This window comes from Streptomyces coffeae, assembly GCF_016741875.1.
In the GTDB taxonomy this organism is placed as follows: Bacteria; Actinomycetota; Actinomycetes; order Streptomycetales; family Streptomycetaceae; genus Streptomyces; species Streptomyces coffeae.
Window position 1 is genome coordinate 1 of sequence record NZ_JAERRF010000006.1, and the last position, 112713, is coordinate 112713.

General features: G+C 71.3%; 105 protein-coding genes and 5 pseudogenes (1 of these 110 only partly in view). 61 read left to right on the plus strand and 49 right to left on the minus strand.

Going from position 1 to position 112713, the window contains the following annotated elements; all coding sequences use genetic code 11:
- The 3 genes from JK363_RS11395 to JK363_RS11405 all read right to left on the minus strand — a co-directional run.
- Window positions 1–604 (minus strand): homocysteine S-methyltransferase family protein (locus tag JK363_RS11395; RefSeq protein ID WP_201874463.1); only part of this gene is annotated, 604 nt, incomplete at its 3' end.
- A gap of 169 nt (window positions 605–773) precedes the next feature.
- On the minus strand, window positions 774–1535 hold the full coding sequence (locus JK363_RS11400; protein ID WP_201874465.1) for a formylglycine-generating enzyme family protein: 762 nt from the start codon (window positions 1533–1535) through the stop codon (window positions 774–776).
- Entirely contained in the window at window positions 1532–2341 is an 810-nt protein-coding gene (locus JK363_RS11405; RefSeq protein WP_201874466.1) for a formylglycine-generating enzyme family protein, read from the minus strand. Before JK363_RS11405 ends, JK363_RS11400 begins: the two co-directional genes overlap by 4 nt.
- Before the next feature lie 179 nt (window positions 2342–2520).
- Here JK363_RS11405 and JK363_RS11410 point away from each other — a divergent pair, with 179 nt between their 5' ends.
- A complete protein-coding gene (locus JK363_RS11410; protein ID WP_201874467.1) occupies window positions 2521–4113 on the plus strand; it encodes an AMP-binding protein in 1593 nt (530 codons plus the stop codon).
- Here JK363_RS11410 and JK363_RS11415 read toward each other — a convergent pair.
- The 3 genes from JK363_RS11415 to JK363_RS43735 form a co-directional block, all read right to left on the minus strand.
- Window positions 4088–5182, minus strand: a complete 1095-nt coding sequence (locus tag JK363_RS11415) for a radical SAM protein (RefSeq protein ID WP_201874468.1) — start codon at window positions 5180–5182, stop codon at window positions 4088–4090. The two genes, JK363_RS11410 and JK363_RS11415, sit on opposite strands and share 26 nt — an antisense overlap.
- A gap of 216 nt (window positions 5183–5398) precedes the next feature.
- Window positions 5399–5548 carry a hypothetical protein gene (locus JK363_RS11420; protein WP_201874469.1) on the minus strand — a complete coding sequence of 50 codons (150 nt, stop codon included), beginning with the start codon at window positions 5546–5548 and terminating at the stop codon, window positions 5399–5401.
- A gap of 141 nt (window positions 5549–5689) precedes the next feature.
- On the minus strand, window positions 5690–8380 hold the full coding sequence (locus tag JK363_RS43735; protein ID WP_201875035.1) for a helix-turn-helix transcriptional regulator: 2691 nt from the start codon (window positions 8378–8380) through the stop codon (window positions 5690–5692).
- 111 nt (window positions 8381–8491) lie between these two features.
- Here JK363_RS43735 and JK363_RS11430 point away from each other — a divergent pair, with 111 nt between their 5' ends.
- From JK363_RS11430 to JK363_RS11440, 3 genes are all read left to right on the plus strand, one after another.
- On the plus strand, window positions 8492–9388 hold the full coding sequence (locus JK363_RS11430; RefSeq protein ID WP_201874470.1) for an MBL fold metallo-hydrolase: 897 nt from the start codon (window positions 8492–8494) through the stop codon (window positions 9386–9388).
- Window positions 9379–10506, plus strand: a complete 1128-nt coding sequence (locus tag JK363_RS11435; RefSeq protein WP_201874471.1) for a carboxylesterase/lipase family protein — start codon at window positions 9379–9381, stop codon at window positions 10504–10506. Before JK363_RS11430 ends, JK363_RS11435 begins: the two co-directional genes overlap by 10 nt.
- A gap of 104 nt (window positions 10507–10610) precedes the next feature.
- Window positions 10611–11252, plus strand: a complete 642-nt coding sequence (locus JK363_RS11440; protein WP_201874472.1) for a DUF2867 domain-containing protein — start codon at window positions 10611–10613, stop codon at window positions 11250–11252.
- On the opposite strand, the gene JK363_RS11445 is transcribed toward JK363_RS11440, so the two are convergent.
- Entirely contained in the window at window positions 11242–11790 is a 549-nt protein-coding gene (locus JK363_RS11445) for a TetR/AcrR family transcriptional regulator (RefSeq protein WP_201874474.1), read from the minus strand. The two genes, JK363_RS11440 and JK363_RS11445, sit on opposite strands and share 11 nt — an antisense overlap.
- Between JK363_RS11445 and JK363_RS44615 the strand changes: the two are divergent.
- Window positions 11789–12094 (plus strand): annotated as a pseudogene (locus JK363_RS44615) (antibiotic biosynthesis monooxygenase); the annotation flags it as partial. The gene JK363_RS11445 and the pseudogene JK363_RS44615 sit on opposite strands and share 2 nt — an antisense overlap.
- 82 nt (window positions 12095–12176) lie before the next feature.
- On the opposite strand, the gene JK363_RS11450 reads toward JK363_RS44615, so the two are convergent.
- Both JK363_RS11450 and JK363_RS43740 read right to left on the minus strand, forming a co-directional pair.
- Window positions 12177–13505: an MFS transporter gene (locus tag JK363_RS11450; protein WP_372444745.1), complete on the minus strand. Its 1329-nt coding sequence runs from the start codon at window positions 13503–13505 to the stop codon at window positions 12177–12179.
- Window positions 13506–13766: 261 nt separating this feature from the next.
- A complete protein-coding gene (locus JK363_RS43740; RefSeq protein ID WP_268981023.1) occupies window positions 13767–13889 on the minus strand; it encodes a hypothetical protein in 123 nt (40 codons plus the stop codon).
- Between the two features lie 137 nt (window positions 13890–14026).
- On the opposite strand from JK363_RS43740, the gene JK363_RS11455 reads away from it, so the two are divergent.
- Window positions 14027–14953, plus strand: a complete 927-nt coding sequence (locus JK363_RS11455; RefSeq protein WP_201874478.1) for an SDR family oxidoreductase — start codon at window positions 14027–14029, stop codon at window positions 14951–14953.
- Window positions 14954–14982: 29 nt separating this feature from the next.
- Here JK363_RS11455 and JK363_RS11460 read toward each other — a convergent pair whose 3' ends face one another.
- Together JK363_RS11460 and JK363_RS11465 are read right to left on the minus strand one after the other, a co-directional pair.
- Entirely contained in the window at window positions 14983–15864 is an 882-nt protein-coding gene (locus tag JK363_RS11460; protein WP_201874481.1) for a fructosamine kinase family protein, read from the minus strand.
- Window positions 15861–16325, minus strand: coding sequence for a low molecular weight protein-tyrosine-phosphatase (locus JK363_RS11465; RefSeq protein ID WP_307821686.1), 465 nt, complete (start codon window positions 16323–16325; stop codon window positions 15861–15863). The genes JK363_RS11460 and JK363_RS11465 overlap by 4 nt, the downstream gene beginning before the upstream one ends.
- Before the next feature lie 159 nt (window positions 16326–16484).
- Here JK363_RS11465 and JK363_RS11470 point away from each other — a divergent pair, with 159 nt between their 5' ends.
- Window positions 16485–17342, plus strand: coding sequence for a class I SAM-dependent methyltransferase (locus tag JK363_RS11470; RefSeq protein ID WP_201874485.1), 858 nt, complete (start codon window positions 16485–16487; stop codon window positions 17340–17342).
- A 201-nt stretch (window positions 17343–17543) separates the two neighbouring features.
- On the plus strand, window positions 17544–18914 hold the full coding sequence (locus JK363_RS44165; protein ID WP_307821687.1) for a phytase: 1371 nt from the start codon (window positions 17544–17546) through the stop codon (window positions 18912–18914).
- Window positions 18915–19014: 100 nt separating this feature from the next.
- Here the strand turns inward: JK363_RS44165 and JK363_RS11480 are convergent, their stop codons facing one another.
- Window positions 19015–19722 carry a GntR family transcriptional regulator gene (locus JK363_RS11480; RefSeq protein ID WP_201874487.1) on the minus strand — a complete coding sequence of 236 codons (708 nt, stop codon included), beginning with the start codon at window positions 19720–19722 and terminating at the stop codon, window positions 19015–19017.
- Window positions 19723–19969: 247 nt separating this feature from the next.
- Between JK363_RS11480 and JK363_RS11485 the strand changes: the two genes are divergently transcribed.
- The 4 genes from JK363_RS11485 (at window position 19970) to JK363_RS11500 (ending at window position 23258) form a co-directional block, all read left to right on the plus strand.
- The gene (locus JK363_RS11485; protein ID WP_236075693.1) at window positions 19970–20584 is read left to right on the plus strand and encodes an HAD family hydrolase; all 615 of its coding nucleotides are present in this window, start codon (window positions 19970–19972) and stop codon (window positions 20582–20584) included.
- Window positions 20585–20749: 165 nt separating this feature from the next.
- Entirely contained in the window at window positions 20750–21208 is a 459-nt protein-coding gene (locus tag JK363_RS11490) for a hypothetical protein (RefSeq protein ID WP_201874488.1), read from the plus strand.
- A 110-nt stretch (window positions 21209–21318) separates the two neighbouring features.
- Window positions 21319–22065 carry an alpha/beta hydrolase gene (locus JK363_RS11495; protein WP_201874490.1) on the plus strand — a complete coding sequence of 249 codons (747 nt, stop codon included), beginning with the start codon at window positions 21319–21321 and terminating at the stop codon, window positions 22063–22065.
- A 56-nt stretch (window positions 22066–22121) separates the two neighbouring features.
- Complete coding sequence (locus JK363_RS11500) at window positions 22122–23258, plus strand: hypothetical protein (protein ID WP_307821688.1); 1137 nt, start codon at window positions 22122–22124, stop codon at window positions 23256–23258.
- A 21-nt stretch (window positions 23259–23279) separates the two neighbouring features.
- Here JK363_RS11500 and JK363_RS11505 read toward each other — a convergent pair whose 3' ends face one another.
- From JK363_RS11505 to rpmG, 3 genes are read right to left on the minus strand one after another with little or no spacing between them, the layout of a single operon-like run.
- A complete protein-coding gene (locus JK363_RS11505) occupies window positions 23280–24434 on the minus strand; it encodes a GTP-binding protein (protein WP_201874492.1) in 1155 nt (384 codons plus the stop codon).
- Entirely contained in the window at window positions 24434–24688 is a 255-nt protein-coding gene (locus JK363_RS11510; RefSeq protein WP_201874494.1) for a type B 50S ribosomal protein L31, read from the minus strand. The genes JK363_RS11505 and JK363_RS11510 overlap by 1 nt, the downstream gene beginning before the upstream one ends.
- Before the next feature lie 31 nt (window positions 24689–24719).
- The gene (gene rpmG / locus JK363_RS11515) at window positions 24720–24884 is read right to left on the minus strand and encodes a 50S ribosomal protein L33 (protein ID WP_009192555.1); all 165 of its coding nucleotides are present in this window, start codon (window positions 24882–24884) and stop codon (window positions 24720–24722) included.
- A gap of 138 nt (window positions 24885–25022) precedes the next feature.
- On the opposite strand from rpmG, the gene JK363_RS11520 reads away from it, so the two are divergent.
- Both JK363_RS11520 and JK363_RS11525 read left to right on the plus strand, forming a co-directional pair.
- Window positions 25023–26090, plus strand: a complete 1068-nt coding sequence (locus JK363_RS11520; RefSeq protein WP_236075694.1) for a permease — start codon at window positions 25023–25025, stop codon at window positions 26088–26090.
- A complete protein-coding gene (locus tag JK363_RS11525; RefSeq protein ID WP_201874496.1) occupies window positions 26087–26857 on the plus strand; it encodes a TIGR03943 family putative permease subunit in 771 nt (256 codons plus the stop codon). Before JK363_RS11520 ends, JK363_RS11525 begins: the two co-directional genes overlap by 4 nt.
- Before the next feature lie 41 nt (window positions 26858–26898).
- Here the strand turns inward: JK363_RS11525 and rpsN are convergent, their stop codons facing one another.
- Window positions 26899–27204: a 30S ribosomal protein S14 gene (rpsN, locus tag JK363_RS11530; protein WP_201874498.1), complete on the minus strand. Its 306-nt coding sequence runs from the start codon at window positions 27202–27204 to the stop codon at window positions 26899–26901.
- Window positions 27204–27440, minus strand: a complete 237-nt coding sequence (gene rpmB, locus JK363_RS11535; RefSeq protein WP_201874500.1) for a 50S ribosomal protein L28 — start codon at window positions 27438–27440, stop codon at window positions 27204–27206. The genes rpsN and rpmB overlap by 1 nt, the downstream gene beginning before the upstream one ends.
- Window positions 27441–27574: 134 nt before the next feature.
- Here rpmB and rpsR point away from each other — a divergent pair, with 134 nt between their 5' ends.
- On the plus strand, window positions 27575–27820 hold the full coding sequence (rpsR, locus tag JK363_RS11540) for a 30S ribosomal protein S18 (RefSeq protein WP_201874502.1): 246 nt from the start codon (window positions 27575–27577) through the stop codon (window positions 27818–27820).
- Window positions 27821–28031: 211 nt separating this feature from the next.
- Here rpsR and JK363_RS11545 read toward each other — a convergent pair whose 3' ends face one another.
- Together JK363_RS11545 and JK363_RS11550 are read right to left on the minus strand one after the other, a co-directional pair.
- On the minus strand, window positions 28032–28646 hold the full coding sequence (locus tag JK363_RS11545; protein WP_201874503.1) for an MEDS domain-containing protein: 615 nt from the start codon (window positions 28644–28646) through the stop codon (window positions 28032–28034).
- Between the two features lie 13 nt (window positions 28647–28659).
- Window positions 28660–30366 (minus strand): PucR family transcriptional regulator, encoded by a 1707-nt coding sequence (locus tag JK363_RS11550; protein ID WP_201874504.1) that lies wholly within the window; start codon window positions 30364–30366, stop codon window positions 28660–28662.
- A gap of 588 nt (window positions 30367–30954) precedes the next feature.
- Between JK363_RS11550 and JK363_RS11555 the strand changes: the two genes are divergently transcribed.
- The 7 genes and pseudogenes from JK363_RS11555 (at window position 30955) to JK363_RS11585 (ending at window position 35426) form a co-directional block, all read left to right on the plus strand.
- Complete coding sequence (locus tag JK363_RS11555; protein WP_201874505.1) at window positions 30955–32532, plus strand: Hsp70 family protein; 1578 nt, start codon at window positions 30955–30957, stop codon at window positions 32530–32532.
- An 11-nt stretch (window positions 32533–32543) separates the two neighbouring features.
- Window positions 32544–33134 (plus strand): nucleotide exchange factor GrpE, encoded by a 591-nt coding sequence (locus tag JK363_RS11560; protein ID WP_201874506.1) that lies wholly within the window; start codon window positions 32544–32546, stop codon window positions 33132–33134.
- Window positions 33135–33191: 57 nt separating this feature from the next.
- Window positions 33192–33501 (plus strand): annotated as a pseudogene (locus JK363_RS11565) (AAA family ATPase); the annotation flags it as partial.
- Window positions 33502–33613: 112 nt separating this feature from the next.
- Complete coding sequence (locus JK363_RS11570) at window positions 33614–34063, plus strand: thioredoxin family protein (RefSeq protein ID WP_201875040.1); 450 nt, start codon at window positions 33614–33616, stop codon at window positions 34061–34063.
- 7 nt (window positions 34064–34070) lie between these two features.
- Window positions 34071–34334: a UBP-type zinc finger domain-containing protein gene (locus tag JK363_RS11575; protein ID WP_201874507.1), complete on the plus strand. Its 264-nt coding sequence runs from the start codon at window positions 34071–34073 to the stop codon at window positions 34332–34334.
- Window positions 34335–34424: 90 nt separating this feature from the next.
- The gene (locus tag JK363_RS11580) at window positions 34425–34922 is read left to right on the plus strand and encodes an Hsp20/alpha crystallin family protein (protein WP_201874508.1); all 498 of its coding nucleotides are present in this window, start codon (window positions 34425–34427) and stop codon (window positions 34920–34922) included.
- Between the two features lie 75 nt (window positions 34923–34997).
- The gene (locus JK363_RS11585) at window positions 34998–35426 is read left to right on the plus strand and encodes a DUF2267 domain-containing protein (protein WP_201874509.1); all 429 of its coding nucleotides are present in this window, start codon (window positions 34998–35000) and stop codon (window positions 35424–35426) included.
- Between the two features lie 57 nt (window positions 35427–35483).
- On the opposite strand, the gene JK363_RS11590 is transcribed toward JK363_RS11585, so the two are convergent.
- Entirely contained in the window at window positions 35484–36149 is a 666-nt protein-coding gene (locus JK363_RS11590) for a GntR family transcriptional regulator (protein ID WP_201874510.1), read from the minus strand.
- 102 nt (window positions 36150–36251) lie between these two features.
- On the opposite strand from JK363_RS11590, the gene glyA reads away from it, so the two are divergent.
- Genes glyA through purU form a run of 6 tightly spaced genes read left to right on the plus strand, consistent with a single transcriptional unit; the run spans window position 36252 to window position 43488 of the window.
- The gene (glyA, locus tag JK363_RS11595; RefSeq protein ID WP_201874511.1) at window positions 36252–37586 is read left to right on the plus strand and encodes a serine hydroxymethyltransferase; all 1335 of its coding nucleotides are present in this window, start codon (window positions 36252–36254) and stop codon (window positions 37584–37586) included.
- Entirely contained in the window at window positions 37586–38830 is a 1245-nt protein-coding gene (locus JK363_RS11600; protein ID WP_201874513.1) for a sarcosine oxidase subunit beta family protein, read from the plus strand. The genes glyA and JK363_RS11600 overlap by 1 nt, the downstream gene beginning before the upstream one ends.
- Before the next feature lie 24 nt (window positions 38831–38854).
- Window positions 38855–39199 (plus strand): sarcosine oxidase subunit delta, encoded by a 345-nt coding sequence (locus JK363_RS42250; RefSeq protein WP_236075695.1) that lies wholly within the window; start codon window positions 38855–38857, stop codon window positions 39197–39199.
- Entirely contained in the window at window positions 39196–42057 is a 2862-nt protein-coding gene (locus tag JK363_RS11605) for a 2Fe-2S iron-sulfur cluster-binding protein (RefSeq protein ID WP_236075696.1), read from the plus strand. Before JK363_RS42250 ends, JK363_RS11605 begins: the two co-directional genes overlap by 4 nt.
- Entirely contained in the window at window positions 42047–42637 is a 591-nt protein-coding gene (locus JK363_RS11610) for a sarcosine oxidase subunit gamma (protein WP_201874515.1), read from the plus strand. The genes JK363_RS11605 and JK363_RS11610 overlap by 11 nt, the downstream gene beginning before the upstream one ends.
- On the plus strand, window positions 42634–43488 hold the full coding sequence (gene purU, locus JK363_RS11615; protein ID WP_201874517.1) for a formyltetrahydrofolate deformylase: 855 nt from the start codon (window positions 42634–42636) through the stop codon (window positions 43486–43488). Before JK363_RS11610 ends, purU begins: the two co-directional genes overlap by 4 nt.
- Window positions 43489–43524: 36 nt before the next feature.
- Here purU and JK363_RS11620 read toward each other — a convergent pair whose 3' ends face one another.
- Complete coding sequence (locus JK363_RS11620; protein ID WP_201874519.1) at window positions 43525–44166, minus strand: hypothetical protein; 642 nt, start codon at window positions 44164–44166, stop codon at window positions 43525–43527.
- Window positions 44167–44264: 98 nt separating this feature from the next.
- On the opposite strand from JK363_RS11620, the gene JK363_RS11625 reads away from it, so the two are divergent.
- A complete protein-coding gene (locus tag JK363_RS11625) occupies window positions 44265–44708 on the plus strand; it encodes a contact-dependent growth inhibition system immunity protein (protein ID WP_201874521.1) in 444 nt (147 codons plus the stop codon).
- A 14-nt stretch (window positions 44709–44722) separates the two neighbouring features.
- Window positions 44723–45508, plus strand: coding sequence for an N-acetyltransferase (locus tag JK363_RS11630; protein WP_307821689.1), 786 nt, complete (start codon window positions 44723–44725; stop codon window positions 45506–45508).
- Window positions 45509–45554: 46 nt separating this feature from the next.
- On the opposite strand, the pseudogene JK363_RS11635 reads toward JK363_RS11630, so the two are convergent.
- Window positions 45555–46052: pseudogene (locus tag JK363_RS11635) on the minus strand (ADP-ribosylglycohydrolase family protein); the annotation flags it as partial.
- A gap of 51 nt (window positions 46053–46103) precedes the next feature.
- Here JK363_RS11635 and JK363_RS11640 point away from each other — a divergent pair.
- Together JK363_RS11640 and JK363_RS11645 are read left to right on the plus strand one after the other, a co-directional pair.
- Window positions 46104–46538 (plus strand): MarR family winged helix-turn-helix transcriptional regulator, encoded by a 435-nt coding sequence (locus JK363_RS11640; protein WP_201874523.1) that lies wholly within the window; start codon window positions 46104–46106, stop codon window positions 46536–46538.
- On the plus strand, window positions 46535–46972 hold the full coding sequence (locus JK363_RS11645) for a hypothetical protein (protein ID WP_201874525.1): 438 nt from the start codon (window positions 46535–46537) through the stop codon (window positions 46970–46972). Before JK363_RS11640 ends, JK363_RS11645 begins: the two co-directional genes overlap by 4 nt.
- A gap of 15 nt (window positions 46973–46987) precedes the next feature.
- Here JK363_RS11645 and JK363_RS11650 read toward each other — a convergent pair whose 3' ends face one another.
- Both JK363_RS11650 and JK363_RS11655 read right to left on the minus strand, forming a co-directional pair.
- On the minus strand, window positions 46988–47695 hold the full coding sequence (locus JK363_RS11650) for a B3/B4 domain-containing protein (protein ID WP_201874527.1): 708 nt from the start codon (window positions 47693–47695) through the stop codon (window positions 46988–46990).
- An 8-nt stretch (window positions 47696–47703) separates the two neighbouring features.
- On the minus strand, window positions 47704–48315 hold the full coding sequence (locus JK363_RS11655; protein WP_201874529.1) for a LysE family translocator: 612 nt from the start codon (window positions 48313–48315) through the stop codon (window positions 47704–47706).
- 29 nt (window positions 48316–48344) lie between these two features.
- Between JK363_RS11655 and pdxR the strand changes: the two genes are divergently transcribed.
- The 3 genes from pdxR (at window position 48345) to JK363_RS11670 (ending at window position 50986) form a co-directional block, all read left to right on the plus strand.
- Window positions 48345–49841: a MocR-like pyridoxine biosynthesis transcription factor PdxR gene (gene pdxR / locus JK363_RS11660; protein WP_201874531.1), complete on the plus strand. Its 1497-nt coding sequence runs from the start codon at window positions 48345–48347 to the stop codon at window positions 49839–49841.
- 64 nt (window positions 49842–49905) lie between these two features.
- Window positions 49906–50424, plus strand: a complete 519-nt coding sequence (locus JK363_RS11665; protein WP_236075697.1) for a protein-tyrosine phosphatase family protein — start codon at window positions 49906–49908, stop codon at window positions 50422–50424.
- A 34-nt stretch (window positions 50425–50458) separates the two neighbouring features.
- Window positions 50459–50986, plus strand: a complete 528-nt coding sequence (locus JK363_RS11670; RefSeq protein ID WP_201874532.1) for a tetratricopeptide repeat protein — start codon at window positions 50459–50461, stop codon at window positions 50984–50986.
- 154 nt (window positions 50987–51140) lie between these two features.
- On the opposite strand, the gene JK363_RS11675 is transcribed toward JK363_RS11670, so the two are convergent.
- Window positions 51141–52202: an enoyl-CoA hydratase/isomerase family protein gene (locus JK363_RS11675; protein ID WP_201874533.1), complete on the minus strand. Its 1062-nt coding sequence runs from the start codon at window positions 52200–52202 to the stop codon at window positions 51141–51143.
- A gap of 168 nt (window positions 52203–52370) precedes the next feature.
- On the opposite strand from JK363_RS11675, the gene JK363_RS11680 reads away from it, so the two are divergent.
- From JK363_RS11680 to JK363_RS11690, 3 genes are all read left to right on the plus strand, one after another.
- Entirely contained in the window at window positions 52371–52820 is a 450-nt protein-coding gene (locus JK363_RS11680; protein WP_201874534.1) for a 2-thiouracil desulfurase family protein, read from the plus strand.
- Window positions 52821–53240: 420 nt separating this feature from the next.
- Window positions 53241–54266 (plus strand): DUF4331 family protein, encoded by a 1026-nt coding sequence (locus tag JK363_RS11685; protein WP_201874535.1) that lies wholly within the window; start codon window positions 53241–53243, stop codon window positions 54264–54266.
- 163 nt (window positions 54267–54429) lie between these two features.
- Window positions 54430–55719, plus strand: a complete 1290-nt coding sequence (locus JK363_RS11690) for a YncE family protein (protein WP_201874536.1) — start codon at window positions 54430–54432, stop codon at window positions 55717–55719.
- Here the strand turns inward: JK363_RS11690 and yczE are convergent.
- A complete protein-coding gene (gene yczE, locus JK363_RS11695) occupies window positions 55631–56329 on the minus strand; it encodes a membrane protein YczE (protein ID WP_201874537.1) in 699 nt (232 codons plus the stop codon). The two genes, JK363_RS11690 and yczE, sit on opposite strands and share 89 nt — an antisense overlap.
- A 73-nt stretch (window positions 56330–56402) precedes the next feature.
- Here yczE and yczR point away from each other — a divergent pair, with 73 nt between their 5' ends.
- The 5 genes from yczR (at window position 56403) to JK363_RS11720 (ending at window position 64310) form a co-directional block, all read left to right on the plus strand.
- Window positions 56403–57890 carry a MocR-like transcription factor YczR gene (yczR, locus tag JK363_RS11700; protein ID WP_201874539.1) on the plus strand — a complete coding sequence of 496 codons (1488 nt, stop codon included), beginning with the start codon at window positions 56403–56405 and terminating at the stop codon, window positions 57888–57890.
- Window positions 57891–58359: 469 nt separating this feature from the next.
- Window positions 58360–60729 (plus strand): ATP-binding SpoIIE family protein phosphatase, encoded by a 2370-nt coding sequence (locus tag JK363_RS11705; protein WP_201874541.1) that lies wholly within the window; start codon window positions 58360–58362, stop codon window positions 60727–60729.
- A gap of 347 nt (window positions 60730–61076) precedes the next feature.
- Window positions 61077–61526 (plus strand): apotyrosinase chaperone MelC1, encoded by a 450-nt coding sequence (gene melC1 / locus JK363_RS11710; RefSeq protein WP_201874543.1) that lies wholly within the window; start codon window positions 61077–61079, stop codon window positions 61524–61526.
- 44 nt (window positions 61527–61570) lie between these two features.
- Window positions 61571–62389: a tyrosinase MelC2 gene (melC2, locus tag JK363_RS11715; protein ID WP_201874545.1), complete on the plus strand. Its 819-nt coding sequence runs from the start codon at window positions 61571–61573 to the stop codon at window positions 62387–62389.
- Between the two features lie 292 nt (window positions 62390–62681).
- Window positions 62682–64310 carry an APC family permease gene (locus tag JK363_RS11720; RefSeq protein WP_201874547.1) on the plus strand — a complete coding sequence of 543 codons (1629 nt, stop codon included), beginning with the start codon at window positions 62682–62684 and terminating at the stop codon, window positions 64308–64310.
- Window positions 64311–64498: 188 nt separating this feature from the next.
- Here JK363_RS11720 and JK363_RS11725 read toward each other — a convergent pair whose 3' ends face one another.
- Both JK363_RS11725 and JK363_RS11730 read right to left on the minus strand, forming a co-directional pair.
- A complete protein-coding gene (locus JK363_RS11725; RefSeq protein WP_201874549.1) occupies window positions 64499–65542 on the minus strand; it encodes a hypothetical protein in 1044 nt (347 codons plus the stop codon).
- 56 nt (window positions 65543–65598) lie between these two features.
- Window positions 65599–67956 carry a HelD family protein gene (locus tag JK363_RS11730; RefSeq protein ID WP_201874551.1) on the minus strand — a complete coding sequence of 786 codons (2358 nt, stop codon included), beginning with the start codon at window positions 67954–67956 and terminating at the stop codon, window positions 65599–65601.
- A gap of 277 nt (window positions 67957–68233) precedes the next feature.
- On the opposite strand from JK363_RS11730, the gene JK363_RS11735 reads away from it, so the two are divergent.
- Window positions 68234–69583 carry a diacylglycerol/lipid kinase family protein gene (locus JK363_RS11735; RefSeq protein ID WP_201874553.1) on the plus strand — a complete coding sequence of 450 codons (1350 nt, stop codon included), beginning with the start codon at window positions 68234–68236 and terminating at the stop codon, window positions 69581–69583.
- An 80-nt stretch (window positions 69584–69663) separates the two neighbouring features.
- On the opposite strand, the gene JK363_RS11740 is transcribed toward JK363_RS11735, so the two are convergent.
- Both JK363_RS11740 and JK363_RS42255 read right to left on the minus strand, forming a co-directional pair.
- A complete protein-coding gene (locus JK363_RS11740; RefSeq protein ID WP_201874555.1) occupies window positions 69664–70644 on the minus strand; it encodes an ADP-ribosylation family protein in 981 nt (326 codons plus the stop codon).
- Window positions 70645–70882: 238 nt separating this feature from the next.
- Window positions 70883–71119: an aldo/keto reductase gene (locus tag JK363_RS42255; RefSeq protein ID WP_307821710.1), complete on the minus strand. Its 237-nt coding sequence runs from the start codon at window positions 71117–71119 to the stop codon at window positions 70883–70885.
- A 7-nt stretch (window positions 71120–71126) separates the two neighbouring features.
- Here JK363_RS42255 and JK363_RS42260 point away from each other — a divergent pair.
- From JK363_RS42260 to JK363_RS11755, 3 genes and pseudogenes are all read left to right on the plus strand, one after another.
- Window positions 71127–71255 (plus strand): annotated as a pseudogene (locus JK363_RS42260) (LysR family transcriptional regulator); the annotation flags it as partial.
- A gap of 132 nt (window positions 71256–71387) precedes the next feature.
- Window positions 71388–71867: a hypothetical protein gene (locus JK363_RS11750; protein WP_201874557.1), complete on the plus strand. Its 480-nt coding sequence runs from the start codon at window positions 71388–71390 to the stop codon at window positions 71865–71867.
- A 112-nt stretch (window positions 71868–71979) separates the two neighbouring features.
- A complete protein-coding gene (locus JK363_RS11755; RefSeq protein WP_236075698.1) occupies window positions 71980–72597 on the plus strand; it encodes a CAP domain-containing protein in 618 nt (205 codons plus the stop codon).
- Between the two features lie 54 nt (window positions 72598–72651).
- Here JK363_RS11755 and JK363_RS11760 read toward each other — a convergent pair whose 3' ends face one another.
- The 6 genes from JK363_RS11760 to JK363_RS11785 all read right to left on the minus strand — a co-directional run bounded on the left by JK363_RS11760 (window position 72652) and on the right by JK363_RS11785 (window position 81170).
- A complete protein-coding gene (locus JK363_RS11760; RefSeq protein WP_201874561.1) occupies window positions 72652–74856 on the minus strand; it encodes an ATP-binding SpoIIE family protein phosphatase in 2205 nt (734 codons plus the stop codon).
- A 129-nt stretch (window positions 74857–74985) separates the two neighbouring features.
- A complete protein-coding gene (locus JK363_RS11765) occupies window positions 74986–75459 on the minus strand; it encodes a (2Fe-2S)-binding protein (protein ID WP_201874563.1) in 474 nt (157 codons plus the stop codon).
- On the minus strand, window positions 75456–76355 hold the full coding sequence (locus JK363_RS11770; RefSeq protein WP_201874565.1) for an FAD binding domain-containing protein: 900 nt from the start codon (window positions 76353–76355) through the stop codon (window positions 75456–75458). Before JK363_RS11770 ends, JK363_RS11765 begins: the two co-directional genes overlap by 4 nt.
- A complete protein-coding gene (locus JK363_RS11775) occupies window positions 76352–78769 on the minus strand; it encodes a xanthine dehydrogenase family protein molybdopterin-binding subunit (RefSeq protein ID WP_201874567.1) in 2418 nt (805 codons plus the stop codon). Before JK363_RS11775 ends, JK363_RS11770 begins: the two co-directional genes overlap by 4 nt.
- Before the next feature lie 333 nt (window positions 78770–79102).
- A complete protein-coding gene (locus JK363_RS11780) occupies window positions 79103–79330 on the minus strand; it encodes a DUF5133 domain-containing protein (protein ID WP_201875043.1) in 228 nt (75 codons plus the stop codon).
- Between the two features lie 277 nt (window positions 79331–79607).
- Complete coding sequence (locus JK363_RS11785; protein ID WP_307821690.1) at window positions 79608–81170, minus strand: FAD-binding oxidoreductase; 1563 nt, start codon at window positions 81168–81170, stop codon at window positions 79608–79610.
- A gap of 59 nt (window positions 81171–81229) precedes the next feature.
- Between JK363_RS11785 and JK363_RS11790 the strand changes: the two genes are divergently transcribed.
- The 3 genes from JK363_RS11790 (at window position 81230) to JK363_RS11800 (ending at window position 86224) form a co-directional block, all read left to right on the plus strand.
- The gene (locus JK363_RS11790; RefSeq protein ID WP_307821691.1) at window positions 81230–81922 is read left to right on the plus strand and encodes a TetR/AcrR family transcriptional regulator; all 693 of its coding nucleotides are present in this window, start codon (window positions 81230–81232) and stop codon (window positions 81920–81922) included.
- A 234-nt stretch (window positions 81923–82156) separates the two neighbouring features.
- Window positions 82157–84286, plus strand: coding sequence for a SpoIIE family protein phosphatase (locus tag JK363_RS11795; protein ID WP_201874570.1), 2130 nt, complete (start codon window positions 82157–82159; stop codon window positions 84284–84286).
- 276 nt (window positions 84287–84562) lie between these two features.
- On the plus strand, window positions 84563–86224 hold the full coding sequence (locus tag JK363_RS11800; protein ID WP_201874572.1) for an ABC-F family ATP-binding cassette domain-containing protein: 1662 nt from the start codon (window positions 84563–84565) through the stop codon (window positions 86222–86224).
- Window positions 86225–86457: 233 nt separating this feature from the next.
- On the opposite strand, the gene JK363_RS11805 is transcribed toward JK363_RS11800, so the two are convergent.
- Window positions 86458–87081: a GOLPH3/VPS74 family protein gene (locus JK363_RS11805; RefSeq protein ID WP_201874574.1), complete on the minus strand. Its 624-nt coding sequence runs from the start codon at window positions 87079–87081 to the stop codon at window positions 86458–86460.
- Between the two features lie 141 nt (window positions 87082–87222).
- The gene (locus JK363_RS11810; RefSeq protein ID WP_201874576.1) at window positions 87223–87699 is read right to left on the minus strand and encodes a hypothetical protein; all 477 of its coding nucleotides are present in this window, start codon (window positions 87697–87699) and stop codon (window positions 87223–87225) included.
- Window positions 87700–87863: 164 nt separating this feature from the next.
- On the opposite strand from JK363_RS11810, the gene JK363_RS11815 reads away from it, so the two are divergent.
- Entirely contained in the window at window positions 87864–88220 is a 357-nt protein-coding gene (locus JK363_RS11815) for a hypothetical protein (RefSeq protein WP_201874577.1), read from the plus strand.
- 15 nt (window positions 88221–88235) lie between these two features.
- Here the strand turns inward: JK363_RS11815 and JK363_RS11820 are convergent, their stop codons facing one another.
- Window positions 88236–89111, minus strand: coding sequence for a YwqG family protein (locus tag JK363_RS11820; protein ID WP_201874580.1), 876 nt, complete (start codon window positions 89109–89111; stop codon window positions 88236–88238).
- A gap of 246 nt (window positions 89112–89357) precedes the next feature.
- On the opposite strand from JK363_RS11820, the gene JK363_RS11825 reads away from it, so the two are divergent.
- The 5 genes from JK363_RS11825 to JK363_RS11845 all read left to right on the plus strand — a co-directional run bounded on the left by JK363_RS11825 (window position 89358) and on the right by JK363_RS11845 (window position 96670).
- Window positions 89358–89627, plus strand: coding sequence for a hypothetical protein (locus JK363_RS11825; RefSeq protein WP_201874582.1), 270 nt, complete (start codon window positions 89358–89360; stop codon window positions 89625–89627).
- Window positions 89628–90280: 653 nt separating this feature from the next.
- The gene (locus tag JK363_RS11830; protein ID WP_201874584.1) at window positions 90281–90496 is read left to right on the plus strand and encodes a type A2 lanthipeptide; all 216 of its coding nucleotides are present in this window, start codon (window positions 90281–90283) and stop codon (window positions 90494–90496) included.
- Between the two features lie 234 nt (window positions 90497–90730).
- On the plus strand, window positions 90731–91537 hold the full coding sequence (locus tag JK363_RS11835; protein ID WP_201874585.1) for an HlyD family efflux transporter periplasmic adaptor subunit: 807 nt from the start codon (window positions 90731–90733) through the stop codon (window positions 91535–91537).
- Window positions 91522–93816: an NHLP family bacteriocin export ABC transporter peptidase/permease/ATPase subunit gene (locus JK363_RS11840; protein WP_372444743.1), complete on the plus strand. Its 2295-nt coding sequence runs from the start codon at window positions 91522–91524 to the stop codon at window positions 93814–93816. The genes JK363_RS11835 and JK363_RS11840 overlap by 16 nt, the downstream gene beginning before the upstream one ends.
- A 1-nt stretch (window position 93817) precedes the next feature.
- Window positions 93818–96670, plus strand: a complete 2853-nt coding sequence (locus tag JK363_RS11845; protein ID WP_201874587.1) for an NHLP bacteriocin export ABC transporter permease/ATPase subunit — start codon at window positions 93818–93820, stop codon at window positions 96668–96670.
- 8 nt (window positions 96671–96678) lie between these two features.
- On the opposite strand, the gene JK363_RS11850 is transcribed toward JK363_RS11845, so the two are convergent.
- Window positions 96679–97242 carry an MmyB family transcriptional regulator gene (locus tag JK363_RS11850; protein ID WP_201874589.1) on the minus strand — a complete coding sequence of 188 codons (564 nt, stop codon included), beginning with the start codon at window positions 97240–97242 and terminating at the stop codon, window positions 96679–96681.
- A gap of 88 nt (window positions 97243–97330) precedes the next feature.
- On the minus strand, window positions 97331–98500 hold the full coding sequence (locus tag JK363_RS11855; protein ID WP_201874591.1) for an agmatine deiminase family protein: 1170 nt from the start codon (window positions 98498–98500) through the stop codon (window positions 97331–97333).
- 137 nt (window positions 98501–98637) lie between these two features.
- On the opposite strand from JK363_RS11855, the gene JK363_RS11860 reads away from it, so the two are divergent.
- Complete coding sequence (locus JK363_RS11860; protein WP_201875046.1) at window positions 98638–99210, plus strand: TetR/AcrR family transcriptional regulator; 573 nt, start codon at window positions 98638–98640, stop codon at window positions 99208–99210.
- Between the two features lie 71 nt (window positions 99211–99281).
- On the plus strand, window positions 99282–99755 hold the full coding sequence (locus JK363_RS11865) for a hypothetical protein (RefSeq protein WP_236075700.1): 474 nt from the start codon (window positions 99282–99284) through the stop codon (window positions 99753–99755).
- Between the two features lie 33 nt (window positions 99756–99788).
- On the opposite strand, the gene JK363_RS11870 is transcribed toward JK363_RS11865, so the two are convergent.
- The 5 genes and pseudogenes from JK363_RS11870 to JK363_RS11890 form a co-directional block, all read right to left on the minus strand.
- A complete protein-coding gene (locus tag JK363_RS11870; protein WP_201874593.1) occupies window positions 99789–100616 on the minus strand; it encodes an SAM-dependent methyltransferase in 828 nt (275 codons plus the stop codon).
- Between the two features lie 80 nt (window positions 100617–100696).
- Window positions 100697–101390, minus strand: a pseudogene (locus JK363_RS45010) (ATP-binding SpoIIE family protein phosphatase); the annotation flags it as partial.
- Entirely contained in the window at window positions 101378–101764 is a 387-nt protein-coding gene (locus JK363_RS11880) for a PAS domain-containing protein (RefSeq protein WP_201875048.1), read from the minus strand. The gene JK363_RS11880 and the pseudogene JK363_RS45010, both read right to left, overlap by 13 nt.
- 285 nt (window positions 101765–102049) lie before the next feature.
- On the minus strand, window positions 102050–102712 hold the full coding sequence (locus tag JK363_RS11885) for a response regulator transcription factor (RefSeq protein WP_201874595.1): 663 nt from the start codon (window positions 102710–102712) through the stop codon (window positions 102050–102052).
- 14 nt (window positions 102713–102726) lie between these two features.
- Window positions 102727–103941 carry a sensor histidine kinase gene (locus JK363_RS11890; protein ID WP_201874597.1) on the minus strand — a complete coding sequence of 405 codons (1215 nt, stop codon included), beginning with the start codon at window positions 103939–103941 and terminating at the stop codon, window positions 102727–102729.
- Window positions 103942–104048: 107 nt separating this feature from the next.
- On the opposite strand from JK363_RS11890, the gene JK363_RS11895 reads away from it, so the two are divergent.
- Window positions 104049–104990 carry an ATP-binding cassette domain-containing protein gene (locus JK363_RS11895; protein WP_201874599.1) on the plus strand — a complete coding sequence of 314 codons (942 nt, stop codon included), beginning with the start codon at window positions 104049–104051 and terminating at the stop codon, window positions 104988–104990.
- Window positions 104991–104992: 2 nt separating this feature from the next.
- The gene (locus JK363_RS11900; RefSeq protein WP_201874602.1) at window positions 104993–105727 is read left to right on the plus strand and encodes an ABC transporter permease; all 735 of its coding nucleotides are present in this window, start codon (window positions 104993–104995) and stop codon (window positions 105725–105727) included.
- A 3-nt stretch (window positions 105728–105730) separates the two neighbouring features.
- Here the strand turns inward: JK363_RS11900 and JK363_RS11905 are convergent, their stop codons facing one another.
- Window positions 105731–108304, minus strand: coding sequence for a polysaccharide lyase family 8 super-sandwich domain-containing protein (locus tag JK363_RS11905; protein WP_201874603.1), 2574 nt, complete (start codon window positions 108302–108304; stop codon window positions 105731–105733).
- Between the two features lie 201 nt (window positions 108305–108505).
- On the opposite strand from JK363_RS11905, the gene JK363_RS11910 reads away from it, so the two are divergent.
- Window positions 108506–110224, plus strand: coding sequence for a phospholipid carrier-dependent glycosyltransferase (locus JK363_RS11910; protein WP_201874605.1), 1719 nt, complete (start codon window positions 108506–108508; stop codon window positions 110222–110224).
- 40 nt (window positions 110225–110264) lie between these two features.
- On the opposite strand, the gene JK363_RS11915 is transcribed toward JK363_RS11910, so the two are convergent.
- A complete protein-coding gene (locus tag JK363_RS11915; protein WP_201874607.1) occupies window positions 110265–112295 on the minus strand; it encodes a glycoside hydrolase in 2031 nt (676 codons plus the stop codon).
- A gap of 86 nt (window positions 112296–112381) precedes the next feature.
- Window positions 112382–112713 carry the end of a HAMP domain-containing sensor histidine kinase gene (locus JK363_RS11920; RefSeq protein WP_236075701.1) on the minus strand. It continues 1102 nt past the right edge of the window, so only the last 332 of its 1434 coding nucleotides appear in the window; its start codon lies off the right edge, out of view; the stop codon is at window positions 112382–112384.

A 112713-nucleotide genomic window follows, 5' to 3' on the forward strand; every position in this document is an offset into this window, starting at 1 on the left:
CGTCGGCTCCGAGCTTGTCCATCGCCCGGCGGGCGCCGAGGACGGCGGACCGCGCCTGCAACAGGTCCTGGGAGGTCTCCACCAGCAGCGCGTCCGTGCCCCCGCCGATCAGCCCCTCGGCGCTCGCCTGATAGGCGTCACGCAGCGTGGTGTACGGCAGATGGCCCAGCGTCGGCAGCTTGGTGCCGGGGCCCATCGAGCCCAGCACCCAGCGCTGCTGCCCGCTCTCCTCGGAGGAGCGGTCGGCGGCGTCGCGGGCGATACGGGCGCTGGCCTCGGACAGCTCGAAGACACGGTCGGCGATGTCGTATTCGGCCAGCGCGGAGTAGTTGCCGCCGAAGGTGTTGGTCTTGATGCAGTCGACTCCCGCGTCCAGATAGGCGACGTGGACGGAGTCGACGAGGTCGGGACGGTTGACGCTGAGGACCTCGTTGCAGCCCTCCAGTCCGGTGAAATCCTCCATCGTCGGTTCCAGCGACTGGAGCATCGTGCCCGTGGCACCGTCGGCCACCACCACACGGCTCGCCAGCGCGTCGCGCAGGGCCTGCACTCGGGCGGAACGGGACGGACCGGAGACACCGGTGAGGACAGGGTTCGAGACCATGAGGCTCTCCTGCGGTTGCGACGGCTGTCGGCTTGGCTGCTGCCGGGAAGACCGGCAGACATGACACAACCGTACTCGTAGTCACCGTTCCGGGACTCCTGAACCGAGAATCCACCGGTGACACCGGACACGTTCGGGCGAGTGGAGTTGCGTGTCCCGGGATGGCCGGTTACGCGGACCGCCGGGCGCGGGCGGGGTGGGTGAGCAGCACCCGGAAGCCGATGTACGGCACGGTGGTCAGCTCATCGGCGGTGAAGACGGCCGCGTTCTCGAAGCTCTCCGGATTGCGCACCGTGTACGCCCCGCCCTTGATGACCCGCGAACCGAGGCCATCACCCGTTGGGGTGGTCAGCTCATCGTCGCACCATTCGAAAACATTTCCGGTCATGTCCCGCAGGCCGAAGGCGTTGGCCGGAGTGGCCCCGACCGGGCGGGGACCGCTCGCCTGCGGTGCGTAGGTCGCGCGGTCGAACTCGTCCCCGAGCGACCAGCGCAGACGCTCCGGCCCTGCCGCCGCGTAGCTCCACTCGGCGGCCGAGGGGAGGCGGCAGTGCGCTCCGGTCCGGACCGTGAGCCAGTCGCAGTACGCGACCGCGCCGCGCCAGGTCACCCCGGTCACCGGCAGCACGCTGAGCTCCTCGTCGAGAGCCACCGTGCCGGAGAGGGTGGCCCGCAGTCCGGTGCCGTGGTCCGCCGGGAAGGCGTGCAGTTCGGGCCGGGGCTTCTCAAGCAGGCCCTGGGCCACCAGATAGTGCCAGTACTGCCCGACGGTGGTCGGGAGGACGGCGAGGCGGAACCCGGGCGTTCGTGTCGGAGTCCTGGCGGAGGACGGCAGTTCGCCCGCCGGGACCTCGGCGAAGGACGGCATGGCATCCGGTGGCGCCGCGTCGATGGCCCCGGGTCGCGGAGGGAAGCGGTCGGACGTGGTCATCCGCGGCGCACCACCCGGAAGCCGTAGACCTCGCACCGGGTGTCCTCATGCGCGGCCATCCGGCTCGCGGGCCCGATGGTGTCCGCCGGATCGGCGAACGAACCGCCCCGCACCACCCGGAAGGCACCCCGGGACGCACCGGTGGGGTTGCGGAGGGGGCCGGATCCGGGCACATAACTGCCGAAGCGGTCGTGGCACCACTCGCGTACGTTGCCCAGCATCTGGTACAGCCCGGCCGCGTCGGGAGAGAGGCTCGCCACCGGCACGGGCGCGGGCGCGCCCGGCAGGAAGTTGCCCGCCAGCGTCTCGCCCGCCCGCAGCGCACGGCACATCGGCCCGGCGTTCTCCGCGTTGCACTCCTCGGGCCCCGGACGTGTGCCGTCCGGTCGGCCGTCCCGGCAGGCCGCTTCCCATTCGGCCTCGGTGGGCAGCCGGTAGCCGTCCCGGCCGAGGCCGGCGGTGCGTGCCCCGAGGTTGTACACCGGACGCAGTCCCTCCAGGCGTGAGAGCCAGTTGCAGTAGGCCGCCGCGCCCCAGTAGCTGATCTGAATCATGGGGAACTCGTCGCAGCCCGGGCGGAGTTCGAACCCGGCCGCCCTGCTGACGATGAACGCCGGATCGATGCAGTCGATCTGTGTGTGATCCAGGTCAAGGGGTGCGTCCCGCAGGAACGCGAGGAAATCCGCGGCGCTGACACACCGGTCGGCGAGCTGGAAGGAGTCGATCTCCACCTCGTGCAAAGGCTCCGCGTGATGGGCCGGGTGCGGCGATCCGACCGTGAACCGGCGGCCGGGAAACCCGATCATGGCAAAGGTTCGGTGTACCACGCCGTGCACTTCTGCACCCCCCAAATGCCTTGCAACAGTGGTCAGTTCACTGACTCAACCTGGTCAACATCGTGTCAGGGCGGGCAGGAGTGGAGCAAGCCCCGCAGAGCGGGTCAGGACCGTACCCGTGCGGACGGATGCTCATTATCATCGCCCCAATGAGGATCTCTTCCGTGTGCACGGTCGAAGCGCTCGTCAACTCCGCTGCGGGACAGTTCGGTTCACATCCCGCTGTGCAGGACGACCACCGGTCATGGAGCTTCCACGAGCTGCGTGACACCGCGGCCGCCACCGCCGCGGCGCTGCGGCGGGCCGGTGTGCGGCGGGGCGACCGGGTGGGCGTCTGTATGGCGAAGAGCGCGGAGCAGGCGGTGGCCGTCCTTGGTGTGCTGCTCGCCGACGCGACCCTGGTCCCCGTGCTGCCGAAGCTCAGGCGCGAGGGCGTGGCCCATATCGTCGGCGACTCCGGGATGCGTCTGATGATCACCGACGAGGCCCGTGCCCGGGAGGTCATCGATGCGGTGCCCGACCTTCCGCTGCTGTACGGCCAGGAGGCCGAGGTCGATCCGGAACTGATGCTGCCGCGGCTTCGCACACAGCGGTACAGCTCCACCGCGGGAGCGTCCATCGGATCCGATGTGGCGGCCATCATCTATTCGTCGGGGTCGACCGGACGCCCCAAGGGCATCATGATCACCCACCGCAACATCACCGACGGCGCCCGGATCACCGCCGACTACCTCGGCACCCGCGCCGACGACCGGATCGGAAGTCTGCTCTCCCTCAACTTCGACTATGGGCTCAACCAGTTGTGGCAGGCACTGCTCACCGGCGCCTGTCTGTGCCTGCATGAACTGGTCTTCCCCGCCGACGCCTTCCGCTTCCTGTCCGAACAGCGGATCACCGTGCTTCCCGTCATGCCCGTGATCATCACGCGGCTGTTCGATCCCCGGCTGCTGCGCCGGCGGCCCTCGTACGATCTGTCCTCGGTGCGCTATGTGTCGACGTCCGGGGGAGCGGTCTCCCAGCGGATGCTGGATGAACTGGCGGCAACCTTCCCGGCGGCGCGGGTTTTCCTCATGTACGGGCTGACCGAGGCGTTCCGCTCGACATATCTGGATCCGGATCAGCTCACCAAGCGGCCGCACTCCATCGGCAAGGCGATTCCCGATGTGGAGATCCTGGTGCTCGACGAGGAACTGCGCGAGGTCGGCCCCGGGGAGCCCGGAGAACTGGTGCACCGCGGCGGCTGTGTGAGCAAGGGGTACTGGAACGCGCCCGAGGCCACGGCCGCCAGGTTCCGCACCCTGCCGCAGTACCCGGGGGAGCGGGTGGTGTTCAGTGGTGACATCGTGACCAGGGACGACGAAGGCTACCTCTACTTCGGCGGACGCCGGGACGCCATGATCAAGACATCGGGTTTCCGGGTCAGCCCGACCGAGGTCGAGGACATCGCGGTCCGCTTCCCGGAGATCGGGGCCTGTGCCGCCGTCGGTGTGCCCCGTGTCGAGATCGGTGAGGACATCGCCCTGTTCTACTCGGCCACCGGGCCGGTGGCCGAGGCCGAGTACCGCCACTTCCTCACGGAGCGGCTGCCCTCGCACATGGTGCCCCGCCACCTCTGGCAGCGCGAGACACTGCCGTCGACCGGCAACGACGGCAAGATCGACCGCCAGGCGCTGGTGGCCGAAGCCGTCGGCCTCCTCCGGCAGGCGGGGACCGAGGTCAGCCGTCCTGCGGAGGACGGCTGATCAGCTGGGGCATGGGCAGCAGGGTGACCGACGGCTTGTCGGCCTTCTTGCCCTGCACATCGAGGTGGCGGAAACAGGAGAACGTCGCTTCCTCGTGCTTGCTCCGCACGAATTCCTGCAACTTCTCGCTTTCTTCGTAGATGCGCAGCAGAGGGGTGTCGAAGATGTTGCCGATCACCTCGGGCGCGCCCAGTTCGCAGATCAGCACATCGCCGTTGGAGTGCAGATGGAGCTGGGCCTTGCCCTCGATACAGCTGGCGTAGATGACCCCCGGATCGCGCAGCAGCGGCTGGAGGCGCTTCCAGGATTCGCTGTCCGGCCGGAAATAGGCGGACAGACAGCTGAAGAAGATCGTGGTCCGAGGGTCGCGCGCGGTCACCAGTCGGGTGATGGCATCACAGATGGCGCCGGAGGAGAGGGTGTTCTCATAGCCCTGATGAACGCCAGGGATCTCCATCTGGATTTCATGTTTGCGCACCCCGAGATCCGCGGCGAATCGATGCACATCGGTCATGCGGTCGCGGGTTTCATCAAACAAGATCGTCTCAACGACCGTGTCGATCGAGGACGAGGCCACCGAGCGGGCGATCGCCTTGACGATCTTCGGGAACATCTTCTCGGTGACCTTGTAGAACGCCGAATGGCTCTCCGCGTCGGTGTGGTTGAGGGAGAAGTGCAGCACACCCAGACCGGCCGCTTCCAGCCGGTCGAACTTCTCGTCCGTCAGCAGCGTGCCGTTGGAGTTGATCTGGGTGTGGATCCCCTTCTCGGAGCAGTAGGCGACGATGCTTTCGCAGAGGTCGAACTCAAGGAGCACCTCGCCACCGGAAAGTTTGACCCGCTCCAGGTCTGGGAGGGTTTCGACGGTCTGCTTCACCTCGTCCAGCGAGAGGATGCGGCGCTCCTGGAGATCGTAGGCGCCGCAGTAGGAACACCGGAAGTTGCACCGAGAGGTGACGCCAATCTCGATCGAGCGCAACGTGCCGAATCCGGCCTTGCTCTTCTCGATCGACTTGAATGACATGATTCCCCCCGCATGGTCGTCCGAAAGCCTGAACGCCTGGATCACGCACGGTCGCAGCATAGGTACGCCGCACATCCGTCGACAAGCCCCCTTACGGGCGACCCGCATCCGCTCAACTCCGCCTTTTCAAGGTCAGGTTGGGTGGTCGTTGACAGAATCACCGACGGGTCGGTGATCTGTGTTTCCACCGGGAACTGAAAGGAGTGACGCGCGGGATGTACAGGGGCTCATGGGCCCTTGTGTCGCCGGGGTCGCTCCGCGTCAGTCCTTGAGGAACAAGTGCAGCAGCGTGACTACGCCGACACCGACCAGGAGCGCGGTTCCGAACGAGGGGTGCTCGAAGGCGACGTACACGGTGACGCTGCCCACCAGCAGCAACAGCGCCATCCGCTGGTCCATGTGACCGTTCATGAGCCGAAGTCCTCCCGAGGCGTACGGCCCGCCCATGGTGTCGGCGGTGCCTGGTAGCAGGGGAGAGCCGGGCCCGGCGGGATCATTACGCGGGTTCGGCACCCGATGGTGTGTGATGCCCGTCACATGCGGCGTGGGTGTCTACACCCGGCAGTTCACGCGGGCGGACGATGCCTCGACCAGATCGCGGAGTTGGGAGCGGGCGGTCACACCCAGCTTGGGGAAGCTGCGGTAGAGGTGTGAGCCGACGGTGCGCGGCGAGAGAAAGAGCCGTTCGCCGATCTCACGGTTGCTCAGCCCCTGCGCGGCCAGCCGGATGATGTGCTGCTGCTGCGGGCTCAGAGAGGTCAGCGCGTCCGGGGCGGTGGGCGCGGAGTCGACCCCGGCGGCCCGGAGTTCGGCGTGGGCGCGGTCGATCCAGGGGCGGGCGCCGAGGCGGCGGAAGGTTTCCAGCGCGGTGTTCAGCGCGGTCCGGGCCTCGGTGATGCGATGGCGGCGGCGCAGCCATTCGGCGTGGTCCAGCAGGATCTGCGCGCGTTCGAAGGGCCATTGGCCGCCCGCGGGATCGGCGAGCGCCGCGTCGAAGTGCGGCTCGGCCAGCGACGGTTCGAGCAGCGCACGGGCACGGTGGAGGAGGATCTGCATCCGCGGCGACGCGTCGCCGGCGAGCCGTTCGGCGGTGCGTTCCACGATGGCGGTGGCTTCGGCGCCGTGGCCGGTACGTACGGCGGCGGCGGCGAGTTCGGCGAGCCCGGCGCGGGAGCACGCGTAGTGGACGGGGTCGCCGTCGGCCGTGAACAGCAGCCGGAACTGCTCGTACGCGCTCGCCTGGTCGCCGGAGGCGACCGCGGCCATGCCCAGCGCCCAGCGGGCGCGGACGGCGACCGCACGGCTGCGGTGCGGATCGACGAGCGTCAGCGCGCCCTCGGCGGCATCACGGGCCTCGGCGGGGTGTCCGGTGAGTGCCAGAGCGGCGGCGTCCAGCGACCGTACGGCGGCGTTGAGGTGCGGAAGTCCGACCCCGGCGGAGGCGGTGTTCGCGGCGGCGAGCCTGGCCTGCGCCCAGAGTCCGTGGTCCAGATACGCCCACCCCGCCGAACAGCCCAGCCCGGTGGGCAGGTCGCCGCGCAGCCGCCAGCGGTGCAGCGCGTCGTCGAAGATCTGTACCGCGAGCGCGGTCTCGTCGAGCAGCCAGGCCATGGCGCCGAGCGAGGTGAGCAGGGCGGGGTCGTCGCCCGCCCGCTCCACCAGCGCCGGGATTGCCGCCACCCGCTCCGATCTGCGCTCGGTGGGGTCGGTCACGGTGAGGGTCCACGGATCGTCCTGCGCCTGTGCCCGTACGGCGAGCCGGTGTTCCTCGTCGCCGGAGTAGAAACCGGCCACGGACGCCGTGGCGATCGCGATCCGGTGCAGACCCGGGGCTTCCGCCGCTCGCAGCAGCGAGGACAGCGCGGTGGTGTGCTCGGCGGTCAGCGTCAGCACCTGTCCGACCCGCAGTGACGCCTCCGCCGCAAGGGCCGGGTCGTCGGTCAGCGCCACGGCCCGCGCGGCGAGTTGACGCACCCAGCGGGGCTGCCCGGCGGTGGCCGCCGCACCGGCGGCGGCCACCAGGCGGCGGGCGCGGTCGTGCTCGTCGGGGCTCAGCTCCGCGGCGCGTTCCAGTGTGGTGGCGGCCGCGGTGTAGCCGCCGCGCTCCCGGGCCCTGACCGCGGACTCCTCCAGCGCGGCGGCGATCTCCTCGTCCGGCCCCTCCGCGGCGGCGGCCAGATGCCAGGCGCGGCGGTCGGGTTCGGCGGTGAGCGAGTCGGCGAGGAGGCGGTGTGCCTGCCGCCTGGCGGCCAGCGGTACGGAGTGGTAGACGGCGGACCTGATGAGCGGATGCCGGAAGCGGGCACGCCGGCCGGTGCCCCCGCCGGTGATCCTCAGCAGCCCGGCGGCCTCGGCCGGGGCCAGATCCTCGATCCGGCCCGCCACCGCCCGGTCGTCCGCCGCCACCAGGAGCAGCGCCTGCCGGGTGGCTTCGGGCAGGGCGTCGAGATCGCCGGCGAAAACCCGCATCAGCCGGTCGGTGGGCGGCAGCAGCTCCTCGTCGGCGGTGTCCGTGCCACAGGCGCCGTGAGCACGGGCCAGTTCGACCAGGGCCAGGGGATTTCCGGCGGCCTGGTCGAGGATGCGCAACCGGCGGCTGCCGGTGGGCGGATGCGGCTGCCGGTCCAGCAGGAGTCCCGCGGCGGTGGCGTCCAGCGGCCCCAGCGGAAGGGTGGGAAAGCCGGGGAGCGGTGCGGTGGTCCCGGCCCCGCCTGGTGTGCCGTCGCCCGTGAGATCCCTGGTCCCGGCGAGCACGGCGAGGGGTTCGTCGTGGATGCGGCGGGCGGCGAAGGCGAGCGTTTCCAGTGAGCCGCTGTCGATCCACTGCACATCGTCGACGACCACGAGGAGGGGTGCGCGGTGGGCGAGGTCGGAGAGCAGTGCGAGGAGCGCGACGCCGAGCAGCAGCCGGTCGGGTGGACGGGGCGTGGCCGGTTCGTCGGGGCCGGGGCTCATGTCCCCCGGACCTGCGTCCCCCAGGCCCACCGCACCCAGCAGCGCCGACCGCTGCCGCTCGGGCAGCCGGGCCGTTTCGCCGAGCACCGGCCGCAGCAGTTGGTGCAGGCCCGCGAACGGCAGATCCGCCTCGCTCTCGCTGCCCGTCATCCGCAGCACCTGGCCACCGTGCCGGTCTGCCGCCAGCCCGAGCAGCGTGCTCTTGCCCGCGCCCGGTTCTCCCGTCACGATGAGCACACCGCTGGTCAGCCCGAGCACGGCCGCGCTCTCGCTCTCCCGCCCGACCATGGTCACCGTCCGACTGTATCCCGCACCGCGACCCGCGAGGTCCGACTGCATGCGGCAGGTGCAGTCAGGTGACCGATACCGCCGCGGTCGAGCGCGCCGCATGCTGGGGACATGGACACCATCACCCTCGGAAATGCCGAGATCACCCGTGTGGTAGAGCTGCCCACGAAGGGCCTTGCGCGCGATTTTGTCTTCCCCGACGTCCCCATGGACCGCTGGTGCGAGAACGAGGACTGGCTGGTCCCCGAATTCCTCGACCCTGCCGCCGACGAGATCCGCACCATGATCCAGACCTGGCTGATCCGCACCGAGGGCCGGACCATCCTGATCGACACCGGTATCGGCAACGGCAGGGAGCGCCCGGCCATGCCGGTCTTCCACCACCTGAACACCGACTACCTCGGCAATCTGGCCGCGGCGGGGGTCCGCCCCGAGGACGTCGACACCGTGATCTGCACCCATGTGCACGGGGACCACGTCGGCTGGAACACCCACCAGGTGGACGGTGAGTGGCGGCCCACCTTCCCCAACGCCGCATATGTGATCTCGCGCGCCGACTTCGACTACTGGAACCCGGCGAACGGACACCGGACCCGCTCCGGCCCCCGGATGGCGAACGTCTTCGAGGACAGCGTCGCCCCCGTGCACCAGGCCGGCCAGACCGTGCTGTGGGAGGGCGACCACCACGACATCGGCGCCGAGTTGCGGATCGAGCCCGCCCCCGGTCACACCCCCGGCTCCTCCGTCGTATGGCTGCGGTCCGGTACGGACCGGGCGGTGTTCGCGGGCGATCTGCTGCACAGCCCCTTGCAGATCGTGGAGCCGGACTGCTCTCCCTGCTTCGACGAGGACGAGACGGGAGCACGGGCCACCCGGCGCCGGGTGCTGGGGGAGGCCGCGGACACGGGCGCCCTGCTGTTCCCCGCGCACTTCCCCGGCCCGAGCGCGGCCGAAGTGCGGCGTGACGGCTCGCGGTTCGCGGTGACGGAGTGGGCGGCATGGCGGTGACGGTGTTCCGCAACATTCCGTACGCGGCCGCCCCGACCGGCGCCGGCCGGTTCGCGGCCCCGATCCCCGTGGACGGCGTACCCGGCGCCGACGGTCCGGGGCCGACCGCCCCGGCCCCCGCGCGGCGGTTCGCACTCGATCTGAGCCCTGTCATAGGACCGGGCTGGGTGCGCGGTGAGAACTATCTGACCCTCAATGTCTGGACACCACGGACCGACGGCAGCGCACCGGTGATGGTGTTCGTGCACGGCGGCGGTTTTGTCTCCGGCACCGGTCAGGCACCGCTGTACGACGGGACGTCCTTCGCTCGCGACGGTGTGGTCCTGGTGACCCTCAACTACCGTCTCGGCGCGCCGGGTTGGCTCGATCTGCCGGATGCGCCGCGCAACCGGGGGCTGCTGGACGTGATCGCGGCGCTGCGCTGGGTGCGTGAGCAGATCGCGGAGTTCGGTGGGGATCCGGACCGTGTCACGGTGTTCGGGCAGTCGGCGGGCGCGATGCTCGTCAGCGCGCTGCTCGTGACACCGGAGGCCATCGGGCTGTTCCACCGTGCGATCAGCCAGAGTGGTGGTCTGCACACCCTGACCGGCGAGGAGGCGGCGGAGACCACCCGGGCCCTGGCCGACCGGCTGGGCGTTCCACCGACGGCCGAGTCGTTCGCGGCCGTCCCCGACGAGCGCCTGGTGTCCGCGCTCGCCGAGGTGCCGGGGCGGGGGACGCGGCTGTCCCCGCTGGGTGTGGTGCTGGACGACATCGGCCCGGCGCTTCCGGTGGATGTGCTGGTGGGCACCAACACCGAGGAGTCCCGGCTCTATCAGCGGCCGGACCACGCCGCGGCCATCGACGCGATGTTCCACGCCGCGCGGGAGCGGTTGGTGTCCCGGTACGGCGGGGCGTTCGGTTACGACTTCGACTGGCGCGGCGGCCCCCTCGGCGCCTGCCACTCCGCGGAACTCCCCTTCGTCTTCGACAACACGGCCCTCCCCGCCCTCCGCACCGCAACCGGCCTCCTCGGTCCGGATGTCCCGCCCACGCTCGCGGCGGAGATGCACAGCGCGTGGGTGCGGTTCGCGGCGACAGGGGATCCCGGCTGGTCGGGTACGCACACCTTCCGCTGACGCAGGCTCCCCGTCGACCCGCGTGCGGGGGAGGGTGGCGGGTGGGAGGAAGGGGCCGGTGCTACGCTCTTTCTATACGCCACCGTATAGATGGAGGTTCGCTCATGAGGCTCCCGAAATCCGCACACACCTCCCGCCCCTGGCGGATCCATGAGCTCGCCCCCGACTTCCGGGTCGAGGACGTGTGGGCCCTGCCCACGCCGGGCGGCCGGGACGACTTCCCGCGGCTGGTGGACGCGGCTCTTCCCGAGGGGGAGGTGGGCAGTTTCTCGCCGGTGGTCCGCATGCTGTTCTCGGCCCGGTGGAAGCTCGGGAAGCTGTTCGGCTGGGACAAGCGGGACGCCGGTATCGGCTCCCGGTTGTCGACGCTGCGCGACCGCCTGCCGCAGGACCTGCTCGACGCGCCCCCGCGCAGGGCGGCCCCCTCGGGGCCCTTCACCCCGCTGTACGAACTCGAGGACGAGTGGGCGGCCGAGCTCGGCAACCGGACCGTGCACGCCGTGATGCACATGAGCTGGGTTCCGGTCGAAGACAGTGGTGGTCACGGAGACGGTGAGTCTCGCGAAGGGGTCCGCTACCGCGGTCAGATGGCCGTGTTGGTGAAGCCGAACGGCGCGTTCGGTGCCGCCTACATGGCCGCGATCATGCCGTTCCGGTATCTGGTCGTGTACCCCGCCCTCATGCGGCGGTACGCGGAGCGGTGGCAGGCGTCGGCGGGTGGTGCCCCGGAGCGGGTCAGGACTTGATCAGCTTGGCCGCGAGTTCGTAGACCTCTTCGCGGGTGCGGCCGCGGTGGTCGGCGGCCAGGAAGTGGTTGCCGACCACGAGCGAGAAGGAGAGCATGCAGCGCGCCTCGATCTCGTCCTCGTCGCTGTAGCGCTCGCGGAACAGCGAGCGCAGATAGTCCATACGCCGGTTGTCCACGCGCCGCAGCCGGTCCGCGACGGCCCGGTCCCGCCGGGCCCAGTCGCGGACCGCGAGGTCGATCGCCAACAGCCGGTCGTCGGAGGCCAGCGAACCCGCCATCCGCATCCTGGCCTCGGTGTCGCCGCCCTCGTGCTCGACCCGTGCGAGCAGATCGTCGACGCTTTCGCGCTCCCAGGTGTCGAGCATTTCTTCCAGCAGGGCGTTCCGGTCGGCGAAGTACCCGTAGAAACCGCCCTTGGTGACGCCGAGGGATTTCGCCAGGGCCTCGATGCGGACGGCGTCCGGACCGCCGTCGGCGAGCGCCCGCAGTCCGGTCTCGATCCATTTCCCGCGAGGCGTTCGGATTTCGGCACCCATGGCTGTTCCTGCTCCTGTCCGTGGTGTGGCTCGAAGCGGGCGCCCCGCCGGGCGCCGCCGCGCGCTGTACGGTAGCGTATATATCGCATCAGCGGAGAGCGCGGAGGGTCGCCGATCTCTCGTGGCATTTCACTATCCGCAGGCTTCCCACCGGGAAGAGTTCATCGCGCGTGTCCATCGCGTCGCCGAGGTATTCCGGGCCGCACCGGGTTGTCTGTCGGTCGAATGCTGGATGAATGACGACGTGGTGGTGTCGACGGTGCGATGCGAATCCGCGGAAGCGCTGGAGTCGGCGCTTTCCGCCGTCGAGGCGCATGCGGGGGCCGACATCGATCACGATCCGGGCATCACCGGCCGGCTCCACGATGTACCGGACCCGTGTCCCCTCAGGCCGGCACCGAAACCCCCGCACGGCTTCCGGTGGTGTGCCGCGCGGGCGAGGCGATCCGGCCGCGCAGGGCCGCCACGGTCAGCAGGGCAAGTGCCGTACCGGCCAGCGGCACCGTGAAGGCGGCGCTCGCGCCGAAGCCGTCCGCCATCTGCCCGGCCACCGTCACCGCCGTGGCCTGCCCCAGCGCCACCGCACCGGTCAGCCAGGTGAACGCCTCCGTACGGGACATGGCCGGGACCAGCGACTCGACCAGGGTGTATCCGGTGATCAGCGCCGGTGCGATGCACAGGCCGACCAGCAGCCCGAGCCCTCCCAGCATCAGCGGTGCGTGCACCGCCCACAGGGCCGAGCAGGTCAGCGCCAGCGCGGCGTACGAGACCAGCAGCCGCCGCTGCGGTGAGGTGCGCCACGCGATGGCCCCGCAGGCCACGCCCGCGAGCATGTTGCCCGCGGCGAAGATCCCGTACAGCACACCGTTCAGACCCGGTTGACCGAGCTCCTGGGTGAAGGCCGTCAGGGCCACCTGCATACCGCCGAAGACCGAGCCGATGCCCAGGAACGCCACGGCCAGGACCCGTACCCCCGGCACCGAGAGGGCCGAGGCGCGCCGCTCGCGGGTGCCCGGCGCGGCCGGGTTCACCGGCGGTGCGGTATGGCGCTGGGCCGCGAAGAGCAGCCCGCCCGCCAGGGTCAGCCCGGCCTCCGCGATCAGCCCGGAGGACGGGTGCACCCCGGTGCTCAGCGCGGTCGCCAGCACAGGGCCGATGACAAACGTCAGCTCGTCCGTCACCGACTCGAACGCCGCGGCGGTGGCCAGCAGCGGACTGCGCCGTCCGCCCGGCCCGGAGCCGTCCCCGAGTGTGGCGGCCCAGCGGGCCCGCACCATGGGGCCGACCTGCGGAACGGAGGCGCCCGTCGGCACCGCGGCGGCGACCAGGGCCCACAGCGGGGCGTGCCCCAGCGCGAGCGCCGTCAGCAGCGTCGCCGACGCCGCGTGGATCAGCACCCCCGGCACCAGGACCGCGCTCTGTCCGTACCGGTCGGCCAGCTTGCCGCTCTGCGGGGCGAACAGCGCCATGGAGACCCCGGTGACCGCCGCCACCGCACCGGCCACACCGTACGAACCGGTGGTGTGGCGCAGCAGGAGCACGATGCTGATCGTGAGCATCGCGAACGGCTGCCGGGCCGCGAAGCCGGGCAGCAGGAACGTCCATGCGCCGGGTGTGCGCAGCAGCTGCCCGTAGCCCGGGCGCCTGACGGGGTCGGTGCGCTCGGCGGGCCCGGGGTCCCGGACAGGAGGGGTGGTGGAGACCGCGGTTGCCACGGCCATGCCCTTTCTGCCGCCTGGTAGCGCACCCGTGTGTCATCGCGGAGTGCGCCGAGAGCTGTCCTCTCGCGCAGGACCGGGGTAGATACCGGGTCCGCGCCGAAAGGGGGCAGAAGGACCGCGGCCGCCGAGCGGTCGCGCCAGCTCTGCGTCAGGCAGAGTGGTTCGTTGCTTGCCGGTTCATGGTACAGGGAATCCAGCGGCCGACCTGCGAGGTATCCGGCCAGGTGGTCAGCGGCAAGACACCTGTGACGGGCCTCACGACGTCCCGCCGGGGCCACCGATTCCGCATCGCCGGGACCAGCCGGTGTCGCACGGGTCGACCAGGCCGGTGGTGCCCCGGAGTTGTGGTGCGGCGGTGTCCTCGCCGGGAGCGGCCATCACGCCAACTCCCTTGTCGGGTCCGGGATTTCCCGTCATAGCCCATCATCCGCGGCCCGGGCGGCGGGACCGTTCGACGGTCCGAAGGCGTCTCGCACACCAAGCGCCGGATATGACCGCTGTGTCACACTCGTCGGGTGAGCCGATCACTCGATCATGACGCACTGCGCGGACGGGTCGCCGTTGTCGCGGGAGCCACCCGTGGCGCCGGGCGCGGTATCGCCGCCGCGCTGGGTGAGGCCGGGGCGACCGTCATCTGCACCGGACGCAGCAGCGTGACGGGCACGGGCGGATCGGACTACGACCGGCCCGAGACGATCGAGGAGACCGCCGAACTGGTCACCCGGCTCGGCGGCACCGGGATCGCCGCCCGGACCGACCATCTCGACTCCGACCAGGTCCGTCGGCTGGCCGAGCGCATCCGCCGTGACCACGGCGCCATCGATGTGCTGGTCAACAACATCTGGGGCGCCGAGCGGCTCAAAGGTGGGCCCGCCGACTGGAACACCCCGATCTGGGACCACAGTCTCGACGACGGTCTGCGCATTCTCCGGCTCGGCCTCGAAACACACCTGATCACCTCGCACCATCTGCTGCCACTGCTGATCGGGAAGCCGGGCGGGCTGCTGGTCGAGGTGACCGACGGCACCGCCGCGTACAACGCCGAGCGGTACCGCATCTCGGTCTTCTACGACCTGGTGAAGACCGCGGTGAACCGGCTGGCGTTCTCCCAGGGCCATGAGCTCGCGCCCTACGGGGCCACCGCGGTCGCCCTGACACCCGGCTGGCTGCGCTCGGAGATGATGCTCGACAACTACGGGGTGACGGAGGAGAACTGGCGCGACGCGCTCGCTCCCGACCGGGGCGAGGACCGGCCGACCGCCCCCGCGGGCTTCGCCTCCTCCGAGTCACCGCGCTATGTCGGCCGCGCCGTCGCCGCGCTGGCCGCGGATCCCGAACGGGCCAGGTGGAACCAGCGGTCGGTCAGCTCCGCCCAACTCGCCCGGGAATACGGGTTCACCGATGTCGACGGCGCCCAGCCCGATGTCTGGGGCGCGCACTGAACCGGATCCGGGGCATACCTCTGGACCCTTCAGGCCGCCAGGGCCGCCCGGGCCACCGCGAGCGTCTGCTCGGCGTAGCCACGGCCGAACAGCACCGTGTGCACCAGCAGTGGGAAGAGCTGGTGCAGCCCGACGCGGTCCCGCCAGCCGTCGGCGAGCGGCGCCACGTCCTGGTAGCTGTCCAGCACGTCGTCCAGGCGCGGGCAGCCGAAGAGTTGGAGCATCGCCAGATCGGTTTCCCGGTGTCCTCCGTGCGCGGCCGGGTCGATCAGCCAGACCTGCCCGTCGGCACCCCACAGCACATTGCCGTTCCACAGATCGCCGTGCAGCCGGGCGGGTGGCTCGGCCGGGCCCGCCAGTTCGGGCAGCCGCTCACAGACGCGTTCGACCACGCCTCCCTCGGCGGACCGCACCGTGCCGTCGTCGACCGCGCGGCGCAGATACGGCAACACCCGGTGCTCGGCGTACCAGCGTGGCCAGTCGGCCCCGGGCACGTTGCGCATCGGGGCGAGCCCGATGTACGCGTCCGTGGGGCCGCCGGGCGGCGGAGCGCCGAACGCGGGCGCGCCCGCGGTGTGCAGGGCGGCCAGATCGCGGCCGAACCGGGCTGCCGCCCGGGCGCCCGGTGCGCCGGTGGGGACCCGTTCGGTGACCAGCCAGCGCCGGTCGTGACCGTACACCGCCGGAACGCGGACCGTACCGGCGTCGGCCAGCCAGCGCAGCCCCGCCGCCTCGGCCCGCACCGCACCGGGGTCGTCACCGCGCTTGACCATCACCACCTGCCCGTCGCCGAGCCCGACTTCGGCGAGCGCACCCGACAGCGGACGCTCATCGGCCGCCTCGCGGCCGGTGAAACGGGCCGCCGCCGCACCCGGACCTTCGGCGTCCCCGGCCGCCGGACGGGCGGTCATACGGCCAGGCGCTCGCGCACCCAGGCGAGCAGGCCGGGCACCGAGGCTTCGATCATGGCCAGCACCTCGTCGAATCCCTCCGGGTCACCGTAGTACGGATCGGGTACGTCCAGGTCACCGTGTGCGTCCGGGTCGAAGGACCGCAGCAGCCGGACCGTGGACGGGTCGTCCACCAGCCGCCGCAGCGCCTTCTCATGACCGACGTCCATGGCCAGGAACAGATCGGCGTCTCCGTGCTCGGCTCCGACCTGGGCCGCGATGTGTTCGACGGGGTAGCCGCCCCGGGTGAGTACCGCACCGGCCCGCTCGTCGATGGGCTCACCGACGTGCCAGGGGCCGATACCGGCACTGCTGACCCGTACGGTGCCGTCGAGCCCCGCGCGGCGCAGATGCTCGGCGAAGACCAGCGCGGCGGACGGGGACCGGCAGATGTTCCCGGTGCAGACGAAGCAGAGGTGCACGGGCACCAGGGTACGGCCCCGCCCGGTGGCGGCGCCGGGCCCACACCGTCCGCCGACAGGAAGGGCCGGAGCACCCCGGCCATACTGGAGGGGGACCCGCCGCCCGGGGCGGCCGTCGGACGGCCACCATGGGCGACACACGGAGGCGGTGACCGGCCCATGTGCGCACATATCCGTCCCGGTGCACGGCAGCCGGGGCCCGCCGCGGCGGGCCACTACGGCGAGGATGTGTTCCGGCCCGAGCGGACCGGTGAGGACGAACGCATCGGCCTCGGCGCGCTCGCGTACGACACCATCACCATGGCCCGCCTGCGCGATCTGGGCGCCGGGCCGGGGTGGCGCTGTCTCGACGTGGGGGCCGGTACCGGTACCGTCGCGCGGCGGCTGCTGAGCGAGGCCGGTGTCGACTCCGTGCTCGCCGTCGACCGCGACATACGCTTCCTCGCCGCCCACCCCGTCCCCGGGCTCGAGGTCATGGAGGCGGACATCACCGCGCCGGAGTTCGACCCGGGCCGGTTCCATCTGGTCCACGCCCGGTTCGTCCTGATGCATCTGCGCTCGTGGCGGCGGCTGATCGACCGGTTCGCCGAACTGCTGCTCCCCGGAGGGGTGTTGGTGCTCAGCGATGCCATCGATCTGACCGCCGCGACCGCGCCCGTGACGCCGTACACCAAGGTCATGCAGGCCATGTGGCAGGGGCTGCGCGACACCATCGGCACCGACATCTCCTGGGTCCCGGACTACCCCCGACTGCTGCACACCGCCGGACTCACTTGGGTGGCCGCCGAGATCCAGGTGCCGCCCCTGCTCCCGTCCAGTCCCATCAGCCGCTTCTGGGCGGAGACCTGGAACCGGGCGAGGGAGACGATCGTGTCCACCGGACTTGTGGACGACACCGAGGTCGACGAGGCGATCCGGTATCTCGACTCGCCCGACTGCGCCGCGCTGTCAGCCGGAATGATCACAGCCTGGGGGCGGCGTCACCGGACCGAGGAGTCCACGCGCCACCCTCGGTGACGGGCCCCTCAACGGACTCATGTACCCCGACGGCCGGTGAATCACCGGCGGGGCCGCACCGCCGTGTCCTGGTTTTCGGCCGATGTACACCGTCACGGCGTCAACGGGGCGGTTGTTGCCTGTGGTTGCGGAGGTGTTCACCGAATCCCGCTACGCTCCGAGCGTTTTGTTCGTGATCCGGTGACCCCCCGAAGGAGAGCCGTGAGATCTGCCATCCGCAGAACCACTCACCGCACCGCGCCCCGTTCACGAAGGACCGCGGCATTTGCCGCCCTCCTGCTCCTCGCCTGCGCGTCGACCGCGGTGGCGGCCGGGGACCCCAGCCTGCCGAAGGTGACCGCCACCGTCGAGACCCCGGCCGTCCACGACGACGCCGCCGATGGCCATGCCAACGCCGATGATCCCGCCGTCTGGGTCAACCCCGACAAGCCCGGACAGAGCCTGGTCGTCGGCACTCTCAAACGGGGCGGGCTCGACGTCTACCGCCTCGACGGCACCCGGGTCCAGCACATCGCCGCGCCACCGGCGCCCGGTGACGACGCGGCTCCCGGCCGTTTCAACAACGTGGACATCGTGTACGGCTTCGAACTCGACGGCGAGAAGACCGATCTCGCGCTGGTCAGCGACCGCGGCCGGGACCGGATCCGTGCCTACGCCGTCGACGGCGCCGCCCTCGCCGGCGGAAAGCCACCGCTGCGCGATGTCACCTCCGACGACGTCGAGCCGGTCTTCGCCGCGGACGAGACGGAGGTGGACGCACAGCACACCGCCTACGGACTCGCCGCCTACAGCCACGACGGGGACGCCTACGCGGTGGTGTCGCGGCGCGCCGAGACCCGGATGGCGCTGCTGAAACTGAAGGACAACCACGGCACGGTCGGCTACGAGCGCGAGGACAGTGTCGACCTTCCGGGTACGTTCACCCTGCCGAACGGCAAGCAGTGGTCACCGTGTGCCGACCCCGGGGAACATGCCCAGGTGGAAGGCATGGCGGTCGACCAGCAGGAACACATCCTCTACGCGGCCCAGGAGGATGTCGGCCTGTGGCGGGTCGACCTGGACGACGAGGAGTTCGGGGACCCCGCGCTCATCGACAGGGTGCGGGAGTACGGGGTGCCGTGGACGTATGACGCCGAGGAGGAGGAGTGTGTGATCGACACCTCCGCCGACCCCGGTTACGGTGGCCGCCACCTCGCCGCCGACGCCGAGGGGATCACCGTCTACCACGCGAAGGACGGCAAGGGGTACGTCCTCGCGTCCAGCCAGGGTGACAGCACCTTCGCCGTCTACCGCCGCGGCGGGAACAACGCGTGGGTGGGCTCGTTCACCGTGACCGACAGCCAGGCCACCGATGGGGTGCAGCACTCGGACGGCTCCACCGTGGTGAACGTGCCGCTCGGCCATGGCTTCCCCAAGGGGCTCTGGGTGTCCCAGGACGGTGAGGCCACTCCGGCGGACGGGGACAGCGAGAGCACCGGATACACGTTCGTGCGATGGGACGCGGTGGCATCCGCCTTCCCCACGCCGCTGATCGTCGACACCACGTCGTTCGACCCCCGCGACACGGACTGACCAGCACCTGTTGATCCATCCCGGCCGAGGCGGGTACCCCGATACCGCTCTCGGCCGGGCAACGTCGGCCACCGACTCGCGTCGCTGGGCGGTTGGGGTGTCAGGCCCGCCCCATGTCGTAGTCCGGAGGGTTCTTCTCACTCCAGATGCCGCGCACATGGCTGATGTGACGGCGCATGAGGGCCTCCGCGCCGTCCGCGTCGCCCGCCTCGATCAGATCGAGCAACTCGGCGTGCTCGTGGGAGGAGTGGAACAGAGCGTCGCTGTCGGTGAGAGTTTTCAGTCCGTAGAGCCGGGAGCTGGTGCGCAGCGCCCGTACCGTCTCCAGCAGCCGGGCGTTTCCGGCCAGTTCCAGCAGGGTGAGATGGAACTCCATGTCGATGGTGACATGCGCGATGAAGTCCCGCTCCTCGGCGGCCTTTTCGATCCCGGCGGCCAAGGGGCGCAACTGCTCGATGACGGCGGCGGGAACGCCCCGTTCGGTGATCCGGCGGATGGTGGGCACCTCGATGAGCGCCCTGAGCTCATTGATCTCGTCGAGTTCGGCCGGGGAGAGGGCGGTGACCCGGAAGCCCTTGTTGCGGACGACCTCGACGAGCCCCTCCTTGGCGAGGTCGAGCAGGGCCTCGCGCACCGGGGTGGGGGAGACGCCGAACTGCTCGGCGAGGCTGGGGGCGGAGTAGACGACCCCGGGCTTCATCTCTCCCGCGATCACCGCTCCCCGTAGGGTCTCGGTGATCTCCTCACGGAGGTTGCGGCGGCTGCGGAACGAGGGCAGGCGGACGGTGGTGCCATCGTCCACGTTCATATGCGGTCTCCCTCACTGGCTCGCCCGCCCAAGCCTAACCCGCGGGGCGACGAGGAGTTGGGCCCACCCCGGCGCCCGACTCCTCGCCGATTTCACGCCACAGTGGGGACGACAGCAGCGCCAACTCGCGCTCTGGACCGGGTTTTCCGGCGATCACGGGGTATGACCCTATGACGTGTGCATGGCGCGACCTCCTGTCGTGCCCGCGCACGACCGGTAACCCCCCACAGAGAAAAGGGCATCTGCCATGACGAGGACACCCGCCCGGAGGATCGTGCTGCTGCTGCTGGCCCTCGGTGGTCTGACCGCGATGACCGTATCCGCCACCGCGGCGCAGGGCGCCGTACGGTTACCGGACAACAACGCGGCGAAGGGCCACCGTGGTGGTGTGGTCGTCTACTTCGACCTCGGAGAGACGCTGATCCACACGGCCGGCGACGGAAGCATCCGGTACATGCCCGGAGCGGCCGAGCACCTGCGGGCGCTACGAGCCCGGCACATCCCCGTCGGCCTGATCACGAATGTCCCCTCGTCCTGGGGGAACACCGACGCCGAACGGGCGGCGGAGCTGAAGAAGGTCATCGCCAAGGACTGGAAGGACTCACGTCCGTTCGCCTGGTCCGACTTCGGCGACCGGATCCTCACCCCGCGGACGGAAGCCGAGCGCAAGCCCGCTTCGGCCCTGTGGGAACGCGCCCGGGACGCCTCGGGTGACCGTGTACTCGTGTACCAGGCCGAGACCACCGATGAGATCGAGGCGAGCAGGTCCCTCGGCTATGTCTCCTACCTGGTGGGCCGCCCGCATTGGCCGGTCTTCATGCCCGTCCAGCTGATCGCGGCGCTGGGGCGGCTGCCCAACTGACCTCCGCGTCGGCATCGTTACGGGCTCCGGTGTGTTGCGTGACACACCGGAGAGGCATGACATCCCTAGAAGACAGCCAGGAGCGGAACTTCCAGGGACAGTTGAAGGTCTTGCCATGCGCACGGACGAAGCCATGGCCGAACGGCCTTCAGCGGAGGGAACGGAATGAGCAGCCGGAGCCCGGGGGCACACCACGGTGAGCGCCCGCAGCAGGTGGAGACCGCCTACGTTCTGTCCCTCGCGGCCATTGCGCTCCAAGGGGTCTCCTGGGCGCTGGACGCGTTCGTCATCGCTCCCACCGGGCTGGACGAGATGCGGCACCACATGGGTCAGCGTGAGGCCGTCCTCCAACTCATCCTGTCCGGAGGCGTCGTGTGTGTGATCGGTGCGCTCTGGCTGCTGCTCGCCGTCAAGATGCGCGCGGGGTACAACTGGGCGCGGATCGTGCTCGCCGCCGCCGGTGCGCTGAGCGCGCTGTTCGTGCTCAACAGTCTCAGTATGAGCGGCTACCCCTGGGAAGAGATGATCACGATCGGTCCGGACCTGCTCGGGCTCGGTGCGATCGCGCTGATCTTCCTGCCGCCGTCCAACGCGTACTTCTCGGGGCGGACGGTATCTCCGTAGCCACCCGGCTCCAGCCCCCCGGCTCCGCAGTCTCGAGGAGAGGGTGGGCGACCTGGGACAATAACCGGCATCGGCGGGGTGCCCCCACCCCCGCCACCAGGAGGTACGCGATGCGAGGACAATCACAGCGGCCGACGGACGACGGCGCACCACGTGCCACGGGAGTGCCGTCACCGGGCGGGTCCGCCCTGCGCATCGTCAGCGACCCCGCGGGCGCGGACGCCGCCGTGCTGATGCTGCACGGCGGCCGTGAGTACGGGCGGCAGCCCACCCGCCCCTGGCAGCCGGCGGCGGTCCGGATGCGCCCCTTCCCGCGGGCGGTGGACCGGGCCCTCCCGGACCGGCGGCTGTTCGTCGGCACCGTCCGCTACCGCTTCCAGGGCTGGAACGACACCCTCGCCGATCCCCTGCGGGACACCGAACGGGCGCTGGCCGAGCTGGCGCGGCGCGCCGGTGAGGTGCCGGTGGTGCTCATCGGACACTCCATGGGCGGGCGGGCCGCCCTGCGCGCCGCCGCAGACCCGCGGGTGCGGGGGGTCGTGGCGCTGGCTCCGTGGTGTCCGGACGGTGAGCCGGTGGCGCAGCTGCGCGGCAGCACCGTGGTGGTCCTGCACGGTGACCGGGACCGTACGACCGATCCGCAGGCTTCGGTCGATCTGGTCCGCCGCGCCCGCGAGGACGGCGCCCGCGCCGGAACCCTGTTCATCACGGGAGGCGGCCACGCCATGCTGTGGCGCGGTGCCGTCTGGCACCGTACGGCGGGCGCCGCGGTGGCCCAGATCCTGGCCCCGGACGGCGCCCCCGTCTCGGGCCCCATCGCGGACACCCTCGACTCGCCGACGCCGGGCCGGATCTAGGGTCCCTCTTTGCCGGGACGCCGTCGACGCGCTGATGTGCGCTGCGCGGTCGTGCCGTGCGTTCTGTGGGGCCCTACGCCCGTGCGGCGCTGTCGGTGCCGTATGGCATCGTCTGCTGCATCAGCACCACGCAGCACATCACAGCACGGAGCGGGGAGTTCGGAATGACGGGGTCGTTGGACGAGGCACGCCTGGTGGATCTGGCGCGGCGGCTCAAGGGGGCGGAGGCCGACGGCTGGAGCGGTTCGGCGCTCAGGGCGCTGGCCGAGGAAATCGGCCAGGGGCGGGAAGGTGCCGCCGAACCCCGGCTGCGCTCGGTCGGCCGCTTTGAGGAGGACTTCGTCCACGGCGGCCAGGAATACATCGGGCTGTATGTGCCCGTCGCGGTGCCGGAAGGCGGGGCGGCGGCGAAGGCGGCCGCCTTCCGCGAGGCGGCCGAGATCCTGACGAAGGAGTTCGGGCCCGCTCCCATCATGGGTGTCTACGGCGACCCCGGGCCCTTCTACGACTCCACCCCACTGTGGGGCAGTCCGTTCCTCCGCTGGCGCGGCCGCGAGGACACCGTGGAGCTGCACGCCGGTGAGCACGGCCCGGAGCTGCTGCTCCAGCCCACCGATCCGGTGGAGAACTGGTTCTGGCGGCAGGGCCACGGCGAGCACTACGCCATCGGCGGGTTCTTCGGCACCCGCCGCGACCCGGCCAACGCGGGCCTCGGTATCCCGGGCCGCTGGCGCACCGACGACTGGGACGTCTTCGCCAGTGCGCTGGGCGACTTCCTCACCACCCTCCCCGCCGAGACCACCGCCCTGGGCATCGAACTCGACCTGGGCATCCATGCGTTGGTGCCCGGCACCTACGGCCCGGTCCTGTTCCACCTCAGCTGCGCCGAGCGGCTGGAGATCGTCTACGATCCCGAGCCGCTCGACACCGATCCCACCGATCCGACCTCCTTCGGCTGGATCCCGGCCGCCACCCGCCCGGCGGCCCTGGACCACTGGCTCGACTGCCCGTACCACTCGGGGGACTTCGGCATCGGCGAGGTGGACGGCCGCGCACTGGCCCGAATGATCGTCGACACCCTGCGCGGCCTGGGCGTCGCCTCCCCGAAGGACCTGAGTCTGACGGACCATGCGCAGCGGGTCGGGGACTACCGCGTCGACTACTACGGGCTCACCCTCCAGGAGAACCCGTAGCCACGGCCACCGGACGAAACGTCAGACGACCGGATCGAGGAGTTCGTCGAACGCATGGGACAGGTGGCGCCACGCCTCCCGTCCCGCGGCGTACTCCTGCTCGGTGAGCAGACACGACTCGAGCAGCCGCAGCAGTCCGTCGCGGTCCAGGCCGGGTGAGACGAACACCAGATGCTGACAGCGGTCTCCGTGTTCGGCATGCCAGTCCAGCGCGGCGGCGGCCCGCCGCACCGGCGGCACCATCTCCCAGGCCGCGTCGGGGAGGGCCGCCAGCCACGGGCCCGCACCCTCCACACACAGGGCTCCGCCGGCCGCGTCCCAGGAGAGCAGGGTGTCCGGCCGATCGGCGAGGTAGAAGCGGCCCCGGCTGCGGGCGGCCGCGCACGTCAGATCCTCCAGTGCCTGGTGCAGACGGCCGGGGTGGAACGGGCGGCGGTGGCGCCACACCACCGTGCTGACCCCCGCCTCGTCGGCCTCCTGGGGCAGGAGGGCACACGCCGGATGCTGGGCCGCGGCGGCCGCCGCCACATCGAATCCCGCGAACGCGGTCCGCGCCAGCTCCGGGGAGGAGACGGGAAGTTGCCGGGCGGTGGGGTGCAACTGCCGGAGCAGGGCGCGGTCCTCGTCGTCCGCGTCCTCGCTGTCGATGAGGGCCAGGACGGCGGCGTACTCCAGCTGCCGGGCGAAGGTGTCACCGACGGTGCGCTGATCGGTGGCCGCCGCGGCGAGACCGGCCTCGGCCAGGTCGTCTCCGTTGGCCAGACAGGGCAGCACCAGCGCGGGATCGACGGCCGTCAGTACATTGCCGACGGCGAGCGACTCGCCGCCGTGCGCGGCGACCACCTCCGCCATGGCCCGGGGCTCGACCGAGTCCCACAACTCCACGACAGCGAGCCGGACCAGACCTCCGTCCGCCAGCCGCTCCAGCTCGGGGACGAGGTCTTCCCGCAGCGCACAGCAGGCGCAGTCGTTGACGAGCGGCGCCTCCCCGATGGACAGCTCGCCGGACACGTCACGGACACTGCGCCGCACCGTGCCGTCGGGGGCGGTGGCCAGGTCGTGGTGGAGCGCGACACTGCCGGGGACGGTGTGCAGCAGGCCGTCCACCACGGTCCGGCGGGCGTCGCGGTGCAGCCCCGCGACGATCACCACGGGCAGAGTGGCCTTCTCCGGCATCACTTCGCCCCGCGCAGGCCGTAGCGGCGCTCGAACCGCTCGACGCGTCCGGCGGTGTCCAACACCCGTGCCGTCCCGGTGTAGAAGGGGTGGCCGGCGGAGGAGATCTCGACGTCGACGACCGGGTAGGTGTTTCCGTCCTCCCATTCGACGGTCTGCTCGCTCGTCATGGTGGAGCGGGTGAGGAAGGCGTAGTCGGCGGCCCGGTCGCGGAAGACGACGGGACCGTAGGCGGGGTGGATGCCGGGTTTCATGGCGGATCCCTTCAGTGCGGCGGGGGAGTGGTCAGCGTTCTTCGCGGAAGTCGACGTGGCGGCCGACGACCGGGTCGTACTTGCGCAGCGTCAGGCGGTCGGGATCGTTCCTGCGGTTCTTGCGGGTGACGTAGGTGTAGCCGGTGCCCGCGGTGGAGCGCAGCTTGATCACCGGCCGGAGTTCATTGCGTGCCATGGCTCCACTATATGGCATTGGTTTTCATTATCGATAAGGGGGGCTATGGCGTGGTGGCAACGGACAGATGAAAATGACATCCATGCGCTAGGGTGAGCTCTCGACCACGGGGTGGTGCGGGGCCGGGGGAGGGGAGACATGACGGACGGCGATACCGGCACAGCGATCTCACCGCACGAGCGCGGCACTATTGCCGATGGCGCCGACGGTGCGACCGGGGCCGCCGCGGGCGCGGTCGCAGGTGTCACGTCACACGTCCTGATCGCGGGACTTCCGGTGGCGGTGCTGGGAGTTGTCGCGATCGTGCTGGGGCCGGAGATCTCCAGCGGACTGGACCATCGGGCGGTGGCGGCCTGGCGGACGGTGTTCACCGCGATCGTCGTCCAGGGGGTGCCGTTCCTTCTGCTGGGCACTCTGGTGTCGGCCGCGATCAGCGCGTTCGTCCCGGCGTGGGTTTTCACCCGGGTGCTGCCGCGCAACCCCGCACTGGCCGTGCCGGTGGCGGGTGCCGCCGGGGCGGTGCTGCCCGGGTGCGAATGTGCTTCGGTGCCGGTGGCGGGCAGTCTGATGCGACGGGGTGTCACCCCGGCCGCGGCGCTGGCCTTTCTGCTGTCCGCCCCGGCCATCAACCCCATCGTCCTGGTCGCCACCCATGTGGCCTTCCCCGGCAATCCCGGGATGGTCGCCGCACGCCTCATCGCCTCGCTGCTCACCTCCGTGGCCATGGGCTGGCTGTGGCTGAGGGCGGGCCGTGCCGAATGGCTCCGGCTGCCGAACGGGCCCGCCGGACACACGCCGGGCGCGAACCGCGCCGAGGAGTTCCGGGTCTCGCTCCAGCACGACTTCCTCCACGCGGGAGGCTTTCTGGTGCTCGGTGCGGCGGCCGCGGCCACGTTCAATGTGGCGGTGCCGCACTCCGTCCTGCGCCTGTTCTCCGACTCCCCGTGGCTGTCGGTGCTGTTGGCGGCGCTGCTCGCGGTGGTGCTCGCGGTGTGCTCCGAGGCCGACGCGTTTGTCGCCGCCTCGCTCACCGGCTTCTCGCCCACCGCCCGGCTCACCTTCATGGTGGTCGGGCCCATGGTGGACCTGAAACTCATCGCGCTCCAGTCGGGCACGTTCGGGCGGGCCTTCGCACTGCGCTTCTCGTCGGCCACCTGGGTCGTGGCGGTGCTGTGCAGCGCGTTGGTGGGGTGGTGGCTGCTGTGAAGCGCAACATCCAGGTGCTGCTGCTCCTGTTCCTCGGGGTCGGCCTGCTGCACATCGCCCTGCTGACCGATCTGTATCTGCGTTACGTCCGTCCCGGGTTGCGGCCCGCGCTCATCGCCTCCGGTGTGCTGCTGCTCGTGCTCGGCGCGGTCAGCGCCGCCCGTGACGGCTTTCCCTTCGACCGTGCGCGCACCGGACGCAACGACGGCCACTCCGGTCACGGCCACGGGCACGGCGGCGGGGGGCCGCGGATCGCATGGCTGCTGTACGTACCGGCGCTGACCCTTCTGTTCCTGGCGCCGCCCGCCCTCGGCTCGTACACCGCCTCCAGGGACAACACCGAGGCCCCGAAGGCTCCGAAGGCCGCCGCCGGCGACAGCCTCTTCCCGCCCCTGCCGGGCGGGGGTGTGGTACCGATGTCGCTGAACGACTTCAGCTCCCGCGCGGTCTGGGACACCGGCGGCACACTCAAGGGCCGCACCGTGCGGCTGACCGGTTTTGTGACGCCCGGACACCGGGGCGCCTGGTACGTCAGCCGCCTGGCCATCAGCTGCTGCGCGGCCGACGCGCAGGTGCGCAAGGTGCGGGTGCACGGGGCCACCGCCCCGCGCCCCGACACCTGGGTGACCGTGACCGGCACCTGGCATCCCAGCGGAAGGACCGGTACGGCCGGCGCGAGCCCGGCCCTGGACGCCACCGCCGTCAGGCGCGTTCCCGAGCCCAAGGACCCGTACAACGACGTGGTGGCCACGCGGACGGGGAGCTGACCCAGCGCCCCGCCCGGACGTCCCGTGGCGCCAGGAGCGGGCTACCAGCTGCTCTTGGTCACGCCGGGGAGTTCGCCCGCATGGGCCATCTCGCGCATCCGGATACGGGACAGGCCGAACGCGCGCAGATGGCCGCGGGGTCGCCCGTCCACGGAGTCACGGTTGCGTACGCGGGTGGCGCTGGCGTCGCGTGGCTGCCGGCGCAGCTCCCGCTGTGCGGAGGCGCGCTCCTCGTCGGAGGTGCGGGAGTCGGCGATGACCGCCTTCAGCTCCGCGCGGCGCTTGGCGTAGCGGGCGACGATCAGACGTCGCTGCTCATTCCTGGCGATCTTGCTCTTCTTGGCCATCAGACCTTCCCTCCCCGGGCGCGGATCCGGGTCACCGCGGCCTCGATGCCGATGGTGTCCACGGTCTTGATCCCCTTGGTGCTGAGGGTCAGCCGGATGTGGCGCCCCTCGCTCGGCAGCCAGTAGCGCTTGCGCTGGATGTTGGGGTCGAACCGGCGCGGGCTGCGGCGGTGCGAATGGGAGATGTGATGGCCGAAGCCGGGGCGGCGGCCGGTGAGTTGGCAGTGGGCGGACATGGCCCTCCCGTTCCTCGTGGGCGGTCGGTACGGCAGCACCGTAGCAGCTAAGTGAAAATGAAAACCAATGCTATGTATGCTGTGGCCACCACGGATTCCACAGGCTCCACAGCCCCTGCCGAAAGGACCCGCTCATGACCCGCCGCACCAGCACCGCCACCCGCCGTGGCGCCAAGCGCCCCCCCGTCAATCCGCTGGACGCCGCCGGTATCACCTACGTCGACTACAAGAGCACCGATCTGCTGCGGAAGTTCATCTCCGACCGCGGCAAGATCCGCAGCCGTCGGGTGACCCATGTGACACGTCAGCAGCAGCGGCAGATCGCCCGCGCCATCAAGAACGCCCGGGAAATAGCCCTGCTCCCGTATGGCTCGCGCTAGCGCGCCACGCGGGATGGCCGGGATCCGAAGAGTCATGAGTTCGGAACCCGTGGCCTCCCGTGCAACGGGCGGAACCGGCAGAACTGGCGCTGAGGGCAGGACGGGAGCCCTCAGCACCGCACACGATGCATGCCCGGCCGGGTGTTCACCGTGTGTCCCCGGGCCGGGCGGCGCGGCCACCCAGGTGTGGCACCCCTGTGTCGCAACGGGGTCAGCCGACGAGATGGTAGGGGTTCTCCACCAGCCTGCCACCGACCCAGATCTTCGCGTGGGCCTTGACCAGCGGGATGATCAGGTCGCCGCCGAACACGTCCAAGTCGTACATGCAGACGCCCACTTGGGGATACGACCTCAGCCACGGGGCCACCCGCATCTCGTACCGGATCAGTCCGCGGGTGAACGCGGGCCGGAGCAGCGGCCCGGCCCAGCTCATATCGGCGGCCAGACGGGCCACGGCGCCGTCGCATCCGCGGAACATCTCGGCGGACCAGTCGGCCATCTGACGCAGCATCCGATCGCCGTCGAAAGCCCCGTCCTCCAGATACCCGTCCTGCGGCACCTGGATCTGGAGGCGGCCGGAGGGGCCGTCACCGGAGGGCGCCTCGTCCCCGGCCAGTGTCTCGCGGAACGACGCGGCGTCGTCCGGCGCGGCCAGCAGCAGACAGATGTGCCCGGCACGCAGACCGTCGGAGAGGAACGGGCGGATCAGCTCGTCCCGTTCGGCCGGTCCCCGGTACAGCGCGCACAGATGGTCGCCCGGAGCGACAGGGGTCCCGTCCCAGGAGACCGCGGTCTCCGGGCCGGTTGCCGCCGTGTGCTGAGCCATCGATCCTCTCCGTTCAGGACGCTCCGTCCAGAACCTTCCACACCCGGGTGGCGACGTGCAGATTCAATCGGTTGTCGACGTTCGCGAGATCGCTGCCGCTGACATCACGGATCCGCCGGAGCCGGTAGCGCAGGGTGCTGCGGTGGATCCCCAGGGCGGCGGCCGTGGCGTCGTAGTTGCCACCGCACTCGAAGTACTGGGAGAGGGTCTGCGTCAGATCCGCGTGGTGCGCGGCGTCGTAGTCCAGCAGCGGGCCCAGCCACACCCGGACGAACCGCTGGATCTCCCGGTGGTCGCTGCCCGGTCCGAGCAGCCGGTACAGGCCCAGGTCGTCGAAGGTGGTGGCGCCGTGCGGAGTGCGGGACCGCCTGCGTACCTCCAGGGCGCGCAGAGCCTCCCGGTGCGCGCGCGGTATCCCGCCCGGGGTGTCACAGCGACCGCTGACGCCGATCGCGCCGTCGGGGGAACCCAGTTCACGGACAAGTGCCTGGTACAGCGCGTTCCCGCGCGGTGGCCCCTCGCACACCAGCACCGCCATGCCCGGCCGTCTGGCCACCAGTGACCGGGTCCGCAGCCCCGCGGCCGCCCGGCCGACCGCCTGCATGAACGTGTCGTCGGCCACTCGGTCCGACCACTGCGCCACGGCGAGATGGTGTGCGCCGTGCAGATCGTGGCCCACCGCGGCGGCCCGCGCGTAGGCGCTCTCGTCGTCGGTACCGGTGATCAGGTCGTCCACCAGCTCACGGCGCAGCCGCAGCTCGACCTCGGCGAGGCTGCGCACATGGGCCAGCTCCACGGCGAGTGTGGCGCAGGCGTGGTCGAGGACGAAGACCTCGTCGTCCCCGGCGCTTCCGTCCGGGTCGATCAGGGCCAGGGCGCCGAGCACCTCACCGCGGTGGGTGGCCGGGGCGATCAGCCGCTTGCCCACCCGCACCGGATGCGCCCGGCGGGCCGCTTCCTGGAGAAGCTCCTCGTGCCGGGTCGCGTCCGGTTTCGGATAGCGGGTGGGGCGCTCGGGTCCTGCCCAGGCCCGGAGGTTGCCGAAGCGGTCCTCGACGGCGACGGGGCGGCTGGTGAGACGGTGCACGGCCGTGGCGATGCCCGCCACGCCGCCACCGGCGGCCGCGGCCTGGGCGAGCACCTCATGGACACTGCGCTGATGCTCCAGTGTGGCGACGGAGGTGGCCAGCCGGGTGTTCACGGCCGCCCGGTCCTCGTTCAGCTGCCGCAGTTCACGGGCGCGATCGCGGTCCAGCCGCCGTGCCCCGGCGAGCGCCAGCGCCGCCGCCGTCTGCTGCGCCAGGACATGGATCAGGAAGACGTCGCCGTCGCCCGGGGGAGCGGTGGCGCTGACCACCAGATAGCCACCGGCGCCGCCTCGGGTGTGCTGGAGGGGGACCGCCCGGCCCCACTCCCGGCCCGGCACCCGGACCTGCCCTTCCCGGCCGCACAGGAGGCGCAGTTGATCGGCGAGTCCGTCCACGCCGTGGCCGTCGGGTGACGGATACACGGGAGCCTCACCGAGGACGGCGACACCCGCCTCGGCCCGGCAGGGGCCGAGTGCTCCCACGGAGGTCATCGCCAGCCGCAGGATCTCCTCCTCGTCCTCCCGGGCATTCATGATCATCGAGAGCACGGACAGGCTGTACAGATTGGCCACGTGCTCCCGGCCCCAGGTGTCCGGGCGGGACGGAGCGCTCCCGCCCGGCGTGGCGGTCATGGTCGGGGTCCCAGCGCGTTGAAGTGGAGAGACCGTCTCTCGATCCTTCATCCAGGCTACCGACCCGGCCGTGCTTCGGGCACTCGCCGGCCCCGTCGGCCGCCTTCGGCGCCTTCCCGGCCGGAGCCCAGGGGCTTGGACCACGCGCTGGAGCGGACCGCGGAGCCACCGCTCGGCCTGCCCGTGGGGCTGGCGGGGGAGACCCGGTATGTGTACGAGGCGTGCTGCGGCTGCTCATCCACGCCGTCCTGGACCACCAGCACGACGAACTCACCGACGACGCCACGATCTTGATGGTCGCATGGCATCGGCCCGGTTCCTGACGGGCGAGGCGTGTGCGGCTGCGCGGACAGCGCGTTCGCGTGTGCGCCGCCCCGGGGGTCTGCACCCCACAGGAGCGATCATGGTGCCACGTCCTGCCGTGTGTCCTCCCGGGAGGACACGGGCGCCGAGATTCGACCCCGCAGGCGCAGGCACACCGGGCCCGGGCCTTGCGACGGTGAAGGTGTAGGTCTTTCAGGCGAGTCCTGCCCGGATTCGTCGCCCACACCGGGCCGGGTGACCGCTGGCGCCTTGGAAGGAGTGGCCATGGCCAAGGCAGTGGGAATCGACCTGGGCACCACCAACTCGGTGATCGCTGTGTGGGAGGGCGGTGAAGCCTCGGCCGTCACCAACGCCGAAGGCAGTCGCACCACCCCCTCCGTCGTGGCGTTCACCGACAGCGGTGAGCGCCTGGTGGGCCGGCCGGCCCGGCGCCAGGCGATCCTCGATCCCAAGGGCACCCTCTCCTCGGCCAAGCGGTTCATCGGCCGGATGTACGACGAGATCCCCGACGAGGTCAGGGCGGTCGCCTACGACGTCGTCGAGGGCGAGGGCGGTGTCGCGCGCTCCACGGTGGGCGACACCGCCCTCGCGTACGGCATGGACAAGAAGGAACACGAGACCGTACTCGTCTTCGACCTCGGCGGTGGCACCTTCGACGTGTCCATCCTCGACGTCGGGGACGGAGTGGTGGAGGTGCGCTCCACCGCGGGCGACGGCCACCTGGGCGGCGATGATGTCGACCGGACCCAGGTCAACCTGCCGTTCATCACCGCCGACGCCTCCGGCCCGAAACATCTGACGCAGTCGGTGATGCGGTCCACCTTCGACCAGCTCACCGCCGATCTGGTGGAGCGCTGCCTCGGCCCGGTCGAGCAGGCCATGGCCGACGCCAAGGTGAGCGAGAACGACATCGACGAGGTGATCCTGGTCGGCGGCTCCACCCGGATCCCTGCCGTGCAGGCCCTGGTCCGTCGGCTGACCGGCGGCAAGGAGCCCCATACGAGCGTCAACCCCGACGAGGTGGTGGCGCTGGGCGCCGCGATCCAGGCCGGGGTGCTCAAGGGCGAGGTTAAAGACGTCCTGTTGCTGGATGTCACCCCGCTGTCGCTGGGTGTGGAGACCCGCCGCGGTGTGATGACGAAGATCATCGAGCGGAACACCACCATCCCGGTGCGCCGGACCGAGACCTTCTCCACCGCCGAGGATCATCAGCCCGCCGTCGACGTCGTGGTCCTTCAGGGCGAGCGTGAGCGGGCCGCCGACAACCGGGTGCTCGGCCGCTTCCAGCTGACCGACATCCGTCCGGCGCCGCGCGGCGAACCGCAGATCGAGGTCATCTTCGACATCGACGCCAACGGCATCCTCCATGTCACCGCACGGGACCGGGACACCGGCAAGGAGCAGTCCATCCAGATCACCGAGAGCTCCAACCTGGACCGCAGCGAGGTGGAGCGGATGGTCTCCGAGGCCGAGCGCAACCGCGGCGAGGACCAGGCGCTGCGCGAGGCCGTGGACGTCCGCAACGAGCTGGACGCCACCGCCTACCAGGTCGAGAAGCGGCTGACCGAGCTGGGCGCATCGGCGCCCTCCCACGAGAAGGCGCGCGCCGAGCTGCTGGTGTCCGAGGCCCGCCAGGCCGTCAAGGACGAGGCGGGGATCGACCGGACCAGGCCGCTGATCTCCGAGCTCCAGCAGATCCACGCCGGACTCGCCTCCCACGTCGCGGCGGCGGCCGGTGGTGCCGCGGGCGGCGCCGGTACCGCCGGAGCGCGGGACACCGGACCGGGCACGGCCGGTGCGGGCGACGACGACATCATCGACGCCGAGTTCGACAAGGGCTGAGGCGGTGCCCCATGTCCACCCGCCCACAGCGGCCGGATCCGGTGCCCGAGGGCGCCGTGCCGGACCCTGCGCAGGAGCTGCCGGCCCCCGAGGAGCGGGAGCGGGCGGAGCCGCCGCCGGAGCCCGGCCCGGACGCGGCCGCAGGTCCGGACGGAGGCGAGCAGGACGACACCGCACGGGCCCTGGCCGAGATGGCGGACCGCTGGCGGCGCGCCCTGGCCGACCTGGACAACCTCCGCAAGCGCCATGCCCGGGAGCTGGAACGGGAGCGGGCCGCGGAGCGCGCCCGTACGGCCGCGGCCCTGCTGCCCGTCATCGACAACCTCGAACTCGCCCTGGCCCATGCCGAGGCCGCCCCCGGGGCGATCGTGCAAGGCGTCAAGGCCGTGCGCGACCAGGCCGTGGACGCCTTCGCTCACCTCGGCTACGAACGCCACTCCGAGACCGGGGTGCCGTTCGACCCGACCCGGCACGAGGTGGTCAGCGTGGTGGAGGACCCCGACGCCGAACCGGGCACGGTGGTCGAGGTCCTCCGCCCCGGCTACGGGGACGCGGGCCACCAGCTCCGCCCGGTGGCCGTGGTCGTGGCCAGACGGGAGTGACCGGCCGTGGCACGGGACTTGTACGACGTCCTCGGTGTCTCGCGGGGCGCGAGCGCCGACGAGATCGAGAAGGCGCACACCGATGTGTTCAACACGCTCTTGCAGGTGCTCGACGACGGGCGGATCACCGACGCCCAGGGGCGTCTGGCCGACTTCCGCAACACCGTGATCATCATGACCTCCAACATCGGCTCCGAACACCTCCTGGACGGCGTCACCTCCCAGGGAGAGCTCAAACCGGACGCCCGCAGCCTGGTCATGAGCGAACTGCGCGCCCACTTCCGCCCCGAGTTCCTCAACCGGGTCGACGACATCGTGCTCTTCAAACCGCTCGGTGAACCCCAGATCGAACGCATCGTGGAGCTCCAGTCCGACGAGTTGCGCACCAGTTCGACGGTGATCCGGCGCTCGGCCAGTGAACTCGTGGTCACCTACGAGCAGCCCGAGACCGCGGGAGCGGGGAAGGCCGCGTGAGAGCCATGTCGTCCCGGACCGTGACCTGCGCCCACTGCGGACACGTCGACCAGGTGCCCGCCGTGGCCGAGGGGCGCCCGCGCTGCGGCCACTGCCAGGAGCCTCTGCCGTGGATCGCCGACGCGGGTGACAGCACCTTCGCCGATGTCGCCGAGCATGCCGCCCCACTGGTCGTGGTGGACTTCTGGGCCGCCTGGTGCGGACCCTGCCGGATATCCAGCCCCGCACTGGAACAAGTCGCCCGGGAACGCGCCGGAACCATCAAACTCGTCAGGGTCGACCTCGACCGCAACCCACGACTCGCCGAGCGGTTCGGCATCCAGGCCGTGCCGACCCAGCTGATCCTCGACCGGGGCGAGACGGTCGCCCGCCGCGCGGGCGCGGCCCCCGCGGCAACCCTGCGCGCCTGGGTCGACCTGGTGATGACCGGCCTGCTGGACTGCCAGAAGAGGTGAACGCACCATGGCCATCGAACCCGATCCACATCTGAGCATGGTGCGCGAGGTCACCCCGCGCACCCCCGAAGGATGCGAGGAATGCCTGCGCATGGGCTCCCCCTGGGTCCATCTGCGGCTCTGCCTCACCTGCGGACACGTCGGCTGCTGCGACTCCTCACCGCTGAAACACGCCCGCGCGCACGCCTACGCCGAACAGCACCCCATCGTGGAGCCCATGGAGCCGGGGGAGGAGTGGCGATGGTGCTACGCCCATGAGGCTCTGGCCTGATGACATCCAAGCTCCGCCCGGCCGGACCGCCGAGCCGGACGGCGATCGCACACATCCGCTCATGAGTGGCACAACCGGAGGTGATGGACGATGAGCATGCCGGTGAGACGACAGCGGGGCCAGGGAGCGATGGAACGCCCCCGGTGGACCCGGAATCCGCTGGCGGAATTCGACGATCTGCTCAGTCAGATGGGCGGGTTGCTCGAATCCACGGTCGGGAGCACAGCACCCGGCGCCGGACTGGTGGTATGGACGCCGTCCGCCGATGTGACCGAGGCCGACGACGCGTACCACATCGAGCTCGAACTCCCCGGTGTCAGCCGCAGGGACGTCGACATCGAGGTCAGCGGCCAGGAAGTGGCCGTCACCGGCGAGGTCGCGGAACGGGAGCGCAAGGGCGTGCTGCGCCGCAGTGGCCGCCGTACCGGTCGCTTCGAGTACCGGATGCTGCTCCCGGGCGAAGTGAACACCGAAGGCGTCAAAGCCACCATGTCCGAGGGGGTCCTGACGATCACCGTCCCCAAGGCGGAGACCGCCAAGCCCCGCCATATCGAGATCACCGAGAGAGCCGAGGGCGGTCGCGGCTGACCCCGCGGGCCCGGGCTCTCTCCCCGCGGTGGCCCGCCACGTCCGGGCCGCCGCGGGGCACGGAAGGACCCCACGATGGTTGCGACAGGCTTTGCCTCATTCGACACCACGGTCGACAAGTCCAATCGGCTCCTGCGGGAGATCGAGGACGCCTACGGCTGGCCCAAGGAGCGCCGGAAGCAGTCGTACGCCGCCCTCCGGTCCGTACTGCACCACCTGCGGGACCGGCTACCGGTGGACGAGGCCGTCCAGTTCGGCGCACAGCTCCCCACCCTGCTGCGGGGTGTCTACTACGACGGCTGGAAGCCGGCGGAGACCCCGGTGAAGATGAACGGCGAGGAATTCCTCAGCCGGGTCCGGGAGGACTTTCCGTACGCCATCCACGGTGACACCGAGCAATTGGTGCGCACCGTGCTCCAGGCGCTGCAACGACATGTCAGCGAGGGCGAATGGCAGGACCTCAAGGCGCGGCTGCCCGCCTCACTGGCGTCCCTCATCCCGTAACGGGCTTGTGCGCCGGCACTCACCGCCGTCTCCGCGACGATCTTTGCGGACGCGGTGTCAGATGATGCCGCGGATGGCCGCTTCGAAACCTTCCACATGGCCGGCGGCGAGGGCGGCGGCTTTCTGCGGGTCGCCGTCGATGACGGCCCGCAGCAGCGGTCCGTGCTCGCGCACATGCCCGGCCAGCCCTGGCAGCCGGTCGATGAACAGGCACCAGATGCGGGTGGCCAGGTTGTCGTAGCGGATCAGGGTGTCCTGGAGATACGGGTTGTAGGTGGTGGCGTACAGGGCTCGGTGCACGGCCATGTCCAGCCGGATCAGATCCGCGCCGCCCCCTGCGCCGGCCTGGCTCTCGCTGTCCAGCCGGGTCAGCAGTTCGCCGAGCCCGGCGCGGTCGCGCTCGGTGGCGCGCTCGGCCGCGAGGGAGGCGGCGAGCGGTTCGAGCTGCTGGCGGACCTCGGAGATATGGCCGAGATCGGCGATCTGGACCTCGGTGGCGAAGGTGCCGCGGCGGGGGTAGGCGACGATCAGCCGCTCGGTCTCCAGCCGCTTGAGCGCCTCGCGCACCGGAGTGCGGCCGAAGCCGAGCTCGGCGGCGATCCGCTCATCGTTGACGGGTTCGCCGGGGCGGATGCCCAAGGTCACCAGACGCTCCGAAATCGCCTGGTAGGCACGGTCGGCCAGGGTCTGGTCGCCCTGGCCCGCGACGGCTGAAGAAGTCACCCGGATCCCTCCCTTGACGCGCCCGGAAGCGCACTCCTACTGTACCTCAACAGCCAACTGATATATCAGTCGCGTTTCTCGTCGGTCCCCAAGGGAGTGCTTATGACTGCCGCCATCCCCGACCAGCGAGCGGCTCGCTCCGCAGTGCTCTCCGAGCAGCTCCACGCCGCCGACCCCGAGGTCTCCGCGGCGATCGGGGCGGAGCTGGCCCGTCAGCGCGGGACCCTGGAGATGATCGCCAGCGAGAACTTCGCCCCGCTCGCGGTCATGCAGGCGCAGGGCTCGGTGCTGACCAACAAGTACGCCGAGGGCTACCCCGGCCGCCGCTACTACGGCGGCTGTGAGCATGTGGACGTCATCGAGCGGCTCGCGATCGACCGGGTGAAGGGGCTGTTCGGCGCCGAGGCGGCCAATGTGCAGCCGCACTCCGGCGCCCAGGCCAACGCCGCCGCCATGGCGGCGCTGCTGGAGCCCGGCGACACCATCCTGGGACTCGACCTGGCGCACGGCGGCCATCTCACCCACGGGATGCGGATCAACTTCTCCGGGCGGCTGTACACGGTGGCCGCGTACCAGGTCCGTGAGGACGACCACCGCATCGACATGGAGCGGGTCCGCGATCTGGCCCGGGAACACCGGCCGAAGCTGATCGTGGCCGGATGGTCCGCGTATCCGCGCCAGCTGGACTTCGCCGCCTTCCGCGCCATCGCCGATGAGGTCGGCGCCTACCTGATGGTGGACATGGCCCACTTCGCGGGCCTGGTGGCGGCCGGGCTGCACCCCTCGCCGGTCCCGCATTCCCATGTGGTCACCACCACGACCCACAAGACCCTCGGCGGCCCCCGCGGCGGAGTGATCCTCTCCACGCAGGAGCTGGCGAAGAAGATCAACTCGGCGGTCTTCCCCGGTCAGCAGGGCGGCCCGCTGGAGCATGTCATCGCGGCCAAGGCGGTCGCGTTCGGCATGGCCGCCCGGCCCGAGTTCGCCGAACGCCAGCGGCGCACCCTCGAGGGCGCCTCGATCCTCGCCGCGCGACTGCTGGCCGAGGACAGCAGGGACGCCGGGGTGAGCGTGCTGACCGGCGGTACGGATGTGCATCTGGTCCTGGTGGACCTGCGCCACTCCGAGCTGGACGGGCAGCAGGCCGAGGACCGGCTGCACCAGGTGGGCATCACCGTCAACCGCAACGCCGTGCCCTTCGACCCCCGCCCTCCGATGGTCAGTTCGGGCGTCCGGATCGGTACCCCCGCGCTCGCCGCGCGCGGCTTCGGCGCGGAGGAGTTCCACGAGGTGGCGGACATCATCGCCACGGCCTTCCTGCCCGGCTTCGACGACCAGGTGTCCGCCGCGCTGCGCAAGCGGGTCCAGGTCCTCGCCGACCGCTTCCCCCTCTACCCCGCCCAGGAGCTCCAGCCCGCCCAGGAGGCCGACGCGTGATGCATGCCGCGAACACCCCGTCCACCCCCGGGGACGTCCTCCCCGACCACCCCGACTTCCTGTGGCGCAACCCCGACCCCAAGCCCTCCTACGACGTGGTGGTCGTCGGAGGCGGCGGACATGGTCTGGCCACCGCCTACTACCTGGCGAAGAACCACGGCATCACCAATATCGCCGTGCTGGAGAAGGGCTGGCTGGCCGGTGGCAACATGGCCCGCAACACCACCATCATCCGCTCCAACTACCTGTGGGACGAGAGCTCCGGCATCTACGAGCACTCCCTGAAGCTGTGGGAGACCCTGGAGGAGGACCTCGACTACCCCATCCTGTTCAGCCAGCGCGGGGTGCTCAACCTCGCGCACAGCCTCCAGGACGTCCGCGACAGCAAGCGCCGGGTGTATGCCAACCAGCTCAACGGTATCGACGCCGAGTGGCTGGAGCCCGGCGAGGTGGCCAAGGTCTGCCCCATCGTCAACGTCTCCTCCGACATCCGCTACCCGGTGCACGGCGCCACCTACCAGCCGCGCGCGGGCATCGCCAAACACGACTACGTGGCCTGGGGGTTCGCCCGCCGCGCCAATGACCTGGGCATCGATCTGATCCAGGACTGCGAGGTCACCGGCATCGACATCAGCGACGGCCGGGTGACGGGGGTGCGCACCACCCGCGGCCGGATCGCCGCCGGAAAGGTGGCGCTCGCCGCCGCCGGACACTCCTCCGTGCTGGCCGCGATGGCCGGGCTGCGGCTGCCGTTGCAGAGCCATCCGCTCCAAGCCCTGGTCTCCGAACTCCTGGAGCCGGTGCACCCCACGGTCGTGATGTCCAACGCGGTGCACGTCTACGTCTCCCAGGCGCACAAGGGCGAACTCGTCATGGGCGCGGGCATCGACGCCTACAACGGCTACGGACAGCGCGGCGCCTTCCACATCATCGAGCGTCAGATGGCTGCGGCCCTCGAGCTCTTCCCGGTGTTCGCCCGCGCCCACATGCTGCGCACCTGGGCCGGGATCGTCGATGTCACCCCGGACGCCTCACCCATCGTCGGACTGACCCCGGTCCGGGATCTCTATCTCAACTGCGGCTGGGGCACCGGCGGTTTCAAGGCCACTCCGGCGGTCGGCTGGTGCTTCGCCCACACCGTCGCCACTGGTGAACCCCACCCCTACAACGCGCCCTTCACCCTGTCCCGGTTCACCACCGGCGCACTGATCGACGAACACGGCGCCGCCGCCGTCGCCCACTGACGACCGCCGGAGCGAGGAGACCCCATGCAGCTCATCGAGTGCCCCTGGTGCGGCGCACGCGAGGAAGCCGAGTTCCACTACGGCGGACAGGCGCATATCGCCCACCCCGAGGACCCGCACGCCCTGGACGACGAGCAGTGGGCCCAGTACGTGTTCTTCCGCGACAACCCCAAGGGGCCCTTCGCGGAGCGGTGGACACACGCCGCCGGATGCCGCCGCTGGTTCAACGCCGTGCGCGACACGGTCACCCATGAGTTCCTCGCGGTCTACCGCGTCGGTGACCCGCTCCCGCCCGCCGTCCGCACCGTCCTCGCCACCCGCACCGTCCCCGGCGCACAACCGCGGCAGGGCCAGGAGGCCACCCCATGAGCAATCCGTTCCGCACCGAGGACCACGGCCACATCGACCGCGGCACCACCCTCTCCTTCGTCTTCGACGGTGTGACGTACACCGGGCACCCGGGGGACACTCTCGCCTCGGCCCTGCTGGCCAACGGGGTGCACACGGTGGCCACCGGTATCAAGTACGGCCGGCCGCGCGGCATCATGGCCGCCGGTGTCGAGGAGCCCAACGCGCTGGTGCAGATCGAGGCGCCGTTCCCCGAGCCCATGCTCACCGCCACCACCGTGGAGCTCTACGACGGGCTGGTCGCGCGGGGGCTGGGCGGCCAGGGCAGACTGAGCGACCAGCCGGACCCGGCCCGCTACGACACCATGCACGCCCCCTGCGACGTCCTGGTCGTGGGCGCCGGACCGGCCGGACTCTCGGCGGCGCTCACCGCCGCCCGCTCCGGTGCCCGGGTGGTCCTGGTGGATGAACTCCCCATGCCGGGCGGCTCGTTGCTCAGCGGTCGGCAGACACTCGACGGTGCGGCGGCGACCGCGTGGGCCACGGCCGTCACGGACGAGCTGGCCGCCTGCCCCGATGTGACGGTGCTCAGCCGCACCACCGCCTTCGGCCACTACGACGACGGTCTGGTGCTCGCCCTGGAGAAGCGCACCGACCACCTCGGCGCCGCCGCGCCCGCCCATGTCTCACGGCAGCGGATCTGGCGGATCCGGGCCCGGCAGGTCGTCTATGCCACCGGGGCGTACGAGCGGCCCGTGGCCTTCGACAACAACGACCGCCCCGGCATCATGCTCGCCGGTTCGGCCCGTACCTACCTGGGCCGCTTCGGAGTGGTGGCCGGGCGGCGGGCCGTGGTGTTCACCACCAACGACTCCGCCTACCACGCCGTCCTCGACCTGGCCGACGCCGGTGTACGCATCGCCGCGGTCGTCGACGCGCGCGAGAGCGTGCCCGCCCGTCTGCTGGCCGCCTGCGCCGAACGCGGTATCGAGGTGCGTACCGGACATGTGGTGACCGGCACCAGCGGCATCGAACGGATCTCCCGCGCCCATGTCGCCCGCTTCGGCCATGACGGGCTCGGCGAACGCCAGGGCGTCGACTGCGACCTGCTGCTGGTGTCCGGCGGCTGGAACCCGGCGGTTGCCCTGTTCAGCCAGGCCGGCGGCGCGTTGGCCTACGACCCGGAGGCAGGTGCGTTCGTCCCCGCGGGCGCGCTGCCGACCGTGCGTACGGCCGGAGCGGCCCGGGGCACCACCAGCCTCGCCGGATGTCTGGCCGACGGGGTGGACGCCGTCACCCAGGCGCTGTCGGCGCTGGATCGCTCCGTGACACCGGCCCCGTCTCCGGCGGCGGCCGCGGCACCGCCCGCCGCACCGGGCCGGGTGCTGTGGCGGGTGCCCAGTCCGCAGGACGGGCCCGACGGTTCCCACCAGTTCGTCGACCTCCAGCGCGACGCCCTGGTCACGGATGTGTTCCGGGCCACCGGCGCGGGGCTGCGGTCGGTGGAGCACGTCAAGCGCTACACCACCATCGGCACCGCCCATGACCAGGGCCGCACCTCGGGCGTGCTGACCTCCGGCATCGTCGCCGAGGCGCTGGGCGTGGACATCGCCGAACTGGGCACCACCCGCTTCCGGCCGCCCGCCGTGCCGGTGGCCTTCGCCGCCTTCGCCGGGCGCAACCGCGGCGAGCTGTTCGACCCCGTCCGCGTCACCGCGCTGCACCCCTGGCATGTCGAGCACGGCGCGCTGTTCGAGGACGTCGGACAGTGGAAGCGCCCCTGGTACTACCCCCGCGAGGGCGAGACCATGGACGAGGCCGTGCTGCGCGAATGCCGGGCGGCGCGCGAGGGCGTCGCCATGATGGACGGCTCGACCCTCGGCAAGATCAACGTGCAGGGCCCGGACGCCGGTGTGCTGCTGGACCGGCTCTACACCAACCTGATGAGCACCCTGAAGCCCGGCCGGATCCGCTACGGCGTGATGTGCGGGGTCGACGGCATGGCCATGGACGACGGCACCGTGATCCGGGTCGCGGAGGAGGAGTTCTTCCTGACCACCACCACCGGCAACGCCGCCAGGGTGCTGGAGTGGATGGAGGAGTGGCTCCAGACCGAGTGGCCGGAACTGCGGGTGCACCTCACCTCCGTCACCGAGCACTGGGTGACCATCCCCCTGGTGGGACCCCGCTCCCGGGAGGTACTGGCGCTGGTCGCCCCCGAACTCGACGTCAGCAACGACGCCTTCCCGTTCATGTCCTGGCGCGACACCACCGTGGCCGGTGCCGCGGCCCGGGTCTGCCGGATCAGCTTCTCCGGTGAACTCGCCTACGAGATCAACGTACCCGCGTGGGACGGCATCGCGGTGTGGCGGGCCCTGTACGCGGCGGGCGCCCCGTTCGGCCTCACCACCTACGGCACCGAGACCATGCACGTGCTGCGCGCCGAGAAGGCGTATCCCATCATCGGTCAGGACACCGACGGCACCGTCACCCCGCAGGACCTCGGTATGTCCTGGGTGGTGTCCAAGAAGAAGGCCGACTTCGTGGGCAAGCGCTCCTTCGCCCGGCCGGAGAACCAGCGCGCCGACCGCAAGGAGCTGGTGGCGCTACTGCCCGCCGACGAGCGCAGGCTGCTGCCGGAGGGCGCCCAGATCATCGCCACCAGCACCGTCCCCGCGCCACCGGTGCCCATGCTCGGACATGTCACCTCCAGCTACCGCAGCGACGCCCTGGGAGGCACGTTCGCGCTGGCGCTCGTGCGGTCGGGGACCCGGCGGATCGGCGAAACCCTCTATGTGGCGCTGGACGGCGAGACCGTCCCGGTGACCGTGTCCGAGCCCGTGCTCTACGACAAGGAGGGAGCTCGCCGTGACGGTTGAGACGCCCGTACGCTTCAGCCCGCTGGACGGATGGCAGAACACCTTCGAGCGGCTGCCCGAGGGGCTGGACATCAGGGAGATCCCCTTCCTGACACAGCTCTCCCTCCGGGTGGAGCCCGGCAGCCCGGCGGCCCGAGCCGTTGAGGACACCTTGGGAATCGCCCTCCCCGGCCCCTCCTGCGCGGATATGTCCGGGGAGGTGAAGGCCCTGTGGCTGGGGCCGGACGAATGGCTTCTGGTGGCGCCTCCGGACCGGAGCCAGGACCTGGCCGGGCGACTGCGCGCGGCGATCGGCGACGCGTTCGCCACCGTCACCGATGTCTCCGCCCAGCGCACCACCCTGTCCCTCACCGGACAGCTCACCCGTGAGGTGCTGGCCCGTGGCTGCGCCATCGACCTGGACCCGCGGGTGACCCCGGTCGGCTCCTGTGTGACCACCCTGCTGGCACAGGCCGGGGTGTCGCTCGTGGTCAGGGGAGTCGGGGCGTCCAGCGTCTGGCTGCTGGTCCGTTCGTCCTTCGCCTCCTACGTCGCCACCTGGCTCGTCGACGCCTGCACGGAATACCGGGGTGGCTCATGACCGGCCGGTATCTGCTCACCCTCACCTGCTCCGAACGCCCCGGCGTCGTCCATGCCGTGACCTCGTTCCTGGTGCGGTACGGCTGCGACATCACCGAGCACCAGCAGTACGACGACACCGAGCACGGGAGTGTCTTTCTGCGCACCGCGTTCACCGCGCACGACGCGGAGCTCACTCTCGACCGGCTGCACACGGCCTTCGCACCGGTGGCGGCGGCCTTCGGCATGGAATGGCAGCTGTGGGACGCCGGGGCCAGGCCCCGGGTGCTGGTGATGGTGTCCAAGTTCGACCACTGTCTGGCGGATCTGCTCTACCGCTGGCGCAGCGGCGCCCTGGACGCGGAGCTGGTGCTGGTGGTGTCCAACCACCCCGACCTCGCCGGTACGGTGGAGGCCGCCGGTGTGCCGTACGCACACGTACCGGTCACCCCCGACACCAAGCCACGGGCCGAGGCCCGGCTGTTGGAGCTGATCGAGGAACACCGCGTCGATCTGGTGGTCCTCGCCCGCTATATGCAGGTGCTCTCGGACGATCTGTGCAAGCGGCTGGAGGGCCGCGCCATCAACATCCACCACTCCTTCCTGCCGAGTTTCGCCGGGGCCAAGCCCTACCACCAGGCGTACCGGCGCGGGGTGAAGTTCGTGGGCGCGACGGCCCACTACGTCACGGCCGACCTCGACGAAGGGCCGATCATCGAGCAGGAGGTGATCCGGGTGGACCACCGCGCCACCCCGGAGGACCTGGTCACCGTCGGCCGCGACGCCGAACGGCTGGCGCTGGCCCGCGCGGTCAACTGGCACTGCCAGGGGCGGGTGCTGCTGCACGGCAAGCGCACGGTGATCTTCAACTGACCGTCGGCCACCGGACCGGAGGCGCGGTGGCCACCGTCAGTCCAGGGTCAGCGCCCACTGGGCGGTGTCCCGGAAGTCGTCGCCCGGCGGCTGGACCTCGACGGTGACCGGCGTCGCCTTGGCACGGGCACGCACCCGCACCGGTACCCGCACACTCTCGTCCTCACCCAGCGACGGCCGGAGTCTGCGATTGGCCTCGTCGTCGTTGAGCCACTCGACGTCGGTGCCGTCGTCGGGCCCGTCGTAGTCGTAGGGGACCCCGGCGCGAACGATCAGCGGAGTGTCGGAGCCGGCGATGTCGGACACATAGGCGTCCGATCCCGTGCCGATGGGGCGCAACGCCGAGTCCGTGCCGTTCTCGTAGGTGATGGTGAACGCGTAGACCCGACTGCCCGGCTCACGGACCGGTTCGCTGACGGTCACGCGCAGCCCGTCCTCGTACTCGGCCGTGGCACCGGGCCCCAGATCCTCCTGGCCGCCCTCCAACTGCCCGTATCCGTCCAGCCCCTTCTCCAGCTCGGAGAGGCCCACCATGCCCAGGAGTGCCAGACAGCCGAGCACGACCATCGCCACGGCGCACCCCGACGTCTTCTTAGAGGGGCCCTCGGCGTCCCTGCCACGGGCGGTGGCCGTGTCCTGGCCGGAGTCGGTGTGCTCAAGGGCGTCCTGGCTGCTCATGGGGGTCACGCTAGAAGCCCCGAGCCCTGCTGACCTGAGTGCGCGTACTCAGAACACCACTGGGTACTTCCCGTACTCCATGGCGCTACCCTTCCCGGATGAGCCGACTGCTCCACCGCGACCGCACCCTGGAAGAACTGGACGGCGTCCGCTGGCCGGACCCGCCCGACAACGCCACCGGACTGGTGCGGACCGTGCACGCCCTACGGCAGCGGAAACTCGGCGCGCTCACCGTCGAGGACCTGCGCACCCTGATCGCCCAGAACGTCGGTCTGCCCTTTCTGCTGCCGCTGGCGCTCGAGGTGCTGCGGGACGATCCGCTGGCCGAGGCCCGGTATTACGAGGGCGATCTGCTCTCCGTGGTGCTGCGGTGCGACCCCGCCGTCTGGGCCATGCTCCCCGACGTCGCCGACGCACTACTGGCCGTCGTGTCCGGACTGCCCGCGCTGGAAGACCATCTCACGGGCGACGCCGAGCACTTCCTCGCCTCCCGTGGCGTGGCCGGGACGGCAAACCAGGTGGCCGGACCACACCGTCTCTGACACTGTTCCTCCTTGTGACAGACACCGGCACCCACAGCCACACCGACATCGACACGGTCGAGATCAGCCCGCTCAGCGACCGGCCGTCGCTGATCCCCCGGGTCTATGAGATCGCCGAGACATGGCCCGCCTTCATCGCGCATGAACCGGCGGCGAATGCCCTGCTCGGCCGGGTGGTGGAGGACTTCCCGCAGTACTGCGTGGTGGCCACCGACGGCGACCGCGTGGTGGCCCGAGGGCTGAGCGTGCCGTTCAACGCCGAGCTCGACGGGCGTGAGGAGATGCCCGACCGGGGGTGGGACCAGGTGCTGGTGTGGGCGTTCCGTGACCGGCACCACGGGCACCCGGCCACCGTGGTCGGTGCGCTCGAGATCACCATCGACTCCGCGTACCTCGGCCGCGGTCTGTCCCACCGCATGCTGGGGGCGCTGCGGGACGCCGTCGCGCGGCAGGGCCACCACGCCCTGCTGGCACCGGTCCGCCCGAACGCCAAGCATCTGCGACCGCGGCTGCCCATGACCGAGTACATCGGCCACCTCCGCGACGACGGTCTGCCGAGCGACCCGTGGCTACGGGTGCACGTCAAGGCGGGCGGCACCATCGAGAAGGTCGCCCCGGCATCCATGACGGTCAGCGGATCCCTGACCCAGTGGCGCCAGTGGACCGGTCTGCCCTTCGACCGCGACGGCGACACCGAGGTGCCGGGCGCGCTGGTCCCGGTGCGGTGCGACACCGCGCATGGCTACGCCGTCTACGTGGAACCGAATGTGTGGGTGCGGCACGCGGTGCGCACCGACTGACCCGTTGTCCCGACAGGACGAGGGCACGATCACACGCGTGCCGGACGTCCAGGCCGTAGCGCGCGCCGGCGAGCCCACCGGTGACCGCCGCGACGGTGTCGGTGTCCCCGCCGAGGTCGATCGCGGCGCGCACCGCCTCCTCGTGGCCCCCGGTGGTACGCAGCGCCCAGACGGCCGAGCCGAGGCAGGGCCAGACCGCACCGTTGAACTCGGTGGCCTCGTCGGGGTGCCAGTCGGGGGCGAGCACGGTGGCGTAGCGCTCCCGGTGTTGGGGGTGCACCAGGTCCGGGATGTCGGGGAGCGCGGCCAGGGGATCGGTGCCATCGAGCGCCAGCCGTACGATTTCATGGAAGACGGCGGTGCCCTCCCCGGCGGCGCGGTCGCCATGGGTGAGGGCGGCGATGCGGCGCGCCGCGTCCATGGTGGCCCGCTGACCGTCGCGGGAGAAGCGGACCGCCGACGTGGCCGCCCGCATCAGCGCGCCGTTGCCCGCCGCCCGGGCGTTGACCCGGAAGTGCGCGGCGGCGTCCGTGTCCCACGGAATCCGCGGCAACGGGCTTGCGGCAGATAGAACGAAATCGTAATATCCGAAATCGTGAAGTCCGAATCCGTATCATTCGAACCCTCGGCGCTCCTCGCACTCCAGCGCGCCACCCACGCCACGCTCCAGGTGCTCGCCGCGGAGCTGGTCGACCTCGATCTGACGGCCTCGGAGATCAACGCCCTGGCCAATCTCGCCGATGGGCAGGGCCGCACGGTGTCCCAGCTGGGTGCCGCCGTGGGTACCCGGCCCACCACGCTGACCAGCGTGCTGGACCGGCTCGAGCGCCGCGGGCACATCACCCGGGGCACCCGCGCCGGGGACCGGCGGTCCGTGCTCATCGAGCTGACGGACTCCGGCCGGCCGGCGGCCGCCACGATCCGGCGGACCCTTGCCGAGCTGGAGGAGCGGGCGCTCGGTGAGCTGCCGCCCGAGGCGGTCACCGGTTTCTACGCCGTCCTTCAGGCGCTGACGAAGGAGTCGTCATGACCGCGGAGCAACCCGCGTCCGCCTTCGACGCGTTGATGAGCGAGGTGATGGCCGGTACCGAGCACTTCGGCCATCGCCAGCACATCCACCTCACCTGGCTCGCCGTCCGGCGGTTCGGCACCGGGGCGGCGGTGGGCCTGGTCAGCGACGGTATCCGGCACACCGCCCGCTATGCCGGTGCACCGCAGAAGTACCACGCAACCGTCAGCCGGGCCTGGGTCGAGCTGGTGGGACACCATACGGCCACCACCCGGACCGCCGACTTCGACACCTTCGCCGAGCGCAATCCGGCACTGCTCGACAAACGGCTGCTCACCCGGTTCTACCGGCCCGCCACACTGGCGGCCCCGAGCGCCCGGACCGGCTGGGTCGAACCCGATCTCACGCCGTTCCCCTGGCAGTCCGCGCGGCCCACGAGCGGTACCGACGGGTGAGGACCCGTACGCGGCTCACTCCGCCAGATCGACCGGACCATCGGTGGGTGTGAGTGTCACCGTCGTGGGCGTCACCTTCCAGATCTCCGTCAGCTCGGCGGCCACCGTGGCGATGAGCTTGCCGACGTCCGCGGGAGCGCTGTCATGCAGGCCCTCGGAGACGATCAGGGCCGAGGCCGTGGTGTCCCGGACGACGGAGTGGCCGCTCTGCCGGTGGGTCCAACGACGCGCATGCGCACGGCCGGAGGCGTCGGCGAAGATCACCTCGCCGGGTTCCGGATGCTCCGTGCCGCCGGAGAACGACACGAACATCTCGTCGCCCACGGCATGACGGACCTCCAACGGCCCCGTGATGCAGGCCGTATCGAACACCCCCACCGGGATGGCGTACGCGACCGAGATCGCATTGCACAGATCCACCAGCGGATGGACCGAAGGCAGCGACCGCTCCTTGCGGTAGCGCCGCAACAGCGCCTCGGCCGCGTTCCGGTACTGCGTGGGTTTCACTCCCATCCGGGTGAACGCCCGCCGCCACGCCTGGATTTCGGCGAACTCACCTTCGGCGCCGTCGGCGAGACGCTCTTCCGCGACGGCGGTGTGCCGGGCGACGGCCGAAGCGACCATAGCGACAGGGACATCGGTGGTGATCCCGGTGACAAGGACGGCTCCGGAGACCAGCTCCGGATATTCGGCCCCGATCGCGGGCGAGTACAGAAAGCGCATGAGTGTCCTCAAGGATTGACCAGGGCCAGCTTGACGCTCAGACCGACGAACGAACCGGCGAACAGCCGGCGGATCCAGGCCAGCACCTTCGGACGCGCGATCACCTGATCGCGGACCGCCGCGGCGAAGGCGCCGTACCCGGCGAAGACCACAAACGTGGCCAGCATGAAGACACCGCTGAGGACCACCATGTGGGGGAGCGCATGGGGGTCGCCGGCGGACACGAACTGGGGGAGGAAGGCGACGAAGAACATGGTCAGCTTGGGGTTGAGCAGATTGATCAGGACGGCGGAGGAAACCACCCGGCCGCTGGGCCGCGGGCCGGACCCGGTTGCCACGCCGACTATCTGACGGTCTCTCAGCGTGGTCCACGCCATATACAGCAGATAGGCCACCCCGAGGTACTTCAGCACCTGGAACGCGACCGCGTTCGTGTGCAGCGCGGCCGCCAGGCCCAGCAGGGTGGCCGCCGCGTGCGGAACGGTGCCGAGGGTGCAGCCGAACGCGGCCGCGACACTGGCGCGCCGCCCGTGCGACAGCCCCGCCGACACGGTGTAGATGACGCCGGTTCCCGGGGTGGCCACCACGATGAGCGTGGTGAGGAGGAAGGCGATGCTCATGCGGTCACCCTGCCTGAGAGAATGGTCCGGTGAGGAGAGCCAAAGAAGGGTCGGTCAGCAGGTCCAAAGAGCCCGGCACCGACTTTCTGCAACTCGACATCGGCGACGCGCCCGCGCGCGGCCGCGCACGGTGGCTGGCCGAACGGCTCCGCACCGCCATCGCGGACGGCCGTCTCCCGGTAGGCAGCACACTGCCCGCGAGCCGACGGCTGGCCGCGGACCTCGGTGTCTCCCGCGGGGTGGTCACCGACGCCTATCAGCGGCTGGCGGAGGCGGGCCATGTCAGCGGCCACGGCCGCGGCGGCACCACCGTGGTGTCCGCCCCGGCGCTGCCGCGTCCCGAGCGGCCCGCGACACATCCCCCGTCGTCGGCGCTGTTCGGCCAGGCCCCGCCCGGCATCGACATCTTCGACCTGCTGCGCACCACACCGGCGCGGATCGATCTCTCACCCGGTCTGCCCGATCTCGCCGCCTTTCCGCGCGCGGCATGGCTCCGCGCCGAACGCGCCGTGCTGAACACCCTGGAGCCGTCCGCGTTCGGCTACAGCGACCCGGGCGGAACACCGGCCGTACGACGGTCCATCGCCAGATGGCTGGCGCTCAACCGCGGTATCCGTGTCGACGCGGACGAGGTCATCATCGTGGCCGGGGTCTCCCAGGCCCTCTCCCTGATCGCCCATGTGCTGCGGCAGGACGGGATCACCGGTATCGCCGTCGAGGACCCGTGCTCACTCGGTATCCGGCAGCATCTGAACTACTGGGGCATGGACACACCCCCGGTCCGGGTCGACGCCGACGGTCTGTGTGTCGACGAGCTGAGCGCAAGCGGCGCGCAGGCGGTCGTGCTCACCCCCGCACACCAGTTTCCGACCGGGGTGGTGCTCCACGGCGAGCGGCGCCGTCGGCTGGCCCAGTGGGCCGAGGGCGGCGGACTGATCATCGAGGACGACTACGACGCCGAGCACCGCTATGACCGCCCTCCTGTCTCGGCGCTGCGCGCCGCGCTGCCGGAACACGTCTTCTACACCGGATCCATCTCCAAACTCCTCGCCCCCGCCATGCGGTTGGGGTGGCTGCTCGCGCCGACGCGCTACCGCGACGACCTCGTCCTGGCCAAACGCAACAGCGACCTCGGCAACGCGGTACTGCCGCAGCTGGTACTGGCCGAGCTGCTGGACTCCGGAGAGCTGGAGCGCCAGTTGCGTCTGCTGCGCCGACGCCATGTGCACCGCCGGGACGTCATGATCGGGGCCATCGCAGGTCAGCTGCCCGGCACGGTGGTCCACGGGGCGGCGGCCGGTCTGCACCTCACGATCACGCTCCAGCCCGGGGTGGACGACGTCGGCCTCGCCGCCGCGGCGTTCGCGAGGGGTGTCAAAGTGCATCCGCTGTCCTGGTACGGCCAGCGGCCACTGCGCCCCGGGGTGGTCCTCGGCTACGCGGCATCCCCGCCGGGCGACATCGCGGAGGGCATCGCGGCACTCGGCGCCGCACTGCGCCGCCAAAGGGGAGGAAAGCCGCGGTAACACCCGGAGCCCTCGGCTACGTTGGCATCGAAGGGTCCACACAGCAGCACACCAAGGGGGCACAATGCCGTCCAGCCAATCGGACAACGGGCACGAGGACACGGCCGTGACGGACAGCGGAACGGAGCCGGCGCACGGGCCGGACTCGCCCCTCTGGGACCCCGAGGCCCCCGGGATCCTCCGACTGCCCTCCGGCCGCCTGGTGCGCGGCCGGGGGCTGCGCAACCCCCTGCCCACCGGACCGTCGCCCGCCTATGCGGTGTATCTGCTCGGCAAGCGGCCACCGGAGGTGGCCTGGGATTCCGACTGGCTCCGCTGGCCGGACTTCCGTCTCCCCAGCGACCGGGACCGCGCCGCCACCCTGCTCGGGGAGGTGTGGCGCCGCGCGGCGCACGAGCGGGTCGAGGTCGCCTGCGGAGGCGGCCGTGGCCGTACGGGCACGGCCCTGGCCTGCATCGCCGTCCTCGACGGCGTCCCGCCCGCCGAGGCGGTGGCCTTCGTACGGCAGCACTACGACAAGCACGCCGTCGAAACACCGTGGCAGCGCCGCTATGTGCGCCGCTTCGACGCCTCCCCCCGGTGATCGCCCGGCTGGTCCGGCTGCGACGATGTCCGCCATGAGCGACGAGGACACAGACGAGGGCACACACGAGGGCACACGAGACGAACAGCTGGCCGAGGCCGTGCGGTTGCGTGCACAGGGAGACCGCGAGCGGGCGCGGCAGCGGCTGGTGGCACTGTCCGCCGCGTATCCCGAGGACACCGAGATCGCGTACCAGGCGGCCTGGGCCCACGATGTGCTGGGACTGGAGGCCGAGGCGGTCCCGTTCTACGAACGCAGCCTCAGCACACCGGGGTTGTCGGCCGAGGACCGCCGTGGTGCGCTCCTCGGGCTCGGCAGCACCTACCGCGTACTCGGGCAGTACACCAAGGCGGTCGACACCCTGCGCCGTGGCGCGGAGGAGTTTCCGGAGGACGGCGCGTTCCCGGCCTTCCTGGCCATGGCCCTGTACAACACCGGTGACCACCACGAGGCCATGCGGCTGCTGCTCACCCTGCTCGCCACCACCAGTGACGATCCGTCGGTCCGGAGCTACCGGCGGGCCGTCGAGACATACGCCCAGGACCTGGACGCGACGGTCTGAGGGGCGTCGGCCAGGCCGCGGGGGAGGGGACGAGGGGCTCGTACCGCACCCTGATCAGAGCGAGCGTGGCGCACCTACGCTGAATTCGCGGGGGAGAACCCGCGGGTGCGACGGCGCCCGCGGGTCCCCGACGCGTCCGAAACACCCCCTCCGGTCAAGGCGAGTCGGTGGCCGCGAGGCGCAACTCCCCCTCGCCCAGCGGGGCGAAGAACGCCGCCACGTCCTCGTCCGTCACCCCGGCGAGGGTGGCGGGCGACCACCGCGGGCGGCGGTCCTTGTCGACCACCTGCGCGCGGATCCCCTCCACCAGGTCCGGGCTGGACAGCGTGGCACACGAGACGCGGTACTCCTGCTCCAGCACTCGCTCCAGCGGACCGAGGGTCCGGGCCCGGCGCAGCGCCTCCAGGGTCACCTTCAGCGCGGTGGGGGACCGGGTGAGCAGGGTCTCGGCAGTCTCCTTCGCCGCGGTGACGGACAGGGCGTGCAGCCGGTCCACGATCTCCTCGACCGTCCCGCCCGCGTACGCCTCGTCGATCCAGCCGCGCCCGCCGTCCAGTTCACCGGGCGGCGGTCGGCGCGCATAGCGGGGCAGCACCTCGTCCACGGAGGAACGGGCGAGGTCCGCCAGCAGCCGGGGCACCAGCTCCGACGGTACGAAGTGGTCCGCGAGCCCGCACAGCAGGGCGTCTGCCGCGCCCACCGCCCGGCCCGTCAGGGCCAGATGGGTGCCGAGCTCACCGGGGGCGCGACTGAGCAGATAGGTGCCGCCGACATCGGGGACGAAGCCGATACCGGTCTCGGGCATGGCGACCCGGGAGCGCTCCGTCACGATCCGCACGCTCCCGTGCGCGGAGACCCCGACGCCGCCGCCCATCACGATGCCGTCCATGACCGCCACATAGGGCTTCGGGAAACGGGCGATCCGGGCGTTGAGCCGGTACTCGTCGGCCCAGAAGGCCGCGGACGCCGTCCCCCCGGCGCGGGCGTCCGCGTGGACGGCCACGATGTCACCACCCGCGCACAACCCGCGTTCGCCCGCACCCGTGATGACCACGGTCTTCACGGCCGGGTCACTCTCCCAGGCGGCGAGCGCCCGGTCGATACGGGTCACCATGGAGTGCGTCAGGGCGTTGAGGGACTTCGGCCGGTTGAGCATGAGATGGGCCGTGTGTCCTTCGATGTGCAAGCGCACCTGCTCGTCGTCGGCCGCCGTCATCGGGTCGCCCCCGTCGGGCCGGTCTGCGCACGGGGCGCGGTGAAACGCATGATCTCGTCGATTCCTTCCGGAGTCCGGTGCGGCCATGGATCGCGGACGACCTGTGCGACGCCACACGTCCGCGTCCATCCTGCCCATGCCCGCGGCGCCGCGGCTAGCCTTGGCGGAATGACAGCAATCTTGGTCAGCGCGTGTCTGCGCGGGGTGCCCTGCCGGTACGACGGGCGTCACAAGGCGGTGTCTGAGCTGGACGAGGCGGTGGCCGGGCGCGATGTGGTGTCCTTCTGCCCGGAGGTGGCGGGCGGGCTCATCACCCCGCGACGGCCCGCGGAGCTGGTGGGCGGTGATGGCCACGACGTCCTCGACGGTACGGCACGGGTGGTCGACGACAGCGGCCGTGATGTCACCGCCGCGTTCGTGGACGGCGCCCGGCGTGCCCTCGAGGCGGCCCGGCAGGGAGGCTGCACCGAAGCCCTGCTGATGCCGCGCAGCCCGTCGTGCGGCCGGGGCGCGGTGTACGACGGGTCGTTCTCCGGGGAGCTGACACCGGGCGACGGCGTGACGGCCGCGTTGTTCGCGCGCAACGGCATCACCGTGCGGCCCGCGCCGGGGGTGTGAGCCCCGGCCCCGGGGGGTGAGGCGCTGCCTGGCTTCTCCTCGGCCCACGCAGGTCAGCGCGGAGTTGTCAGCCCTGCCCCAGTCGGCGGCGGGGCGGGTGCCCGCCAGGAGGAAGCCGCGTCGTTCTCGGCCGTGGTGACCGTGTTCCGGTCCGGCCCGGCCCGGTCCTCATTCCTTACTGGCGCGTTCATCGTTCGAAGGTCAACCGCGGAGCGCCGTCACTGTGCACTTCTCTCCTCGCCGTCCGTGTCACCGGTGCCTAGTGTCCTGAGCGAACCACGGCGGCCGCACCCTGCCGTCCGGTCTCATTTCCCATGACGGACGCGGGCGTTGCCCCGCCTCGCACGGTGCGTCCCCCTCGTCGTACGGCACGGCGACGTCCGGCCGAGCGATCCCCGACCAGCAGAACAGGACCCCTTGATGAGTCATCACCACGACTCGCTGCTCGCCCGTCAGGACCCACGGCTCGACATCAGTGATGTGTATCTGTTCCGTGGTTCCTCCGGGACCGTCTTCGTCGTCAACGTCAATCCGCTCTCCGGGGAGGGTGGTTTCCACGACGACGAGAGCCTCTACGAGATCAAGGTGGACACCGACGGGGACGCCGTCGAGGACCTCACCTACCGCTTCACCTTCGGTACCCCGGACACCGATGGCACCCAGCGGTGGGAGCTGCGCCGCCTCACCGGCGCCGCCGCGCGCGATCGCTTCGCCGACGGCGAGGTGCTGATGTCGGGGCTCACCGGGGAGTCCGCCGGGACGGCCGAGGGGCTGCGGGTGTGGGCGGGCCGGGCCGGTGACCCCTTCTGGATCGAGGGCTCGGTGGTGACGGCGGTGAAGACCGGTATCGCCCAGGGCGCAGTGCCCGATCTGTCGGGCTTAGACCCGGCCGCTGCGGTGAACCTCTTCGCGGACACCCATGTCCACTCGATCGTTCTGGAGGTGCCCGACCACGCCCTCGGCGGCGCCGGAGCCGCCATCGGCTTCTGGGCGACCACCGTGCTCGCCACCGACGCGGGCGGCTGGCGGCAGATCAACCGCTGTGCCCATCCGCTGCTCAACACCCTCTTCGACCTCGAAGAGCCGGAGCGCCACATCGACTTCAACGCCACCGAGCCCGCCGAGGACCGCGACCGCTATGGGCCGGAGCTCCTCCGCGCCACCGAGCGGGCCGTCGCGGCCACCGGTGCCGCGCCCGACCCGGCCGCGTACGCCGCCCGGCTGCGGGATCTGCTGCTGCCGGACATCCTGCGCTACGAGGTGGGCAGCGAGGCCCGCTTCGGTGTTGAGGTACGCAACGGACGCGCCCTGACGGACTGTGTCCCCGAGGCGATGTTCCAGCTGGTGCTGGGCGTACCCGTCGGGATGGCGCTGGGCGCGAGCGCCGCCACGGGGACACCGCGTGACGTATTCCCCTATCTGTCCGCGCCGGTGCTCGAGCGCTGACCGCGCGGCCGGTCCACCCGCGCAGTACGGCGGTCAGGTTCCACCCGGGACGATCCGGCGAAGGTGAGTCCATGTCACTTTTTCTGTCCAGGCTCTTGTGGCAGCCGCCTTCGCTCATTACTTTCCGGTAGGCCCCGGTGTTGGCCCAACTGGAGGAGTGGTCATGTCTGTTCGCGCGGTCCGGCGCAGCCGTAGGTCTCTGCGCACGCTCGTCTCTCTCGCCGCCGTCACGGTGCTGGCGGTGACCGGATCCGCGACGGCCACGGTCACCGCCGCCGCGCAGCCCGCGTCGGCACCGGCCGGGCTGCGTGAGGTGATGTTCGTGGGCAACAACTGGGACGGCACCGCCGATGTCATCGCCTCCAAGGGCGACTTCGGCAGAATCGGCCGTGTCAATGTCATCCCGGACAAGGAAGAGCGACTCAGGGAGATTTATCTCAACCCCATCAAACTGGCGTTCTTCCTGGGCATCCGGCAGGGGCCGGGGGAGGGGCACGACCAGTTCGTCGACGACATGTACTCCACTCCGGACGGTTCCGCCATCGTCGTCTCCCGCCCCAGTTTCGCCGACGTGGTGTCCATCGACCTCAAGACCGGCGCCCTCAAGTGGCGCTTCCCGGTTTCGGGATTCCGCTCGGACCACATGGCGGTGTCGCCCGACGGCAAGCGTGTGGCGGTGTCGGCCTCGACGTCCAACACCGTGCATGTGCTCGACATCGAGACGGGCAAGCAGCTCGGATCGTTCGCCACGGGCGACAAGCCCCATGAGAACGTCTTCACGGACGGCGGAAAGTACGTGTGGAACATGTCCATCGGCGAGGTCAACACCGCGCTGGACGAACCCTGGCTGGACTGGACGAAGGGCGACCGGCGCATCACCGTGGTGGACGCGCACACCTTCAAGCAGGTCAAGGTCATCGACATGCGCGAACGGCTCGACGCTTTCGGCCGCAAGGACCTGTCCGACGCCGTCCGGCCGGTGGCCTTCACCCCCGATGGGTCCAAGCTCTACTTCCAGGTGTCCTTCTTCAACGGCTTCCTGGAGTACGACGTGGCCTCCGATCGCATCACCCGCTCCAAGACGCTCCCGAAGAACCCGGACACCAGCGAGGACCGCACCACCTGGGTCAATGACTCCCGCCACCACGGTCTGTCCATGAGCCCGGACGGCACCAAGCTGTGCGTCGCGGGGACGATGGACGACTACGCCACCGTCGTCGACCGCGCCACACTCCGCGAAGGCCCCCTGGTGACCGCGTCGAAGCCGTACTGGGCCACGGTGAGCGGCGACGGCCGGGCCTGTGTCATCTCCGAGAGCGGCGCCGACCGGGTCACCGCGATCGACTTCGCCACCGGGGAGAAGGTCACGTCCGTGCAGGTCGGGGACCATCCGCAGCGGGTGCGCATCGGCCATGTGGCGGCCGACTGGACGGGGCCGTCGAGCGGTAGGTGAACCGCGGCAGCAGCGCCTGGGTGACCGGGCCGACGGTGGCCGCGTAGAGCACCGTGCCCACGCCCACCGTCCCGCCGAGCAGCCAGCCGAGCGCGAGCACCGTGAGCTCCATCAGGGTGCGGACGAACCGCAGGGAACGCCCGGTGGCGGCGGACGCGCCCGTCATCAGCCCGTCGCGCGGCCCCGGCCCCAACCGGGCGCCGACGTACACCGCCACCGACAGCCCGTTGAGCAGCACTCCGCCGATGAGCAGCGGCACCCGGGCGGAGAGGCCGAGATCCGGCGGGATCAGCGCCAGGCCGAGATCCGACGTACCCGCCAGGACGGCGATGTTGGCCACCGTGCCGAAGCGCGGCCGCTGCTTCAGCGGGATCCAGAGCAGCAGCACCAGCACACCGAGTACGGCGTTGACCGCGCCGAAGCTCAGTCCGGTGTGCCCGGACACCCCCTCATAGAGCACGCTCCAGGGATTCACCCCCAGCGAGGAACGGACCATGAGCGACAGGCTGAAGCCGTACAGCGCCAGCCCGGTGAAGAGCTGGGGGAGGCGGCGCAGCGGACGCTCGCCGAGTGGCAGGTAGCCGAGCGGAGGCGGAGGTTTCAAGGCCATGGACAGTGAGTCTGTACAGTGATTGGCCTGCACAACATGGCCAATCTCGGGGGAGTGGCGGGAAGTGGCGGAAATGGACGCACTGCACCGGCGGCGGAGCGGAGACCAGGCCGGCCGGACCGGCGGAACACTGGGAAGCGGGCAACTGGCCGCGATGCTGCCCGACCTGGCGGGCGTGAGGCCCGCCTTCCGCCATCTGGCGCGGGAGATCAGCGCACTCATCCTCGACGGGCGGATCGCCCTGCACGTACGGCTCCCGGCCGAACGGGAACTGGCCGCCGTCCTGAACACCAGCCGGGCCACCGTCACCGCCGGGTACGACCTGCTGCGGACGAGCGGTTACGCCTACAGCCGCCAGGGCGCCGGTACCTGGACGGCGCTGCCGGAAGGCCGCACCCCGCACGGCGTGGCCCGGGTACTGGCACCTCCGGACATCGCCATCGACCTGGCCAGGGCCGCCCCCGTGCTGCCGGAGCGGACCCTGTCCGACGCGCTCGTCCACATCGCCCCGCAACTGGCCCACCACGCGGAGACCCCCGGCTACCACCCCTACGGCCTCCCCGAGCTCCGGGCCGCCGTCGCCGACCGGTTCACCCGCCGCGGCCTGGCCACCCGGCCCGAACAGATCCTGGTGACCTCCGGCGCCCAGCACGCCCTCACCCTGATCGTGGGACTGCTCTGCGGGTCCGGCGACCGCGTCATGGTGGAGAACCCGTCGTACCCCAACGCCCTGGAGGCCCTGCGCCGGGCCCGGCTGCGCACCGTGTCCGTACCGGTGGCCGACACCGGCTGGGACATCGGCATCATGGAATCGACCCTCCGTCAGGTCGTGCCCCAACTGGCCTATCTGATACCGGACTTCCACAACCCCACCGGCGCCCTGATGCCCGAGGAGGAACGCGCGCGGGTGCTGCGTGCTGTCGAACGCTCCGGCATCTGGCTGGTCGTCGACGAGACCCTGACCGACATCGCCCTCGATCTGCCCGTCCCGCCGCCCTTCGCCTCCCACGCCGGGCCCGGTGGCGGTGGCCAGGTCCTCACGATCGGCTCGATGAGCAAGACCCACTGGGGCGGTCTGCGCATCGGCTGGCTGCGCGCTCCCGCCCGGCTGGTGACCGAACTCGCCGGGCAGCGGGTGGCCAACGACATGGGTGGCTCGGTGGTGGATCAGCTGCTGGCCCTCCACCTTCTGGCCCGGGAGGACGAACTGCTGCCGCCCCGCCTCGAGCAACTGCGCACCCGGCGCGCCGCCCTGGGCGAAGCCCTCACCGCGCACCTTCCGGGCTGGAGCTGGCGGATGCCGCCCGGCGGGCTGTCCCTCTGGGTGGACCTCGGGGAGCCGCTCGCCTCACCGCTGGCGGAGCGGGCGGAGGAATGCGGGGTGCGGATCGAGGGCGGTGGCCGTTTCGCCACCCACCCCGGTGTCTTCGAGCAGCGGCTGCGCATCCCGTACACCCTCCCGCCCGACACCCTGCGGGAGGCTGTGCAGCGGATGGCCACCGCTCTTGCGGGCGGTCTGCCGCTGCCGTCCACCGCACGGCAGTCGCACTGGATCGCCTGACCGATGTCATCGCTGGTCAACGGCGTGGTCCAGCAGAATTCGAACGCAATTCGAACGCAGGATCGCAATGTCGACCGCACCTATGGAACGCTTCACAACTACGGCATAGTGGAACACGCATTCTGGTGAGGCCGACCGAGCAGACGGAGCTTCCCCAGAGGTCACCACGCCGCTTCCGCGACCGATGGCGCGGCCCGGTGGCACGCTCCGTCGCGGAGCATGCCCCACAGGACAGGGACGCGACGGCGAGCGGCGCGCCGGCAGTGCCCGCTCAAGCCTCTCCCGCGCGGCCACCGCGGATCAGCGCCCGCCCGCGGACGCACGCGCCACCGCGCCACCGCGCCACCGCACCAACCACGCCACCGTCGACGCCGGACGTGAGCCCCGAGCCACCCCGGCGGCGAGCGACCCGTGCCACCGGACCGCCGAGCCCCGCCCCGAGCCCCCGGAGCAGTGAGGACAGCCGCAGATGGACACCACCACCGACAGTGCGGGTGATCGTGGCTTCTGCCTCGATCGTGTGGTGTCCGTGGTCCTGGACGGCGCGGGTGCGGTCACGCACTGGTCCGCCGCCGCGACGGACCTCCTCGGGCTGTCCGCCGCCGATGCCGTGGGGCGACCGGTCACCGAACTGCTCCTGGAGTGCCCGGAGGAACGGGGTGTCCCGGAGCTTCCCGCGAGCGGCCGGACTCGGTTGCGGCACACCACGCGTGGACCGGTGGACATCGTCTTCCGTACCGCACCGCTGGACGGCGGCGGCTCCGTGCTGCTCGCCGCCCCCGCGGACACCGCGGCCGAGTGGGGGCAGGGTGTGGCGCTGCTGCGGGCGCTGTTCGCCCAGGACGGTGTCGGGGTGGCGGTCCACGACACGGATCTGAACGTCCTCAGCGTCCACGCCCCCTCCGGGCGGCTGCCGGGGGCGGACGCGGTCCGCGGGCGGCTGGCCGAGGTGGTGGAGGGGCCGGGTGTGCCGTCCTTCCGGGCCGTTCTGTGCGAGGTGTTGGACACCGGCCACGCGGTCATCGACCGTGAGCAGCCCCTGAGCACACCGGACGGGGAGCGCGAGGTGGCCCAGTGTGCGTTCCGCCTGGACGACGCGCGCGGTGTGCCGACCGGGGTGATGAGCCTCTTCCGGGACACCACCGAACAGAAGCGGGTGCGCGACCACCTCGAACTGCTCCGTGACTCCGCTTCCCGGATCAGCACCTCGCTCGATGTGGTCCGGGTCGCCGAGGCTCTGGTGGACGTACTCGTCCCGGGTCTGGGCGATCTCGCGACGGTGGACCTGCACGAGTCCGTGCTCGCCGGTGACGAACCGCCGAGGATGTTCGGCGGCGGAAAGCAGCGTCTGGTCCGGGTGGCGGGTGCCACCGCCGCCGGGATTTGGCCCGATGGACTGCTCACCACCGGAACCAGCTATCCGCCGCTGCCGGACAACGACGATCTGCGCACGGTCCAGGGTGGCGCCGCCATCATCACGGACCGCGCGGGTGCCATCCGGGCCGTCGGCCCGGAACAGGAGCGTCTGTTCATCCCGGACGGCGGCCATGCGCTGGCGGTCGCCCCGCTGCGGGCGCGCGGTCTGGTGCTGGGTCTGGTGGCCGTATGGCGCACCGACCACCCCGAGGCGTTCGCCGAGGACGAACGGGTGCTGCTCACGGAGATCTGCTCCCGGGCCGCGCTCGGCATCGACAACGCACGGCGTTTCACCCGGGAGCACCGGGCGGCGGTGGCCTTGCAGCAGCGGCTGCTGCCGCGGGCGGTGACCGACACCCTGGCGGCGGAGACGGCGGGAAGCTATCTGCCCGCCAGTGGCGGAGCGGGTATCAGCGGCGACTGGTTCGATGTCATCCCGCTGCCCTGTCTGCGGGTGGCGTTCGTCGTCGGGGACGTCATCGGCCACGGACTTCCGGCCACCGCGGCCATGGGCAGGCTGCGCACCGCCATCCAGACCCTCGCCGCCCTGGAGCTGGATCCGGACGACCTGCTGTCCCGGGTGGAGGACCTGGTCGAGCAACTCGCGGCCGAGGCCCCGCAGGAACAGCGGGACGCGGTCGGTGCCACGTGTCTGATCGGTGTCTACGACCCGGTGGACCGCCAGTGCACCCTGGCGAGTGCGGGACATCCGCCACCGGCGGTGGTGGCCCCCGACGGCACCACCCGCTTCGTCGACCTCTCGCCCGGCCCGCCGCTCGGTGTCGGCGGGATGCCGTTCGAACCCGTCACCATCGAGCTGCCGCCGGGCAGCGTCCTCGCGCTGTACACGGATGGGCTGGTCCGACGTGACCGGGTCGACCTGGAGACGGGGATGGAGCGGCTGCGGAGCGAACTGGCCGCGCAGTGCCGCCCGCACCGGCCCCTGGACGAGATCAGCGCCGCGCTGCTGGACGGTGCCGACGACGAGCGGCAGACCGACGACACCGCCCTGCTGCTCGCCCGCACCCGCACCTCCCCGCTGTGGACCGTCGCGAGCTGGGAGTACCCCGCGGACCCCGCCTCGGTGGCCCGGGCGAGAAGGGCGACCGCCGACCAGCTCGCCACCTGGGGGCTGCAGGAGCTGGCGTTCACCACGGAACTGATCGTCAGCGAGCTGGTCACCAATGCGGTCCGGTACGCGGGCGGGCCGATCGGGGTGCGGCTGATCCGGGAGAACCACCTCATCTGCGAGGTCACCGACCCCAGCAGCACCCAGCCCCGGCTGCGCAGGGCCGGGGACACCGACGAGGGCGGCCGTGGGCTGTTCCTGGTGGCTCAGATGTCCAGCCGGTGGGGCAGCCGCTACAGCCGTCGTGGCAAGACCATCTGGACCGAGCAGGCGGTACCGCCGGACCACGGCTGACCCTTGTGTGACCCCCTTGCCGGGGTGTGCGAAACCAAACCCCGGCGTGCCCGGAAGCCCCTGGAATCGCGCCGAGTTGTGACCGTGGGGTGATTCACGGTTACGGCGGAGCGAGAAGAAGATCAGCGGTCGGGAGCGATCCCAGGCGCGGAATATCCTGTTCCATAACGGCGGGTGACCAGGGTCGCTGTGATCATCCGCCGTTGAATTCTGCACCGTCCGACAGGTGTTGTCTCGTTCGTTGCTTCGTTCATCGCCTCGACTTGATGATCCGTTCGACCCTGCCAGCATGTGGCGGCGCGGGCCGGATCGCGGCCCGAACCCCCAGCGAACGAATGGAGTCGACCATGTCGTGTCCCACCCGGCGCCGGGTGCTGCACCGTGGTGTCGCGGGTCTGGCCGGAGCGGTGCTCGCCGGACCGGTTGCGGCGGCCACCACACCGGACGCCTTCGCCGCCCCCCGTTCCACCGGTGGCACGGAACACGCGAAGGCACACCGGCGTCCCGCGGACGACGAGATGCCGGAGCCCTTCGACGAGATGTACCAGGGCCGCCATATCGAGGGCTGGCCGGAGGAGGGAGACCACGGCGGTCACGGCGGCCACGGCGGTCCGCACGAGGGCATGGAGTTCGTCGTCCGGATCGACAACGACGATCTGCACGTCATGCGGAACGTGGACGGCACCTGGGTGAGTCTGGTGAACCACTACGAGACCTTCCCCGCGCCGCGCGGTGTGGCGCGGGCGGCCGTGCGTGAACTCAACGGTGCCGATCTGGTCCCCGTGGTGACCGGCTGAGGCCCACCGTCCGGCGTCCCCCACACCCGAGGAGTCCTCGACACATGGCAGTCCGGAAGAACCAGGCCAACCTCACCACCACCGAGAAGCGCAACTTCGTCGACGCGGTGCTCGAACTCAAGCGCACCGGCCGCTACGACGAGTTCATCAGCACCCACAACGCCTTCATCATCTCCGACACCGACAACGGGGAGCGGACCGGACACCGTTCGCCGTCCTTCCTGCCCTGGCACCGCAAGTTCCTGCTGGAGTTCGAGGCGGCCCTCCAGAGCATCACACCATCGGTCACCCTGCCCTACTGGGACTGGACCGTGGACCGCTCACCTCGCAGCTCCCTGTGGGCCGACGACTTCCTCGGCGGCGACGGGCGCAGCGGTGACGGCCGGGTGACCACCGGGGAGTTCGCCTTCGGCAGCGGCAAGTGGCCGATGAACATACGGGTGGACGGCCGCACCTTCCTGCGCCGTACGCTCGGCGCAGGGGTCCGCGATCTGCCCACCCGCGCCGAGGTGGACCGGGTGCTCGCCCTGACCACCTATGACGCCGCCCCGTGGAACAGTTCCTCGGACGGCTTCCGCAACTATGTGGAGGGCTGGCGCGGCCCCAATCTGCACAACCGGGTGCATGTGTGGGTCGGTGGCCAGATGGTCACCGGGGCCTCGCCCAACGATCCGGTGTTCTGGCTGCACCACTGTTTCATCGACAAGCTCTGGGTCGACTGGCAGCGGCTGCACCCGCGGTCGGGGTATCTGCCGACCGACGGCACCGAGGAGGTCGTCGGCCTGAACGACACCATGAAGCCGTGGAACGACGTCACCCCGGCCGATCTGCTGGACCACACCAGGTTCTACACCTACGAATGACAGGTGCATGATCGCCACTGCTGCGGCGCTTTCGCCCCTCGTGGTGGAGCTGATGTCCAAGGCGTTCGCCCAGCTGCCGGACAGTGGGTAGCGGTGACCGGAAACCTGCATCCGGTGGCCGGGCCGGCGCTGCCCGGCCACCGGATGTGCACCGCGTCCCGGGATCTCCGCGCCGGACCCGGACACGGCGGGACGTTTCCCTGGAATCCGCACGTCGGACGGGATCCCTTCGACGGGGTGCGTTGCTTCGCGTGGCACGCTGGTGCGCGCAAGTTCCGCACCACCCGAGGAGATGTGCCACGTGCCGCAGAATCAGCCGGCGGAGTCCTTCGCCGCCCCGGTGGCGCTCGCCGAGGAGCGCAGACTCCGGAAGGACCTCGGATTCTGGGGGCTGACCGCGATCGGCTTCTCCAACATCCTCGGCTCCGGCTGGCTGTTCGCGGCCATGTACGCCGCCCAGGCCGCCGGGCCCGCCGCCCTGCTGTCCTGGGTGGCGGCGGGTGTGCTGTGCGCCCTGATCGCGCTGGTCATGGTGGAGTTGGGAGCCACCCGCCCGGAGGGCGGCGGTACCGTGCGCTGGCCGCTGTACGCCAGTGGACGGCTGGTCGGCACGATGATCGGCTGGTCCGTGGTGCTCTCGGTGGGCGGTACGGCGGCCGAGATCAGCGCCATCATGCAGTACGCCGCCCACTATGTGCCGGGGCTCTACGACCACGGCAGGCTCACCGCCTCCGGCCTCGGCGTGGCCGTCGTGCTGAGTGTGGGGCTGACGGCGCTCAACTGGTTCACGGTGCGGATATTCGCCCGGATGAACAACCTGGTGTCGGTGTTCAAGGTGGTCGTCCCCGTCGTCACCGTCGTCGCGCTGTTCCTGTCCGGCACCCACGGCGGACGCCTCACCGATCACGGTGGCTTCGCGCCGTACGGCTATGCGGCGTGTCTGACCGCGCTCGCCGGCGGCGGCATCGTGTACTCCGTCAACGGCTTCCAGGCCCCGCTGGACTTCTCCGGAGAGGCCCGCAACCCGCGGCGTACCGTACCGGCCGCGGTGCTCACCGGGATCGGCCTCGCCGTAGTGGTGTATCTCGGGCTCCAGTTGGCGTTCCTCTTCACGGTGCCCGAATCCCTGCTGGACCACGGCTGGAAGGGTGTCAACTTCGAGTCGCCGTTCGGTCAGCTCGCCCTGGTGCTCAATCTGCACTGGCTGGCCACTCTGCTGTACGCGGACGCCGTTGTCTCACCGGGCGGTTCGGCCTATGTGGGAGTGGCCATCGACGCCCGGCACACCTACGCCCTGGCCAAGAACGGCCTGCTGCCCCGCTTCTTCATGCGCATCGACCCCCGGTCCGGCATGGCACACCGGGCCCTGGTGCTCAACCTTGTGGTCATCGTGGTGTTCATGCTGCCGTTCGGCGGCTGGCAGGACATCGTGAGTGTGATGGGAGATATGTATCTGCTCATCTACGCGGCCTCGGCGGTGGCCGTCGCCGCCTTCCGCGCGCATGACCGGGAGCGGGGTGTGTCACGCGCCGAGGGGCAGGTGCCCGGGGTGCGCTGGATCGCCCCCGTCGGCTTCATCGTGGCCAGCGAGTTCATCTACTGGTCGGGCTGGCACGATCTGCGGCTCGCGCTGCCGCTCGTCCTGGCCGGTGTGCCCCTGTTCCTGCTGCAACGGCGCACCGCGGACGCGGTCCCGGTCCGGGACGAACTGCGGTACGGCGCCTGGCTGGTGCTGCATCTGGCCGTACTGACCCTGCTGTCGTGGCTCGGCACCTTCGGCGGCTCCGGGCGGCTTCCGGCGCCGTACGACTCCCTGGCGGTGGCCGCCCTCGCGTTCGCCGTTTTCTTCTGGGCGGTGCGCTCGGGCGCCGAACACCTCAGGACGGCGGCGCCCGCGATGTCCTCGGGACCGGCGGTGTGACCGTACCGACCAGGCGGGCGAGACCACGTTCCCCGAGTTCGTCCGGGGGTGCCGGCAGGCCGGTGTGGTCTGGTACGACGTGGATCTGCCCGCACGGCGGTGTGTGTACGACGGCGCCGGGGGCGAGAGCTGCACCGAGGACTACCCGGCCGTCTCCCCTGACCGCCCGCCGCCACCGGCCATCACACCTACTGGAGGCTCCAGCGGTGCGGATGGCCGGGATCGGCGGGGCAGGCGAAGATGTTCAGCTGACCCCACCGGCTCACGGTCACCTCGGTGGGCGTGGGCGACCGCAGATTCCTGGGCAGATCGCGCTCCTCCACCGGGATCCAGCTCCCGCTGCCGCCGTCCCACTCCGAGCTGGCGACGGTCAGCAGCAGCTCCATCGGTGTCGCACACGACGCGCAGTCCATCCGCGCGGGGTCGGTCACATGCCACGACGCGAACCCTCCAGCCCGCCAGCCGGGCGGTATCGACAGGTCGTACTGGTAGGCGGGCTCATCGGCCGGCTCCTCGCCGGTCGCCTCGTACTCGGCCTCCGCCGCCTCCTCGAGGGCGTCCTCCGCGCCGTCGATCCGGGCGCACAGCTCCTCGGGCAGCGTCCCGGCGAACGGATAGGTGACCACCTGCTCCGGGTGCAGCACACAGGGCTCGGCCACATAGCCCTCGAAACCGACCACCTCCGGCTGGGGCGGTGTGTCGAGCACCTCGGTGACCTCCCACGACCGGCGCCACAGCAGCCGCACCGACATGCCGTATCCGGTACGGCCGTGGCGGTCGAAGGGACACCAGAACACCTGGAGCAGATCGCGGTCGTCCGGCCCCGGACGCAGATCGGGGATGTCCCGCCGGTACAGCTGTGCCACGCCGAGCATCGGCAGCGGGTCGGTGTCGGCGATCCCCGCGACGTGGTGTTCACGGCGCAGCTCCGTCAGCAACTCCCGCTCCTCGTCCGTGGGACCGGAGGAGGGGTCGCGCGCCCACGCGTCGTCGAGGATCCGCCGCGCGCGGCGGATGTCCGCCGGGCGCCTGCCACGTCCCCGGCCGTGCGGTTCGGTGCACATCGGCCAGGGCTCGTCCACCGGCCACAGCAGCGGCCCGGCCACGGAACTCTCCGACACCCGCGGCGTACCCGGCCGCGGATGCAGCCGGGTCGTCGTACCACGGTGGACGGCCAGTCCGGGGTACAGCTTCTCGACGTCGAGCGGGCGTGGCGGAGTGGTCCTCGTCATGGCCGAACTCTAGGCCGCGGCGCCGACGTGCGTGTCCGCGGCCCTCGGGCGCACGCTCAGGGGACATCGGCGTACCCCCGCTCCCGGGCCTCCTTCACACCCGCCAGCATCGCGGGCAGCTCGCGGCTGTGCACCATGCCCAGCCGCTGGGTGGCCCGGGTGAGCGCCACATACAGATCCCGGATGCCATTGGGCGACTCGTGCAGGATCTCCTCCGGCTCCACCACCAGGACCGTGTCGAACTCCAGCCCCTTGGCCTGCTCCACCGTCAGCACCACACCCGGCATGCCCAGCGCCTCCGGATCGTCGGCGAGCGCCACGTCCCGCAACGCGACCAGGGCGCCGCCCAGGTCGCCCATCCGGGACCGGGGCACGATGACGGCGAGCCGTCCGCCGCCGGTCCCGGCGATCTCCCGCCCGACCAGCCGCGGCAGTTCACCGGTGAGGGCGGTGGGTTCGATCCGAAGACTCCACGGCGGCACTCCCGTTCTGCGGACGGCCAGCGGCGGCTGGAGCCGGGTGTCGATACTGCGCAGCACATCCGTGGTGATGTCCATGATCTCCGCCGGAGTGCGGTAGTTGACGGTCAGTTCCTCCTTGCGCCACCGGTCCCCGGCGTGGGCGTTCAGCACCTCCTCCCAGGAGGTGAGCCCGACCTCCGCACCGGTCTGCGCGATATCGCCGACCACCGTCATCGAGCGGCTGGGACACCGGCGCATCAGCACCCGCCACGCCATCGGGGACAGCTCCTGCGCCTCGTCCACGATGATGTGGCCGAATGCCCAGGTGCGGTCCTTGCGCGCCCGGTCCGCCACCGGCCGGTGCGGCGAACCGCCGTGGTGCTGGTCGATCAGCGTCTCCGGATCGACCATGCCGATGCCCATCTCGGTGAGGACCCGCTTGGCGTACGCCAGTTCCTCGGCCCGCTCCTCGGACGCGGCCCGTGCGGCGAGCCGTTCGGCGGCGGTCTCCACCGGTCCCAGCAGCTCGGCGGCCTCGTCGAGCAGGGGTACGTCCCCGGGGGTCCAGTACGGCTCGGTGTGCGGGGGCGGACCCGGCGGCTCGCGCAGCAGTGCCGTACGCTCCGCCTCGTCCAGACCGGGCGCCACCGCCGCCAGCCGCTCGGGCGCGGCGAACAGGTCCACCAGCAGCTGATGTGGTGTCAGCAGCGGCCACAGCCGCCGCAGCGCGGCCCGCACCTGCGGTTCGGACCGCAACTCGCGGGCGATGTCCGCCACGTCCTCGTCCCGCAGCAGCCCCTGGCCCAGCCGGCCGGCCATCCGCCGGGTCAGTGCGCCGATGACCTGGTGGACGAACACCGACCGGGCCTGGTTGTGCGGTCGGCGCTGCTCCCGCGCGGCCTCCCTGGCCTTCTCGGCCAGGGCGGGGTCCAGGCGCAGCACCTCCTCGTGCACGGTGCCTTCCCTGATGGTCAGCTCCCAGGCGGTCTCCGGGAGCCGCTGCCGCTCCCGCACCGCCTCGGCCAGCACCTCCACCATCCGCAGATCACCCTTGACCACCGCTGTCTCCGGCCGCTCGTGGGCCACCGCGTCAACGCCGGGGAAGAGCCGACCGACACTGGAGAGCAGTACGTCGTTCTCACCGAGAGAGGGCAGCACCTCGTCGATGTACCGCAGGAACGTGGAGTTGGGCCCGACCACCAGCACACCGCGCTTGGCCAGCCGTTCGCGGTAGGTGTAGAGGAGATAGGCGGCCCGGTGCAGGGCCACCACGGTCTTGCCCGTACCCGGACCGCCCTGCACCACCATGACACCCGGCAGATCGGCCCGGATGATCCGGTCCTGCTCGCCCTGGATGGTGGCCACGATGTCGCCCATCCGCCCGGTGCGCGTGGCGTCGAGTGAAGCCAGCAGCGCCGCCTCGCCGTTGAGAGTGCCGCGCCGGGCGTCGCTGAGCGTCTCCCGGTCGAACACATCGTCGTCGAGGGCGACGACCCGCCGCCCCTTCGTCCTCAACTGCCGACGCCGCACCACACCCTGCGGACTGGCCGGTGTGGCGCGGTAGAAACCCTGTGCGGCGGGCGCGCGCCAGTCGAGCAGGATGGGCTCGTGCTCCTCGTCGGAGAGCCCGATCCGGCCGACGTAGAGGCGCTCGCCGTCCTCCGTGTCCAGCCGTCCGAAGCAGAGTCCGTGCTCGGCGGCGGACAACTGGGTCAGCCGGCGCGCATGGTGCGTTTCCATCGCGTCGCGCTCGGACCGTCCCTGGTGGGTGCCACTGGCGTCCTGCCGCTGGGTTTCCCTGAGTTGGGCGCCGACCCGGTCCCGCAGGCTGTCGAGCCTCCGGTACAGGGCGGAGACATGGGTGTTCTCCGCCGCAAGCTCCCGATGGCGGACGGTGTCCTCCGTCCCGGGCTCATCGGCGTCCCCTGGCTCCAACCGGAATCGATCCCCCATGCCTATCCTTTCGTCCAGTGTGCTCGTCTGAGCACCGTGATGCGCCCCGCAGGCAGCGGGACCCCGCTCACCGGATTCACCCCGCCGCGCCGCGCACGCCCGGATGCCGTCCCCCATCAGGATGCGCTCCGATGCCGGAAATGATGCGCGTCCCGGGTGCCGGGTGTGTGCTGGGACGGGCGGCACCTCGGCTTCCGCGCGTACGTCGCGCACGGCGTGTACCTTGCGTACGGCGCCGGACCGGATCGTGCCGGGGCGGGCCGCTGTGGGAGGTCCGATGGGCACGGCTCTGGGCGGGGGAGGCCCCGCGGCCCCGCGCTGGAGCGCACGGCTGGCGGTGGTGGCGGGCGCGGCGGCAGTGCTGATCCTCCTGCTGTTCGCCGGGCTCAGCAGTGTGCTCCTGGTGGCGGTGGGCGTGGCCGGGATGGTGCTCACTGCCGTGGGCGTGTGGTGGGCGCTGGTGCACCGGGCTCTGATCCGGGTGCTTGCCCTCGCCCTGGCCGTCGCGGCGCCCGTGGCGGTCATCGTGCTGTACGCGCTCGCCGGACTGCTGTGGGTGGTCCTTGTCTCGCTCGCCCTGTGGGCGCTGGCCGTGTCCACCGGCCGGGCCGCGCTGGCCGCGGACACCGGACCGGCCCGCACCGCGGAACGCCCGGCCACCCCACCGCGGCGGCCGTTCCTGATCATGAATCCGCGCTCGGGCGGCGGGAAGGTCGGGGCCTTCCACTTGGTGGAGAAGGCGAAGGCGCTCGGCGCGGACGTCGTGGTCCTGGACCCGGCCCAGCCGCGGGACGTGGCCGCACTGGCGCGGCAGGCCGCCGACGAGGGTGCCGATCTGCTCGGAGTGGCGGCCGGTGACGGAACACAGGCCCTGGTCGCGGGAGTGGCGGCCGAACGCGGACTCCCCTTCATGGTGATCTCCGCCGGAACTCGCAACCACTTCGCCATGGACCTCGGCCTGGACCGGGACGACCCCGCCACCTGTCTGGAGGCACCCACCGACGGGGTGGAACTCCGGGTCGACCTGGGCTACATCGGTGAGCGTCCGTTCGTGAACAACGCTTCCTTCGGCGCCTACGCCTCCGTCGTCCAGAGCCCCGCCTACCGCGACGACAAGCTCCGTACCACCCTCGATCTGCTGCCGGACTTTCTCACCCATCACACCGGACCACGGCTGACCGTCCGGGTCCGGGACCGTGTCGTCGACGGGCCGCAGGCCGTGCTGGTGAGCAACAACCCCTACCGGATGGGCGATCCGGCGGGCCTGGGGCGCCGGGAAGGACTGGACCGCGGTGTCCTGGGGGTGCTGGCCGTCACCGTTGACAACGCGGCGCAGGCGGCCGGAATGCTCCGTGGCCGCCAGGCCCCCGGGCTGACCTCGCTCACCGCCCACGACGTGGTCGTGGACGCCGACACCGCCGCCGTCCAGGTCGGGGTGGACGGTGAAGCACTGACCCTGCCCACACCCGTGCGGTGCCGGATCGCGCCACGTGCCCTGCGCCTGCGGCTGCCCCGCCACCGCCCCGGCACCCCGACCCGCAAACCCCCGATGGACTGGCGGCGGGTACGGCATCTGGCGCTGTCCATGGGGCGGACCGCGGCCGGGCACGGCCCTGCCCGACCCTGAGCCGGGTGGCCGAAGGAAAGCCGCCATGCACGGCGCGGCGAGCGACCGCCGCGCCCGGCGGAACATCTGACGCCGCGCCCTCACACCCCGCCGGTGTCCAGCACATCGACCCGGGGCAGATCCCGGTGCCGGTGGTGTGCCTCGGCGATCTCCACCAGTGAGGTGCGGCCCAGCGCCCGGTACGCCGCCACGAGGAGGGTGTTCGCCTGAGCCTCCCGGGTCTTGTCCCCGGCCGAAGCCCAGTGCAGATCACGTCCCAGCACCAGGGCCTCCGCCGGATCGCCGTCCGCACACCACCGCAGGGCGTCCGCCACACCGGCCTCCACGGCCGCGGCGTCCTCGAACAGCCCGTACATGTACTGCGCGAACCGGTACTCGTCGGCGCCCTGGTGCGGCGGCCGGTCCAGCGCCGTCCGGCCGGCCACCAGCGCGCCCCCGGCGTCCAGTGTGGTGATCCGGTCCGGGTCCTCCGGCGGGAGACCCGTGTCGTAGGTGTTGCTGTAGGCGAGGCCCACCTCCGTGCGGTCCCCGGTCTCGAGTGCGGTCAGCGCCTCGCGCATCCGCTCCAGCCCCGACATCCGTGCGGCCAGGTACGCCGCGTCCGCGTCATCGTCCGCGAGGTCCCGCCAGTGGCGCTCGAGCTTGGCGCGCAACGCCTCCAGAGGTGTCCGCCACCTCCGGTCGAGCCCACCGCCGTCATGGGTGTAGTAGGAGGCGACGCCGTCGCAGGTGCGGCCGTCGTCGAACCACAGCCCGTAGTGCAGGCCATCCGAGCCGCCGTGCAGGAAGGTGAGGAACTCCGGAGGGTCGCGGTAGTAGCGCCCATGCGCCCGCACATCGATGCCGTCGCGCGCCGGGAGCCCCGGATCGGCGCACAGGTCGGCCACTCCGGCCGCGGCCACGTCCATGTCCGCGAGCGCCTGCCGCTCAACGGGTCCGAGCCCCTCGAGGAATGTCCAGAACCGGAAGAACGACTCGGGCAGGGTGAGACCCCATTCCCGCAGCACCCGGTCCGCAACATCGACCCGTCGCCGCTCGTACGGCATCCGCTCCCCGGGCATCGCCCCTCCCTCGTATCGGCAACCGACGACAACGCCGGGCCGAGGCCAGGGCCCGTCGTCAAAGGGGCCGCCCTGCTCCCGACGCCTGGCACGGCGCCTCGCTGCGTTGTCGGAGTCGCCCGAGTACGCCCGGTACGAGGGCGATCCTCCGCCTTGCGATCTTCCCCCAGCTACCGCTGGGAGGTGCCCCCTGCCCCAGACGCCGCTCGCGGCCGGATGCCCCCTTTGACAACGGACCCTAGCGGACCGGTCCGTACGACCGGTCCGCCGGCCCCGGCCGAACGGTGCGTGCGCCCAGGATCACCGAGCTCACGCCGGGACGGGCCAGCACCCACGCCAGGGCCACCTGGGCCATGGAGACATCGCGCTCCCCGGCCACCGCCCGCACGGTGTCCACCACGTCCCAGGTGCGCTCGACACGGCCGCGCCGGTCGTACGCCTCGGACGCACAGGCCGGGGCGATCTCCCATTCGATCTCGCAGGTCTCCCAGTCGGGCCTGTCGGCCTCGGTGCGCGCGCTGGAGCGGGAGCTCGGCGCCCCGCTGTTCGTCCGCACCACCCGGAGTGTGGAGCTCCCCGGTGCCGGCCGCGCCCTGCTGGCGCGCTTCCGCGCCCAGCACACCCATGTGGAGGTCCGGCTGCGTTCGACCAGCGGCGGCGCTGGCCCCCGGACGCTGCCGGACTGATGGACAGTAAGGAGATCCGCTCGCACACTGTCCAGAACTCTCCTCCCAGGAGGCGTCGTGGCTGTGCGGATCTGTTCGCTGATCGTCGATGTGCCGCAGCTCGTCCCGGCCGACGGCACATATCACGTGGTGCGGTTCCCCTACGGCCGTGAAGAGTCCTACGACCCGGACAATATGCATCCGGCCCGCCAGCCGGACGGCCACATCGTCGGCAAGTGGCGCACCGACGACCGCTCGGGGCTCATCTGGCCGTCGGTGGACGGCTGGGGCGCGCTGACCGCGATGGTTCAGTGGGAGAAGGGCACCTATACCGAACTGCGGGACCGCTTTGTGCGCGATCCGCTGGGGCTCTCGACGGGCGCCGACGCGACGGCCACCGATCACCGGCCGCCGAGCCCCGGAATGCAGTGCTTCACCAAACACCACCAGATGTTCGTCCATCCCGACGTTCCGCTCGCACTGGTGGTCGCGCACAACGACCGCCGCGCGCGCAGGCTGGTGTTCGCCGAGTTCAAACTCGCCGTCCACGGCGCCTGACCGATCGCCACCGTCCGGGGAATCGCCCGAACGGGTCGCCCCCGTACCCTCGTTCGTGTGTCGCGGCCCGAGCCGCCGACGTCCCGTGAGCGTTCCCGCCACCATGAGCCCAATGAAGTGTTCAGCCACAGCACAGGTACAGGGGCACGGCCCGTCCGGATCGAACCGGGGGCCGGCTCCGGCCGGCCGTTCCGTTTTTGTCGCGGTCGCCGTGACCGGCGGCATCGTCATGGGCGCGCTGGGCGCCGGTACGGCGTCGGCCGCGCCCACGTCCGCGCCGGACTCCGCCCGGGCGGCGCCCGGGCGCGCGGCGCATACGGGATTCCCCACCGTCGGCGCCAGGCGGGCGCGGTATGTCCGCCACATCATCCGCACGGTCAACATCGCCCGTGTGCACCATGGATGCGCCCCGCTCCGGTTCAACAAGGCCCTCCAGAAGGCCGCTCAGCGGCATTCCGCCGATATGGAGCAGCGCGGGTTCTTCGACCACGTCAACCCCGACGGCGCCGAGCCGGAGGACCGGATCACCGCGGTCGGCTACGAGTGGACCGCCTCCGGGGAGAACATCGCCTCCGGCCAGGCCACACCCTCGGCCGTCATGCGCACGTGGATGAGCAGCCCCGGACACCGGGGCAACATCCTCGACTGCGATTTCCAAGAGCTCGGTGTGGGCGTCGAGTTCGGCGCCGGAGGACCGTGGTGGACCCAGAACTTCGGCAGCCGCGGCTGATTCCGGGAACACCTCACCGATGCCCGTTACCCGCCGGTCCGCGAGCGCGCCTCCTCAGGGGAGGGGCAGCTCGAACCACACCGACTTGCCGCGGCCGCTGGGGCTGTTGCCCCACGCGGCGGCCAGGGCCTCCACGATGACGAGGCCGCGTCCGTGCTCGGAGTTGTCCTGCACCGAGTCCGAGACGGTGATCGGCGCGGGCATCGGTGGGCGGGGGTCGGAGTCCAGGACCTCCACCCGCAGCCGGTCGGGGTACTCGCGCAGCCGTACGTCCACTTCGCTGTCCGCGTGCATCAGGGCATTGGTCACCACCTCGGTGGTGATCAGCTCGAGATCGTGGGAGATCGCGTCCCAGCCCCTGGTGCGGGTGTAGTGGCGCACGAACTCCCGGACGTCCTTGACGGAGCGGAGGTCGTGCCGCTGGACGAAGACCCGGCTGACGTGCTGGCGTGAACCGGGCAGCACTCCGGCGTAGCGGGCCAGCAGCAGCGCCGCGTCGTCGCCGCGGGCCCGCTGGGGCCCGGTGTTCTCGATGATGCGGGTGGCCAGGTCCTCGAGCCGTTCGTCCCGGGTGGCCGCCATGGCCTCGCCGAGCAGGTCGCCGGCGGTGCCGAGATCCACGGCCTGGGAGTGCACCAGGCCGTCGGTGTACAGCGCCAGCACCGTGCCGTCCGGCAGTGGTTGCTCCATGGACGGGTAGACGGTGTCGGGCGCGACGCCGAGCGGCAGTCCCACCGACATCTCGGGGACGACCACGTGGTGGTCCGGGTGGCACAGCAGCGGCGCCGGATGGCCCGCGCTGGAGATCTCGGCCGTACCGACGTCCAGGTCGAGCCAGACACAGCAACAGGTGGCGAACAGCTCGGTGTCCAGTTCGGCGAGGATCCGGTTGGTGCGCTCCAGCAGGGCCGCGGGGCGGTGTCCTTCCGCCGCGTACGCGCGCACCGCGCTGCGCAACTGGCCCATGCAGGCCGCCGCGTTGGGGTTGTGGCCCTCGACATCGCCCATGACCAGCCCCACGTTGCCGTCGGGGAGGGTCAATACGTCGTACCAGTCGCCGCCCACCGCCGTGCCCGCGGTGGCCGTGACGTACCGGGTGGCGATGTCCAGATCCTCGCGGTGCGGAAGCCGGGCGGGCAGCAGCCCCTGTTGCAGCTCGCGGGCGAGCCGGTGCTCGTTCTCGAAGTGGAGGGCACGCTCCACGGCCGGGGCCACCAGATCGGCCATGGTGACCAGCGTCGACCGCTCCTCGGCCGAGAAGTGGCGGGGGCCGTCGAAGCCCAGCGCCAGGGTGCCCGTTCGCAGACCACCGCTGATCAGGGGGAGCAGGGCACACGCCCGGATCTCCTGGGAGGCGCCGTCGAACCGGGCCTCGGCCAGCATCCGTTCGGACTCCAGGAACGTGGGGGCGTCCACGGACAGCGGTGGCATCCCGGGGGTGTGGTCGTCGGGAGAGGGCGGCGGAGCCCCCGCGAGGGCGTGGGCGACATCCCGCGGATAGCCGCTGTAGCCCAGCAGGGCGGCCTGGCCGTCCTGGTGGACGGAGACGGCCATGCCACGGGCGCCGAAGGGCCCCATGATCCGCGACGCCACCACATCCAGCACCTCCTGACTGCGCACCGCGCGGTTGAGCCAGGAGGCCAGCTTGTAGATCTGGTAGAGGAAGGTGATGTTGGCGGACTCCGGTGCCCACTCCTGGCCCACCCGGTCCGGTACGGCCTGGAGGAACTGCGGCATCGGCAGGGTGGTGCGTGGCGGGGAGGCGATCCCGGACTGCACCAGCTCCTGGGCCAGATCCTTGGCGATCTTCTCGCAGCGGTCCAGTTCATCGGGTTGCAGCGCCCGCGGCCCGAGCGGCGGAGCCCAGATGACGGTCAGCACCCCGTATCCGCGTCCCGAGCTCCGGATCGGGGTGGAGGCCACCGTGTACGGGAAGGGCATCGTGACGTCGAAGCGGGACGGCGCCGCATTGTCGAACTCGGTGAAGGTGGACACGTACTGGCGGCCGGTGCGGTGGGCGGTGGCGGATGCCAGGCGCGCCGTCACCGGCATGCGCTCGATGGTGGTGAAGATCGACAAGGGGCGGCCCACCACCACCGCCGAGGCCAGACTGCGCCCGTCATCGACGGGGACCACCACGATCGCCGCGGTGGCCCTCAGCTCACGGGCCGCCTGCTGGAGTGCCTGGGCGAACACCGATGTGACGCGACCGGTGTCGGAACCCGTCGCCTCTGGTCGGCTGTGGTTGCGCTCCTGCATCGTGGCACTCGACGTTTCCTAGCGGGTTTTCCTGCGAAAAATGCCCTCTCTACAGGTATACAGCGGGTCACGGGCCGTCGTGGGCGGGAGATGGGCCCTCTCGCCGCTCCTGGTGCGGCACCGGTCACCTCATGGGCCCCCGGTCTCCCCGGCGGCCGAGGCGACGGCGCGCACGATGGCCTGGTAGCCGGTGCAGCGGCACAGATTGCCGGAGAGCGCGGTGCGGATGTCCTCCGGCGAGCCCGCCGCGTGGCGGCGCACCAGGTCGTACGCGGTGATCAGCATGCCCGGTGTGCAGAAACCGCACTGGAGGGCTCCTTCGCGGGAGAACGCCGCGCGCAGGCGGTCGGCGTCGGCTCCGGCCAGGCCCTCGCCCGTGACCACCTCCGCACCGTCGCATGTCGCCGCCAGGGCCAGACAGCCCCGTAGGGGCAGCTCGTCGACCAGTACGGTGCACGCCCCGCACACCCCCTCCTCGCAGCCGAGGTGGGTGCCGGTCAGCCCGAGGCGGTCACGCAGCAGATCGGCGAGACTCGTCCGCGCGGGAACGGTCACGGTGTGCTCCGTACCGTTGACCCTCAGGCGCAGTGACACCTGGTTCATGGCGCCCTGCCCTCCTCCGTGCCCGCGGACCGGCCCACCCGCTCGGCGCGGTGCAGCGCCCGGCACACCGTGGCCGCGTGGATGCGCAGCGTGTGGCGCGCGGTGTGGTCCAACGCCCCGTCGACGGTGCCGAGATCCTGGGCGACACCGGGCAGCACCGCCGCCACGTCCAGCCCCGCCGCGGGCCGGCCGGTGAGCAGCAGCTCGGTGGCGGGCAGCCGTACCGGTGTCTCGCGTGCCGCGCCGAGCCACAGCGCCACCTCGCACAGTCCGCCCCGTGCGTCGGTGTCGAACAGGACCACCGCGAGCGACGCGGCGAAGGAACCTCCGGCACCGGCCGTCTTGTACAGGCCCCACCAGCGCCCCGGCATCAGTCCGTGCACCTCGACGGCGACGACGATCTCATCGGCCGCGAGAGCGCTGCGGAACGCGCCCCGCGGCAGCTCACGGGCGGGAAGCGAGCGGACACCGCGTGCCCCGCACACCTCCACGGTCGCGTCCAGGGCGGCGAACACCGTGGGCCACTCCGCCGCCGGATCCGCGTGGGCCAGGCTTCCGCCCAGCGTGCCGCGGGTACGGACGGCCCGGTGGCCGATACCCGCGGCGGCTCGTGTGAGCAGACCCCCTCCCGCGTCGGGGACCAGTCCGTCCTCGACCATCTGATGGGTGGTGGTTGCTCCGTAGCGAACGCCCCCGGCCACCCGCCGGGCGCCCCGCAGGGTGTTGATGCCGGTGATGTCCACCAGGTGCTCCGGTGTGATCCGGCGGGCGTTCAGGTCGGGCACCAGGCTCTGCCCGCCCCCCAGCACCCGGGCGCCGTCGCCCAGACCGGCCAGCAGCGCCACCGCCGCGGACACTCCGCCCGGCCGGTGATACGTGAGCTCCGCGGGCTTCACGGCGCCCCCGCCCGGCCACCGGCCCCGGTGTCCACGGGCGCGTGCGGGGGACCGGGCGCCGGCGCGCGGTCGAGCGCGGCCCACACCCGGGCGGCCGTCATGGGCGTCCGGTCGATCCACGCGCCGAACTCCCGCAGCGCGTCGGTGATCGCGTTGCCGATCGCGGCGGGGGGAGGGATGGCCCCGCTCTCTCCCACGCCCTTCATTCCGAGGACGGTGTGCGGCGACGGCGTGCGAAGGTGTCCGACCCTGATCTCTGGGACGTCGATCGCTCTGGGCAACGGATAGGCGCCGAGTGTGGTGACGGTCGGCCTGCCGCTGGTGTCATGGGGGATCTCCTCCATCAGCGCGGTGCCGATCCCCTGCACGGTGCCGCCGATGATCTGACCGTCGACGATCAGCGGATTGACCACCGTGCCACAGTCCTCGACGACCGCGTAGTCGAGCAGCTCCACCTCACCGGAGTCCAGGTCGACTTGGACGACGGCCGCGTGCGTACCGTAGGCGAACGCGCCGGTCTGCACCTCGGGACGGTAGTAGTAGGTGACGTCCAGGCCGCCTTCGACACCCGGGACATGGTCGGGTGTCAGACAGAACTCCCGGGCCACGTCCGGGAGGGTGCGCTCCCCGTGGTGCCCGACCACCGAGCCGTGCGCCAGCCGCAGCTGCCCGGGCGGCTCGTCGAGCAGCACCGCCGCGATGCTCCGGACCCGCTCCGCCAGCAGGTCGGCGGCCCCGTACGCGGCCCCGCCCGCCATCACCATCGTGCGCGAGGCGAAGGTGCCGTCCCCGCGCGGTGTATGCGCGGTGTCGCCGTGGCGCACCGCGACCCGGTCCGGGGCGATGTCGAACACCTCGGCCACCATCTGCGCGAGGGTGGTCTCATGCCCCTGACCCTGGCTCTGGACACCGACGCTCAGCGTCAGACTGCCCGTGGCGTCCATGACCAGCCGGGCGCCCTCGACACCGAAGGTGACCGCGAGACCGCGGGAAGCCCATTCGAGACAGCCGTGCGCCGTCTGCTCGGTGAACGAGCCGTACCCCACACCGATACGGGTGCGTGCGTGCGGATCGATGGCCCGCTGTCGTGCGCGCACCCCGCGGTGGCCGATGAGTTCGCTCACCCGCCGCACCGCCTCGGGGTAGTCGCCGCTGTCGTACACCTTGTGGGCGACGGAGGTGTACGGCATGGACTCCGGGCCGACCATCGCGCGCATCCGCATCGCGTACGGCTCGATCCCCAGTTCATGGGCCAGATCGTCGATCAGGCGCTCGATGCCGAAGCAGGCGGCCGGCCGGGCCACCCCGCGGCAGGGCCCCAGGGGTGTGGTGTTGCTGGCCACACTGCGCGCGGTGTAGCGGTAGTTCCGCACCCGGTAGGGCCCGGGAAGCATCGCCGAGGCCATCGAGGCGTCCATCGTGGCCGTCCAGGGGTGCACCGAGTACGCACCCGCGTCGACCACGATGTCGGCCTCGAGCGCGAGCAGTTCGCCGTCGGCCGCCGCGTGTCCGGTGAGCCGGTAGTGGTGGTCACGGCCCTGGGTGGTGGCCACCATCGCCTCCGCCCGGTCCTCGACCCAGCGCACCGGATGGTCCAGCCGGGTCGCGACGGCCGCGAGCGCGATCTCCTCGGGGTACACCGTGCACTTCGCCCCGAACCCGCCGCCGACGTCCGGCGCGATGACCCGCACCCGATTGCCCGGCATACCGAGCAGCTCGGCGATCGTGTCATGGATCAGGTGCGGGGTCTGGGTGGACGTCCACACCACCAACTGATCGTCCGTGCGGTCGTAGTGCGCGATCACCCCGCGGGTCTCCAGCGGCAGCGGCGACTGCCGGCCCACGGTGTACTCCCGGGTGACCGAGACCGCCGCCCGCCGCGCCGCGGCGTCCACGTCCCCGACGCTGCCGGAGGTGGTCGCGTAGATGTTGTCCGGCCACTCCCGGTGCACTCGTGGCGCACCGTCGGCCAGCGCGGCGCGGTGGCCGACGACCGCGGGCAACTCCTCGATGTCCACGGCGATCCGCCGGGCGAGATCCTCCGCCGTCGCCCGGCTGTCGCCGATGGCCAGCGCGATCGGCTCACCGACGTAGCGCACGGTGTCCACGGCGAGGTTCGGCAGCGCCGCGGCCCGGTATCCGGGCAGCTTGGAGGTGGCCACGAGCTGCCGCGCCAGTGGAGCCAGATCGGCGGCGGTCCACACCTCCGTGGCGGACACCCCGTCCGGGGCACGCACCGACCGCAGCCTGCCGTGCGGCACCGGGCTGCGCACCACCGCCACATCCCGTGTCCCGGGAAGCCGCACATCGGCGAGAAACCGCCCGTGACCAGCGAGATAGCGGGCGTCCTCGAGCCGCGGGCAACCGGCGCCCACGCCGTGCCCGGTGTTCCGCAAGGGAGGCTTCACATTCATCCCGTACCGCCTGCACCTCTGGAATCCCAGGCTATGACACTCCCGGTGCCGTGGCGGGTGCAGCGAAGAATAGTGTGCCAAGCGGTTCGCGGTGTCACGGCCCAGCGGCCCCGCGAACCGCGTCAGCCAGGATCGTCACTCGGCAGGGCGCCCCGTCTCAGTGTTCGGAGCACTGCATAGCGTGACGTCATGACCTTCGCCCTTGATCTGCCGGACAGACCCCTGGCCACCTCCGCGCTCGACCTCGTGCGCACCTCCGAGAGCGCTCCCGTGAAGGCGGCGCCGCTACGCTCGAGGCTCTCGATCCGAGCCCCGCGGATGCCCGCGGCCCGCTCAGGTGGCGACGGCGGAGTCGTCCTCCGCCCGGGCCCCGGGCAGTTGGTGGCGGGCCGCGATCAGTGCGGCGTCCACGTCCCGGGTGCCGGTGGAGACACACAGGGTGTACGCGAGGTCGTCCATCCGCTGACGCACGTCGGTGCCGCCGTGCTCGGCGTGCAGCACCCGGAGGGCTGTGTAACTCTCGATGAGCCGGTGAAGCACGACGGGGTGGGCCATCAGCACGGTGCGGTCCTTCCTGTCGACCATGTCGGGCAACGGTCCGCGTACCCCGGTGGGGAGTTGTCATGCGGAGCCGTTCGCCACCGCGTGGTGACCAACCCGCTTCCGGCCAGGCTGTCTCACCCTTGACTCAGGACCCAGCTCGAAGTGCGGCGTGGTATCTACCCGTTCGGCGGCGCCACCATTCGGCCATCAGGCCGCCGCCGAGCGGCTCACCGAGGATGTGGCCGCCCTGTTCCGCACCGCGGACGCCACCGAAGGGGGCGCCTCCCGCGAGGGATCAGCGCACCAGCACACCCGGGTTGAGCACACCGCCGGGGTCGAGGGCGCGCTTGGCCGCGTCGAGGGCGAGTGCGAACGGTCCGGGCCGCTGGCGGTCGTAGCCGGGGCGGTGGTCACGGCCGACGGCGTGGTGATGGGTGATGGTCGCGCCATGGGCGTCCAGCACCTCACACGCCACCTGTTTGATCTCGTCCCACATCGCCACTTCCGCACCGGGGCGCCCGGCCGCGATCACCGTGATGTACGGGGCGGGCCCGTCGGGGTAGACGTGGGTGAACCGGCAGGTGATCCTGGCGGGCGCCCCGGTGACCTTCGCCACCGCGGCGCCGACCTCCCCGTGGATCGCCTCGTACAGGTCCTGCGCCCTGTCCCAGGTGCAGGCGGTCTCGAAGGTCTCCGCGATCGCGCCCATCCGCGCCAGCCCGTCCCGGATGTAGGGCATCCGCAGAAATGCCGACCGCCACGCCGCCACCGAGTCGCCGGTGCCGCCCTCGCTCCGCCGGGCGGTGCCCCCGTGGGCGCGGGCCACCTCGAGGGCCTGGGTGAGCGGGCCGTCCACCGGGTGGTGTGCGGACTCGAAACCGAGGACGAGCACACTGCGCCCGTCCGGATCCGCTCCGGACAGCTCGGCCTCGCCCGGATCCAGCAGTCGGCAGTTGGCGGGGTGCAGCCCGGACTGCGCCAACTGCCGTACGCACTCCATGGCTTGGGTGAAGTCCTCGAACGTGACCGATGCGGACGCCTTGTGGCGCGGTGGGTCCTGGAGGCGCATCCATGCCTCGGTGATGACGCCGAGTGTGCCCTCCGAGCCGAGGAACAGCCCGTCGGGTGAAGGACCGGCACCCGACCCGGGAAGCCGCCGTGATGCGCTGATGCCGACCGGGGTCACGACTCTCAGCGATTCGGTGAAGTCGTCGATACGGGTGTGCAGGGTGGCGTAGTGGCCGCCCGCGCGGGTGGCCAGCCAGCCGCCGAGGGTGGAGAACTCGAAGCTCTGCGGATAGTGGCGCAGTGTCAAGCCGTATGCGCGCAGCTGCTCCTCGAGGACGGGGCCGAGCGCGCCCGCCTGGATACGAGCCGCGCGGCTCACCCGGTCGACCTCCAGGACGCGGTTCATCCGGGTCAGATCGACGGAGAGGACGGCCGGGTGGCTGTCGCCCCGGTACTCCACACCACCGACGACGGAGCTTCCTCCGCCGTAGGGGATGACCGCGATCTCCTCCCGGGAGGCCCAGTCGAGGAGGTCGACCACGTCCTGTTCGGACTCGGGGAAGGCCACCAGGTCGGGTATCCGGCCGAGTTTGCCGCGCAGCGCCCGTACGACATCGCGGTACGCCTTGCCCATGGTGTGCGCCACGCGGTCGGCGGGCTCGGCGGACACGACCGCGGCGAGCGAGGCAGGGGCGGTCAGCCGGGGTGCGGGCGGCGCCACGTCGGTGAGGGCCGGTACCGGGAGCGGAGCCGCCGAGGTGCCGGGCACCAGCGCGCCCAGGCCGACGCACTCGGCGTCGCTCAGTGCGTCCTGCTCCCAGCCCCAGCCCCACCACGATCTGGTCTTCATGGATGCGCCTCCCAGGAATTTACCCATCGGTATATTACCTCAAGGTAAGATCGAAGCTCATGGCGAGCACAAGAGGGCGATCGGCGCGGTCGGGTTCATCGGGGGCGGCGGCCGCGGCCGGCGCGGGCTCCGCGAAGGCGGGCTCGAAGGGCATGCCCCGGCGCCGCCGGGAGGAACAGATCCTCGCCGCCGCCGTCGAGGAGTTCGGCACCCGCGGCTATGCGCAGGTCTCCATGGCGGACCTCGCCGGTGCCATCGGAGTGACCAAACCGCTGCTCTACCAGTACTTCGGCTCCAAGGACGGGCTCTATCTGGCGGCCCTGCGCCATATCGGCGACCGGCTGACCGCGGCGATCGCCCAGGCGATGGACGGGACCACCACCCCCGACACCCCGGTGGCGGTGCTGCGTGCGATCTTCGAGGCCCTCGAGGGGCAGCGCCAGGGCTGGTTTCTGCTGTACGACCCCACGCTCCCGGACACCGGGGAACCGGCCGGGACCGCACACCGGTACCGCGGCGCGATCGACCGCATGGCGGCTCGTGGCACGGAGGATCTGCTGAACACACGGGGGTTCGACGACCCCCGGGACGCGGCCGCCCTCAAGCATGTGTGGACCGGCGTGGTCGGCTCCCTGGTGGTGTGGTGGGCCCGCCATCCCGGGGAGTCGGCACAGGACATGGCGGAGCGGTGCGAGCGCCTGTTTCTGGCGGCGCTAGGCGCGGGCCGCGCGGCGGAGGAGCGGCGGCCGTAGTCCGGATCGGTGCACCGGACGGGCCCGGCAGACGACGCCATCTCCTCGCACACGCCCTCGTGTCCGGCGTCTATCGGCCCAGCCGGAAGGTCACCGTCGACACCAGCGCGTAAGTTTCCGGGCACCTTCTGTGATCCCTTTCGGCACGGGGCCGAAAAGCGCAGACTGGATCAGGAGGACCCCTCTTCGAGGGCGACCAGGTCACTGCGTTTCGTGAGCGCGGAGGGATGACCGGTGCCAGCAGACCGGCGGAGCGACGAGGCGGGGCGAGGGCCGCTCTGGTCAGAGCCGGGGACGCTGCTGGAGCGCGTGGCGGTCGCCGTGTTCGCCGTCGACGAGACCGACCGGATCTGCTACTGGGGGCCCGGCGCGCAGGACCTCTTCGGCTACCGCGCCCGGGAGGCGCTGTCCCAGCCCGGCGAGATGCTCTTCGTCGGCCCGGACGACGGATCCGCGGGGCCGTGGTCCCGGCTGGTGGAGCGGGGCCGCACCGAGGGGTACTGGCGCGGCCGGGCGCGGGCCCGCCACCGGGACGGCAGCTCCCTCGACGCGGCGTTCCGGGTCTTCCCGGTGACCGGGGTCGGCGGCCGGGTGGTGGTGCTGGTCCTCGGCAGCCGGGGCGATGAACTGGACCGGGTGAAGACCAATCTGGCCTTTCTCGACGTGCTCTTCCAGAGCTGTCCGATCGGCTTGGTCATGTTCGACGAGGACCTGCGCTACGCCCATGTCAACCAGACCCTCGCCGACATGGATGGACTTTCTGTCGAAGCCCACCTCGGACGCCATGTCGACGAGGTCGTCATCGCCTCGGACAACGGTGAGTACGCGGCCATGCTGAGCGCCGTGGCCGAGGTGGGGCGGCCCATCGTGGGCACGCTGGTCGGAGTGCGTACCAAGGGGCACCCCGACACCGACCAGGTGTGGTCGGTGAGCCTGTTCCCCCTCTCGCGCCCCGGTGGCATCCGCTTCTTCGGCGTCGGCGGGGTGATGGTCGATGTGACGGACCGGGAGCAGGCCCTCGTCGAGGCGTCCGCCGCCCGTCAGCGGCTGGCCCTGCTCGACCGGGCGACCGCGCGGATCGGCACCACGCTGGACACCACGATCACCGCGCAGGAGGTGGTCGACGTCACCGTCCCGGACTTCTGCGACGGCGCCGTGGTGGAGGTGATGCGGTCTCCGGAGGAGGGGCTGACCTTCGACCCGGACCGGCCCCTGGTCACCCGCCGGATCGCCGCCGAGACCATCCTGCCGCCGCCCGCCACCGAGCTCGTCGGCGGGAAGGAGGTGGTGACGTATCCGCCCGGCTCGATCATCCACGAGGTGCTGCGGACCGGACGTGCCACGCTGGCCCGGGTGGACGAGGACTTTCTGACCCACACCGTACTCGTCGAGGAGCGCGCCCGGCTGCTGAGCGCCAGCGGCCTGACCAGTCTGCTCTTCGCGCCCCTCATCGCCCGCAAGACCGTCCAGGGCATCGCGGTGTTCGGGCGGTCCGCGGCCCGGCCGGTCTTCACCGAGCAGGACCGCGGTCTCGGCGGGGAACTGGCCTCCCGGGCCGCGCTGTGCCTGGACAACGCCCGGCTGTACAACCAGGAGCGGGACATCGCCCTCAGACTCCAGCGCGCGCTGCTGCCCAGCTCCCTGGCCGGCAGCCCGTATATGCAGCTCGCCCACCGCTATCTGCCCGGCGGGCGCATCACGGAGGTGGGCGGTGACTGGTACGACGTGATCGGTCTGCCCGCCCATCGCATCGCCCTCGTGGTGGGCGACGTCATGGGCCACGGCATCCCCGCCGCCACCGCCATGGGACGGCTGCGCATCACCGCCAGCGCGCTGGCCCGGCACGACCCGGAACCGGATGAACTCCTGGCCGAACTCGACCAGTTCGCCCGTGAGTCCGACATCGAACTGGCCACCTGCCTGTACGCGGTCTACGACCCCACCACCGGACACCTCCGCATCGCCAGCGCCGGACACCCCCCGCCGCTGGTGCTCTGCCCGGACGGCCGGGTCGAGCCGCTGGACGAGGTGCTGGGCGTACCGCTGGGCATCGGCGGCTGCCGCTTCCGTACGGCCGACACCGAGCTGCCCGAGGACTCCGTCCTCGTCCTGTACACCGACGGGCTGATCGAGGGCCGCACCCACGACGTCGAGAAGGGCCTCGACGCGCTCCGCTCCGAACTGCACCTGGCCCCCGAGGCGTTGGAAGCCGCCGCCGACCGCATACTGGACCACATGGTGCCCGGGGATCCGGCCGACGACACCGTCCTGGTCCTGGCCCGGCTGCACCGGACGCCCCGCCGCGCACGCCCCGCGGCGCGGCGCTGGCGGCGCTTCCGGACCGCACACCACACCTCACGTTGAGTCCGGCTGCGGTACAGTGACCGGGTCCTGTTGTCTCCGATAGAGGTGGACGTTGCGCATCTGAGGTCCGCGATCACCGCGCGGTACGGCATCGGCCGTACGCCCGTCACCCCGCGGCCGGTTCTTCCGGCCCCGTGACGTCCGCGTGGATCCGACCTCGATGCATGAGCCGTCCCCCGCCTTCCGCGGAGCAGCATCCTTCCCACGGCTCGGCAGCCGCGTGGTGCTCGCATACGAAGCCCCCATCCCCTGCGCTGAGACTTGTGAGACCCACTCATGGCCCATTCCACCGTGCCCGGCACCTCCGTGACCTGCTCCGGACTGAGCTTCCAATGGCCGGACGGCACACCCGTCTTCGACGGTCTCTCCCTCACCATCGGCCGAGGCCGCACCGGACTCGTCGGCCACAACGGCACCGGCAAGTCCACCCTGCTACGACTGCTCGCGGGGCGGCTGCGGCCCGCGCAGGGGTCGGTGACCGTCGGCGGCACCCTCGCCTACCTCCCGCAGAACCTCACCCTCGACACCGCACTCCGTGTCGACCAGGCCCTCGGCATCGACCGGCGGTGCGCCGCGCTGCGCGCCATCGAGGCCGGGGAGGTGGACGAGGAACACTTCGACACCGTCGGCGACGACTGGGACGTCGAGGAACGCGCCCTCGCGACACTGAGCTCCCTCGGGCTCGACGGCCTCGGACTCGACCGCGCCGTCGGCGAGATGTCCGGCGGGGAGACCGTACTGCTGCGCCTGGCCGCGCTGCTGCTGGAGCGCCCCGATGTGCTGCTGCTCGACGAACCGACCAACAACCTCGACGTGTTCGCGCGCCGCCGTCTCCACGAGGCCGTCGGCTCCTGGCGCACCGGTGTGCTGGTGGTGGTCAGCCACGACCGTGAACTGCTGGAGCGGGTGGACCGCGTCGCCGAACTGCGGTCCGGCGCGGTGAGCTGGTACGGCGGCGGCTGGTCCGCCTACCAGGAGGCCCTGGCCACCCAGCAGGAGGCGGCCGCCCGCACCCTGCGCGCCGCCGAGGCCGATGTACGGCGCCAGAAGCGCGAACTGGAGGAGACCCAGATCAAACTGGCCCGCCGTCAGCGCCACAGCAAGAAGATGGACGCCCAGCGCAGGGCCCCGAGGATCGTGGCCGGTGAACGCAAGCGGTCCGCGCAGGAGTCGGGCGCCAAACTCCGCGGACTCCACGAGGACCGGCTGGGCGAGGCGTACGAGCGCCGTGAGGAGGCCGCGGACGCGATCCGCGACGACGCCGAGATCCGGGTCTCCCTGCCGCACACCGCCGTACCCGCCGGACGCACTGTGCTGAGCCTGCGCGATATGCGTCCCCGCTTCGGCCGGCTGCGCGAGGCCACCCTCCAGGTGCACGGCCCCGAACGCATCGCCCTGGTCGGACGCAACGGAGCGGGCAAGACCACCCTGCTGCGCACCCTCACCGGGGAGCTCGCCCCGCTGTCCGGCGAGGCCAGGACATGGGTGCCGGTGCGTTTCCTGCCCCAGCGCCTCGATGTCCTGGACGAGGAGCTGAGCGTGGCGGCCAATGTGGCCGAGGCGGCGCCCGGGGTGACGGACCAGCACATCCGCGCCCAGCTGGCGCGGTTCCTGTTCAAAGGGGCGCGGGCCGAACAGCCCGCGGGCACCCTGTCCGGCGGGGAACGTTTCCGTGCCGCCCTCGCGGCCACCATGCTCGCCGCCCCGGCCCCGCAGCTGCTGATGCTGGACGAGCCCACCAACAATCTCGACATGGCCACCGTGCGTCGGCTGACCAGCGCACTCGACTCCTACCGGGGCGCCCTGCTCATCGCCTCCCACGACCTGCCCTTCCTGGAGTCGGTCGGCATCACCCGCTGGCTGCTCCTCGGGGAAGAGCTCCAGGACACCACCGCGGAGGAGGTGGGGGAACTGCTCGCGGCGCCGGACCGGGCATAGGGCCCGTCGTCAAAGGGGCCGCCCTGCTCCCGACGCCTGGCACGGCGCCCCCAGCTACCGCTGGGAGGTGCCCCCGGCCGCGTTGTCGGAGTCGCCCGAGCACGCCCCGTACGAGGGCGATCCTCCGCCTTGCGATCTTCCCCCAGCTACCGCTGGGAGGTGCCCCCTGCACCAGACGCCGCTCGCGGCCGGACGCCCCCTTTGACGACGGACCCTGGCCCTGTCCGACGGTGTCAGTAGCCGCGCCGCACGTTGTCGGCGGTGGCGTCGTCGCGTCGCTGCGCCCGGCGCTGCCGTTCGGCCGCCAGCTCGCCCAGCGCGTCGTCCACGGCGGTGAGCACGGTGGCCGTTGCCACGTCGTCCACCCGGGTCACGGTGGGCGACTCCGGTGCGCCCGGGGCGTTGATCCCGACCGCCGCGGCGAGCGTCGCGAGGACGGGCTCGTCCGAGCGCAGCCGGTACGTCGCGCGGCGGCGCGCGGAGGAGTCGACGAGCACCAGCTCACTGGTGTGGAACAGCAGCCATCGGCGGTGGCGTTCCCGGACGGCGTCCCCGTCCGCCTCCAGGGTGTCCAGATAGGCTCCGGGCAGCCCGCGGCCCCGGCGCCAGAGCCAGTCGCCGACCGGTTCGTACGGCGGCTCGCGGGTGAGGGAGGACGCGGCCTGGTTCAGCAACCGGTCGGCCAGGGGCAGTGGCGGTCCCGGCACGATGCGCTCGCCGTCCAGCTCGATGACCTCGGCGTCCAGGAGATCGATGGCCTCGGCGCCGGCCAGCGCGAGGGACAGATCGCCGCGGTCGACGGAGTGCGTGGCCGCCATGTCCATGGCGATGATCAGCAGGTCTCGAGGTGTGGTCATGGACGGCTCCCCAGCACCGGCTGCCCACCGTATGGGGAGGCCGGAAGGACGGCGAAGGATGGAGGCTCGGCCATGTGTCCAGCGTGCGACGGTGGCCGTGGCCATGCAAACCACGGGCCCGTGGCCCGGGGCCGGGGTGGGTCAGGGCAGGGCTTCGACCTCGAGGAACCGGCGGCCACGCGGCCCCCGGTACTCCAGGGCCTCCCAGCCCAGCCGCCCCAGGACCGCGGCGCACTCGCGCAGGGCCTCCTGGGCGGCGTACCCGGCCCCGCTCCCCGGTGGGCCCAGCCACTCGACCCGCACCACCCCGGACCGTTCGGCCGCGCTCACGCGATACCCGGTCGCGACGCGGTGTCCCTCCGTGTCCACCGCCGACGGCCGGACACCGGCGGCCTCGAGGGCGAGCGACACCGCGCGCACCGGCTGGTGTTCCTCCCAGGCGGCGGGCGCCGCTTCGGGGTCGGTGGATCCGGTGTTCATCAGCCGGCGGATCTGCAACAGCCCCTCGAACGCGACCCGGACCGCGGCTTCCCGGCCGTCGTCCGCCGGGATTCCTCCGTCGCCGGTGGCCGCCTCGAAACCGTCGGACGGACGGCCGGTGTTGTTCACGCCTGCCACTCCGCCATCCTCTCAGACCTGGGTGCGGCGCGGGGGAGTTCAGACGCCGACGTCGGCGACGGGGGACCGGATCCCCCGGGGCGCCATTGGCTGATTACCGGTGGAACAGACGGATGTGGCCGTTATGCCCTCGGCACCTCCCGAATGTCGCTACGGTGAGGCCCATGGATGCCGGGAACGAGCACCCCGACGACGAATGGCCGCTCCCTCCTTCCTGGATGTGGAGCTGCGGGGAGTGCATCGAGCTGTACAGGGCGATGAAGCCGGCTCCCGAGGTCGTGGAGGCGGCGCTGGAGGAATTCGGGCCGGGGGTGGACTGCGATCCCAGTGACAGTGTGGTGACGACGCAGATCCGGCTGGCCCGGCATATCGCCGTCGAGCACGAGGAGTTCCTTCCCGACGCCGACGAGGCGTGCGAGAAGTGCATGTCCGATGTGCGACAGCACCTTCCGGAGCTGCTGGTCCTCGAGCACCGGGCGCGCCATCTCTTCGCGCCACCACGCATCGTCGGCCTGCTCTGACCGTCCCTGGGAGGGTCAGCCGCACTGCCAGGTGAACATCGCCTTGTCGAAACGGCCCGCGGCCAGGTCCTCGGGGCGGATCAGCCAGTACAGGACACCCGCGTCGGCCCACATCATCCCAGTGTCCTCGTCGGAGTCGAACTGGGCCAGCAGCACCCACCGCGCCGCCTCCTCCTCGACGCGCGGATCCTCCCAGTCGACGTCGTCGCCCAGCACCGCCTTGGCGACCGTGATCTCCACGGCGTCCTGCACACACTGCGCGTGTCCGCCGATCTGGTGCGCGGCGCCCCGCTGGTGGTCCCACAGCGCCTCCATGAAGGTGTCGCACCGCACCGGATGGGCGTAGCGCTCCTTGACGGACAGCGCGCCGAGCCCGAACTCCGCGCTCAGCACGGTCGATTCGGCGTCCGGGGCACTCGGCGCCACCTGAGCGGTCAGCGGTACGGCCGGGTACGGGGTGAGCCCTTCGGGCGCGGGCCGCTCGGGCACGTCGGCGGACGCGGGCGGCAGATGCAGCAGCCGCGCACCGGCCCAGGTGTCCGGATCGCAGGTGTCCACCACCGCCTCGCACTCCTCGTCCTCGAGGTAGAAGAAGGCCAGCCGGCCCTGGGGGCGCAGCGGGATGTCCAACTCGTCGACGGGGAGCGCGGCACAGTCGACCACGGCCACGAACGACAGCGGGCCGTAGCCTTCCCGGACGGGCCACTCGATGTCCTCCGGCAGCCGGGGCAGACCGCCGAGCCGACCGACCACGGGATCGCCGGGAACGGCCGCCCGGAGGTGGGCGGCGGGGCGCAGCAGCCCCGTCCAGCGGTCGGCCATGTCGGGGGGCAGGTGGGTACGGGCCAATGTGTGCAGGGCGTCGGGAGCGGTGTTCTCACGGGTGTCCATACGCACCATGGTGACCACCGGCACCGACAGGCCCACTCCGGGTCCCCGTTCCCGGCCCCGACGTCCCGCGTGACGCCCGCCACCCCCACGGAACATGCTCTGCGAACTCGGCACGGCTCTTGGCACGTTCTGCGCAGCGGGCGGCTGCACTTCCGCCCGCTCCAAGGCTTCACACCGCGCCCGCCCGTACCGGCGGGCGCGGGCTGTTTCCGTCGGCGGTGGCCGTCGGACAAGGGGGATTCCAGCATGACCACCTACCGGCGTCGCGAGGGGAGGGACGCCATGGCCTTCGCGGGACGTATCGGCGCACCCGACCACGACCCCCCGGCCGATGGTGTCGATCGGGATCCCGCCCGGATCGGCGCGGCGTTCCTCGTCCGCGGGGATCTCCCGCTGCCCGACGGCTGCCCGGTGTACGCGCTCCACCCGGCGGGGCTGGACGCGGCGGCGGTGCGTCTGCTGACCGCGTCCGATGTGGTCAACTCCCTGGCGCACAACGCCTCGACGGCGAACTGACGCACCAGCGGGACCCGGGCGGGGCGTGCCTTCGCGCCCCGTCCGAAGTCATGACCTCTGTCGTACTCATGCGCTCCATGTCCATTCCGGGGGTATTCCCGGCCTTTCAGCGGACCAACTGCCTGATGGTGCAGTTGTGATAGCGCATACCGATCGGCTGGATGGACTGAATTCGGCAGCGTTATCGGCACCCCGTCGCACATGTCGCATTCCCGATGTGTGCGGGATGGGGAATGCGAGTATCGATCGTCCAGTCTTCAAGCGATCGGCACACCTATTCCACAGACGCCGTGTGTGGCGCCCGGACCGGGCGCCGGATCCGGCCCGCGCATGGGGGCTTCGCCCGTGATCGCGGGGTTGTCCGACGAGGTCAACGCGAGTGCGCAGAGCACAAGTGACGGACTTGTGAAGAAGAGCCGCCCATCGCGTGGCCGTATGTGTGTGCCCGGTGATCGGAAGGTGACGGAATGCGCCGTTCCGTGCGATGTCTGATTCGCAGCCCACCGAGTTGGCGTGATTACATCCTTTCCCACTGAGGCGTTCTCAGGATCCGGTCCCCCCGAATCCTGCGTTTGTTCCGCGGGTGCCGTCCATTCGGCAACCGTGGGCCGCTGAAGGCTCATTCGAGATATTTATCCAAGGGAGACGCAATAATGAACAACGCACCCAAGGTCGCGACCCAGGAGATCTCCGACGCTGAGCTGGACAACGTAGCCGGCGGGCTGGGTGCGACGGTCACCAACACCCTCGGCACCGTCGAGGCCGCCGCCGCCCCGGTCAACGGCGTCGTCGGCACCGCCACCGGCACCGTGGACGGCCTCTCCGGCCTGAACACCTCCGGTGTCGTCGGCACCGTCGGTGCCCTCTGAGGCGACCCTCACCCTGAGGCGATCTCACCTCTGAGGCGATCTCCCCTCGCCTCCCGGTGCCGCCGAGCGCGGCACCACCGGTCGGACGGCCCCGCCGTACGACCGGCCCCGTGCCCCGGGCCCGCCTGGTCCGGGGCATTCGGCGGTCCATGGGTGCCCGGCGCCCGGACCGCCGCGGCGCCACCATGCGAAGCCGCGCACTCCATCCGTTCCCGCGGTTGAGGAAAGACTCTCGTGCAGTTCCGCCAGCAAGCCCTTACCAAGGCGCAGTCGGCAGAGGACATCGATCTGCCGGTGCGCTACGCCCGCCCGCAGGGGTGGCTCGCCCTGGCGGTCACACTCGTCGTCATGGCCGCGGCCGCCGTCTGGTCAGTGACCGGCACCGTGTCCAGCACGCTGGCCGCCCCCGGCATCCTCACCCACGGACAGGGCAGTTACATCCTCCAGAGCCCCGTCGCCGGACAGGTCACCGCCGTACTCGCCAAGGAAGGCAGCACCCTGCGCGCGGGCGCCCCGCTGCTGAAGATCCGCACCCCGCGCGGCAGCAGCGTCGTCCGCACCCTCGCCGCGGGCCGGCTCACCACCCTGGTCGTCTCGATCGGCTCCGTCCTCACCACCGGCGCCGACGTGGCTTCCGTCGAACGCGTCCGCCACTCCGGCGACCCGCTGACCGCCACCCTCTACGTACCGGCCGGACGGGCCGCTTCGGTGCCGGTCGGCGCACCCGTCGACCTCGGTGTGCAGTCGGTGCCCAGCCAGACCTACGGAAGTCTGCGCGGCCATGTCCGGGCGGTCGGCCGCACCGCCCAGTCGCGCCAGCAGATCGGCTCCCACCTCGGCAGCGACCAACTCGGCGAGGAGTTCTCCCGGCACGGCCCGCCGGTCGCGGTGCTGGTCCGGCTGGACCGCTCCGCCACCACTCGCTCCGGCTACCGCTGGTCCTCCCCGAAGGGCCCGCCGTTCACCCCCGACTCCATGACCCTGGCCACCGGCACGGTCCATCTGGCCGACCGGCACCCGATCGAATGGCTGCTCCCGTGACCACCACCCACGACGGCGGACCGCCCCGCCCGGCACCCGCCGGAAGCAGCGGACGCCGCCGCCCCGAGCCCACCCGGGGACGGCGGCGGGCCCCGCGGCGCGCGGCCGGGCCCCAGCGGCCGCGGCGCCGCACCGTGCGCACCCCCACCGTGCTCCAGATGGAGGCGCTGGAATGCGGTGCCGCCTCCCTCGCGATGGTGCTCGGACACTACGGACGCCATGTGCCGCTGGAGGAGCTGCGGATCGCCTGCGGAGTCTCCCGGGACGGCTCCCGTGCCAGCAATCTGCTGCGGGCCGCGCGCAGTTACGGGCTGAGCGCCAAGGGCATGCAGATGGAGCCGGAGAGCCTGGCCGAGGTCCGGGCACCGGCCATCCTCTTCTGGGAGTTCAACCACTACGTCGTCTACGACGGCATGGGGCGCCGGTTCGGCAAGCGCGGGGTGTACATCAACGACCCCGACAAGGGGCGCCGGTTCGTTCCCACCGAGGAGTTCGACACCAGCTTCACCGGAGTGGTCCTGGTCTTCGAACCCGAGGTGTCCTTCCGCCGCGGCGGACGCCGTCCCGGGGTGCTGGGCGCCCTGCCCGCCCGGATGCGGGGGACCACCGGCACCCTGCTGGCCTCCCTGCTCGCCAGTCTGCTGCTGGTCGTGGTGGGCGCCGCCGTCCCCGCGCTCAGCCGCACCTTCATCGACACCTTCCTGATCGGCGGGGAAACCTCCACCCTCGGGCCGCTGTTCGCCTCGATGGCCGTGGCGGTGCTGCTGACCGCCGTGCTCACCGGAGTGCAGCAGGCCAATCTGCTGCGCGGGCGGATCATCTCCTCCACCCTCAGCAGCGCCCGTTTCCTGCGCCATCTGCTGCGGCTGCCCGTCACGTTCTTCGCCCAGCGCAGTCCCGCCGACCTCGTCCAGCGGCTGCGGTCCAACGACACCGTGGCGGAAACCCTCGCCCGCGACCTGGCCGCCGCCGCGGTCGACGGGGTCGTGGTGGTGCTCTACGCACTGCTGCTGTGGACCTACGACCCCCAGCTCACCCTGGTCGGCGTGGGACTGGCGCTGCTCAACGTGGTCGCCATGCGCATCGTGATCCGGCTGCGCGCCACCCGCACCCAGAAACTGCGGGCCGACACCGCACGGCTGACCACCACCTCGTACACCGGGCTCCAGCTCATCGAGACGATGAAGGCCACCGGCGGAGAGAACGGATACTTCCGCCGCTGGGCGGGCCAGCACGCCATCACCCTCGAGGAACAGCAGCGCCTTGGGGTGCCGAGCGCGGCCCTGGCCGTGGTGGCGCCCACCCTCGCCACCCTCAACAGCGCGCTCATCCTGTGGATCGGTGGACTGCGCGCCGTCGAGGGCCATGTGTCGGTCGGACTGCTGGTGGCCTTCCAGGCGCTGGTGGCCCGGTTCACCGCGCCCATCACCCGGCTCAACGGTGTGGCCGGGCGCATCCAGGACTTCTCCGCGGACGTGGCCCGGCTCAAGGACGTGGAGAACTTCCCGCTGGACACCCTCTACACCCGTGACCAGCCGGAGCCCGACACCCGCAGGCTCACCGGCCATGTGACGCTGGAGAACGTCACTTTCGGCTACAACCCGCTGGACGAACCCCTGCTGCGCGGCATCTCGCTCGCCGTCGGCCCCGGCCGCCAGGTGGCGCTGGTCGGTGGCTCCGGCAGCGGCAAGTCCACCGTGTCGCGGCTCGTCTCCGGCCTCTACAGCCCGTGGGAGGGGGCCATCCGTATCGACGGCCAGCGCCTGGAGGACATCCCCCGCGGCGCGCTCGCCGCCTCGGTGTCCTTCGTCGACCAGGACGTGTTCCTCTTCGAGGGAACGGTGCGGGACAACGTGGCGCTGTGGGACCCCTCGATCCCGGATGAGGCGGTGGTGGCCGCGCTGAAGGACGCCGCCCTCTACGACGACGTCATCGCCCGCCGCCCCGAAGGCATCCACGGCCGCGTGGAGCAGGACGGCCGCAACTTCTCCGGCGGCCAGCGGCAGCGGCTGGAGATCGCCCGCGCCCTGGTCCGCCGCCCCAGTGTGCTGGTGCTGGACGAGGTCACCAGCGCCCTGGACGCGCGGACCGAACGCACCGTCATGGACAACCTGCGCCGCCGCGGCTGTGCGTGCGTGGTGATCGCCCACCGGCTCAGCACCGTGCGGGACAGCGACGAGATCCTCGTCCTGAACCAGGGCACGGTCGTGGAACGCGGACGCCACGAGGACCTCGCCGCGGCCGGGGGACCGTACGCCCAGCTGATGAAGGAGCACTGAGATGGCCTCCGTTCACCCGGCCGCCGACGTGGCCGCGGACGGCGGCGACGCGGTGATCCAGGCGCTGGGCGCGCTCGGCACCCCCGTCGACCGCACCGGGCTGCGCAGCCTTCCGCTGGCGGGTCCACAGGTGCTCTGGCTCGTCACCGGCGGCGCCCTGGACCTCTTCGCGGTCGACGCCGCCGAGGAGGGACACTGGCACTTCCTCGGCCGGCTGGAGCCGGGCGCCGCGCTCCCCGGCCCCGTCGAGGGCCCGCGCCACACCCTGGTCGGCAGGCCCTCGCAGGACTGCGCGGTGCGCCGGATCCCGCTGCGTGAGCTGTACCGGCCCGAGCAGTTCGACACCTACGCCACCGGCTGGGACGGTGAACCGTACGGCGACATCCCGCCCACCCCGCTGGAACACGCGGTGGCGCTCGGGGTCAGCCGCAGCCTGGGCGTGCTGTTCCAGGCCCCACTGGACGGCGGCGGACCGGCGACCGAGGGCGAGGCGGCCGACGAGGACCTGCTCTGGCTCCCGGTGCCCCCCGGAAGTGTCCGCTACGGCGCCGAGTACAGCGCCCAGGCCGCCGGGGACCTGCTGATCGACGGTGCGCTGTGGCAGCGGATGGTCAATCAGCAGTACCGGCTGGGCACCGCCGTGGACCGCTGGATCGAGGCCCTGGAACGCACCCACGCCGATCGCACGGCGGCCGGGATCCGGGCCGGTGAGGCCGTCCGCTCCCGCGCCGACCAGGCGCTCATCGCCTCCATCGGCGGTCCGCGGCAGGCGTCGCGGGCGGCGGAGGACACCACCGACGACACCGTTCACGCGGTGTGCCGCACCGTGGCCGAGGCCGCCGGTATCACCCTGGCCGACCCGCCGCGGGGCGCCGCCGCGGACGACCGCATCAGCCCGGTGGAGCGGATCGCCGTCGCCTCCCGGATCCGCACCCGCGCCGTCCGGCTGGAGGGCGAGTGGTGGCGTGAGGACGCCGGACCGCTGGTGGGCTACCGCGCCCTGTCCGGCGCCCCGGTGGCGCTGCTGTGGCGGCGTGGCCGCTACGAGGCGGTCAATCCCGCCTCCGGGTTGCGGCTGCGGATCGGCGGGGGCAACGCCGATGAGTTCGAACCACGCGCCGTGATGTTCTACCGCCCGCTGCCCGACCGTCCGATGACGATGCGGCGGCTGCTGCGGTTCAGCGCCCGCGGGGTGGCGCCCGATCTGCGCAACCTCGTGGTCGGCGGGCTGGTGACGGTGGCGCTGGGCGCCCTGGTGCCGGTGGCGACCGGCCAGGTGCTCGGCGGTTTCGTCCCCCGGGCCGAGAAGAGCCCCATCGTCCAGATCTCCCTGGCCCTGATGGTGGCGAGCGTGGTCTCGGCGGCCTTCATGCTGCTCCAGAACCTGACCCTGCTGCGTCTTGAGGGGCGGCTGGAGAGCACGCTCCAGCCCGCGGTCTGGGACCGGTTGCTGCGGCTGCCGACCCGCTTCTTCGCCGAACGCTCCACCGGCGAACTGGCCAGTGCGGCGATGGGCATCAGCACCATGCGCCGGGTGCTGTCCGGTGTCGCACCGGTGGTCCTCCAGGCCGGTACCGTCGGCGCGATGAACTTCGCGCTGCTGCTGTACTTCAGCGCGAAGCTGGCGCTCGCCGTGATGGCCATGCTGCTGGTCATCTCCGGGGTGTTCCTCGGGATGGGACTGTGGCAGGTGCGCTGGCAGCGGCGGCTGGTGGAGAGCGAGAACAAGCTCAACAACCAGGCGTTCCAGACCCTGCGCGGACTGCCCAAACTACGTGTCGCCGCGGCCGAGAACTTCGCCTACGCGGCCTGGGCCCGTGGCTTCGCCCACTCCCGCGAACTCCATCAGCGCACCGGCCGGATCAAGAACCTCACGCAGGTGCTCGACGCGGTCTACCTCCCGCTGTGCTCGCTCATCGTGTTCATGCTGCTGGCCGGTCCGGCGCGGGGGAGCATGTCGGCGGGGGCGTTCCTGACGTTCAACACCTCCGTCACCATGCTGCTCACCTCGGTCACCCAGCTCACCAACGCCCTGGTCTCGGTGGTGGCGGTACTGCCGATGTTCGAGCAGGTCAAACCGATCCTGGACGAGCCGCCCGAGGTCCGTGGCGGCAGCGCCCAGCCCGGGGCGCTCACCGGCGATCTGCGCGCCCGCAACCTCACCTTCCGCTACGCCGACGACGCACCGCTGGTCCTCGACGATGTCTCGCTGGAGATCAGGCCGGGGGAGTTCGTGGCCGTCGTCGGGCCCAGTGGCTGCGGCAAGTCCACGCTGCTGCGGCTGCTCATCGGCTTCGAACGGCCGGTGTCCGGCAGTGTGCTCTACGACGGCCAGGACCTCGCCGCCCTCGACCAGACCGCCGTACGCCGCCAGTGCGGTGTGGTTCTCCAGAACGCCCAGCCCCTCAACGGCACCGTGCTCGACTGCATCCGCGGCGCCGAGCCGTACACCCCCGAGGAGGCCATGGCCGCCGCCGAACTGGCGGGTCTGGCCGAGGACATCCGCCGGATGCCCATGGGGCTGCACACGATGATCTCCGGCAGCGGTGCCATCTCCGGCGGTCAGCGGCAGCGGCTGATGATCGCCCAGGCCCTGATCCGCCGTCCGCGCATCCTCTTCTTCGACGAGGCCACCAGCGCCCTGGACAACGAGACCCAGCGGGTGGTCATCGACAGCACCCGCCGCCTCAACGCCAGCCGCCTGGTCATCGCACACCGGCTGTCGACGGTCATGGACGCCGACCGGGTGCTGGTGATGGAGGACGGGCGGATCGTCGAACAGGGCGCACCGGCCCAGCTGATGGCCAACCCGGGCGGAAAACTCTACGAGTTGGTGCGGCGGCAGATGCGCTGAGCGTGCCGTCAGCGGATGCTGCCGTGCATCGGAGGACACAGCTGCCGCAGTGCCTCCTGCGACACCCGGTCGTCCGGCACATGGGCCACGACCTGGTGGCCGGGCTCGCCGACCACGGCCAGGCTCACCGGCCGCAGCCGCAGCTCACCGGCGACCGGGTGGTGGAAGCGGCGCAGCGGGGGCGGCGGAGCGGCCGCCTCCGGCCGCCCGTACCACTGGGCCGCGTACGGGTCGGCCATCAACTCGCCCACCAGCGCGACGATCCGGGGGTCTCCCGGATGCTCCGCGGCCCGGTCGTGGAACTCGGCCAGCAGCGCGCGGGCCTCCCACTCCCAGTCGGCCATCAGAACGCGGGACGGAGGCCAGCGGAAGAGCAGCCAGAGCAGATTGCGCTGCTCGGGCAGAAGCCATGCGGGGTCGGTGAACAGCGCCGTGTAGGCGTCGTTCCACGCCAGCAGGTCCCAGCGCCGGTCCACCACGGCGGCCGGATGCGGTGCCATCGCCCTCACCAGGGTCAACAGTTCGCGCGACGCCCAGCCGGGCGCGGGGCCGGGCGTCACGCACTCGTCCACGTAACGACAGTACGAACGTGATCCACGAGCCGTTCAGCGTCGTCCGCGGGTTGTCCGGAGCGGTACGTGGCGGGGCGCGGATGTGCCGTCAGACGTCGGGCTGCTGCTGGGTGGCGCAGTGGATTCCGCCACCGCCCTCGGCCACCGCCGGGATCTCTACCTGCACCACCTTCCGCCCCGGATGGAGATCGCCGATGACGGCGGCGGCCTCGCGGTCGGCCCTGGGGTCGCCGAACCGGGGCACGATCACGCCGCCGTTGACGATGAAGTAATTGGCGTAAGCGCCGAGGAAGTCCGAGCCGCGGCGGCCGATGACGGCCGGATCCGGTTCGGGCAGGTCGACCACCTTCAGCGGACGGCCGAGCGCGTCGCTGGACTTCTCCAGCACACTCCGGGCCTGGGCGTACACCCGGCTCCACACGGTCGGGCCGCTGTCCGTACGGGGACGGCTGAGCAGTACCACTCCGTCCCCGGCGAACCGGGCCAGGGCGTCGACATGGCAGTCGGTGATGTCCTTCCCCTTCACCCCCTTGAACCAGATGACCTTGGTGACCCCCAGCAGCTCCTTGAGCCGGGCCTCGATCCGGTCCCTGCTCAGGCCCGGGTTGCGGTTGGCGTTGACCAGGGAGCTCTCGGTGGCCATCAGGGTGCCGTGGCCGTCCACCTCCAGTGCGCCGCCCTCCCCGGTCAGCCGGGCGTCGAGGCGGGTGCCCCCGGCGTGGGCCGTGACGGAGCGGGCGACCCGCGCGTCCCGAGGATGCCGCTGTTTGCCGCCCCAGCCGTTGAACCGCAGGTCGATTCCCGTCAGCCCGTCCCGTCCGATGACAAACGTGGGTCCGCTGTCCCGTATCCACAGGTCGTCGACGGGCACCGGGATCACCTCCACATCCGCCCCGCACGCCCGGCGGGCCGCTTTCACCTCCTCGGGCGCGGCGAGCAGCACCACGGACTCGAACCCGGCGATGACTTGGGCGATCCCGGCGATATCGCGCTGGACGTCCTCGGCCATGTCCTCCCAGACCGAGTCCAGCGACGGCCAGGCCATATAGGTGCGGCGGTGCCGCGCGGTCTCGGCCGGCATCCACCGTCCGGCCGGTGTCCGCGCGGCCTGCTGCGCGGCGTCGGGTGCGGACATGTCGTCACCTCCCCTGGTCGTGGTGGGCTTCCGCGGCCCGGGTGAGCAGGCGGCCGCCGCGGCGCCCGCCAGTGCCGCCGCGGCTCCGCTGCGCAGCACGGTCCGGCGCTTCGATCCCCTCATGGTGTGCCTCCGCGTTCCGGTCGATTTCCTGACTGAAATTTCAGTCAGGTTGTGACGGTAGCATGGGGCACGTCACCGTCCACCCGGGCGAGGACAACGGAGAATCCGGAAGAGAAGCCGAGAAGAAGGGACCGACCATGGCCGGCCGCCGTACCGCCATCCTGGAAGCCGCCGCCCGATCCATCGCCCAGCGCGGGATCCGGGGGCTGCGCGTCGAGGAACTGGCCGAGGAGGCCGGAGTGTCGACCTCGTTGATCTACTACCACTTCCGGGACCGGTCGGGGCTGCTGGCCAGCACCCTGGAGTTCATCAACACCCGGGCCGAGCGCTACACCGACCCCGCCGCCGACCCGGAGACCGACCCCCGCGGCCATCTCGAGCAGATGCTGCTGCTCGAGCTCCAGGACGAACCGGTGGTCATGGAGAACAGCACCGCCTGGGGCGAACTGCGCGCCACCGCCGTCTTCCAGCCCGAGCTGCGCCAGCAGTTGCGCACCACCACCGATCGCTGGACGGACTACGCGAGCGATCTCATCCACCGCGGCCAGCGGCAGGGCACGGTGCCGCCCGAGGTGTCCGCCGAGGACGCGGCCGACCGCCTCACCGCGCTGGTCGAGGGCCTCAGCAAACGGTGGCTCAGCGGTTCCCTCACCCTGGACCGCGCCCGTGATCTGCTGCGCGGTGCCATCACCGTGGAACTCGGCCCCTGAACGCCGCCGCGCGGCACCTGAGTGCCGGGCCCCGTCGAACCCGCCGGGATCTGCCGCTATGTTGGAGCGCCATGCAGCCACCGCAGCCCGATCCCGCCCCCGTTCCGACGACCGCGTCGATGCCGTCCACACCGTCCACACCGTCCGCGCCGCCGTCCCGCCGCCCCTTCGGCCCCCTGGCCGCCGCGCTCGTCGCCGGGCTGGTGCTCGGCGCCGGGGGAGTGGGCGCGGCCTGGGCACTCGCCGGCGATGACTCGGACACCTCCGGATCCGGCCCGGCGGGCGACGCACACGCCGCCTGCGCGGCATTCGACGGATTCGACGAGACGAAGTGGGGCGCCAAGGGCAAGGAAGGTGACATCGCCATCAACCGTTACTCCGCCGCGGGCACCCTCGCCAACGCGGCCGCCGCGGGCGACAAGCGCTACAAGCCGCTCGCCGAAGCCATCAGCCGCTCACAGAACCGCTACGCCCAGGAGCTGGAGTTCACCGCGAAGGTGAAGAAGGACCTGGACAAGGTGCGTGGCCTCTGCGAGGACCTGTAGTCCGCGGGGAGATCCGCGGCCGGGTCCGGGGCCTCATGGCTTCCGGCCGACCCCGCCGAACATCGCCACCTCGTCGGGCTCGTCGCCGGAGGTGTCCTCCAGCCGCCACCGCGAGCACGAGACCACGCCCGGCTCCAGCAGCTCCGTGCCGTCGAAGAACCGGGCGACCCGGTCCGGGGTGCGCTGGGTGAGCTTCGGGATGCCGTTCTCGTTCCAGAACGCGACGGCCTCGTCCACATCCGGCATCGACGGGCTGGAGATGGTGTGGGACAGCACGAGGTGGCTGCCGGAGGGCAGGGCGTCCACCAGCCGGCGGACGATGCCGTACGGGTCCTCGTCATCACCGATGAAGATCACCACACCGAGCAGCACCAGCGCGATGGGCCGGGTGAAGTCCAGGGTCTTCCGGGCGCGTTCGAGGATGGTGTCGACATCCCGCAGATCCGCGTCGAGATAGTCGGTGCCCCCCTCGGGAGCGCTGGTCAGCAGGGTGCGCGCATGGGCCAGCACCAGGGGGTCGTTGTCGACGTAGACCACCTGGGACTCGGGCGCGATGCGCTGCGCGACCTCATGGGTGTTGTCGGCGGTGGGTAACCCCGTCCCGATGTCCAGGAACTGACGGATCCCCTGCTCGGCGGTCAGATACCGCACCGCACGGCCCAGGAACGCCCGGTCGGCCTGGGCGTAGTCGCCGATTCCGGGGTGCAGTCGGCGGATCTGGTCGCCCGCCTGCTGGTCGACGACGTAATTGTCCTTACCACCGAGCCAGTAGTTCCAGATCCTGGCGGTATGCGGTTTTGTGGTGTCGATACGGTCGGCGATCTGTGCGGCGGAGTCGTAGGTTGCCTCGTAGTCGGTCACGCCCGCGCCTCCATCAAAAAGCGTCGCTGATACAGCCGTTGCGCCCCCGCACAGCGCCCAATCTAGACGACCCTCCGCGATCAGCGCACCGGGAGTGTCTGTTCGCACCAGATGACCTTGCCGGTCGCGGTGGGCCGGGTGCCCCAGCGCTGGGTGAGCTGCGCGACGAGCAGCAAGCCCCGGCCGCCCTCGTCGAGGACCTGGGCCCGTCAGCCAGCGCACCGCGTCCGCCCGTGCCTCGCCCACCGCGGCGGGGTCCGCGGGCACGTCCCAGACCCCGACCCGGTCCGCCTCCAGCCGCCGCAGCCGGGCCGGCAGCAGCGCCGCGTCGTCGCCGTGACGGCCGGGGAGCATCGTCCCGACGACCCGGTCGCACAGCGCCTCCAGACCCTGGGCGGGCAGCGTCAGAGCGTGGCGCAGGGTGTCCAGCCCGTCATCCATACCGCGACTGCGGGACTCCACCAGCCCGTTGGTGTAGAACGCGAGCAGACTACCCTCCGGCAACTCCACCTCCAGCGCCTCGAACGGCAGCCCGCCCAGCCCCAGCGGAGGCCCCGCCGGCAGGTCGAGAAAGGCCGTGGGGCCGTCCGGCGGGACGACCACCGCGGGGGCCGGATGTCCGGCGCGGGCGAGACTGCACCGGCCCGACACCGGGTCGTACACGGCGTACAGGCAGGTGGCGCCGAACTCACCCGGCGTGGCCTGGTCCGACTCCAGCTCCAGGGCGTCGTCCCGCCGCGCCACCAGGTCGTCCAGCTGGGTCAGCAACTCCTCGTACTGGCCTCGTTCAGCAGGGCCAGCCGCTCCCGGCCGCGATGCTGCTCGGTGACATCGAGGGCCGTGGCGCACAGCCCCACGATCCGGCCCAGCGGGGAAGCGGACACGGCGAAGAAGTGGTCGTGATCCGGGTCGGCCCGGGTGCGCCCCTGGAGCAGATGGCCCTCCTCCGCCTGCCCCGTCTCCAGCGCCCGCCGCATCCGTGCCTCCCACGCGGCATTGCCGGGCCCGGTCAGCGCGGCCGACAGCCCCCGCCCCACCCGGTCCTCGCCCCCGATGCCGACGATGTGCTCCATCGCCGGGTTCTGCCGCACGAACCGCAGCTCGGTGTCATAGCGGGACAGGGCGACGGGGAACTGGTCAGTATCCAGGCGGACAGCGCCTCGTCACCGGGGAACGTCGCGCTCCCGGCCGGAGGCTCCGCCGTCAGCAGCCACAATGGTGCGTGATCGCCACCGGCCAGCCGGTGCGCCCGGACCCGGACAGTCAGCCGATGACCTTCACGGTGGCGGAACGCGAGCTCACCCTGCCACTCCGGGAGATCGGCCGACCACGGCTCCACCCCCTCCAGCAACGCGGCCACCGGACCCCCGACGGCCTGCGCGGAGCCATGGCCGAGCCGCGGGCGCGGCACCGCCGTCCGTCGCCGCCAGGGATCAGCCTGGAGAGACAAAACCGGACTCGTACGCGGTGATGACCGCCTGTGTGCGATCCCGTGCCCCGAGTTTCGCCAGTACGGCACTCACGTGGGATTTGACGGTCTCGGTACCCACCACCAGATGCGCGGCGATCTCCGCGTTCGACAGGCCGCGTGCCATGAGACGCAGCACTTCCCCCTCCCGCTCGGTCAGCGCGGCACACGCCGACGCCGCCCGGCCTGCGGCCTCGCCGTGGTCCTCACCGTACGAGGCGGCCAACTTCCGTACCGCGGACGGAAACAGCAGCGAGTCGCCTTCCGCCACCAGCCGCACGGCGTGCACGATCTCCGCCGGACGTGCCCGCTTGAGCAGGAACCCATCGGCGCCCGCGCGCAGCGCCCCGTACACATACTCGTCGTTCTCGAAGGTCGTCACCACGACGATCTTCGGTGGGTCCGGCACCGTCCGCAGTACGGCCCTGGTGGCCTCGATGCCGTCCATGAGCGGCATCCGTACATCCATGGCCACGACGTCGGGGCGCAGTTGCCGTACGAGGGGGATCACGGCGGCTCCGTCGGCCGCCTCGCCCACCACCTCGATGTCCGGCTGGGACTCCAGCACGGCGCGCAGGCCCGCCCGTACCAGCGGCTCGTCGTCGACCAGGAGAACGGTGAGCGGCATCGGACCAGCCTAGATCACCGCATCGGCAGGTCGACATGGAGCAGCCACTGGTCGCCGTCCCGCCCCGCCCGGGCCTTGCCTCCCAGGAGCGTGGCACGCTCACGGATGCCATGCAGGCCGCTGCCACCGCCCGTGGCGGTCACCGTGGCCGCGGCGGTCAGTGGATTGCGCACCTCGAGCCGCAGCCGCGCCGTCTCCACGGCGATGCGTACCCGGACCGGGACGGGGCCCGCATGCCGCAGCACGTTGGTCAGCGCCTCCTGGAGCATCCGGTAGCCCTCGCGGGACACCGGACCCGGCACATCCTCCAACGGCCCGGTCACCTCGGCGTCGACCCGCGCCCCCGAGGACCGGGCGGAGTCCAGCAGCCGGTCCGCCTCGCCGAGCCCCGGCCGGGTGGCGGCCGGCCGCCCCGGTTCGCGCAGCACCATCAGGACCCGGTCCAGGTCCGCCAGCGCTGCCCGCCCCGTCTCCTCGATGGTCTCCAACGCCTGATCGGTGACGTCCGGGTCGGCGGCCGCCCGGGCGGCTCCCGCCTGCACCACGGCCAGCGTCAGAGCGTGGCCGAGGGAGTCGTGCAACTCCCGGGCGATGCGGTTGCGTTCCAGCAGCCGCTCGGTCCGCTCCTCCAGCTTGGCCAGCCGCTCCTTGGCCGAGGGCCCGAGCAGTCGCCGAGCCGCCGCCACCATGAGGACGCTCGCCCCGGCGGTCACCGCGATCATCACCACCACGGGCACCGGTGCCAGCAGGATGTACGCCCCGCCCGCACCGGACATCCGCACCAGCGGCTCGACCGCGCCGGGATTGCCGACGGGTACCCCGGCGAACACCAGCGAGAGCGTCGCCAGCTGCCCCGACACCAGCACGACGGCCAGCCCCACTTCCAGACGGAGCACCAGCCAGACACCGGTTCTGGCCCGATCGCTCCACGAAGCGGCCGGAACGGCGGAGACACCCGGATCCTCGTCATTCCGCACACGTGCCTGCGGCCCGGGAAACAGCATCAGCCGCGCCTGCAACCCCTCGGCACGGCGCACCTCGGGCAGCATGGCCGCGGCCAGGACCAGGGGGACCGGCAGCACCGCGATCAGTCCCCAGTCGACCGGCGAGGGGCGGGTCAGGCCCGGATAGATCCCGGCGCAGACGAACGGCACGATCGACCCCATCAGCAGGTGTAGCCAGCGGGTGTACGTGACCGCACGGGCCAGCGGCAACAGAAGACCTGGCATCCCGTCATCCTGGCAGGACGGGCGCGACCAGTGTCTCCCCCGCGCGGGGGAGACGGTCTCCTCCGGCGGGGGATGTCCGCCCCCGCCGCTCCGGCCAGGCTGAAGCCATGACCAGCATCGAGGTCACAGACCTCACCAAGGAATACCGGACGACCCGGGCCGTCGACCGTCTGACCTGCCGCATCGAACCGGGCCGGGTCACCGGGTTCCTGGGGCCCAACGGTGCCGGCAAATCCACCACCATGCGCCTCGTCCTCGGCCTCGACCACCCCACCTCCGGTACCGCCACGATCGGCGGCCGTCCCTACCCGACGCTGCGCGAACCCCTGCGCACCGTGGGCGCCCTGCTGGACCCGCAAGCGGCCCATGGTTCCCGCACCGCCCGTGACCATCTGCGCTGCCTCGCCGTCAGCAACCGCATTCCGGGCCGCCGCGCGGACGAGGTCCTTCAGGAGACCGGTCTCGCCACCGTGGCACACCGCCGCATCAGGACCTTCTCGCTCGGCATGCGCCAGCGGCTCGGTATCGCCGCCGCCCTTCTCGGGGACCCGTCCGTTCTCCTGCTGGACGAGCCCGCCAACGGCCTCGACCCGGAAGGGATCGTCTGGATCCGCCAGTTGCTGCGCCGACTCGCCCGCGAGGGCCGCACGGTCCTGGTCTCCAGCCACCTGATGAACGAGACCGCGACCTTCGCCGACCACCTCGTCGTCCTCGCCGGGGGCCGGCTCCTCGCCGATGTCGCCATGCGCGCATTCATCGCGCAGCACAGCCAGGCCCGGGTACACGTCCGCACCGGCGACCCCGACCGGCTGCGGACCACCCTGCTGGCCCACGGATATGCCGTCACCGGAGGCGATGACGGCCGTTGTGTGGTCGAAGGGGCCGGCGCCGAGCGGATCGGAGCCGTCGCCGCCCGCGAGGGGATTCCCCTTCTTGAACTCGCCGATGAACGTGCCTCCCTGGAGCAGGCGTATCTCGCTCTCACCGCGGACAAGGCGGAGTTCGCGGCCGCCGCCCCAGCATCCCCGAACACCTCGCAGGAGGTCTGACCATGTCCGTCACCGCGGTGCTGCACTCAGAGTGGATCAAGGTGAGGTCCGTCCGGGCGAGCCTCGGATCGCTGCTCGCGGTCTTCGCCGCCATGCTGGCCATCACCCTCCTGGTCTTCGCCACCGTCGACCGAGCGGAGGTGTACAACGACGGGGACCCCGTCTTCGGAGCCTTCTACGCGATCAACTTCGCGCAGATCGCCGCCATCGCCTTCGGGGCCACCGCCGTCTCGTCCGAGTACGCGGGCGGCGCCCTGCGGATCTCGCTGTCGGCCGTGCCGCAACGGGGTCTGTTCTACGCGGCCAAGACGGCGGTCGTGGCCGCCGCCGCTCTCTGCGTGGGGCTCACGACCGCCTTCGCCACCTTCTTCGCGGGCCAGGCGCTCCTGGGAGAGGAAGCCATCGGCCTCGGCGAACCGGGAGCGCTGCGGGCCTGCGTCGGCGCCGGGATCTACCTCGCGCTGATGGCCTTGTTCGCCGCGGGACTCACCTTTCTGCTGCGCAGCGCCACCGCGGTGCTGAGCCTGCTCATCCCGTTCATCCTGATCATGTCTTTCATGATCGGGGACATCGCCGGGGGAGCCGCAGACTATCTGCCGGATCATGCCGGGCAGCACGTCCTGCACCAGGACCCGGAGGGAGCGGTCGGCCCCTGGACGGGTCTCGCCGTGACGGCGCTGTGGACGGCGGCTGCGCTCCTGGCCGGCTGGGAAGCGGTACGCCGACGCGACGTCTGAAGCTCAGCGCAGCTTCGCGGTGAAGCTCCGCCCGTAGGCATGGCGCGTGGTGACATCGACCCGGGTGCCGCCACGCACGTGGGTGACCCGGACACCCTCGTCCGCCGTGATCGCCCGCATTCTCCGCCCCCTGACCAGCACCGAGACCGTGTCCCGGCCGGTGGTCGGGTCCGCCACGGCGAGTGACACCGTGCGGTCGTGCGGTGCGTCACCGTGTGCCGTGCGCAGGATCACCGAGCCCGGTCCGTCGATCGACAGCGGCCCGGTGCGGTGAGTGCCCCGGGTGAAGGTGTTGAGGGCGACAAGACCCAGGCCCCGGTGGCGGACGGCCTGCGCACGGGTGGTGTTGACCAGGACCGACAGCGGCCCGTCCGCGTAGGCCCGCAGCCGCTCCGCCGAGGCGTGCGGCACGAGGGCGTACGCCATCGAGCGATGTGGCACACCGGCCCGCTGCTCCACCGAGACCGAGAAGACCCGGGTGGTCACCGGGGTGTCGGGGTTGGACAGACGCACCGTGCGGCGGCTGCGGGTGACGGTGTCGAGGGTGACGGTGGGCCGTGGTGTGTCGAGGAAGACATAGCCGACGGAGGCGGAGCGGGTGGTGTTGGCGTAGCGCAGCCAGGCCAGTGGGGCCGTGCCGGTGCCGGACCACGGGGTGCCGTCACGGAGCTGTCCGGTCACGGTGAGGGTGTCCGGGGGAGGGGCGATCCGGCTGTCGACGGTCGTGGTCACCGCGCGCCCGGCGGAGTCGCCCACCCCGGCGGCGAGCACAACGATCTCGTCGTCGAACATGAACCACGACTTGGTGGCGTCGGCGTTGCGGTACACCACGAAGTCGTCCGGCAGTTCGCCGTCCCGCTTCGCCGCGTACGCCACATCGTCCGACTGCACCAGCCCGGCCGCACCGTACGCGCCGAGGGTGGCCCCACCGGAGAACACATGGGTGCCGCGCGGGAAGTAGACATAGGTGTTCTGCGCCTCGGACGAGGCGGTGAACCCGCGCTCGGGGTTGTCGTACCACAGCGTTCCGTACAGCTCGGGGACGGTACGCCGGGTCTCCACGGGGGCGGTGACACCGGCCAGGCGGTAGGGCGGGACCGTGGTGAAGTAGTCGACGCCGAACGCCCGGGTCTGGTCCTGGCCGGAGAGATAGAGATAGTGGGCGCCGTCGCCCTGGAACCACGGCATCAGGTTCTCGCCGCTCATGTACTCGTACTTGCTGATCCTTGCCGAGCTCCGGGCCAGGGCGAAGGCGTACCCGGGGCGCCGGTGGACCGTCTTGTCCATGGCGTTGAACGCGATGTGGTGCGCGGCCGGAGTGAGGTCCTTCGCCGGGGCCGACGGATCGGCGAGGATATCGGCGTAGCGGGCGATGCTCACCGGGGAGACGAACGCCGACGGGTCGAGGGCCGCCTTGGAGGTCGTGCGGACGAACGCCACATAGCCCTTGAGCGCCGTGGCGTCCGCGCCGGTGGCATGGCCGGAGAGGTCGACGACGGCCTCGACGACCTGGGTGACATCGGTGTAGCCGGTGGTGGTCCGGGACACCCCGCGCCCCTTGACGATCTCCATCATCCAGCCCTCGAAGATCAGCGGGGCGAAGCCGTCCACGACCCACCGGTGCGCGGTGCGCACCAGGTCCTCACCGCTCACATATCCGGTGCCCTCGAGCATCTTGACGGTCTGCACCACCCGGGTGAGCAGCCCCTTGCCGTAGGAGCCGGTATAGGCCACGGACGCGTGCTGGAGGAAGGAACCGTCCGCGTAGAAGCCGTCGGTGACGCCGTGCCGCAGATGGTAGGGATCGATGGTGGCCAGCACCGTCAGCTGGTCGGCGACGGCCTTGCTCACCCGGGCGTCGTCCTCCAGTACCGCGCCCTGGAGCATCCGGTTGGTGGTGATGTCCGCGAGGTTGGCACCGGTGTGGAAGCGGGAGTCCAGATCGACGTCCCCGTCCTTGCCGTTGCGCAGATAGGCGTCCATCGAGGCGACGTAGAGGGCGGTGAGGTCCGGCCGGTGGGACGCGAGCTCGTCCCGGAGCAGCGCCAGTGTCCTGCTGACGTGCGAGGAGATACCGATCTCCCAGGTGAACCAGTTGCCGTAGTAGCCCTTCGACTGGTTGCCGTAGTAGTGCTGATGAAGCCACATCAGACCGTTGATGACCCGCCGCTGGACAGTTGTGTCGCCGCGGAGTGCGGACGGCGGGCCGCCGGGCACAGTGGTGGCGAGGGCGATCTCGTACAGGTACTGGTACGAGGTCATCAGATGGGGGTCGCTGCTGCCCAGCGGCAGCCCCTCGAAGAGCTCACCGTCCCCGGCGCCGTCCATCGCGGTGAGCCGGGAGCGGGCGGTGGCGGCGATGGCCGTGAGCTTGGCGGCGACTTCGGGCCGGGCGTTGGAGCCGGGGGTGCCGGCGAGGACGGCGACCGTGTTGTCGATCAGTCTGGCGTGGTCGGCGGACGCCTCGTGGGCCGAGATGGCCGGACGACCCGCCGCCCGTGCGCGGGGTGGATGGGCGAGCGCCGCCAGGGGCACGGCGGGGGCCAGGGACAGCAGATCACGACGTGAGAGAGACACGGGATACGCTCCAACGCTCGCGAGGATTCGGATGGAAAGCGCTTGCGGCATTGAACCAACCATGGCGCCCACTGTCACTAGCCGATGCCGATGGCCGGTCCTGGGTGATCAGCACCGTCACTGCTCCGAAGTGCGCAACTCCTGATCAGTTTCTGATGGCGGGCCATGGACCGGCGGGAGGACGGGTTAGCGTCTGTCGCTATGCAATGGGCTGGTGTCATCGACGGTGCGACCCGGGCCGTCACCGGAGCGCGACCGGACCGGCCCCGGACGCGGGCCGCGTTCCGGACGCTGAGACGGCACCGCCGCCCGCTGTTCGCGCTCGCCGTGGTGGCGCTGCTGGTCCAGATGGCGGTGGCGATGGTCACCACGGCGGTGGAGCAGACCCCGACCATCGACGAGCCGGTGTACGTGGGCGCCGGAGTGGTCAACGTGCAGGAGCACAGCCTGCGGTACAACCCTGAACATCCACCCCTGGGCAAGCTGATCATCGGGGCCGGGACACTGTTCACCGATGTCCGGCCGGACCCCGGTTTCTCCGGTGACCAGACGGCGCTGGGGCGGCATCTGCTGTACGAGTCGGGCAACGACCCCTGGCGGCTGATGCTCTGCGCCCGGCTGCCGGTGATCGTGCTGACGCTGCTGTTCGGTCTTGTGGTGCTGGCGTTCACCCGCGATCTCACGGGCCGCGCGGGTGCGTTGACCGCGCTCGCCCTGTACACGTTCTCACCCGATGTCATCGCCCACGGCTCACTGGCCACGCTCGACGTCCCCACGGCCGGATCTCTGCTGACGTCGGTGTGGCTGCTGTGGCGGGCCAGGCGGCGCCCGCGCCTCCACCTTCCCCTGGCCGGGGCGGCGCTCGGCGCCGCGGTGGCCACCAAGATGAGCGCGCTGGCCGCGGTGCCCGTTCTGCTGCCCCTGGCGGTGCTGTCGGTCTGGTGCGCCCGCCGGGCGCGGAACTCCGAACCCCTCGATGCCCGCGGGGTGGTGCGGCTGCTGGTGCGCGGTCTCGTGGCGGCGGCCGGGGTGGCGCTCGTGGCGCTGGCCGTGGTGTGGGCGAGCTATCTCGCCGTCGATCCGCGGCTGCGCTGGACCACTCCGCCCCAGGTGCCGGACCTCCGGGGCCTGCGGGAACTCGCCGTCGAGTGGATGCCGTTCCCCGAGCCCTACCGGGACGGGATGCGCATCCAGTTCGGCTTCGAGTACCAGCGCTACCACGGCTTTCTCTTCGGACGCCACTACGTCGGCTCGCTCTGGTACTACCTGCCCGTGGCGCTGCTGGTGAAGACACCGCTGGGCATGCTGGCCCTGTGGGCGGCCGGTGCCGTGACACTGGTGGCGGTCCGCCGCTTCCGCCCCGCGGCGCCGTACGTCCTCGTGCCGTCGGCCGTGCTGCTGCTCGCGGCCATGGACGGGGCCCGTGACTTCGGGGTCCGCTACGTGGTCTTCCTGCCGATGTTCCTGGCGGTCGCGGCCGGTTGTGTGACGGCCGTGCGCCCGCGCCGGAGTCACGCGGTGACGGCGGCGCTCGCGGTGTGGGTCGCGGTCAGCTCACTGCGGACGTACCCCTGCTATCTGCCGTACGCCAACGAGGCGTTCGGCGGACCGGCGCGCACCCACCGCTATCTCCATGACTCCAACGTCGACTGGGGCCAGGACCTGGGACGGCTGGCCGACCGGCTCCGGACCCGCTATCCGCGGGAGAAGGTCTGGCTGGTCTACAAGGGCGCCGGGGTGCCGTCCGCGTACGGCATCGAGGCGTCCGACCCGCGCAGGGTGGACCCGGACCGGGTCCACGGTCTGCTCGCGGTGTCGGACTCCTCGGCCGCCCTGGCCCGCGGACGGCTGGCCGACCTCCTCGATGGCAGCACACCGGTCGATGATGTCGGCCACTCCATCACCCTCTACCGCCGGTGACCGGGCGGGTGTGCGCGTTCTCAGGACGTCGGGGACGTTCTCAGGACCCGCCTGCCACCGTGGCCGGGCACAGCCGCCGTGGCGCGTTGTCGTCGCGGAGTTTGGCGTCCACACACCCACCGGGCAGGCCCTTGTGCGGTGCGCTGCCGAAGTTGGCGGTGACGGTGAGGGTCCCGCCCCCGAAGACGGTCCGCTGGACGGTGCGATCGGCGGTCAGCGCGCGGAAGTCGGTCAGCGGCTCGGTACCCGCCGCCTTGTGCAGCGGCGCGAAGTACTTCTGGAGGGCCGCGAGTTCGCCGCCGTTCTTCTCCAGCGAGTCACCGGTGAGCACGAAGTTGAGCGGGGTGTTGTAGAGCATGGCGAGCAGCGCGCGGTCGGTCTTCTGCCGCGGCAGCTTGGAGTACGACAGCTCCCAGCGCTCGGTGTTCACCAGGGAGTCATGGAGGGCGGTTTCGTACAGCGGCACCCGGTAGACCGGGTCGTACATCGCCTTCGCCACATCGGCCGGCAGCTCCGCGGGCTTGAAGAAGATGCGCGGGGCGTCTGCGGGCGCGTACCCGCCCCATGTCTCCTTGTCCCGCTGTGCCGTCCACAGACCGCCCGCCACCGGGGTGCCCGAGCCGTGGTCGAAGGCCAGCTCCTTGTTGGCCCAGGCCCCGGCGGACTCCGAGCCCAGCACGAGGCCGCGGTCGGACAGCCGCTTCATCCGGGCCAGCCGGTTGGCGCGGTCCTTCGCCTTGGTCATGGGGTGGGCGGTGCTGTGGTCGCGGAACAGCTCACCGGCCGCGTCCACGTCGAGGAAGTAGCTGTCGGCGCCCGCCTTGGTCATCTCGCGGGTGCGGTCGGCGAGGTAGTGGTGGCGCGGCTCGGCCTTCTCGAACGCCTCGGAGCTGAGGTAGCAGCCGCGATCGTGGAAGCCGGGGACGGGCTTGCCGTCGGCGTCCTTGACACAGAAGTCCGGGTACACCCTGCCCGGCCAGGTGGAGGTCGGCGCGTCGGAGGTGGCCGGGTCCTGGCCGTTGGCGAACGAGTCGTACGGGCCGACGAGATAGCCCGCCTTCTTCGCGGCCGCGGTGGCGGCGGCGTCCATGGGGCGGTCGTCGGCGTCGTAGCCGAGCCACATACGGTCCACGCCGAGGCCGCGCAACGTGCCCATGAAGTCGGCCTTGCGGGCGTCGCCCCACAGATAGGCGTGGAAGGCGCCGAGCAGTTTCCCGGTGGCCGGTGTCTCCCGGATCTTCTCCCGCAGGCTCTTCACCTGCCCGTGCTCACCGAGCCAGGCGCGGTAGTCGCGGGCAGCGGCCACGGGGGAGCCGTCGGTGAGCGAGAAGGCCACGGTGTACCGCGTGGTGCCGTCGGCGCGCGAGAAGCGGTGGGTGGCGGCGGTGCGCAGCTTGCCCCCGTGGGAGGTGACCCGCAGCGCGGTGCCGATGTCGCTGGGTACGAGATAGCTCACCCCCTGCCGGTCGCCGAGCGCATAGCCCCACAGCGGCATCGACAGACCCGACTCCATGGCGATGTCGGTGCCGACCAGATCGGCCCGGGAGGAGTTCCAGAAACGGTCGGCCACCGGCAGCGACAGCCCTTCCCCACGCGGCAGCTGTACGGCCGAGGCGCGCCGGTCGGTGCCGGTGACCGGCCACGACAGGGTGCGGGCGGGCTTGTTGGCGGCCTTGCCGGTGGCCGTGACCGACAGCACCAGACGGCCGTTGTCACCGGCGCGGGCGGTGACGTCCAGCCCGGTGTCCGGATAGCTCCAGCGGGCGGCGCCCGGCGAGGTGGTCACGGAGCCGGGCTTCCCGGGAGCGGTGGCGGCGGGCGCGGACAGCTCCACGGTGCCCTGGCCGGTACGGGCCGTGACCCGCAGCGAGGTGGTGTCCACGGTGGCGGTGCCGCCCCGCACCGGGACTTCCACACGATGGCCACCGACCACGACCGGGCGTGGCGCGTCCTGCTGTCCGGAGTGGGTGGTGGAGGCGAGGGTGGTCGTGGCAAAGGCGAGACAGGACACCGCGCCCGCCAGCGCCACCGCGGCGGTCACCCGCGACCGGGTGAAGTGTGTGCGTTTCATAGGACGTTGATAACGAGCCGATATAAGAGGGCTTCTAAGAACGGCTCCGGAGCACCGCCGGAACCGGCTCCGGGAAGGGCCGGTTCTCAACGTTCCGGGTCCGCACGGCCGGACCTGGCGCGCGGGATACGCAGCCGGAAGAGCGCACCGCCGCCGTCGGCCGCCTCCGCGGTGAGCGCGGCGCCATGTGCCCGGGCGATCTGCCGGGCCATGGCGAGCCCCAGCCCCGAACCGGGCAGGGCACGTGCCTGCCGGGAGCGGTAGAAGCGGTCGAAGACATACGGCAGGTCCTCAGCGGCGATACCGGGGCCGTGGTCGCGGACGGTGAGCTCGATGGCGTGTTCGCCCGAGGTGAGCCGGACCTCCACCTCGGCGCCGCGCGGGCTGAACTTGGCCGCGTTGTCCAGCAGATTGGTCA

Coding starts and splice junctions, on each gene's coding strand:
- JK363_RS11765 (WP_201874563.1), bottom strand. CDS start 75,459: ATGAACCAGGTGTCACTGCGCCTGAGGGTCAACGGTACGGAGCACACC.
- JK363_RS11460 (WP_201874481.1), bottom strand. CDS start 15,864: ATGACCGCCCGTCCGGCGGCCGGGGACGCCGAAGGTCCGGGTGCGGCG.
- JK363_RS11560 (WP_201874506.1), top strand. CDS start 32,544: ATGTCCACCCGCCCACAGCGGCCGGATCCGGTGCCCGAGGGCGCCGTG.
- JK363_RS11885 (WP_201874595.1), bottom strand. CDS start 102,712: ATGCCGCTCACCGTTCTCCTGGTCGACGACGAGCCGCTGGTACGGGCG.
- JK363_RS11585 (WP_201874509.1), top strand. CDS start 34,998: ATGGTTGCGACAGGCTTTGCCTCATTCGACACCACGGTCGACAAGTCC.
- JK363_RS11820 (WP_201874580.1), bottom strand. CDS start 89,111: ATGGACACCCGTGAGAACACCGCTCCCGACGCCCTGCACACATTGGCC.
- JK363_RS11445 (WP_201874474.1), bottom strand. CDS start 11,790: ATGGGTGCCGAAATCCGAACGCCTCGCGGGAAATGGATCGAGACCGGA.
- JK363_RS11650 (WP_201874527.1), bottom strand. CDS start 47,695: ATGCGCTTTCTGTACTCGCCCGCGATCGGGGCCGAATATCCGGAGCTG.
- JK363_RS11570 (WP_201875040.1), top strand. CDS start 33,614: ATGTCGTCCCGGACCGTGACCTGCGCCCACTGCGGACACGTCGACCAG.
- glyA (WP_201874511.1), top strand. CDS start 36,252: ATGACTGCCGCCATCCCCGACCAGCGAGCGGCTCGCTCCGCAGTGCTC.
- JK363_RS11490 (WP_201874488.1), top strand. CDS start 20,750: ATGAGCAGCCGGAGCCCGGGGGCACACCACGGTGAGCGCCCGCAGCAG.
- JK363_RS11890 (WP_201874597.1), bottom strand. CDS start 103,941: ATGCCAGGTCTTCTGTTGCCGCTGGCCCGTGCGGTCACGTACACCCGC.
- melC2 (WP_201874545.1), top strand. CDS start 61,571: ATGGCAGTCCGGAAGAACCAGGCCAACCTCACCACCACCGAGAAGCGC.
- JK363_RS42250 (WP_236075695.1), top strand. CDS start 38,855: ATGCAGCTCATCGAGTGCCCCTGGTGCGGCGCACGCGAGGAAGCCGAG.
- rpmB (WP_201874500.1), bottom strand. CDS start 27,440: ATGTCCGCCCACTGCCAACTCACCGGCCGCCGCCCCGGCTTCGGCCAT.
- JK363_RS11400 (WP_201874465.1), bottom strand. CDS start 1,535: ATGACCACGTCCGACCGCTTCCCTCCGCGACCCGGGGCCATCGACGCG.
- JK363_RS11435 (WP_201874471.1), top strand. CDS start 9,379: ATGGCGGTGACGGTGTTCCGCAACATTCCGTACGCGGCCGCCCCGACC.
- JK363_RS11815 (WP_201874577.1), top strand. CDS start 87,864: ATGGATGCCGGGAACGAGCACCCCGACGACGAATGGCCGCTCCCTCCT.
- JK363_RS11830 (WP_201874584.1), top strand. CDS start 90,281: ATGAACAACGCACCCAAGGTCGCGACCCAGGAGATCTCCGACGCTGAG.
- JK363_RS11720 (WP_201874547.1), top strand. CDS start 62,682: ATGTGCCACGTGCCGCAGAATCAGCCGGCGGAGTCCTTCGCCGCCCCG.
- JK363_RS11760 (WP_201874561.1), bottom strand. CDS start 74,856: ATGCAGGAGCGCAACCACAGCCGACCAGAGGCGACGGGTTCCGACACC.
- JK363_RS11655 (WP_201874529.1), bottom strand. CDS start 48,315: ATGAGCATCGCCTTCCTCCTCACCACGCTCATCGTGGTGGCCACCCCG.
- JK363_RS11680 (WP_201874534.1), top strand. CDS start 52,371: ATGACAGCAATCTTGGTCAGCGCGTGTCTGCGCGGGGTGCCCTGCCGG.
- JK363_RS11545 (WP_201874503.1), bottom strand. CDS start 28,646: ATGGCTCAGCACACGGCGGCAACCGGCCCGGAGACCGCGGTCTCCTGG.
- JK363_RS11805 (WP_201874574.1), bottom strand. CDS start 87,081: ATGACCACACCTCGAGACCTGCTGATCATCGCCATGGACATGGCGGCC.
- JK363_RS11485 (WP_236075693.1), top strand. CDS start 19,970: ATGACGAGGACACCCGCCCGGAGGATCGTGCTGCTGCTGCTGGCCCTC.
- JK363_RS11670 (WP_201874532.1), top strand. CDS start 50,459: ATGAGCGACGAGGACACAGACGAGGGCACACACGAGGGCACACGAGAC.
- JK363_RS11520 (WP_236075694.1), top strand. CDS start 25,023: ATGACGGACGGCGATACCGGCACAGCGATCTCACCGCACGAGCGCGGC.
- JK363_RS11775 (WP_201874567.1), bottom strand. CDS start 78,769: ATGAATGTGAAGCCTCCCTTGCGGAACACCGGGCACGGCGTGGGCGCC.
- rpsR (WP_201874502.1), top strand. CDS start 27,575: ATGACCCGCCGCACCAGCACCGCCACCCGCCGTGGCGCCAAGCGCCCC.
- JK363_RS11910 (WP_201874605.1), top strand. CDS start 108,506: ATGCAATGGGCTGGTGTCATCGACGGTGCGACCCGGGCCGTCACCGGA.
- JK363_RS11410 (WP_201874467.1), top strand. CDS start 2,521: ATGAGGATCTCTTCCGTGTGCACGGTCGAAGCGCTCGTCAACTCCGCT.
- JK363_RS43740 (WP_268981023.1), bottom strand. CDS start 13,889: ATGGCCGCTCCCGGCGAGGACACCGCCGCACCACAACTCCGGGGCACC.
- JK363_RS11420 (WP_201874469.1), bottom strand. CDS start 5,548: ATGAACGGTCACATGGACCAGCGGATGGCGCTGTTGCTGCTGGTGGGC.
- melC1 (WP_201874543.1), top strand. CDS start 61,077: ATGTCGTGTCCCACCCGGCGCCGGGTGCTGCACCGTGGTGTCGCGGGT.
- JK363_RS11605 (WP_236075696.1), top strand. CDS start 39,196: ATGAGCAATCCGTTCCGCACCGAGGACCACGGCCACATCGACCGCGGC.
- JK363_RS11580 (WP_201874508.1), top strand. CDS start 34,425: ATGAGCATGCCGGTGAGACGACAGCGGGGCCAGGGAGCGATGGAACGC.
- JK363_RS11480 (WP_201874487.1), bottom strand. CDS start 19,722: ATGAACGTGGACGATGGCACCACCGTCCGCCTGCCCTCGTTCCGCAGC.
- JK363_RS11440 (WP_201874472.1), top strand. CDS start 10,611: ATGAGGCTCCCGAAATCCGCACACACCTCCCGCCCCTGGCGGATCCAT.
- JK363_RS11665 (WP_236075697.1), top strand. CDS start 49,906: ATGCCGTCCAGCCAATCGGACAACGGGCACGAGGACACGGCCGTGACG.
- JK363_RS11735 (WP_201874553.1), top strand. CDS start 68,234: ATGGGCACGGCTCTGGGCGGGGGAGGCCCCGCGGCCCCGCGCTGGAGC.
- JK363_RS11790 (WP_307821691.1), top strand. CDS start 81,230: ATGGCGAGCACAAGAGGGCGATCGGCGCGGTCGGGTTCATCGGGGGCG.
- JK363_RS11825 (WP_201874582.1), top strand. CDS start 89,358: ATGACCACCTACCGGCGTCGCGAGGGGAGGGACGCCATGGCCTTCGCG.
- JK363_RS11645 (WP_201874525.1), top strand. CDS start 46,535: ATGACCGCGGAGCAACCCGCGTCCGCCTTCGACGCGTTGATGAGCGAG.
- JK363_RS11755 (WP_236075698.1), top strand. CDS start 71,980: ATGAAGTGTTCAGCCACAGCACAGGTACAGGGGCACGGCCCGTCCGGA.
- JK363_RS11430 (WP_201874470.1), top strand. CDS start 8,492: ATGGACACCATCACCCTCGGAAATGCCGAGATCACCCGTGTGGTAGAG.
- JK363_RS11845 (WP_201874587.1), top strand. CDS start 93,818: ATGGCCTCCGTTCACCCGGCCGCCGACGTGGCCGCGGACGGCGGCGAC.
- JK363_RS11840 (WP_372444743.1), top strand. CDS start 91,522: ATGGCTGCTCCCGTGACCACCACCCACGACGGCGGACCGCCCCGCCCG.
- JK363_RS11860 (WP_201875046.1), top strand. CDS start 98,638: ATGGCCGGCCGCCGTACCGCCATCCTGGAAGCCGCCGCCCGATCCATC.
- purU (WP_201874517.1), top strand. CDS start 42,634: ATGACCGGCCGGTATCTGCTCACCCTCACCTGCTCCGAACGCCCCGGC.
- JK363_RS11405 (WP_201874466.1), bottom strand. CDS start 2,341: ATGATCGGGTTTCCCGGCCGCCGGTTCACGGTCGGATCGCCGCACCCG.
- JK363_RS11800 (WP_201874572.1), top strand. CDS start 84,563: ATGGCCCATTCCACCGTGCCCGGCACCTCCGTGACCTGCTCCGGACTG.
- JK363_RS11705 (WP_201874541.1), top strand. CDS start 58,360: ATGGACACCACCACCGACAGTGCGGGTGATCGTGGCTTCTGCCTCGAT.
- JK363_RS11625 (WP_201874521.1), top strand. CDS start 44,265: ATGAGCCGACTGCTCCACCGCGACCGCACCCTGGAAGAACTGGACGGC.
- JK363_RS11600 (WP_201874513.1), top strand. CDS start 37,586: ATGCATGCCGCGAACACCCCGTCCACCCCCGGGGACGTCCTCCCCGAC.
- JK363_RS11550 (WP_201874504.1), bottom strand. CDS start 30,366: ATGACCGCCACGCCGGGCGGGAGCGCTCCGTCCCGCCCGGACACCTGG.
- JK363_RS11730 (WP_201874551.1), bottom strand. CDS start 67,956: ATGGGGGATCGATTCCGGTTGGAGCCAGGGGACGCCGATGAGCCCGGG.
- JK363_RS11865 (WP_236075700.1), top strand. CDS start 99,282: ATGCAGCCACCGCAGCCCGATCCCGCCCCCGTTCCGACGACCGCGTCG.
- JK363_RS11855 (WP_201874591.1), bottom strand. CDS start 98,500: ATGAGGGGATCGAAGCGCCGGACCGTGCTGCGCAGCGGAGCCGCGGCG.
- JK363_RS11675 (WP_201874533.1), bottom strand. CDS start 52,202: ATGACGGCGGCCGACGACGAGCAGGTGCGCTTGCACATCGAAGGACAC.
- yczR (WP_201874539.1), top strand. CDS start 56,403: ATGGACGCACTGCACCGGCGGCGGAGCGGAGACCAGGCCGGCCGGACC.
- JK363_RS11495 (WP_201874490.1), top strand. CDS start 21,319: ATGCGAGGACAATCACAGCGGCCGACGGACGACGGCGCACCACGTGCC.
- JK363_RS11510 (WP_201874494.1), bottom strand. CDS start 24,688: ATGAAACCCGGCATCCACCCCGCCTACGGTCCCGTCGTCTTCCGCGAC.
- JK363_RS11690 (WP_201874536.1), top strand. CDS start 54,430: ATGTCTGTTCGCGCGGTCCGGCGCAGCCGTAGGTCTCTGCGCACGCTC.
- JK363_RS11685 (WP_201874535.1), top strand. CDS start 53,241: ATGAGTCATCACCACGACTCGCTGCTCGCCCGTCAGGACCCACGGCTC.
- yczE (WP_201874537.1), bottom strand. CDS start 56,329: ATGGCCTTGAAACCTCCGCCTCCGCTCGGCTACCTGCCACTCGGCGAG.
- JK363_RS11740 (WP_201874555.1), bottom strand. CDS start 70,644: ATGCCCGGGGAGCGGATGCCGTACGAGCGGCGACGGGTCGATGTTGCG.
- JK363_RS11575 (WP_201874507.1), top strand. CDS start 34,071: ATGGCCATCGAACCCGATCCACATCTGAGCATGGTGCGCGAGGTCACC.
- JK363_RS11785 (WP_307821690.1), bottom strand. CDS start 81,170: ATGAAGACCAGATCGTGGTGGGGCTGGGGCTGGGAGCAGGACGCACTG.
- JK363_RS11900 (WP_201874602.1), top strand. CDS start 104,993: ATGTCCGTCACCGCGGTGCTGCACTCAGAGTGGATCAAGGTGAGGTCC.
- JK363_RS43735 (WP_201875035.1), bottom strand. CDS start 8,380: ATGGTCGGGCGGGAGAGCGAGAGCGCGGCCGTGCTCGGGCTGACCAGC.
- JK363_RS11725 (WP_201874549.1), bottom strand. CDS start 65,542: ATGACGAGGACCACTCCGCCACGCCCGCTCGACGTCGAGAAGCTGTAC.
- JK363_RS11470 (WP_201874485.1), top strand. CDS start 16,485: ATGTGCGCACATATCCGTCCCGGTGCACGGCAGCCGGGGCCCGCCGCG.
- JK363_RS11895 (WP_201874599.1), top strand. CDS start 104,049: ATGACCAGCATCGAGGTCACAGACCTCACCAAGGAATACCGGACGACC.
- JK363_RS11620 (WP_201874519.1), bottom strand. CDS start 44,166: ATGAGCAGCCAGGACGCCCTTGAGCACACCGACTCCGGCCAGGACACG.
- JK363_RS11505 (WP_201874492.1), bottom strand. CDS start 24,434: ATGCCGGAGAAGGCCACTCTGCCCGTGGTGATCGTCGCGGGGCTGCAC.
- JK363_RS11915 (WP_201874607.1), bottom strand. CDS start 112,295: ATGAAACGCACACACTTCACCCGGTCGCGGGTGACCGCCGCGGTGGCG.
- rpsN (WP_201874498.1), bottom strand. CDS start 27,204: ATGGCCAAGAAGAGCAAGATCGCCAGGAATGAGCAGCGACGTCTGATC.
- JK363_RS11555 (WP_201874505.1), top strand. CDS start 30,955: ATGGCCAAGGCAGTGGGAATCGACCTGGGCACCACCAACTCGGTGATC.
- rpmG (WP_009192555.1), bottom strand. CDS start 24,884: ATGGCACGCAATGAACTCCGGCCGGTGATCAAGCTGCGCTCCACCGCG.